This window comes from Actinomadura luzonensis (genome assembly GCF_022664455.2).
GTDB classification, from domain to species: domain Bacteria; phylum Actinomycetota; class Actinomycetes; order Streptosporangiales; family Streptosporangiaceae; genus Nonomuraea; species Nonomuraea luzonensis.
Genome location: NZ_JAKRKC020000001.1, coordinates 112,283 through 226,689 on the forward strand (window position 1 = coordinate 112,283; position 114,407 = coordinate 226,689).

102 protein-coding genes and 2 pseudogenes (1 of these 104 cut by a window edge) are annotated in these 114,407 nt (G+C 72.9%); 59 read left to right on the top strand and 45 right to left on the bottom strand.

Annotation, left to right across the window (positions count from 1 at the left end; translation table 11 throughout):
• Positions 1–1,437, bottom strand: partial view of a GH92 family glycosyl hydrolase gene (locus tag MF672_RS00530; protein WP_308210524.1) — the 5' portion only. Its footprint begins 804 nt before the window's first position; 1,437 of the gene's 2,241 nt are visible here — the first part of the coding sequence; it begins with the start codon at positions 1,435–1,437; the stop codon falls past the left edge of the window.
• A gap of 140 nt (positions 1,438–1,577) precedes the next feature.
• On the opposite strand from MF672_RS00530, the gene MF672_RS00535 reads away from it, so the two are divergent.
• The gene (locus MF672_RS00535) at positions 1,578–2,483 is read left to right on the top strand and encodes a hypothetical protein (RefSeq protein WP_242371648.1); all 906 of its coding nucleotides are present in this window, start codon (positions 1,578–1,580) and stop codon (positions 2,481–2,483) included.
• Here MF672_RS00535 and MF672_RS00540 read toward each other — a convergent pair.
• On the bottom strand, positions 2,480–5,350 hold the full coding sequence (locus MF672_RS00540) for an AfsR/SARP family transcriptional regulator (protein WP_242371647.1): 2,871 nt from the start codon (positions 5,348–5,350) through the stop codon (positions 2,480–2,482). The genes MF672_RS00535 and MF672_RS00540 overlap by 4 nt on opposite strands.
• 231 nt (positions 5,351–5,581) lie before the next feature.
• Between MF672_RS00540 and MF672_RS00545 the strand changes: the two genes are divergently transcribed.
• The 6 genes from MF672_RS00545 (at position 5,582) to MF672_RS00570 (ending at position 9,700) form a co-directional block, all read left to right on the top strand.
• A complete protein-coding gene (locus tag MF672_RS00545) occupies positions 5,582–6,352 on the top strand; it encodes a hypothetical protein (RefSeq protein ID WP_242371646.1) in 771 nt (256 codons plus the stop codon).
• Positions 6,349–6,741, top strand: coding sequence for a phage holin family protein (locus MF672_RS00550; RefSeq protein WP_242371644.1), 393 nt, complete (start codon positions 6,349–6,351; stop codon positions 6,739–6,741). Before MF672_RS00545 ends, MF672_RS00550 begins: the two co-directional genes overlap by 4 nt.
• Positions 6,717–7,382 (top strand): DUF3618 domain-containing protein, encoded by a 666-nt coding sequence (locus tag MF672_RS00555; RefSeq protein ID WP_242371642.1) that lies wholly within the window; start codon positions 6,717–6,719, stop codon positions 7,380–7,382. The genes MF672_RS00550 and MF672_RS00555 overlap by 25 nt, the downstream gene beginning before the upstream one ends.
• Before the next feature lie 87 nt (positions 7,383–7,469).
• On the top strand, positions 7,470–8,456 hold the full coding sequence (locus tag MF672_RS00560; RefSeq protein ID WP_242371640.1) for a YihY/virulence factor BrkB family protein: 987 nt from the start codon (positions 7,470–7,472) through the stop codon (positions 8,454–8,456).
• Between the two features lie 216 nt (positions 8,457–8,672).
• Positions 8,673–9,326, top strand: coding sequence for a hypothetical protein (locus tag MF672_RS00565; RefSeq protein WP_242371638.1), 654 nt, complete (start codon positions 8,673–8,675; stop codon positions 9,324–9,326).
• Positions 9,327–9,394: 68 nt separating this feature from the next.
• Positions 9,395–9,700 (top strand): 4a-hydroxytetrahydrobiopterin dehydratase, encoded by a 306-nt coding sequence (locus tag MF672_RS00570; RefSeq protein WP_242371636.1) that lies wholly within the window; start codon positions 9,395–9,397, stop codon positions 9,698–9,700.
• Between the two features lie 139 nt (positions 9,701–9,839).
• Here MF672_RS00570 and MF672_RS00575 read toward each other — a convergent pair whose 3' ends face one another.
• A complete protein-coding gene (locus tag MF672_RS00575; protein WP_242371634.1) occupies positions 9,840–9,992 on the bottom strand; it encodes a hypothetical protein in 153 nt (50 codons plus the stop codon).
• Between the two features lie 200 nt (positions 9,993–10,192).
• Between MF672_RS00575 and MF672_RS00580 the strand changes: the two genes are divergently transcribed.
• A complete protein-coding gene (locus MF672_RS00580) occupies positions 10,193–10,546 on the top strand; it encodes a YciI family protein (RefSeq protein WP_242371632.1) in 354 nt (117 codons plus the stop codon).
• Between the two features lie 203 nt (positions 10,547–10,749).
• A complete protein-coding gene (locus MF672_RS00585) occupies positions 10,750–12,174 on the top strand; it encodes an RNA polymerase sigma factor (RefSeq protein WP_242371630.1) in 1,425 nt (474 codons plus the stop codon).
• A 426-nt stretch (positions 12,175–12,600) separates the two neighbouring features.
• Here MF672_RS00585 and MF672_RS00590 read toward each other — a convergent pair whose 3' ends face one another.
• Genes MF672_RS00590 through MF672_RS00610 form a run of 5 tightly spaced genes read right to left on the bottom strand, consistent with a single transcriptional unit; the run spans position 12,601 to position 17,404 of the window.
• Positions 12,601–13,932 (bottom strand): erythromycin esterase family protein, encoded by a 1,332-nt coding sequence (locus tag MF672_RS00590; RefSeq protein WP_242371628.1) that lies wholly within the window; start codon positions 13,930–13,932, stop codon positions 12,601–12,603.
• Positions 13,929–14,732, bottom strand: coding sequence for an ABC transporter permease (locus MF672_RS00595; protein ID WP_242371627.1), 804 nt, complete (start codon positions 14,730–14,732; stop codon positions 13,929–13,931). The genes MF672_RS00590 and MF672_RS00595 overlap by 4 nt, the downstream gene beginning before the upstream one ends.
• A complete protein-coding gene (locus tag MF672_RS00600; protein ID WP_242371625.1) occupies positions 14,729–15,694 on the bottom strand; it encodes an ATP-binding cassette domain-containing protein in 966 nt (321 codons plus the stop codon). The genes MF672_RS00595 and MF672_RS00600 overlap by 4 nt, the downstream gene beginning before the upstream one ends.
• 22 nt (positions 15,695–15,716) lie before the next feature.
• Positions 15,717–16,670: a DUF4097 family beta strand repeat-containing protein gene (locus MF672_RS00605; protein ID WP_242371623.1), complete on the bottom strand. Its 954-nt coding sequence runs from the start codon at positions 16,668–16,670 to the stop codon at positions 15,717–15,719.
• A 5-nt stretch (positions 16,671–16,675) separates the two neighbouring features.
• Positions 16,676–17,404, bottom strand: a complete 729-nt coding sequence (locus MF672_RS00610) for a toxin-antitoxin system HicB family antitoxin (protein ID WP_308210459.1) — start codon at positions 17,402–17,404, stop codon at positions 16,676–16,678.
• 113 nt (positions 17,405–17,517) lie between these two features.
• Here MF672_RS00610 and MF672_RS00615 point away from each other — a divergent pair, with 113 nt between their 5' ends.
• A complete protein-coding gene (locus MF672_RS00615; protein ID WP_242371621.1) occupies positions 17,518–19,485 on the top strand; it encodes a CehA/McbA family metallohydrolase in 1,968 nt (655 codons plus the stop codon).
• 467 nt (positions 19,486–19,952) lie between these two features.
• On the opposite strand, the gene MF672_RS00620 is transcribed toward MF672_RS00615, so the two are convergent.
• Entirely contained in the window at positions 19,953–21,092 is a 1,140-nt protein-coding gene (locus MF672_RS00620) for an NAD(P)/FAD-dependent oxidoreductase (protein WP_242371619.1), read from the bottom strand.
• A 498-nt stretch (positions 21,093–21,590) separates the two neighbouring features.
• Between MF672_RS00620 and MF672_RS00625 the strand changes: the two genes are divergently transcribed.
• From MF672_RS00625 to MF672_RS00640, 4 genes are all read left to right on the top strand, one after another.
• Complete coding sequence (locus MF672_RS00625) at positions 21,591–24,698, top strand: hypothetical protein (protein ID WP_247815117.1); 3,108 nt, start codon at positions 21,591–21,593, stop codon at positions 24,696–24,698.
• Positions 24,699–24,799: 101 nt separating this feature from the next.
• Positions 24,800–25,186: a hypothetical protein gene (locus MF672_RS00630; protein ID WP_242371615.1), complete on the top strand. Its 387-nt coding sequence runs from the start codon at positions 24,800–24,802 to the stop codon at positions 25,184–25,186.
• 1 nt (position 25,187) lies between these two features.
• Positions 25,188–25,778, top strand: a complete 591-nt coding sequence (locus MF672_RS00635; protein WP_242371613.1) for a TetR/AcrR family transcriptional regulator — start codon at positions 25,188–25,190, stop codon at positions 25,776–25,778.
• 66 nt (positions 25,779–25,844) lie between these two features.
• Positions 25,845–27,263, top strand: a complete 1,419-nt coding sequence (locus MF672_RS00640; protein WP_247815118.1) for a serine hydrolase domain-containing protein — start codon at positions 25,845–25,847, stop codon at positions 27,261–27,263.
• Between the two features lie 3 nt (positions 27,264–27,266).
• On the opposite strand, the gene arfA is transcribed toward MF672_RS00640, so the two are convergent.
• From arfA to MF672_RS00655, 3 genes are all read right to left on the bottom strand, one after another.
• Positions 27,267–28,760 (bottom strand): arabinosylfuranosidase ArfA, encoded by a 1,494-nt coding sequence (gene arfA / locus MF672_RS00645; RefSeq protein ID WP_242371609.1) that lies wholly within the window; start codon positions 28,758–28,760, stop codon positions 27,267–27,269.
• 122 nt (positions 28,761–28,882) lie between these two features.
• Positions 28,883–30,868, bottom strand: a complete 1,986-nt coding sequence (locus tag MF672_RS00650) for a SpoIIE family protein phosphatase (protein ID WP_242371607.1) — start codon at positions 30,866–30,868, stop codon at positions 28,883–28,885.
• Positions 30,869–30,975: 107 nt separating this feature from the next.
• A complete protein-coding gene (locus MF672_RS00655) occupies positions 30,976–32,169 on the bottom strand; it encodes an ATP-grasp domain-containing protein (RefSeq protein ID WP_242371605.1) in 1,194 nt (397 codons plus the stop codon).
• A 49-nt stretch (positions 32,170–32,218) separates the two neighbouring features.
• Between MF672_RS00655 and MF672_RS00660 the strand changes: the two genes are divergently transcribed.
• A complete protein-coding gene (locus MF672_RS00660) occupies positions 32,219–32,761 on the top strand; it encodes a TetR/AcrR family transcriptional regulator (protein ID WP_242371604.1) in 543 nt (180 codons plus the stop codon).
• A 52-nt stretch (positions 32,762–32,813) separates the two neighbouring features.
• Here the strand turns inward: MF672_RS00660 and MF672_RS00665 are convergent, their stop codons facing one another.
• A complete protein-coding gene (locus tag MF672_RS00665) occupies positions 32,814–34,010 on the bottom strand; it encodes an acyltransferase family protein (RefSeq protein WP_242371602.1) in 1,197 nt (398 codons plus the stop codon).
• Positions 34,011–34,039: 29 nt separating this feature from the next.
• Positions 34,040–34,474 carry a GNAT family N-acetyltransferase gene (locus tag MF672_RS00670; RefSeq protein ID WP_242371600.1) on the bottom strand — a complete coding sequence of 145 codons (435 nt, stop codon included), beginning with the start codon at positions 34,472–34,474 and terminating at the stop codon, positions 34,040–34,042.
• An 82-nt stretch (positions 34,475–34,556) separates the two neighbouring features.
• Between MF672_RS00670 and MF672_RS00675 the strand changes: the two genes are divergently transcribed.
• From MF672_RS00675 to MF672_RS00690, 4 genes are all read left to right on the top strand, one after another.
• On the top strand, positions 34,557–35,357 hold the full coding sequence (locus MF672_RS00675) for a DinB family protein (protein ID WP_242371599.1): 801 nt from the start codon (positions 34,557–34,559) through the stop codon (positions 35,355–35,357).
• A 2-nt stretch (positions 35,358–35,359) separates the two neighbouring features.
• Positions 35,360–36,046 carry an alpha/beta fold hydrolase gene (locus tag MF672_RS00680; protein WP_242371596.1) on the top strand — a complete coding sequence of 229 codons (687 nt, stop codon included), beginning with the start codon at positions 35,360–35,362 and terminating at the stop codon, positions 36,044–36,046.
• A gap of 123 nt (positions 36,047–36,169) precedes the next feature.
• Entirely contained in the window at positions 36,170–38,530 is a 2,361-nt protein-coding gene (locus MF672_RS00685; protein WP_242371594.1) for an ExeM/NucH family extracellular endonuclease, read from the top strand.
• Between the two features lie 136 nt (positions 38,531–38,666).
• Positions 38,667–39,440 carry a hypothetical protein gene (locus tag MF672_RS00690; RefSeq protein WP_242371592.1) on the top strand — a complete coding sequence of 258 codons (774 nt, stop codon included), beginning with the start codon at positions 38,667–38,669 and terminating at the stop codon, positions 39,438–39,440.
• On the opposite strand, the gene MF672_RS00695 is transcribed toward MF672_RS00690, so the two are convergent.
• The 7 genes from MF672_RS00695 to MF672_RS00725 all read right to left on the bottom strand — a co-directional run bounded on the left by MF672_RS00695 (position 39,335) and on the right by MF672_RS00725 (position 45,962).
• Positions 39,335–41,443 (bottom strand): NACHT domain-containing protein, encoded by a 2,109-nt coding sequence (locus MF672_RS00695; RefSeq protein ID WP_242371590.1) that lies wholly within the window; start codon positions 41,441–41,443, stop codon positions 39,335–39,337. The two genes, MF672_RS00690 and MF672_RS00695, sit on opposite strands and share 106 nt — an antisense overlap.
• Positions 41,430–42,401, bottom strand: coding sequence for a hypothetical protein (locus MF672_RS00700; protein ID WP_242371588.1), 972 nt, complete (start codon positions 42,399–42,401; stop codon positions 41,430–41,432). The genes MF672_RS00695 and MF672_RS00700 overlap by 14 nt, the downstream gene beginning before the upstream one ends.
• A gap of 230 nt (positions 42,402–42,631) precedes the next feature.
• Entirely contained in the window at positions 42,632–43,102 is a 471-nt protein-coding gene (rraA, locus tag MF672_RS00705; RefSeq protein WP_242371586.1) for a ribonuclease E activity regulator RraA, read from the bottom strand.
• A 13-nt stretch (positions 43,103–43,115) separates the two neighbouring features.
• On the bottom strand, positions 43,116–44,267 hold the full coding sequence (locus tag MF672_RS00710) for an MFS transporter (protein ID WP_242371583.1): 1,152 nt from the start codon (positions 44,265–44,267) through the stop codon (positions 43,116–43,118).
• Positions 44,268–44,298: 31 nt separating this feature from the next.
• Positions 44,299–44,835: a VOC family protein gene (locus MF672_RS00715; RefSeq protein ID WP_242371581.1), complete on the bottom strand. Its 537-nt coding sequence runs from the start codon at positions 44,833–44,835 to the stop codon at positions 44,299–44,301.
• Positions 44,832–45,188 (bottom strand): nuclear transport factor 2 family protein, encoded by a 357-nt coding sequence (locus tag MF672_RS00720; protein WP_242371579.1) that lies wholly within the window; start codon positions 45,186–45,188, stop codon positions 44,832–44,834. Before MF672_RS00720 ends, MF672_RS00715 begins: the two co-directional genes overlap by 4 nt.
• A gap of 24 nt (positions 45,189–45,212) precedes the next feature.
• On the bottom strand, positions 45,213–45,962 hold the full coding sequence (locus MF672_RS00725) for an SDR family oxidoreductase (protein ID WP_242371577.1): 750 nt from the start codon (positions 45,960–45,962) through the stop codon (positions 45,213–45,215).
• A 94-nt stretch (positions 45,963–46,056) separates the two neighbouring features.
• Here MF672_RS00725 and MF672_RS00730 point away from each other — a divergent pair, with 94 nt between their 5' ends.
• The 5 genes from MF672_RS00730 to MF672_RS00750 all read left to right on the top strand — a co-directional run bounded on the left by MF672_RS00730 (position 46,057) and on the right by MF672_RS00750 (position 49,390).
• Positions 46,057–46,686: a TetR/AcrR family transcriptional regulator gene (locus MF672_RS00730; RefSeq protein ID WP_242371576.1), complete on the top strand. Its 630-nt coding sequence runs from the start codon at positions 46,057–46,059 to the stop codon at positions 46,684–46,686.
• A 93-nt stretch (positions 46,687–46,779) separates the two neighbouring features.
• Positions 46,780–48,036: a PP2C family protein-serine/threonine phosphatase gene (locus MF672_RS00735; RefSeq protein ID WP_242371574.1), complete on the top strand. Its 1,257-nt coding sequence runs from the start codon at positions 46,780–46,782 to the stop codon at positions 48,034–48,036.
• Positions 48,037–48,229: 193 nt separating this feature from the next.
• Positions 48,230–48,436, top strand: coding sequence for a cold-shock protein (locus MF672_RS00740; RefSeq protein ID WP_242371572.1), 207 nt, complete (start codon positions 48,230–48,232; stop codon positions 48,434–48,436).
• A 116-nt stretch (positions 48,437–48,552) separates the two neighbouring features.
• Positions 48,553–48,783, top strand: coding sequence for a hypothetical protein (locus tag MF672_RS00745; RefSeq protein ID WP_242371570.1), 231 nt, complete (start codon positions 48,553–48,555; stop codon positions 48,781–48,783).
• Positions 48,784–49,096: 313 nt separating this feature from the next.
• Positions 49,097–49,390 carry a hypothetical protein gene (locus MF672_RS00750; protein ID WP_242371569.1) on the top strand — a complete coding sequence of 98 codons (294 nt, stop codon included), beginning with the start codon at positions 49,097–49,099 and terminating at the stop codon, positions 49,388–49,390.
• A 13-nt stretch (positions 49,391–49,403) separates the two neighbouring features.
• Here the strand turns inward: MF672_RS00750 and MF672_RS00755 are convergent, their stop codons facing one another.
• Positions 49,404–50,330 carry a quinone oxidoreductase family protein gene (locus tag MF672_RS00755; RefSeq protein ID WP_242371567.1) on the bottom strand — a complete coding sequence of 309 codons (927 nt, stop codon included), beginning with the start codon at positions 50,328–50,330 and terminating at the stop codon, positions 49,404–49,406.
• Positions 50,331–50,443: 113 nt separating this feature from the next.
• Here MF672_RS00755 and MF672_RS00760 point away from each other — a divergent pair, with 113 nt between their 5' ends.
• On the top strand, positions 50,444–50,854 hold the full coding sequence (locus MF672_RS00760; RefSeq protein WP_242371565.1) for a MarR family winged helix-turn-helix transcriptional regulator: 411 nt from the start codon (positions 50,444–50,446) through the stop codon (positions 50,852–50,854).
• Positions 50,855–50,858: 4 nt separating this feature from the next.
• On the opposite strand, the gene MF672_RS00765 is transcribed toward MF672_RS00760, so the two are convergent.
• The 3 genes from MF672_RS00765 to MF672_RS00775 are packed head-to-tail and all read right to left on the bottom strand — an operon-like array spanning position 50,859 to position 53,490.
• Entirely contained in the window at positions 50,859–51,518 is a 660-nt protein-coding gene (locus MF672_RS00765; protein WP_242371564.1) for a response regulator, read from the bottom strand.
• A complete protein-coding gene (locus MF672_RS00770) occupies positions 51,515–52,672 on the bottom strand; it encodes a sensor histidine kinase (RefSeq protein ID WP_242371563.1) in 1,158 nt (385 codons plus the stop codon). Before MF672_RS00770 ends, MF672_RS00765 begins: the two co-directional genes overlap by 4 nt.
• A complete protein-coding gene (locus tag MF672_RS00775; RefSeq protein WP_242371562.1) occupies positions 52,669–53,490 on the bottom strand; it encodes a CPBP family intramembrane glutamic endopeptidase in 822 nt (273 codons plus the stop codon). Before MF672_RS00775 ends, MF672_RS00770 begins: the two co-directional genes overlap by 4 nt.
• Positions 53,491–53,788: 298 nt before the next feature.
• On the opposite strand from MF672_RS00775, the gene MF672_RS00780 reads away from it, so the two are divergent.
• Positions 53,789–54,697 carry an alpha/beta fold hydrolase gene (locus MF672_RS00780; protein WP_242371561.1) on the top strand — a complete coding sequence of 303 codons (909 nt, stop codon included), beginning with the start codon at positions 53,789–53,791 and terminating at the stop codon, positions 54,695–54,697.
• Positions 54,698–54,778: 81 nt separating this feature from the next.
• On the opposite strand, the gene MF672_RS00785 is transcribed toward MF672_RS00780, so the two are convergent.
• Entirely contained in the window at positions 54,779–55,195 is a 417-nt protein-coding gene (locus MF672_RS00785) for a hypothetical protein (RefSeq protein WP_242371560.1), read from the bottom strand.
• A gap of 90 nt (positions 55,196–55,285) precedes the next feature.
• Entirely contained in the window at positions 55,286–57,526 is a 2,241-nt protein-coding gene (locus tag MF672_RS00790) for a bifunctional SulP family inorganic anion transporter/carbonic anhydrase (protein ID WP_407654754.1), read from the bottom strand.
• Between the two features lie 168 nt (positions 57,527–57,694).
• Between MF672_RS00790 and MF672_RS00795 the strand changes: the two genes are divergently transcribed.
• Positions 57,695–58,474 (top strand): hypothetical protein, encoded by a 780-nt coding sequence (locus MF672_RS00795; protein ID WP_242371558.1) that lies wholly within the window; start codon positions 57,695–57,697, stop codon positions 58,472–58,474.
• Positions 58,475–58,490: 16 nt separating this feature from the next.
• Here the strand turns inward: MF672_RS00795 and MF672_RS51990 are convergent, their stop codons facing one another.
• Together MF672_RS51990 and MF672_RS00800 are read right to left on the bottom strand one after the other, a co-directional pair.
• Complete coding sequence (locus MF672_RS51990; RefSeq protein ID WP_407654691.1) at positions 58,491–58,802, bottom strand: TraR/DksA C4-type zinc finger protein; 312 nt, start codon at positions 58,800–58,802, stop codon at positions 58,491–58,493.
• Positions 58,803–58,863: 61 nt separating this feature from the next.
• On the bottom strand, positions 58,864–59,151 hold the full coding sequence (locus MF672_RS00800; protein WP_247815119.1) for a hypothetical protein: 288 nt from the start codon (positions 59,149–59,151) through the stop codon (positions 58,864–58,866).
• Positions 59,152–59,180: 29 nt separating this feature from the next.
• Between MF672_RS00800 and MF672_RS00805 the strand changes: the two genes are divergently transcribed.
• The 3 genes from MF672_RS00805 to MF672_RS00815 all read left to right on the top strand — a co-directional run bounded on the left by MF672_RS00805 (position 59,181) and on the right by MF672_RS00815 (position 63,632).
• Complete coding sequence (locus MF672_RS00805; protein ID WP_242371554.1) at positions 59,181–59,528, top strand: hypothetical protein; 348 nt, start codon at positions 59,181–59,183, stop codon at positions 59,526–59,528.
• A 34-nt stretch (positions 59,529–59,562) separates the two neighbouring features.
• Positions 59,563–61,797 (top strand): protein translocase subunit SecD, encoded by a 2,235-nt coding sequence (secD, locus tag MF672_RS00810; RefSeq protein WP_242371552.1) that lies wholly within the window; start codon positions 59,563–59,565, stop codon positions 61,795–61,797.
• Between the two features lie 119 nt (positions 61,798–61,916).
• Positions 61,917–63,632, top strand: coding sequence for a SpoIIE family protein phosphatase (locus tag MF672_RS00815; RefSeq protein WP_242371550.1), 1,716 nt, complete (start codon positions 61,917–61,919; stop codon positions 63,630–63,632).
• Positions 63,633–63,722: 90 nt separating this feature from the next.
• Here the strand turns inward: MF672_RS00815 and MF672_RS00820 are convergent, their stop codons facing one another.
• Together MF672_RS00820 and MF672_RS00825 are read right to left on the bottom strand one after the other, a co-directional pair.
• Positions 63,723–64,946 carry an alpha/beta hydrolase family protein gene (locus MF672_RS00820; RefSeq protein ID WP_242371547.1) on the bottom strand — a complete coding sequence of 408 codons (1,224 nt, stop codon included), beginning with the start codon at positions 64,944–64,946 and terminating at the stop codon, positions 63,723–63,725.
• Between the two features lie 22 nt (positions 64,947–64,968).
• Positions 64,969–65,427, bottom strand: a complete 459-nt coding sequence (locus MF672_RS00825) for a GNAT family N-acetyltransferase (protein WP_242371545.1) — start codon at positions 65,425–65,427, stop codon at positions 64,969–64,971.
• Positions 65,428–65,507: 80 nt separating this feature from the next.
• Here MF672_RS00825 and MF672_RS00830 point away from each other — a divergent pair, with 80 nt between their 5' ends.
• The 3 genes from MF672_RS00830 to MF672_RS00840 are packed head-to-tail and all read left to right on the top strand — an operon-like array spanning position 65,508 to position 67,730.
• A complete protein-coding gene (locus MF672_RS00830; protein WP_242371544.1) occupies positions 65,508–66,452 on the top strand; it encodes a GNAT family N-acetyltransferase in 945 nt (314 codons plus the stop codon).
• Positions 66,453–66,478: 26 nt separating this feature from the next.
• Positions 66,479–67,147, top strand: coding sequence for an SGNH/GDSL hydrolase family protein (locus MF672_RS00835; RefSeq protein WP_242371541.1), 669 nt, complete (start codon positions 66,479–66,481; stop codon positions 67,145–67,147).
• Complete coding sequence (locus MF672_RS00840; RefSeq protein WP_242371540.1) at positions 67,137–67,730, top strand: TetR/AcrR family transcriptional regulator; 594 nt, start codon at positions 67,137–67,139, stop codon at positions 67,728–67,730. Before MF672_RS00835 ends, MF672_RS00840 begins: the two co-directional genes overlap by 11 nt.
• A gap of 46 nt (positions 67,731–67,776) precedes the next feature.
• Here the strand turns inward: MF672_RS00840 and MF672_RS00845 are convergent, their stop codons facing one another.
• Positions 67,777–69,027 carry a DUF3500 domain-containing protein gene (locus MF672_RS00845; protein ID WP_242371539.1) on the bottom strand — a complete coding sequence of 417 codons (1,251 nt, stop codon included), beginning with the start codon at positions 69,025–69,027 and terminating at the stop codon, positions 67,777–67,779.
• A 22-nt stretch (positions 69,028–69,049) separates the two neighbouring features.
• On the bottom strand, positions 69,050–69,763 hold the full coding sequence (locus MF672_RS00850) for a FadR/GntR family transcriptional regulator (protein ID WP_242371538.1): 714 nt from the start codon (positions 69,761–69,763) through the stop codon (positions 69,050–69,052).
• A gap of 72 nt (positions 69,764–69,835) precedes the next feature.
• Here MF672_RS00850 and MF672_RS00855 point away from each other — a divergent pair, with 72 nt between their 5' ends.
• From MF672_RS00855 to rox, 3 genes are all read left to right on the top strand, one after another.
• A complete protein-coding gene (locus tag MF672_RS00855; RefSeq protein ID WP_242371537.1) occupies positions 69,836–70,690 on the top strand; it encodes a fumarylacetoacetate hydrolase family protein in 855 nt (284 codons plus the stop codon).
• On the top strand, positions 70,687–72,192 hold the full coding sequence (locus MF672_RS00860) for a carboxyl transferase domain-containing protein (protein ID WP_242371536.1): 1,506 nt from the start codon (positions 70,687–70,689) through the stop codon (positions 72,190–72,192). The genes MF672_RS00855 and MF672_RS00860 overlap by 4 nt, the downstream gene beginning before the upstream one ends.
• 114 nt (positions 72,193–72,306) lie before the next feature.
• Positions 72,307–73,749, top strand: coding sequence for a rifampin monooxygenase (rox, locus tag MF672_RS00865; RefSeq protein ID WP_242371535.1), 1,443 nt, complete (start codon positions 72,307–72,309; stop codon positions 73,747–73,749).
• 51 nt (positions 73,750–73,800) lie between these two features.
• On the opposite strand, the gene MF672_RS00870 is transcribed toward rox, so the two are convergent.
• From MF672_RS00870 to MF672_RS00885, 4 genes are all read right to left on the bottom strand, one after another.
• Entirely contained in the window at positions 73,801–74,136 is a 336-nt protein-coding gene (locus MF672_RS00870) for a hypothetical protein (protein ID WP_242371534.1), read from the bottom strand.
• Between the two features lie 33 nt (positions 74,137–74,169).
• Positions 74,170–75,072, bottom strand: coding sequence for a helix-turn-helix transcriptional regulator (locus MF672_RS00875; protein ID WP_242371532.1), 903 nt, complete (start codon positions 75,070–75,072; stop codon positions 74,170–74,172).
• Positions 75,073–75,216: 144 nt separating this feature from the next.
• Positions 75,217–75,648: a hypothetical protein gene (locus MF672_RS00880; protein WP_242371531.1), complete on the bottom strand. Its 432-nt coding sequence runs from the start codon at positions 75,646–75,648 to the stop codon at positions 75,217–75,219.
• Positions 75,645–76,304, bottom strand: coding sequence for an AfsR/SARP family transcriptional regulator (locus MF672_RS00885; RefSeq protein WP_242371529.1), 660 nt, complete (start codon positions 76,302–76,304; stop codon positions 75,645–75,647). The genes MF672_RS00880 and MF672_RS00885 overlap by 4 nt, the downstream gene beginning before the upstream one ends.
• A gap of 231 nt (positions 76,305–76,535) precedes the next feature.
• Here MF672_RS00885 and MF672_RS00890 point away from each other — a divergent pair, with 231 nt between their 5' ends.
• Positions 76,536–77,363: an SCO6745 family protein gene (locus MF672_RS00890; protein ID WP_242371528.1), complete on the top strand. Its 828-nt coding sequence runs from the start codon at positions 76,536–76,538 to the stop codon at positions 77,361–77,363.
• A gap of 92 nt (positions 77,364–77,455) precedes the next feature.
• Here MF672_RS00890 and MF672_RS00895 read toward each other — a convergent pair whose 3' ends face one another.
• Positions 77,456–77,779, bottom strand: a complete 324-nt coding sequence (locus MF672_RS00895) for a YciI family protein (RefSeq protein ID WP_242371527.1) — start codon at positions 77,777–77,779, stop codon at positions 77,456–77,458.
• Positions 77,780–77,831: 52 nt separating this feature from the next.
• The gene (locus MF672_RS00900) at positions 77,832–79,109 is read right to left on the bottom strand and encodes an MFS transporter (RefSeq protein WP_242371526.1); all 1,278 of its coding nucleotides are present in this window, start codon (positions 79,107–79,109) and stop codon (positions 77,832–77,834) included.
• Between the two features lie 243 nt (positions 79,110–79,352).
• On the opposite strand from MF672_RS00900, the gene MF672_RS00905 reads away from it, so the two are divergent.
• Positions 79,353–80,234, top strand: a complete 882-nt coding sequence (locus MF672_RS00905) for a TIGR03854 family LLM class F420-dependent oxidoreductase (protein WP_242371525.1) — start codon at positions 79,353–79,355, stop codon at positions 80,232–80,234.
• A gap of 88 nt (positions 80,235–80,322) precedes the next feature.
• On the opposite strand, the gene MF672_RS00910 is transcribed toward MF672_RS00905, so the two are convergent.
• Positions 80,323–85,755 carry a trypsin-like peptidase domain-containing protein gene (locus MF672_RS00910; protein ID WP_242371524.1) on the bottom strand — a complete coding sequence of 1,811 codons (5,433 nt, stop codon included), beginning with the start codon at positions 85,753–85,755 and terminating at the stop codon, positions 80,323–80,325.
• Positions 85,730–86,032, bottom strand: coding sequence for a trypco2 family protein (locus tag MF672_RS00915; protein WP_242371522.1), 303 nt, complete (start codon positions 86,030–86,032; stop codon positions 85,730–85,732). Before MF672_RS00915 ends, MF672_RS00910 begins: the two co-directional genes overlap by 26 nt.
• A 232-nt stretch (positions 86,033–86,264) precedes the next feature.
• On the opposite strand from MF672_RS00915, the gene MF672_RS00920 reads away from it, so the two are divergent.
• The 7 genes from MF672_RS00920 to MF672_RS00950 all read left to right on the top strand — a co-directional run bounded on the left by MF672_RS00920 (position 86,265) and on the right by MF672_RS00950 (position 97,777).
• A complete protein-coding gene (locus MF672_RS00920) occupies positions 86,265–86,477 on the top strand; it encodes a hypothetical protein (RefSeq protein ID WP_242371520.1) in 213 nt (70 codons plus the stop codon).
• Positions 86,478–87,134: 657 nt separating this feature from the next.
• Complete coding sequence (locus MF672_RS00925) at positions 87,135–88,667, top strand: TIGR02677 family protein (protein WP_242371519.1); 1,533 nt, start codon at positions 87,135–87,137, stop codon at positions 88,665–88,667.
• Entirely contained in the window at positions 88,664–89,815 is a 1,152-nt protein-coding gene (locus MF672_RS00930; protein ID WP_242371518.1) for a TIGR02678 family protein, read from the top strand. The genes MF672_RS00925 and MF672_RS00930 overlap by 4 nt, the downstream gene beginning before the upstream one ends.
• A complete protein-coding gene (locus tag MF672_RS00935; protein WP_242371517.1) occupies positions 89,815–93,939 on the top strand; it encodes a TIGR02680 family protein in 4,125 nt (1,374 codons plus the stop codon). The genes MF672_RS00930 and MF672_RS00935 overlap by 1 nt, the downstream gene beginning before the upstream one ends.
• Positions 93,936–95,228 carry a TIGR02679 family protein gene (locus MF672_RS00940; RefSeq protein ID WP_242371516.1) on the top strand — a complete coding sequence of 431 codons (1,293 nt, stop codon included), beginning with the start codon at positions 93,936–93,938 and terminating at the stop codon, positions 95,226–95,228. Before MF672_RS00935 ends, MF672_RS00940 begins: the two co-directional genes overlap by 4 nt.
• A gap of 115 nt (positions 95,229–95,343) precedes the next feature.
• Positions 95,344–96,480, top strand: a complete 1,137-nt coding sequence (locus MF672_RS00945; RefSeq protein ID WP_242371515.1) for a DUF7986 domain-containing protein — start codon at positions 95,344–95,346, stop codon at positions 96,478–96,480.
• Between the two features lie 931 nt (positions 96,481–97,411).
• Positions 97,412–97,777, top strand: a complete 366-nt coding sequence (locus MF672_RS00950) for a hypothetical protein (RefSeq protein ID WP_242371513.1) — start codon at positions 97,412–97,414, stop codon at positions 97,775–97,777.
• An 84-nt stretch (positions 97,778–97,861) separates the two neighbouring features.
• Here the strand turns inward: MF672_RS00950 and MF672_RS00955 are convergent, their stop codons facing one another.
• The gene (locus MF672_RS00955; RefSeq protein ID WP_247815482.1) at positions 97,862–99,100 is read right to left on the bottom strand and encodes an IS256 family transposase; all 1,239 of its coding nucleotides are present in this window, start codon (positions 99,098–99,100) and stop codon (positions 97,862–97,864) included.
• 163 nt (positions 99,101–99,263) lie between these two features.
• On the opposite strand from MF672_RS00955, the gene MF672_RS00960 reads away from it, so the two are divergent.
• From MF672_RS00960 to MF672_RS00980, 5 genes are all read left to right on the top strand, one after another.
• Positions 99,264–100,388, top strand: a complete 1,125-nt coding sequence (locus MF672_RS00960) for a hypothetical protein (RefSeq protein WP_242377140.1) — start codon at positions 99,264–99,266, stop codon at positions 100,386–100,388.
• Between the two features lie 32 nt (positions 100,389–100,420).
• On the top strand, positions 100,421–100,687 hold the full coding sequence (locus tag MF672_RS00965; RefSeq protein WP_247815120.1) for a hypothetical protein: 267 nt from the start codon (positions 100,421–100,423) through the stop codon (positions 100,685–100,687).
• 645 nt (positions 100,688–101,332) lie between these two features.
• Positions 101,333–102,289 carry a GAF domain-containing protein gene (locus tag MF672_RS00970; RefSeq protein WP_242377136.1) on the top strand — a complete coding sequence of 319 codons (957 nt, stop codon included), beginning with the start codon at positions 101,333–101,335 and terminating at the stop codon, positions 102,287–102,289.
• Between the two features lie 87 nt (positions 102,290–102,376).
• Complete coding sequence (locus MF672_RS00975) at positions 102,377–102,673, top strand: hypothetical protein (protein ID WP_242377134.1); 297 nt, start codon at positions 102,377–102,379, stop codon at positions 102,671–102,673.
• Positions 102,674–102,898: 225 nt separating this feature from the next.
• On the top strand, positions 102,899–103,330 hold the full coding sequence (locus MF672_RS00980; protein WP_242377132.1) for a hypothetical protein: 432 nt from the start codon (positions 102,899–102,901) through the stop codon (positions 103,328–103,330).
• A gap of 384 nt (positions 103,331–103,714) precedes the next feature.
• On the opposite strand, the pseudogene MF672_RS00985 reads toward MF672_RS00980, so the two are convergent.
• Positions 103,715–104,224: pseudogene (locus MF672_RS00985) on the bottom strand (transposase); the annotation flags it as partial.
• Positions 104,225–104,308: 84 nt separating this feature from the next.
• Between MF672_RS00985 and MF672_RS00990 the strand changes: the two are divergent.
• Positions 104,309–104,476: a hypothetical protein gene (locus tag MF672_RS00990; RefSeq protein WP_242377130.1), complete on the top strand. Its 168-nt coding sequence runs from the start codon at positions 104,309–104,311 to the stop codon at positions 104,474–104,476.
• 24 nt (positions 104,477–104,500) lie between these two features.
• Positions 104,501–104,653: pseudogene (locus MF672_RS00995) on the top strand (glycerate kinase); the annotation flags it as partial.
• On the opposite strand, the gene pgi reads toward MF672_RS00995, so the two are convergent.
• Complete coding sequence (gene pgi, locus MF672_RS01000) at positions 104,646–106,349, bottom strand: glucose-6-phosphate isomerase (protein WP_242377125.1); 1,704 nt, start codon at positions 106,347–106,349, stop codon at positions 104,646–104,648. The pseudogene MF672_RS00995 and the gene pgi overlap by 8 nt on opposite strands.
• Before the next feature lie 208 nt (positions 106,350–106,557).
• Here pgi and MF672_RS01005 point away from each other — a divergent pair, with 208 nt between their 5' ends.
• Both MF672_RS01005 and MF672_RS01010 read left to right on the top strand, forming a co-directional pair.
• Positions 106,558–107,652 (top strand): DUF4037 domain-containing protein, encoded by a 1,095-nt coding sequence (locus MF672_RS01005; protein WP_242377123.1) that lies wholly within the window; start codon positions 106,558–106,560, stop codon positions 107,650–107,652.
• Between the two features lie 445 nt (positions 107,653–108,097).
• Positions 108,098–109,108 carry a hypothetical protein gene (locus MF672_RS01010; RefSeq protein WP_242377121.1) on the top strand — a complete coding sequence of 337 codons (1,011 nt, stop codon included), beginning with the start codon at positions 108,098–108,100 and terminating at the stop codon, positions 109,106–109,108.
• On the opposite strand, the gene MF672_RS01015 is transcribed toward MF672_RS01010, so the two are convergent.
• Complete coding sequence (locus tag MF672_RS01015) at positions 109,092–109,814, bottom strand: inositol monophosphatase family protein (RefSeq protein WP_242377119.1); 723 nt, start codon at positions 109,812–109,814, stop codon at positions 109,092–109,094. The two genes, MF672_RS01010 and MF672_RS01015, sit on opposite strands and share 17 nt — an antisense overlap.
• Positions 109,815–109,947: 133 nt before the next feature.
• Between MF672_RS01015 and MF672_RS01020 the strand changes: the two genes are divergently transcribed.
• The 5 genes from MF672_RS01020 to MF672_RS01040 are packed head-to-tail and all read left to right on the top strand — an operon-like array spanning position 109,948 to position 114,368.
• A complete protein-coding gene (locus MF672_RS01020; RefSeq protein ID WP_242377117.1) occupies positions 109,948–111,204 on the top strand; it encodes a 3-isopropylmalate dehydratase large subunit in 1,257 nt (418 codons plus the stop codon).
• Complete coding sequence (locus MF672_RS01025) at positions 111,201–111,701, top strand: LeuD/DmdB family oxidoreductase small subunit (protein WP_242377115.1); 501 nt, start codon at positions 111,201–111,203, stop codon at positions 111,699–111,701. Before MF672_RS01020 ends, MF672_RS01025 begins: the two co-directional genes overlap by 4 nt.
• Positions 111,698–112,705, top strand: a complete 1,008-nt coding sequence (locus MF672_RS01030; RefSeq protein ID WP_242377113.1) for an isocitrate/isopropylmalate family dehydrogenase — start codon at positions 111,698–111,700, stop codon at positions 112,703–112,705. Before MF672_RS01025 ends, MF672_RS01030 begins: the two co-directional genes overlap by 4 nt.
• Positions 112,706–112,719: 14 nt before the next feature.
• Positions 112,720–113,367: a hypothetical protein gene (locus tag MF672_RS01035; protein ID WP_242377111.1), complete on the top strand. Its 648-nt coding sequence runs from the start codon at positions 112,720–112,722 to the stop codon at positions 113,365–113,367.
• On the top strand, positions 113,364–114,368 hold the full coding sequence (locus MF672_RS01040) for a type II glyceraldehyde-3-phosphate dehydrogenase (protein WP_242377109.1): 1,005 nt from the start codon (positions 113,364–113,366) through the stop codon (positions 114,366–114,368). Before MF672_RS01035 ends, MF672_RS01040 begins: the two co-directional genes overlap by 4 nt.
• The last annotated feature ends 39 nt before the right edge of the window (positions 114,369–114,407 follow it).

The following is a 114,407-nucleotide window of genomic DNA, read 5'->3' on the forward strand; positions in this document are numbered from 1 at the left end:
GCCCAGCGCGCGGGCCACCTTCGCGGTGCAGTGGTGGGCGTAGGCGAGGTCGAGGGTGTGCGTGATCGGGTGGACGACGCCGTGCTCGAAGAAGTCCTCGCCGTACATGCGCCGCAGGTCGCCGACCATGTGGACGAGCGCCCAGTTCCAGTCGAGCGCCGTGCGGCCGAGCACGTGCGCGTCGGCCAGCGCCGTGTGCACGAGCGCGCTGCCCTGCCGGAAGAACCGGTCGGCGCCGCGGGCCATCCGGTAGCCGATCGGGAAGTTGCCCTCCTCCTCGGCGACCCTGATCAGCGACTCCAGCAGGTCGGCGGCCCGGTCGGGGACGATCGCGGCCAGCAGCGGGAGCTGCGTCTTGTAGATGTCCCACATGGTGCACACGTCGAACGCGAACGGCCCCGGGCTCGGCCAGAACGGGCTCTCGTCGTCGGCGAAGCACGGCTTGACCAGCGCGTGGTACAGCGACGTGGCGAACACCGTGCGGCGGGCCGGCGTGCCGCCCTCGACCTGGACACGGCCGAGGTGGTCGGCCCAGCGGGCCCGGGTGCGGAGGCGCACGGTGTCGAAGGCGGAGGAGTCGTGCGCGCACTCCCGCTCCAGGTTGTGGCGGGCCTGCTCGCAGCCGCGCAACGAGAACCCGAGCCGCACCTCGACGGTCTGCCCCGCCCTGGCCGGGCCCATGAAGAGCATGCCGAACGGCCGCAGCGTGGTGTGCCGGATGCTGTCGAAGTCGAGGCGGGTGCCGCCGTGGATGAGCCGGCGGTCGTACCAGAGCATCTGCCGCCAGCCGGGGCTGTCGACCTCCAGGTAGACCGACAGCGGGACGCCTTCCATCACCACCGTGCCCTGCGCCCGGCCCTGCCCCATGCTCTCGGCCTGCGCCCGGACCGGGACGGTGCGGCCCAGGTCGATGTCGAGCCCGCCGCAGGACAGGTCGATCACGACGCGGGCGCTGGAGTGCTCGGGGAAGGTGTAGCGGTGGACGGCGATCTTGGCGCCGACGGTCAGCTCGCAGCGGATGCCGGTGTCGAGGGTGGCCGCGTAGTAGCCGGCCTCGGCCACCTCGTCGTGCAGCGGCCACGACTCGTTGAGGTCGTCCAGCGGCTGCACCATGGGGGTGACCCGGACGTAGTTGTAGTACTTGCGGATCGCGCCGGTGCCGGACTGCTGGAAGTGGGTGAAACCGGACGCCTGGAGCCGCTCGAACATCTCCTCGGGCACGCCCTCGGTGTTCTTGGCGTAGCGGCCGTACCCCGTGGGGTAGGCGCCGGAGTAGGCGCAGGCCGAGACCATGCCGAGCGGCGAGGTGGCGCCCGGATGGGTGTTGCCCACCTGCGGTTTCGGCCACCACCAAGTGGCGGCGAGACCGCGTGCCGGAGGCAGGTCGGTGGCCGCTGTGCCGATGAAGGGGTCTACGTTCGCGAGGATGAGCGGAATCTACCCGGCGCGGGGGTGCTCAAAGGTTTCGGCGAGGTGAAATCCTTGTCCAGGACGGGACACGGGCCTGGTACCGCGTCGAGGTTCCGTCGAGGTTCCGTCGACGACCCGTCGACGCCCTGCTCCTACCGTCGTGGGCCATGTCCACCACATCCCGGATCACCGCGGACCCCGCCGCCCCGCCGCCGCCCGCGCCGCCCGAGCCCGCCCCGCCCGAGGACGGCGGCGGCGTCGTCGCGTTCCTCGAACGCCTCGGCTCGATCATCGTCCCCATCGGGGTGGCCCTGTACGCGGTGCTCTACCTCGGCGTCGAGCAGATGTACGGAATCTTCGGCATCAACCCCGAGCAGGCGGGCATCGACCAGTCCGTCCTGCTGGGCCGGCTGTTCGGCACCCTGGTCCTGATGGCGCTGATCGCGCTGCCCGCCTTCGGCCTGCTCGTCGGGTTCCTGTGGCTGGCCGACCGGCTGACGCGGGGCGCGCTCGGCCGGCTGTTCGACGCCGTGCGGCGGCGGCCGTGGATCGCCGCCCTCGCCGCCGCGCTGTGGTGCGGGGCGACCTACTGGGGGCTGTTCAACCTGGTCACCGACCTGACGCTGGGCCTCATGGTCGTCGTGGCGGTGGGGCTCGGCGTGCTGGCGTTCCTGGTGCCGTTCCGGCTGCTGCGCCGCCGGCCGGTCGGGCGGGCCGCCACGAAGGTGCTGATCGGCGCGCTCACCGGCATCGGGGCGGGCTTCCTGCTGATCCTGGCGATGATGCAGGGCGCGGTGGAGGTCCAGGAGACCGGCCAGGCCAACGAGCTGATCAGCTACGTCGGCTTCCAGGACCAGTGGGCGGTGCTGCGCGACGCCGAGAACGACAAGCCCCTCTACGACGGCCGCTGGATGATGCTGCTCGGCGAGAGCGACGGCACCTACGTCTTCTACGACTGCGACAAGCAGGAGACCTTCCGCCGCCCGATGGAGACCACGAACCTGTCCGGCATCCAGCTCGACCCGGCGCGGGAGAAGGGCTTCACCTGCGGCTCGCTGGCCGGGCGCGGCTAGGGCACGCCCGCCTCCTCCGGGACGGCGGCGGCCAGCAGGGCGCGCACGTCGTCGGCGTCCGGCAGGTCCTGCCGGCTGAGCAGCGCCAGCGCCTCGGTGAGGCAGGCGCGGGCCCGGCTGGGCCGGCCCAGCTCGGCGAGCGCCTGGCCGAGCACGGTGAGGGCCTTGCCCCTGATCCACGACTGGTCCGGGTCCACCAGGATGGCCAGCGCCTCCTCGGCGTGGTCCACGGCCTGCCGCGGCCGGCCCATGGCGAGACAGGTGTCGGCCATCCGGCGCAGCGTGATGCCGTCCCAGGTGTGCTGCTTGAGCCGCTGGAACTCCGCGCGTCCCTCCGCGAAGCGCGCCAGCGCCTCCTCGTGCCGTCCGGCCCTGGCCAGCGCGACGGCGAGCTGGTAGGAGATCTGCGGGTTGGGCCGGCCGCCGCCCAGCTCGCGGGTGATGGCGACGGCCGCCTCCCCGACCTCGACGGCCTCGCCGCCCCGGCCGGCCTCGCCCAGCGCGAGCGCCAGGTTGCCGAGGCCGACGGCCTCGTACGAGCGGTGCCCGTGGCCGCGCCAGAGCCCGATCGCCTCGTGGTACAGGGCGATCGCCTCGTCCCACTGCCGCCGGTCGTGCGCGATCATGGCGTGCACGTTGATCGCGCAGGCGTGCTCGACGGCGAACTCGTGGCCGGGATCCAGCCGCCGGACGGCCTCGACCTCGGCGATCGCCTCCTCGCCGGCCTTGCGGGCGTAGAGGATCTCGCCGCGCTTGCGCCGGGCGTAGGTCTCGGCCGCCCGGTCGCCGCGCGAGCTGGCCGCCGCGATGAGGCGGTCCACCGCCTGCTCGTAGCCGAGGGTGTCGGACTCGAAGTCGAAGACCAGGGACATCATGTCGAGCAGCGACACGGCGTCGAGCAGCGCGCCGCCGGGCGTCCCGGCGATCTGGTGGAGCAGGCCGAGCATGTTCCGCTCCTCGGCGGCGCCCCATTCGAGCGCGGCGTCGAGGCCGGCGAAGGCCGGTCCTGGGCGGGTGGTCCTGCGGATCCAGCCGAGCAGCGGGTCGCCCGGGTACATCGCGGCGACGATCCACGCCATCCCGGCGATGTGGAAGCCGAGCAGCCGGTCGAGGGCCGCGCGCCGGGCCTGCTCGCCGTCCTCGGCGTCGAGCCGGGCGCGGGCGAAGAGCTTGAGCAGGTCGTGGTGGCGGTAGCGGCCGGGCGCGGGCGAGTCCATCAGGTGCACGTCGACCAGGCCCTCGCACAGTTCCTCGGCCTCGGCCTCGGGCAGGTCCAGCACGGCGGCCGCGGCCGCGGCGGACAGCTCGGGCGTGTTCGGGGCCGACAGCAGCCGGAACGCCGCCGCGTGCGCCACGTCGAGCTGGTCGTAGCCGAGCCGGAACGTCGCCTCCACGGCCAGGTCGTCCACGCGCAGCTCGGCCAGGCGGCGGCGCTCGTCGGCCATCCGGTCGCGCATCCTGGCCAGGCTCCAGCCGGGCCGCGCCGCGAGCCGCGAGGCCACGATCCTGATCGCCAGCGGCAGGTAGCCGCACGCCTTCATCAGCTCGCGGGCCTCGTCCCACTCGGCCGCCACCCGCGCCTCGCCGACGATCCTGGCCAGCAGGGCCAGCGCCTCGTCCGAGGGCATGGCGGCGAGGTCGAGGTGGTGCGCACCGGCCAGCCCGGCGAGGCGGGCCCGCCCGGTCACCAGGACGGCGCAGCCCGCCGCCCCCGGCAGCAGCGGCCGGACCTGCGCCGGGCTCGCCGCGTTGTCCAGCAGCACCAGAACCCGCCGCCCGGCCAGCACCGACCGGTAGAGCGCGGCCCGCTCCTCCAGGCTGTCGGGGACGGCGCCGGCGTCCACGCCGAGGCAGCGCAGGAACGCGCCCAGCACCGCCCCCGGCTCCAGCGACCTGGGCCCGGCGCCCTGGAGGTCCGCGAAGAGCTGCCCGTCGGGGTAGCCGGCGGCCAGCCGGTGCGCGACGTGGACGGCGAGCGTCGTCTTGCCCATGCCGCCCGCGCCCGCGACGGCCGAGATGACGAGCGCGGAGCCGTTGCCGGCGGCCAGCGCCCGGGTGACGCGCTCGATGTCGGGGCCCCTGCCGGTGAAGTCCGGCATGTCGGCCGGGAGCTGGCGCGGCACCGGCGCCGGGTCCACGGCCGGGCGCGCGCCCGCGGGGTCCGCGCCGAGCCCGGGGTCGGCGGTGATGATCCGGCGGTGCAGCTCCCCCAGCTCCGGCGACGGGTCCAGGCCCAGCTCCTCGGCCAGCAGCTTGCGGGTGTCGGTGAACACCCCGATCGCCTCGGCCTGCCGGCCCGAGCGGTACAGCGCCAGCATGAGCAGCCCGGCCAGCCGTTCCCTGGTCGGGTGGGCGGCGCAGAGCGCGGTCAGCTCGGCGACGACCTCGGCGGGCCGGCCCGCCTCGACGTCCTCGGCGAGCCGCCGCTCCAGCAGGACGAGCCGCCGCTCGGCCAGGTGCGCCCGCTGCGCCAGCGCGTAGCCGCCGTCCAGCCCGGCCAGGGGCTCGCCCTGCCACAGGGCCAGGGCCTCGGCGGGCCGGCCGGCCCTGGCCAGCTCTTCGGAGGCGGTGGCGTCGCAGGTCGCGGCGGGCATGGCGTACCCGTTGCCGACCGAGGTGACGGTGTCCGCGCCGAGCGCGGCGCGCAGCCGGGACACGTACGTGCGCAGGGTGCCCATGGCCGAGCGCGGCGGCCGCTCCCCCCACAGCGCGTCGAGCAACTGGTCGTGGCTGACCGCCCGGCCGCGCGCCAGCAGCAGGACCGCGAGGACCAGCCGCTGCTGGGGCGAGCCGACGTCCAGCTCGGTCGCGCCGCGCCAGGCGCGGACCGGCCCCAGCACCGAGAAGCGCAGCTCAGCATCACTCATCGCGGGCACCACGGCGACGCGCTCGTCCCCTCAGCCGGAAGGTCGCCCGCCGCGGACGCGGAGGCGCTGCCTGAACAAGTCCTGCATCTTAGGGGACGAGGTCCCAACCCATGGGCTAAGTCGGGAATTTGCGAATTGATGCCGCTTTGCCCTGCACTGGGTGGCTTTTGGTTTGCCTTTGACGGTCTGTGGTAGCCGCACGTGACATCAGTCGCACGAGGAGGCATCCAGATGAGCGAGTATCCGACGGGGACCGGGCGACCGGCTTCCCCGCAGGAGGGAACGCTCCAACAGGGCAAGGCCGCCGCCCGCGAGGTCGCCGGCACCGCCGTGGAGCGCACGGCGCAGGTCGCGGACGAGGCCAAGGTCCAGACCCGCCGGGCGCTGGACGAGCTCCGGGACCGGGTGCGCACCCAGTCCGAGCACCAGAGCCACCGCGCCGCCCAGAGCCTGCGCCAGTGGTCGGAGGACCTGACGGCCCTGCACGAGCAGGCCAAGCCGGACTCCCCGGTGACCAACGTCATGCGCCAGGTCGCCGACCAGGGCCAGCGGGCCGCCGACTACCTCGACGAGAACGGCCTGGCCGGCGTCGTCAACGAGGTGCAGAGCTTCGCCCGCCGCCGTCCCGCCGCGTTCCTGGCCGGGGCGCTGGCCGCGGGGTTCCTGGTGGGCCGCATCATGAAGGCCTCCGGCGAGGGCTCGGGCACGACCGCCCGCCGCACCGACGGGCCGTCCCCGCTGCCCGCCGACACCATGCGCGCCACCACCGCGCCCGCCACCCCGCCCGCCACCCCGCCCGCCACCCCGTACGCCGCCCCGCCGGAGTACGCCACCCCGCCGCAGTACGGCGCCCCGCCCGAGCCGTTCGAGACCACGACGGCCGGCGACGCGCTCGGCCGCGAGGAGACCAGGCCGGTGCCGCCGCTCGGCGCGGAAGGGCCCGGGCCGGTGCCGCCGCGCACCGCTCCCCCGGCCTACGGCGCGGGGAGTGACCTGCCGTGACCGCGCACCACGAGGAGCCGACGCTCGGCCAGCTCGTCGGTGAGATCGGCGAGGACATCTCCAAACTGTTCCGCCAGGAGGTGGAGCTGGCCAAGGCCGAGATCCGGCAGGAGGCCGCCAAGGCGGGCAAGGCCGCCGGCATGCTCGGCGGCGCCGGGTTCGCCGGCTACATGGCCGCGCTGCTGCTGACCCTGGCCGTCATGTTCGGCCTGGGCAACGTCATGGACCTGGGCTGGGCGGCACTCATCGTCGCGGTGATCTGGGCGATCGCCGCAGGCGTGCTGTTCGTGACCGGACGCAACCGGATGCGCGAGGTCAACCCCAAGCCCGAGCAGACCATCGAGACGCTCAAGGAGGACGCGCAATGGGCACGCGACCTGAGGAAGTGAGAAGCGAGATCGCGGCCACGCGCGCGGAGCTCGCCGCCGACGTCGACCGGCTGGCCGACCGGACGAGCCCGGCCCGCATCGCGCGGCGCCGTACCGACCGGATGCGGCAGGCCGCGCGCTCGTTCCGCGAGCGCGTCATGGGCACGCCGTCCTACGCCGCCGACCGGACCCGCGCCGGCGCGCACCACGCCGCCGACACGGTGAGCCACGGCGCCCACCAGGCCGCGCAGACGGTCAAGGAGGGCTCGCAGCAGGCGGCGGAGAGCGTCCGGCACGGCGCCCAGCAGGCCGCCGAGGTCGTGCGGTCCGCGCCGGAGCAGGCGATGCGCGGCACCCAGGGCAACCCGCTGGCCGCCGGCCTGATCGCCTTCGGCGCCGGGCTGCTGGCCGCCGCGCTCATCCCACGCACGCAGGCCGAGGAGCAGGCCGTCGGACAGCTCCGCGAGCAGGTCGGCGACGTGCTGGAGCCGGTCAAGGAGGCCGGGCGCGAGACCGCGCAGCAGCTCGGCCAGGACGCCAAGGAAGTGGCGGGCCAGGCCGCGCAGCAGGTGCGGCAGACCGCCTCCGAGGCGGCCGGCGCCACGGCGGACCACGCGCGCGAGCAGGCCCGCCAGGTCAGCGAGCAGAGCCGCGGCAGGTAACCGCCTCCAGACGCACCGGCCCCCTCGCGGGGCCGGTGCGCCGCCCCTCCGACGTAGCTCACCGTGACAGCAGCAAGGCAGGATCCCATGGCCGAACGCCCCACCCGAGACCTCGCCCGCGAGCCGGACGACCGGCAGGCCCCCGACGGGCCCACCGAGATGCACGGACACTCCTGGCTGGGCGTGCTGCGGCGTACCGTGCGGGAGTTCCAGGACGACAAGCTGACGGACTGGGCGGCCGCGCTGACGTACTACGCGATGCTGTCGATCTTCCCCGCGCTGCTGGCCGTGGTGTCGCTGCTCGGGGTCTTCGGCCAGTCGGTGATCGGCCCGCTCATGGAGAGCCTGCGGCCCATGGCTCCCGGCCCGGCCCAGAGCATCCTGCAGCAGGTGCTGCAGGCGTTGCAGGAGCACCGGCAGGCGGCCGGGATCGCCCTGGTGATCAGCGTCGCCGTGGCGCTCTGGTCCGCCTCCGGGTACGTGGGCGCGTTCATGCGCGCCGCGAACGTCATGTACGAGATGCCCGAGGGCCGTCCGGTGTGGAAGACCCTGCCGCTGCGGCTGGGCATCACGACCGTCCTGGTGATCCTCATGGCCGCCGGCGCGGTCGCCGTCGTCTTCACCGGCAACCTCGCCGCGTACGCCGGGCGGCTGCTCGGCATCGGGGACACGGCTATCACCATCTGGAACTTCGCCAAGTGGCCGGTGCTGGTGCTGATCGTCATCGTCGTGCTGGCGCTGCTGTACTGGTCGGCGCCGAACGTCCGGCACCCCGGCTTCCGGTGGATCACGCCCGGCAGCGCGCTGGCCGTGGTGGTGTGGATCCTGGCCTCGGCCGCGTTCGGGTTCTACGTGGCGAACTTCGCCTCCTACGGCAAGACGTACGCCGCCATGGGCGGGGTGATCGTCTTCATGATCTGGCTGTGGCTGTCGAACGTGGCGGTGCTGCTCGGGGTGGAGTTCGACGCGGAGCTGGCCCGGGGGCGGGCGATCGACGCGGGACAGCCGCCCCAGCGGGAGCCGTACGTGGAGCCGCGCGACACCAGAAAGATGAACGAGGACGAACGCCCCTGACCCCTGACCAGGGCCGCCCTGGCCGGGCCGCCCGGTCGGGCCGCCGCCTGTGCCCTATGGCTCGGCCGTCGCCTGTGCCGCACGGCCGGGCCGCCGCGATGCCGCACGACCGCGCCGCCGCCTGTGCCGCATGGCCGGGCCGGCCGCCGCCTGTGTCCCCCGCCCTGCAAGCCGGGGGCAATTCCGGCGCAAGGGGCCGCCTCTACGCTCGGGGCCGTGATCAGACGACTGCTCCTCGGCGGCGCCGCCCTCGCCGCGTACGCGACCATGACGCTCGCGGCGGCCCCTGCCGGCGCCGCCTCCCTCCCCACGGCCGCCACCGGCTCCGCCGCGGCCGCGCCCGCCGCCACCGCCGGCAAGCTGTTCAAGTCGTGGCTGGCCAACGACCGGCGCGCCGCCGCCAAGGTCGCCACCCCGGCCGCCGTCTCGGCCCTCTTCGGCTACGCCTACCGCGCCCCCGACCGCTTCGACGGTTGCTCGGGGAACGTGTGCCGGTTCGTCCACACCAGCGTGCGGGTGCCCGGCGGGCTCGACGGCATCGCGATGGTCGTGTCCGGCTCGAAGGTCACCAAGGTGTACCTGTCGCGACACCTCGTCAAGCCGTCCGCGGTCGCCGGTCACCTCTTCGCCGCCTGGCGGCGGGGCGACCGCTACAGCGGGCTGGAGGTCGCGTCCACGGGCGCGGTGAAGACGCTGTTCCGGACGAAGTTCGACCCGCACGGCGTCGCCTACCACTTCCAGGGCTGCACGAAGGAGCCCAAGGGCTACTCCTGCGCCTGGTCCTACGAGGGCGGCGCGCTGCTGATGCACGTCCGCGGCTCCCGCTCCGCCGGGTACGAGGTCCGCTCGATCAGCTACATCGCCGACTGAATCCAGGTGTGAACGCCTCGGCCCGTGGTAGCCGAACCTGGACAATCAGGACGACACGGGAGGGCTTCATGGCCGAGGCACTGCTGACCGACGAGGAGATCGACACCGCGATGGCGGCGCTGGAGGGCTGGCGGCGCGACGGCGACGCCCTGGTCAAGGACGTGCCGGTGACCCCCGACAGCCACGGCTGGCTGACCGAGGCGGTGATGAACGAGGCCGACGTGCTCGACCACCATCCCGACATCGAGCACACCGGCCAGGGCATGCGCTTCCGGCTGTCCACCCACAGCGCGGGCGGGGTGACGGCCCGTGACGTGGAGCTCGCCGCCCGCATCGACCACGTCCTCGACGGCGCCGCCCCCGACCGCGGCTGACCGTACTGCCCCGAGGCACTGAGCGGCGGCGGCGCCGGCCGACAGCACCCGGAGGACGACACCGGACGGCGGGGATGGCAGGCCGGTGCGTCAGCGATAGACGATCAGCGATCAGGGGTCAGCGGTCATCGGTCAGCGGTCAGCGGGGGATGAAGCCGCGGTAGACCACGCGCCGCCGCCGCAGCACCGGCCACTCCCGGTCCCGGATGCCGCTCAGCACGAGGGCGGTCATCGCACCGGTGAGCACGCTCCCGACGACAAGGGCCATGACGAGCATGAAGACGATCTCCATGACGTTCCTTCCCGAACCCCGCTGTAGTTGAATTCCGTACTAAGTCGCTCCAACCACCCCCACCCCGCCGCTATTCCGCCCCTTCCACCACCCTGTCGGAAATTCTCGCGCATTCGTCCCGGCCCGGTGTCCATCCCCGGCCGGTCCGTTCGTCGTCATTGCGTAAGGTGACCCGAACCGACCCCGACAGGAGTCCGACCATGAAGTACATGCTGATGATCAACAGTGCCGCCACCGAGCCCGAGCCCGGCGCGTTCCCCGCCGAGGGGTGCGAGGTGTCGGACTGGATGGCCTACGACAAGGCCGTCAAGGAGGCGGGGATCTTCGTCGCCGGCAACTCGCTGGCGGACCTGACCACCGCGACCACGGTCCGCGTCGGGCCGGGCGGCGAGCGCACCGTCACGGACGGGCCGTTCGCCGAAACCCGGGAGGTCCTGGGCGGCTACTACGTCATCGACGTGCCCGACCTCGACGTGGCGCTCGACTGGGCGGCCCGCTGCCCGGGGGCGCGCGGCGGCGGCTCGATCGTGGTCCGCCCGGTGGCCGAGTTCTAGCCGACCCGATGGACGCACGGGACGCACGCCCCACCGGCCCCACCCCGAAGCCACCCCCGGAGCAGCCCGGAAAGGCACCGGCGGAGCAGCCCGGGAGGGCGCCGGCGGAGCAGCCGGGGAAGGCACCGGTGGAGGCGGCGCCCGTGGAGGAGCCCACCACGGCGCCGACCCGGACACCCATGCAACCGCTGGCGGTAGCGCCCGTGAAGAAGCCCGCCGCGACGCCGGCCCGGACGCCCATGGAGCCGCAGACGGCAGCGCCCGTGGAGGAGGCGCCCGCCACGACGCCGGCTCGGACACTCATGGAGCCGCAGACGGCAGCGCCCGTGGAGGAGGCGCCCGCCACGACGCCGGCTCGGACACCCACCACGAAGCCGCAGGCGGGGGCGTCCGTGGAGGCGGTCTTCCGGGAGGAGCACGGCCGCCTCCTCGCCGCCCTCGTCCGCCGCTTCGGGGACCTGGACCTGGCCGAGGAGGTGACCGCGGACGCCCTCGAGGCGGCCCTGGTCCACTGGCCGGTGGACGGCGTCCCGGCCAGGCCGGGGGCATGGCTGATGACGACCGCGCGGCGGCGGGCCGTGGACCGGCTCCGGCGCGACCAGGCGTACGCCGCCCGTCTCGCCCTCCTGCACGTGGAGGCCGAGCGGGCGGCCCCCGCCCCGCCCGCCGACGCCGCCGACGCGGACGGCCTGCCCGACGAGCGGCTGCAGCTCTTCTTCACCTGCTCACACCCGGCCCTGGCCGCCGAGGACCGGGGCGCCCTCATGCTGCGCTGCCTGGCCGGGCTGAGCACGCCCGAGGTCGCGCGGGCCTTCCTGGTGCCGGCCCCCACCATGGCCAAGCGGATCGTGCGGGCCAAGAAGAAGATCCGCGAGGCGCGCGTCCCGTTCCGGGTGCCCGACGCGGACGAACTGCCCGAACGGCTGCCCGGCGTGCTCCAGGTGATCTACTCGATCTTCACCGAGGGCTACGCGGCCAGCTCCGGGCCGCACCTGCAACGGCTCGACCTGGCCGAGGAGGCCATCCGGCTGGCCCGGATCCTGCGCCGCCTGCTGCCCGCCGAGCGCGAGGTCGCCGGGCTGCTGGCGTTGCTGCTGCTGATCCACGCCCGGCGGGCGGCCCGCACCGGGCCGGAGGGCGAGCTCGTCCTGCTGGAGGAGCAGGACAGGGGGCGCTGGGACCGGTCGATGATCGAGGAGGGGCTGGCGCTGGTGCCCGTCGCGCTGGCCGGGCCGCCCGGCCCGTACGGCGTGCAGGCCGCCATCGCCGCGCTGCACGACGAGGCGGCGAACGTCGCCACCACCGACTGGCCGCAGATCGTGGCGCTCTACGACGTGCTGCTCGCCCTCGCCCCGTCGCCGGTGGTGGAGCTGAACCGGGCGGCGGCGGTGGCCCTGCGCGACGGGCCGGAGCAGGGCCTGGCCCTGCTCGACGCCCTGGCCGGGGAGCCGCGCCTGCGCGAGTACGCGCCGTACCTGACGGCCCGCGCCGACCTGCTGGAACGGCTCGGCCGGCGGGCGGAGGCGGCGACCGCCTACCGCGAGGCGCTACGCCTGGTGGGCAACGACCCCGAACGCGCCCACCTCCGCCGCCGCCTGTCCGCCCTGGAACCCCCCGACCTCGCCTGACACCTCCTGCCCACCGCCCGACACCCCAGAAACCCCGCCCCCCACCGACACCCCTGCCCTGCCGCCACCCGATGCCCGAGACCCAAACCTCGTCCGACACCCCTGCCCCCCACCGCCACCCGATGCCCGAGACCCAAACCCCGTCCGATACCCCTGCCCCCCACCGCCACTTGACGCCCCAGACCCGGGAGGTGTCGGTCGGGATTGAGGTTTCGGTCGTCGAGTGGTGGCGGGGCAGGGGGTGTCGGTCAGGGGTGCCTCCCCCCACCACCCGACCTTCCCCCACCACCCGACGCCTCAGATACCCTCCACTGTTGACCGGCCCCCCTGACGCCACCGCCCGGTTCGTCGTCACGTCCACGCGAGGCCGCCTCCCCGTCCCGCCGTCACCGCCGCCCATGAGTGCGTCCTCGACCGGAGCGGTGGTCACGTCGTGGACGGAGGATCGTCCGTGGTGCCCGCGAAGGTGGCGCGTACCTCCTCGGGGGTGTGGGCGAGCGCGTCGGGGTCGGGGTTGGCGGGTGTGACGTGCGGTAGGTGGATGACGATGTCGTACGCCGACAGGGCGTCCACCTCGGTGTAGAGGGTGCCGAGGCGTTGCCGCCCGGCGGCGCGGACCAGGGCGGCGTCCGCCGGGGACAGGCGCCGCAGGTCGGTGGCGAAGGGCCCGTCGGCGGTGGCCGCCATGAGCGCGTCGAGGCTGCCCGGCTCCGGCGGCTCCAGGGGCGCGAAGAACCGGCCGCTGCGGAAGTCGGCGTGCGAGGTGGTGAGTACCTGCCCCGTGCCGCAGGTCGTGGCGATGACGAGGTAGCCGGTGCCGAGCCGGTCGGCGAGGTGCAGGCCCATCGGGTCGAACGGCGGCTGGCCGGGCAGGACGCCGGGACCGCGTTGCAGGTGGCCGTTGTGGGCGGCCAGCACGATGCGGTCCTCACGGCGCAGGACCCAGGCGACGGTGTCCGCCATGGCGGCGTCGCGGACGGCGTAGCCGATGCCGTCGGGGGCGCCGCCGGTGAGCTCGCCGATCACCGTGTCGAGGGCGATGGCGAGGCTCAGCGCGTGGCGGGCGCGTTCGTAGGCGTCGGCGCCGGCGCGGGCGGTGAGGTCGAGGCGCCGGGCGATCAAGCGCGCCATGAGGCGGGACAGGCCCGCCGTCAGCGCGTCCTTGCGTTCGCGCGGCAGGGCGGCGAAGGCGGCGACGGCCTGCGGCGCGGAGAAGACGGAGGCCGGCGCGACGGCGGCCACGGTCTCCCGCAGGGCCGGGTCCGGCCGGTACGCGGGGTCGGCGTCGGCGAGGTAGGCGAGCACGGCGTCCAGCGCCGGCAGCGGGGACACGTTGGAGCCGCCCAGGTCGATGCCGTGGAAGCCGACGGGGCGCGCGGCGGTGGCGTTGTGCGCCCGCATCCACCGCAACTGGTCACGGAGCTGCGTCCATACGCCCATCAGCGAGGTCACGCCGTCGGCCTGGACCCGGCCCAGCTCCTCCGGGCCGCCCTCGCCGCGCACCCAGCCGTCGACCGGACGACCCTCGGTGAAGCCGGACTCAAGCGCGTACGCGCTGAACCCGTGCCGCTCGACCAGATAACGCAGCAGACGGTGACGCAGGAGGTAGAACTCGGCGTTGTAGTGGGAGCTCTCCCCGATCGCCACCACGCGCGCGTCGCCGATCGCCTCATCTAGCCAGGCCAGGTCGTCCAGCGGCGCGGACGGGTCCAGCGTCGCCAGCGGGACGACCGCCTCCTTGCTCAGCGCGGCGCTCACCGACTGACCGCCTTCCGGTAGAGCCGCAGGGCCAGCGGCACGAACACGGCCAGCAGCAGGACCGACCAGAGCAGCGACACCGGCACCGCGTGCCGCAGGGGCCAGGCGTCGGGCACGGGCATGGCCGGGCTGGTGTTGCCGAACAGCTCGCGCGCGCCCTGCACCAGCGTGGAGACCGGGTTCCACTCGGCGACCGGCCGGAGCGGCCCGGGCAGGCGGGTGCTGTCGACGAAGGCGTTGGACAGGAAGACGATCGGGAACGACAGGATGGTCGCCACGTTGTTGAACACCTCGGGGGTGCGCAGGGCCAGCGCGACGGTGGCGGTCACCCAGGAGAAGGCGTAGGAGAACAGCACCAGCATGAAGAAGCCGAGCGCGGCCTCGGCGGGCGAGCTGTGCACCCGCCAGCCGACCAGCAGCCCGACAAGCGCCATCGTGACGATGCTGGTCAAGTTCATGATCAGGTCGCTGACGGTCTGGCCGACGAGCACCGCCGAAGGCGCCATCGGCAGTGTGCGGAACCGGTCGAAGATGCCCTTCTGGAGGTCCTGGGTCAGGGTGTAGCCGGTGATCTGGGCGCTGCTGACGATCGTCATGACGAAGATGCCGGGCAGCAGGTACTCGCCGTACGACATGCCGGGCAGGCTGATCATGCTGCCGAAGACGTAGGTGAACAGCAGCACGAACACGACCGGCAGCATGATCACGCCGCCCAGCAGGTCGGGCACGCGGCGGATCTTCAGCGCGTTGCGCTTGGTGATGGTGACGCCGTCGGCGACGGCGAGACGCAGGGCGTTCATCGTACGCTCTCCTCGATCTTGTCGTCGGCACCGTGCCCGGTGAGGGTCAGGAACACGTCGTCCAGCGTGGGCCGGCGCAGACCGGCGTCGCGCACGGCGATCCGCTCGGCCGCCAGGTGGCCGAGCGCCTTGGTCAGCGCGGCCGCGCCGCCTGCGACCGGGACGGTCACCCGGAGCGCGGCGATGTCGACCTGGATCTCCTCGACGGCGAGCGGCGCCAGCGTGCGCGCGGTGCTCTCCAGGTCGGCGCGGCTGGTCACCGACAGCTCGATGCGGTCGCCGCCGACCTGGTCCTTCAGCTCGTCGGCGGTGCCGAGCGCGATCACCCGGCCGTGGTCGACCACCGCGACGCGGTCGGCGAGCCGGTCGGCCTCCTCCATGTACTGAGTGGTGAGCAGCACGGTGGTGCCCTCGGCCACGAGCTCGGTGATGGTGGCCCACAGGCTCGCCCGGGCGCGCGGGTCGAGGCCGGTGGTGGGCTCGTCGAGGAACAACACAGGCGGCTGGGCGACCAGCGCGCCGGCCAGGTCGAGCCGTCGCCGCATGCCGCCCGACCAGCCCTGCACCGGCCGGTCGGCGGCCCCGGTGAGGTCGAAGCGCTCCAGCAGCTCGCGGGCGCGCTGCCGGCTGCGCCGGACGCCGAGGTGGTAGAGGCGGCCGACCATCTCCAGGTTCTCGGCGCCGGTGAGGTGGTCGTCCACGGCGGCGTACTGGCCGGAGGCGCCGATGCGGGCACGCAGCCGGCGGGCGTCGCGCACGACGTCCAACCCGGCCACCTCGGCGTGACCCGCGTCGGGCTGGAGTAACGTCGTCAGGATCCGCACGGTGGTGGTCTTGCCCGCGCCGTTGGGGCCGAGCAGCCCGAACACCGTGCCCTCGGGGACGCTCAGCTCCAGCCCGTCGAGGGCGGTGACGTCGCCGTACTTCTTGACCAAGCCGGTGGCCTTGATCGCGTCGGACATGGGGGTCTCCCTGGTCGATGGGTCAGGAACGGCGGATGCGGATGTCGCCGTAGGCGGTGTGGGCCCGCACCTCGACGACGTCCTCGGAGGAGCCGGGGCCTTCGGTGGAGTCGAGGCCGACGTCCACCAGCCCGTAGCGCGAGCTGACGTCGAGCCAGGCGGCGCTGCCCTCGCGGATGCCGAGGTCGAGGCCGCCGCCGGTGGTCTCCATGACGACCGCGCCGCGGGCCACCTCGCCGATGCGCACGCTGCCGTAGGCGGTCTTGGCGGCGACGCCGGCCCGCGCGCGGTCGACGGTGATGTCGCCGTAGGCGGAGTTGAGGCGCAGCTCGCCGGTGACCTCGCCGATGCGGAGCTGGCCATGAGAGGTCTTGACGACTGCCGGGCCGTCGACCGTGCCGACCCGGATGTCGCCGTTGGTGGTGGTGATCTCGGCGAAGCCGGCGGCCCGGTCGAGCGAGACGTGACCGTGGGCGGTCTTCAGCCGCACCCGGCCGGCCTGCTCGACGCTGATGTCGCCGTAGGAGGTGGCGAACGCCAGATCGCCGAGCGGGCCGTGACAGTAGAGGCCCTTGGCGGTCTTGGCCTCGACGCGGGAGCCGGCCGGCAGGTGGACCGTCACCTCGACCGAGCCCTCCCAGCCGAGCAGCAGGGAACGGGCCCAGGTGGCGGGCGACTCGACCAGCTTGTCGAGCGACAGGCTCCAGCCGGAGTCGGAGCCGCCGCGGTCGAGGCGGACGAGCAGCCGGCCGCCCGCGTAATCGATCTGTGTGTGCCGGGCGGCCTGCACGTCGGCGTCGTCGAACTCGTCGGACGGGCGGACCTCGACGACGGTGTCGGCGCGCTCGCCCGCGTGGATGCGGATGGTGGCGCCCGCCACGTCGATGAGGGCGTGGATGGGCTCTGGGGTGTCGAAGGTGGGCATCGCGGTTTCCCCGTCGTGGTCGGGCTCGTGGTCAGGTTCGTGAACGGACATCGTCATCACCGCACCCAGCCCCTGTGGCACCCGCCGCCGGGCTGGGACCGCGAGGGCCCGCCGAAGCGCCGACCGGGACGTCGACCGAAACGCTGGCTGGAACGCGGCTCGAAACGCTGGTCAGGACGCTGACCGGGACCTTGGTCGGAGCGCTGGCCGGAGCGGCGGTCGCCGCGGCGGCCTGGCTCGCCGCCGTCGAGCGTGGCGGCGACGGCGCGGACCAGCCAGGCGTTGACCGACAGCCCCTCACGCGCGGCCGCCTCGTCCAGGCGCGGCTTGAGGTGCTCGGGCACCCGGAGCGAGATCCGGGCGGTGCCGCCCTCGTCGCCCTCGGGCGACCCGGGGCGGGCGGCCATCGGCGTCGCGTCGCCCTCGGGCCACCCAGGGCGGACGATCGGCGGCGGCACGCCGCCCTCTGGTCGCTCAAAGCGGCCGGCCGGCGACCTCTCGTCGCTTTCCTCTTCCTCCGCGTACGCGCCGCCATCGTGGTGCAGCGGTGGCGTCACGACGAAGCCGACGTCGCGCCCGACGAGGCGCACCTCGACGCAGCCGGGGGCGAGGTCACGGGTGATCTCGTCGGCGGCGGTGGACACCGCCTCCAGCAGCGCGAGCCTGACGGCCGGTTCGAGCGCGGCGGTGAGGCGCACGGTCAGCGCGTGCGCCTCCTCGCCGCGCGCCCCCGCGGCGACCGTCAGCTCGCGGCGGAGGTGGTCGATGTACGGCGCCAGATCCATGACGCCACTATGACACCATGATGGCGTCATCGCAATCCACAATCTGTGGCAGGATGACACCACCGCCTCCGCCCGTCGGGCCGGAGGAGGACCGGCCCGGTGAAGGGAGTTCCGTGCACGAGTACCACCACCTGCTCGAACGCCACGGGGTGACGTGGGGCGAGGAGCTGATCCCCTACGTCGGCGAGGTGCGCACCAGCGCGTACCTGATGAACGGCCCCGACTACTGGAGCGCCTGCCTCCGCCAGCTCGGCGACGGCGCCACCCGCCGTGACCTCGACTCCCGCATGGGCGAGCTCGATCTCGACCGCGTGGTGCGCGACGCGCTCGACGGCGCGGTCCCGGACAACCTGGCGGTCCTGCGCCTCACCCCCGCCGGCCCTCAGCTGGCGGCCGTGACGCTGGCGGTGCTGGGCGACGCCCCGCTGCGCACCACCCTCCTGCTGGACTCCCGCCTGCCGGAGCAGACCACCGTGACCGTGGACGGCGTCGCGCACGTCGTGCCGCCGGGCGGAGCGCGGCTGGTGCCGATCACCAGCGCCGCGACCGTGATCGCCGGAGCTGCCTTGGATCTCGGCCCGCTCACCAGGCGCGTTCCAGCCGCGCGGCTGCGGCTGCGCGCCGGGTTCCCGTGCAGGTGGAGCGTCACCGGCCGGGGCGGGCAGGGCTGGTACCCGCACCGCGCGGTCCACGCCCTCGACGCCCACCTGCGGCCGTACTTCCACGGCGACGACCTGGAGCTCGACGTCCCCGCCGAGCCGCTGACGGTGTCAGTGACGCGCGGCATGGAGTACGGCACCGCCACCGCCCAGGTGACCCCCGCGCCGGGCCGGCAGGTGACCGTCGAGCTGACTCCCGGGCGGCTGTACGACGCCGCCGCGCGCGGCTGGTACGGCGGCGACCTGCACGTCCACCTCAACTGGATGGGCGACGAGCCCGCCACCCCCGCCCGGGCCGCCGCCGCCCAGCACGGCGAGGACCTGCACGTGCTCAACCTGGTCGCCGGGAACGTGGCGGGCGAGCGGGTCTACGACCGCGAGGCGCTGGAGGAGCACGCCGGGCGCGACCTGCCCTGGTCGGACGCCACCCACGTCGCCCGCTTCGGCGTCGAGTACCGCAACGACCTGCTCGGGCACGTCACCGGCTTCGGCCCGACCGGCGTGCCCGCCCGCTTCCACAGCGGCTTCGGCGACGACCCCGACGCGTGGCCCAACGCCGACGCGCTCGCCGAGCTGCGCGCCCTCGGCGCGCTCACCGGCTACGGCCACCCGTTCCACACCGACCTGACCGACACCGACCCGCCGGAGCGGGCGGTCGCCGCCGGACGCAACTGCTCCGCCAGAGAGCTGGTGGTGGACGCCGCGCTCGGCCTGGTGGACGGCCTCGACGTGATCAACCACTCCTCCGTACGGGCGACCGCCGTCGTCTACCGGCGGTTGATCGGGGCCGGCAACCGGCTGGCGGCGACCGCTGGGACGGACGCCGTCCTGTCCATCTCGCGGCGCGGCACGGCGTCCAGCCCGCCCGGCTGGGCGCGGGTCTACGCCCGACTCGACGGGCCGCTCACCGCCTCCTCCTTCGCCGATGCCGTCCGGCGGGGGCGGACGTTCGCCACCACCGGCCCCTGGCTCGAACTCGACGTGGGCGGCCACGGGCCGGGCGACACACTGCGCGCGGCCAGGGGCGAGACCGTCACGGTCACCGCGGCGACGGTCGGGCCCGAGGTCGAATGGCTGCAGCTCAGGACCGCCGGCGGCGTGCTCGCCGAGGGCGGCCCCGGGCGGCTCACGGCCGAGCTGACCGTGGACGGGCCGACGTACGTGGTGGCCGTGGCGGGCGGCGGGCCGCATCCCCGGGCGCTGCACCCCGCCGGCGCGTACGCGCACACCAGCCCCGTCTACCTGGGGGAGCCGGTGGTGCGGCGGGCCGACGTCGCGTGGTGCCTGCGGTGGCTCGGCCTGCTGGAGGAGCTGCTGGACGTGGACGGCCGGTTCACCTCCCGTGAGCAGCGCGACGCCCACCGGGAGCTGCACGAACGGGCCCGCCAGGTGTACCTGGACCGACTCCGTCACGCCCCCTGAGACCCGCCGACGAGGCCACCCTTGTCACGCACCCTCGACCCATCCACGAGACCGCCCCCACGTCCTGAACCCACCGACGAGGCCGCCCCACCGCGTCCTGGACCGACGGGGAGACCGCCCCCAGCGAGTCCTGAACCTACGACGGGACCGCCCCACCGCGTCCCGAACTCACCCACGAGACCACCCCACCGCGTCCTGAACCCACGGGGAGACCGCCCCCAGCGAGTCCTGAACCCACGACGGGACCGCCCCACCGCGTCCCGAACTCACCCACGAGACCGCCCCACCGCGTCCTGAACCCACGGGGAGACCGCCTCCACCGCGTCCTGAACCCACCGACGAGACCGACGCCAGCCCCTGACGGTGGCCCGGCTACTGCCGGTTGGTGCCGGTTGGTGCCGGTCGGGTGGTCGGCGGCGGTTCTGGCGGTCGTTCCGTCGTCATCGGGAGTGGGCGGGTGCTGGGGGTTACTGCTGGCCGGCGCGGCGGGCCGGGGTCGGGGGTGGGCCGGCGGTTCCGTCGGTGAAGCGGCCGGGGCGAAAGGCGGCCAGCAGTGCGGACTCCTCGCCGTACAGTTCCCCGGCGACCTCCCGTCCCAGCAGTGGGGCGAGCGTCACCCCGCTGTGGGTGGCCACCGTGTACACGCGGCGCGCCGGATCGGCGAAGCCCGCGACCGTCAGTCCGTCGCCGGGCAGGGAGCGATGCCCGACCACCGCCCGCTCGGCCTCGGCGCCCTCGGCGGCGGGCAGCACCGCGGACAGCCGGGCCAGGATGTCCTGCCGCACGTCGTCCGGCACCGGCACGCCCGGCTCAGCCCGTCCATCCAGGCCCAGCGCTTGGACGACGAGCCGGCCGGCTCCGTCGGGGCGCAGGTTGAGCCGGTCGGTGGTGATCATCCGCGACAGGCGGGCGGGCACCGGCGTCGTGGTGACCAGGAAGCCGTTGGTGAGCTGTCCGGCGCGGGCCGGGTCCAGCATGGGCACGTACGCGCCGGCCAGCGCCGCGACCCCCTGCGTCCAGCGCCCGGCGCAGGTCACGACCGCGTCGGCCGCGTACGTGCCCCCGCCCGCCACGCCCACCCGCACCCCCGGCTCGGCCGCCTCGATCGCCGTGACCTCGGCCCCGCACACCACCTCCGCACCGGCGTCGCGCGCCTCGCCCAGCAGCCGTGCGATCAGCCGCATCGGATGCACGTGCCCCTCCTCCGGGAAGAACGCGTACACGGCGCCGGGCGGCGACACCAGGTCGGGCTCCAGCTCGCGGGCCCGCCGCGCGGTCACCCGCTCCACCGGGTAGCCCGCCGACTCCAAGCGTGTCACCCGGGACTCCAGCAGCTCCTTGTGCTGGTGACTCACCGCGCATTCGAGGTGCCCGGTCGGGAAGAACCACTCACCCGGCAGGTCGTGGTGCGCCCGGACGGCGGCGTGGTTGAGGTGGAAGTACGCCTCAGGCAGTTTGTTGTTGGCGTTGACCCAGGCCATGGAGGTGGCCGAGGTGCCAGCTCCGGGCGTCCGCGCCTCCAGGACGGTGACCTGCGCGCCGCGCCGGGTCAGCCCGGCCGCGACCGCCGCTCCCACCACTCCCGCGCCGATGACGACGACTCGCAACGCCGTCCTCCTTCCGGTCCGCGATCGGGCACGACCGGGACGCGGTCGGTGCGCGATCGGTGCGCCGTCGGGGCGCATCGCCAGCATGCCATGCGGAATACCGGTTGCCCGGGCGGCACAAGGGCCGAATCATGGGGCTTTGTGGTGCGACTGGCGTTCGGCGTGACGACGGGGCGGGACCAGCGGGTCTGGGACGCCTCCGGCCATGCCGTGGCTGATGTCGCCGGTCTGAACGTACTGGCCGATGACGACGGACGAATCGCCGACGACGGGGGCACGGGCCCCGGCGGCTGGACGGGCATCGGTGGGTGGACAGAACCGGGTGAGCGGGCGGAACCGGGTGGGCCGGCGGGCGACGGTGGGCTGACCGGTGGCCAAGGACGAGCGGGGGTTGAGGGGCGGGGCGGGCGGTCAGGTGGGCTGCGGGGTGCTCGGCAGGCTGGTGCGCCCGTCGTGGTCGGGCCGGCGGGTGCCGATCCAGGGCCTGCCCTCGCCGGATTGGCCCGGCTGCTCGCGGCTCCCGGCGGCCTCATCGCCGCGGGTGCCGGGGTTGATCTGGGTGGCGGGTTCGTCTCGGGGCGGCTGGCCGGGGCTCGGGGTGATCGGCGCGACGCGGTGCTGGTGGCGTTGCGCGTCCTCGGGCTGGACGGGCTGCCTCGGCTGGGCGAGCGGGCGGGCGTGCTGACGGCGTTGTTCGGGGTGGAGGCCACCAAGCGGGTGGCCGCCGCGGCGAACCGCGCCATCGCAGACGGGCGCTGGGCGGCGCTGCAGCTCGCCTCGGCCGCCAGTGCCCTGCTGGGAGCGGAACAACTCGAACGCGTCCTCGCCCTCGGCACCGCGCCCGATCCCGCGGCCACCGCAACGCCCGACGTCACGCCGGGTCACGCGGCCGACGTCACGCCCCGGCCTCCGGCCGGCGCCGCACTCGACCGCCCCGCCGACGGCACGCCGGGTCACGCGGCCGGCGGGGCCGAGCGGGCGGTCGAGGTGGCGCCTGAGCCGCACGCCATGCCGTCCGCGCTGGCCGCGCACCTCCAGCAGTTGCTCGCCCCGCTCCCCCGCCACCGCCGCCTCGCCCCCCTCCTCGACCTGTGGCGTCAGGTGGCGGCCCGGCAGGAGGCGGCCCGGCGGACGGCGCGGCGTCTGGCGACGCAGGGCAGGCAGAGCAGGCTGGAGGAGCTGGCCCGGCGGCGCGACGCGCACGAGGACGCGATCATCGTCGAGCAGGTCCGCCGCGACCTGGGCCGTGTGCCGAGCCTCGCCGACGCCGCCCGCTGGACCCCGCACCCCTGGCACTGGACGAACCGGATGATGCGCGCCATGCACGACGCCATGGCGGCGACCGTCCTGCTCCGCACCGCCGCGGCCGTCGCCGACCACGGCGTCCGGGAAGGGCTGGCCCGCTCCGCCGCGCAGCTCCGCGCCGCCGCCGCGCTGATGGACGCGGCCGAGGCGGGGGCGGCCGCGCGCCGCGTTCCGGGGCTGGCCGGGCTGCCCGCGCGGCCCGGCTGCTACGTCCGCGACCTGGCCCGCCGGCTGGACGCGCCGAACGAGCAGTACGTCCGCCAGAGGCTCGCCAGGGCCGCCGACTACGCGGGCGTCGCGCTGGACGCGGTCAGCGAGGTGATCATCGAGGCGGGCGACGCCCTGGCCGCCTGGTCGTCGACCGGGATGCGCGCCTGGCGGGACGCGGTCGGCTACACGGCGGAGCGTCCGCCGTCCGAATGGCTGCAGCCCCCGGTCCCCTCCGGTGACCCGCCGGTGCTGGCCGAGCGCGCGACCGAGCGGCCCCCGCAGGAGGTCGAGACGGCCGGCGACCTGCTCTGGTACGGCGAGCTGGGCGACGCGCTGGCCCGGCTCCACGGCCACGAACGGGCGGAGATCGGCTTCCAGCACCCGTACCCGTACGTGGATCACCTGCCGGAGCCGGACACCGGCCTCGTGCCGCGCCTGGACACGATCTCCTCGGCCCTGGCCGGGGCCGCGCAGCTCGTGTCGCTGGGCGCGCGGCCGTCCTCCCGCCACTGCGCGAGCTGGCACGACCTGACGGACGCGCTGGTCAAGGGGGTGGAGGCCATGTACGCGCCGTCCGGCGGCTTCCTGCTGCCCGGGCCGCTGGCCGCCGTGGACGGCACGACGATCCCGGGCACGGAGCTGCGGGTGGAGTGCGCCCGCGAGCCGCGCGCGCTCGCCCGCTGGTCGTCGTACATGGGCAACTGCATCGCGAGCCCCTACTACGTCGAGGACGCCACGAAGGGCCTGTGCGCGTTGCTGGCGCTGCGCGGCCCGGACGGCGCGATCGTGGCGAACGCGGAGATCCGGCGGCGCGGCCGGCGCGAGGGCTGGCAGGTCGCCGAGCTGCGCGCCCGGTTCAACGCCGACCTGGACGCCGAGCGGGCGCAACGGCTGCGGGACTGGGTGGCCACGCTGCCGCCGGAGCCGGTCGCGCTGCCGGAGCAGGACGCCTTGCCGCCGGCGGAGCCGCCCGCGCGGGAACGCGCGCCGGGGCGCAAGGCGTCCCACCGGGCCGGGCGCGCGTTCGACGAGCTGCACGGGGTGCTGGCGGACCTGGCCGAACGCGAGCTGTCCCGCCCGGCCGCCGTCGCCGCCCTGGACACCCTCCGCGTCCTGGACACCCTCCGCGGTCCGGACGGGTCCCGCCGTCCGCGCGGCGCCGCCCGGCGGGACCGGTCCGCTACCGCTGGACACGCGGCTCCGCCCGCAGGCGACCGCCAAACCGCCGGTGGCGAAGTCGCCACGCCCGCAGGTGACCGCCACACCGCCGGTGGCGGAGTCACGACGCCCGCAGGCGACCGCCACCACGCCGGTGGCGGAGTCACGACGCCCGCAGACGACCGCCACCACGCCGGTGGCGGAGTCACGACGCCGGCGAGGGATCACCGCTCCGCCGGTGGCCGGGACGTGCTCGTGGCGCTGCGCAGGCTGCCGTCCCCCGGCCGGCTGGACCGGGCCTGCCTCGCCGCGCTCCCCGTGACGGGCCTGCCCGTGTTGTGGCAGGCCACAGGGGTGCGCCCGCTCGCCCGGGCACTCGACGCGCTCGACCCGGAGCTGCGTGCCCGCCACGACCAGCTCGGCCTGTTGTTGTCGGACGCGCCGCTGCCGGGGTCGCTGCGCAAGCTCTCCCGGCACGGCGCGATCGCGTCCGCCCGGTCGATGGAGCTGGTCGGCCGCCGGGTCCGGGCGGCGCTCGGCCGTCTCGCCCGGGACGCCGACCCGGTCCTGGCCCGTCAGGTCGCGCGCGATCCGGGCCGGGACGTGTTGTGCGCGCTGGTGGTCGCCGTGACCTGCTGGGACGTGTCAGAGCCGACGGTCCCGGTCACCGGTCCTGGCGAGTCGGCGGTGCCGGGGTATCCGCGTTCCGACCTGGAGGATCCGGCGGGCCCGTGGCGGCGCGCGCTCGCGGGGGCCGGGGAGCTGGGCGCGGACGTGGACGCGTTCCGTGACCGGGTGGCGGCCGGTGGCCTGCGCGTGCCGGCGGCGTGGCTCGGCACGGGCGGCTGGCCCGCCCTCTGGCAGCGCGCCTGCCGCGCGACCACCACAACCACCACGACCACGACCACGCCAGCGGGACATCGCGCCTCGTAACGGCCGATCCCCCGCCAGGCACCCCCCTCCGGCGGCTCCGCACCGGACCCGGCCGGACCACCCCCTTGCTTCTTCTTATCCATGAGGATAAATTTATCCGCATGGATAACAACCCCTGGAGTGCCGTCCGCGCCCTCTTCCTGGCCGTCCTCGTCCTCTCGATCGCCACGCTCGCCGTCGCCGCCGTCGTCGGCGGCACCTGGGTGGTGTGGCTGCGCGGCGGCGCGGTGGCCGTGGCCGCCGCCTGGCTCGTCGCCCTCGCCGGCCAGGCCGCGCGCGGCCGCCGGCCGGCCTACGTCCGTATCAGGTTCGTCAGCCTCGCCGCGCCCGTCGGCGTCGTGATCATCCTGCTCGCGCCCGACAGCGGCTATCCCGGCTGGATGAAGGCCGAGCAGGCGGTGGTCGGCGTCCTGGTCGCCGCCGTGGCGTTCCTCGTCAACCGGCGCAGCGTGCGCGAGGCGTTCCCCAAGCGTGGCAAGCTGTCATGACATGGAGATCGCCGGGACGCGCCGCGCGGCGGCCAGCGAGGCCCGCAAGGCCCAGATCGCCTCCGCCACGATCGCCGTGCTCGCCGAGCGCGGCTACGCGGAGACCACGTTCGAGGCCATCTGCGCGCACGCCGGCCTCAGCAGCAAACGGCTGATCACCTACCACTTCTCCAGCAAGGACCAGCTCCTGGAGGCCGTGGTCCGCCAGGTCGTCGCCGACGCCGCCGCCTTCATGCGCCCGGCGCTGGAGGCCGCCGAGGGCGCCCGCGCGCAGCTCGCGGCCTTCATCAGGGCCAACATCGCCTTCATCGCCGCCCACCCCGCGCACGTGCGGGCCGTGCAGCAGATCGCCCACAACCAGGCGCCCGTCGGCGGCGACGAGCAGGACGCCGCGACCGCCCGGCTGGCGGCGCTGTTCGCCGACGGGCAGCGCACGGGGGCCTTCAGGGAGTTCGACGGCCCGATCATGGCGACGGCCCTGCGCGCCGCCATCGACGCCGTCGCCGACCGCGTGGTCAACGGCCTCGACCCGGGCCGCTGCGCCGACGAGCTGGTCGAGCTCTTCGACCGGGCGACCCGCGCCGACGGCTGAAACCCGCCGGACCGCGGGCAGAGCGCTGTCAGCGCCGTGACAGCGGCGGCGGCCAGGGTTCCTTCCATGAGCCGGACGGCGAGAGGCGCCGCCGGCCAGGAGCCCAGGAGGAGCATCATGTCGCTGTCGGAGTTCGTGGCGCAGGCCGCCGGCAAGTACGGCGTCCCCGGCGCCGCCGCCGGGATCCTCGCGGACGGCCGCGAGATCCACGCCGCCCACGGTGTGACCAGCGTGGACAACCCGCTCCCCGTGGACGCCGGGACGCTGTTCCACCTGGCCTCGGTGACCAAGACCTTCACCGCGACCGCGCTGGTCCGCCTGGCCGCCGAGGGCCGGGTGGACCTGGCCGCGCCGGTGCGCCGCTACGTCCCCGAGCTGCGGCTGGCCGACGCGGACAGCGCCGCCCGGATCACCGTGCTGAACCTGCTCAACCACACCTCCGGCCTCGAATGGAACCTGCTGGACGGCGACGACGAGGACGGCTCGCTGGCCGCCTTCGTCGCCCGGCTGGAGGAGCTGCCGCTGATCGCGCCGCCCGGCGTCCGGGCCTCCTACAGCCAGGCCGGCTACAACCTGGCCGGCCGGGTGATCGAGCGCGTCACCGGGCTGCCGTTCGCCAAGGCCGTCGCCTCGCTGGTGCTGGAGCCGGCCGGGCTGCCGGGCACCTTCTTCGACCTGGACGAGGTCGTGGTGCGCCGCTTCGCCGCGGGCCACGACCGGGCCGCGGACGGCTCGCTGCGGGTCACCCGGCCGTGGAAGGCGTGGCCGGCCGGCTCGCGCGCCAACGACCCGGGCGGCGGCGCCGCCTCCTCGGTCCGCGACCTGCTGCGGTGGGCCGCCTTCCACCTGCGCGACGGAGAGGGCGTGCTGCCCGCGGGCCGGCTGCGGGAGATGCGGGAGCCGACGGTCGCGCTGCGGGCCAGCTCGCTCGGCGACGCCTTCGGCGTGTGCTGGTTCGTCAAGGACATCGGCGGCGTCCGCACGGTCGGGCACGGCGGGTCGGGCAACGGCCAGTTCGCCGAGCTGCTGCTCGTGCCCGAGCACGACTTCGCCGTCGTCTCGCTGGCCAACGCGGGGCCGGACGGCTACCTGTTCAACCAGGAGGTGGTCCGCTGGGCGCTGGAGCACCACCTCGGCGTGGTGGAGCGCGAGCCCGAGCCGGCCCCGTACGACGCCGCGCGGGCGCGCGAGGTCGCCGGCCACTACGAGATCGACGCGATGAACCTGGACCTCGCCACCGACGGCGCCCGGCTCACCCTGGAGGTCGGGATCAAGCCGGAGATCCGCCGCGCCTCGGACACCGAGATGCCCGCCGACTACCCTCCGGCCGCCATCGGCTTCCTGCCCGGCGGGGACGGCGACGAGTACGTCATCACCGAGGGCGGCCTGAAGGGCCAGCGCGGCTTCTTCACCCGCGACGAGCGCGGCGCGGTGGTCGGGGTGGACCTCGCCGGGCGGCTGTTCGGCCGCACGGCGGGCGCCTGAGTGTCAGCCGAGCCGGATCACGTTCCACGAGACCGGCGGCAGCAGCACCGTCAGCGGGTCCTGCTCGACGTCGGGGTTGGGGCGGGGGGCGACCCGGCCGGGGTCGTCGGCGGTGTTGCGGGCGTAGGGGTCGGGCCCGGCGAGGGTGGTGGCCTCGACGATCCGGGGAGCGCCGAGCGCGCGGGCGTCGAGCCGCAGGGACAGCGGCCGGTCGGTGGAGCGGTTGATCGCGAAGACCGTGGTCCCCGCGTCCGGGTCGTGGGTGGCCACGGCGTGCAGCAGCGGCGCCTCGCCGTACTCGGCGGTCTCGTACGCCGGGCAGACCGGCTCGACGCGCAGCACGTCGCCGGCGGCGTACCGGCTGGCCTGGGCGAACGGGTGGAAGGTGGTCTGCGTCCAGGCCCGGCCGCCCGGCTCGGTCACGATCGGCGCGATCACGTTGACGAGCTGGGCCAGCGAGGCGGCGCGCACCCGGTCGCTGTTGCGCAGGAGGGTGATCAGCAGGCCGCCGACGGCGACCGCGTCGGCCAGGCTGTAGTGGTCCTCCAGCAGCGGCGGCGCGACCGGCCAGTCGGTGGGCGGCGCGGCGTCCTGGAAGCGGGACAGGTACCAGACGTTCCACTCGTCGAAGGAGATGTCGATCTTCTTGCGGGACTTCAGCTTCGCGCCCACGTGGTCGGCGGTGGCCGCCACCGAGCCGATGAAGTACTCCATGTCGCTCGCGCAGGCGAGGAAGCTGCCGAGGTCGCCGTTCTTCTCCTCGTAGTAGGCGTGGCAGGAGATGTAGTCGACGACGTCGTAGGTCTCGGTCAGGACCTCGGCCTCCCAGGAGCCGAACGTCGGCATGGACGAGCCGGAGCTGCCGCAGGCGACCAGCTCCAGGCCGGGGTCCAGCATGCGCATGGCGCGGGCGGTCTCGGCGGCCAGCCGGCCGTACTCGCGGGCGGTCTTGTGGCCGGTCTGCCAGGGGCCGTCCAGCTCGTTGCCGAGGCACCACATGCGAATGCCGTACGGCTCCTTGGCGCCGCCCGCGATGCGCCGCTCCGACAGCGTCGTGCCGGACGGGTGGTTGCAGTACTCCAGCAGGTCGAGGGCGGCCTCGATGCCGCGGGTGCCGAGGTTGACGGCCATCATCGGCTCCACGCCGGCCTTGCCGCACCAGCGCAGGAACTCGTCCACGCCGACCTCGTTGGTCTCGGTGCTGTGCCAGGCGAGGTCGAGGCGGCGCGGGCGCTGCTCGCGCGGCCCCACGCCGTCCTCCCAGCGGTAGCCGGAGACGAAGTTGCCGCCCGGGTAGCGGACCGTGGACACGCCGAGCCGCCGGGTCAGCTCCAGCACGTCGCCGCGGAAGCCGTCCTCGTCGGCGGTGGGGTGGCCGGGCTCGTAGATGCCGGTGTAGACGCACCGGCCGAGGTGCTCGACGAAGGCGCCGAAGGTGCGCCGCCGCACCGGGGCCACGCGGAAGGCGGGATCGATCGTGAGGTGTGCCGTGTGCACTGCTGGCTCCTGGGGGTCCGATCGTCGGGGTGCTTGTTAACGTTCTCATAAGGGACGCGACCCCGGCTGCCCCCGCCGCCCGCTGAGGGTCCGGTGACCTTTCCCGCCGGCGGCGGGAGGGGTCACCGGGTGCGGGCGACGAGGAGGGCGATGTCGTCCTCCGCCGGGCGGTCGCGCAACATGCTGCGCACGACGTGGGAGCAGAAGACCTCCAGCGGCAGCGGGGCGCGGGCGAGCGCGGCGCCGAGCCGGTCGATGCCCGCCTCGATGTCGGCCTCGCGGGTCTCGATGAGGCCGTCGGTGTAGAGCGCGATCACGCTGCCCGCGGCCAGCTCCACCTCCAGCGCCTCGAAGGCGCCGACGCCCAGGCCGACGGGGGTGCCGCTGGGCGGGCGGGGGAAGGTGACCGCGCCGTCCGGGGCGACGACGGCGGGCGGCGGGTGGCCGGCCGTGGCCATCGAGCAGCGCCGGGTGGCGGGGTCGTAGACGGCGTAGAGGCAGGTGGCTCCCGTCGCGTCGAACGGCAGGCCGCTGGTGTCGTCCTCCTCGGCCAGCCGGACGACCAGGTCGTCCAGGCGGGCCAGCACCTCCCCCGGCGGCAGGTCCAGGTACGCCAGCGTGCGGACGGCGGTGCGCATCCGCCCCATGGTGGCCGCGGCGTCGATGCCGTGCCCGGTCACGTCCCCGACGACCAGCGCGACCCGGCCGCCGGGCAGCGGGATCGTGTCGAACCAGTCGCCGCCGACGCCGCCGCTCGACGGCAGGTAGCGCGAGGCCACCTCGACCGCGCCGCCGCCGGACAGCCGGCGCGGCAGGAGGGTGCGTTGCAGGGCGAGGGCGGCGGTGCGCTCGCGGGTGTAGCGGCGGGCGTTGTCCAGGCTGAGCGCGGCCCGCGCGCACAGCTCCTCGGCGAGCAGGAGGTCGTCCCGGGTGAACGGCGCCCGGTTGTCGGTGCGGACGAACACGGTGACGCCCAGGATCTCGCCCCGCGCCTTCAGCGGCACGACGATCAGCGTGTGCATCCCGGTGGCGTGGATGACCTGGGCCCGCTCGGGGTCCTGGCCCAGCCAGCCGTCCGGCGAGGTGTCCAGCACGGGCTCGAAGTGGGACTCGCCGGTGGCCAGGACCTCGGTGAACGGCGACGACGGCGGCACGAACACCGCCTGCCCGCGCGGCCACAACGACTCCGGCGTCCCCTCGTGGATCGAGGCCACGCCCGCGCGCCGGAACACCGGCACCCTCGACTCGGTGCCGGCCAGCCGTTGCAGGGGCTCGGCGTCCGGCAGGACGGACTCGGCCAGGTCCACGGTGACGTAGTCGGCGAGGACGGGCACCGCGAGGTCGGCCATCTCCTGCGCGGTGCGGCGCACGTCGAGCGTGCTGCCGATGCGCACGCTGGCCTCGCGGAGCACGGCCAGGCGCTCGCGGGCCTTGCTGCGGCTGATGTCGAGCACCATCGAGCACACGCCGACGGGACGGCCGTCCACGCCGTCGAGGCGGAACAGCGAGGCCGACAGGGTGCGCACGTCACGCCCGCCGGGGGCGGTCCAGCGGGCCTCGCGGTCGATCTGCGGCACGCCGTCCGACAGGACCGCCCGCATCGCCTCCTGCACCGCGCGGGTGTCGGCCCCGGGGACGGGGTCGGTCAGCGCGCGGCCGACCCCGTAGTGCGGGAAGACCGGCTCCAGGCGCCTGGCCGCGTCGTTGCGCCAGACGCAGCGCAGGTCGCGGTCCCAGATGGCGATCGCGACGGGGGCGCGGGACAGCAGCGGCTCCACGACGGAGCAGGTCTGGGTGGCGGCGCCGGCGGCCACCGGGGTCAGCGCGACCAGCCAGGAGCCCGGCCCGTCCGGCGTGCCCAGCCGGGTGCCCTCGGCGTGCACGAGGACCCGGCGGCCGTCGTCGCGGCGGGCCTCCAGCAGCCCGGACCAGCGGTCCGGTGCCGTCCCCTCGCCCTCCTGCCGGTCGGGCGGGAGCGGGAAGGGGCCGGTGGCGTGGTGACCGAGGAGGTCCTGCGCGGCCGGCGTCCAACCGGTCACCGCGCCGCCGACGTCGACCACGACGACGGCGGGCGGCGGCTGTTCCGGTGCGCTTCCGATGGTGGTCATGGCGCGATCCGTCCCTGCGGCGAGTGACCTTTTCGACCCAGGAGCCCAGGATATGCGGCTTTGACCTGGGATGATTCTGGCGCAGTGCTGGTCCCGGCATAGAAGGCTCAAAGCCGCAGCAGGCTGTCCCAGCCGTCGGGGCTGAGCGCGTACGCCGCCACGCTGCCCGTGGCGAACCGCCGCCAGGCCGCCGGCCGCGCCAGGACCAGCCCGGAGGCGCCCGCCACCAGCAGCGCGGCGCGCGGGTCGGGGCCGGGCGTCAGCTCCTCGGCGCTGCCCGCGTACGCGCCCCGGCGCAGCAGCGCGGCGGCCAGCTCGCGGAGGACGGCGCGGCGGCTGCCGGTGTGCTCGGCCGCGCCCAGCACCGCGAGCAGGAGCTGGTGGGTGGCCACTCCGGCGCGGCCCGCCGGCTGCGGCGAGGGGGCCAGGCCGCGGGCGAGCTCCAGCAGCGGCGACAGCAGGTCGACCCCGGACAGCAGGGCGTTGACCGGCTCGACCAGGCGCGGGTTGACGTCGATGAACACCGGGCCGCCGGGGGTCAGGATGACGTCGGCCGACAGCGCGCCGTGCCAGCCGAGCCCGCCGCCGAGCCGCCGCAGGTGCGCCGCGACCTCGGGCAGGCGCAGGCCGAGCTTGTGGCTCGCGCCGCCCCGGGCGCCTTCCCCGGTGCGGCGGCAGGCGTGGAAGGCGACCAGCTCGCCGTCGGCGAACACCGTCTGCACCATCGCGAGCGGCCCCCGCGCCTCCTGCTGGATCAGCAGGCGCTCGCCCGGCGGCCAGGTCACGCCCGCCAGGTCGCCGGGCCCGGCGAGGCGGGTGACGCCGCTGGAGGCCGTGCCGATCGGCCGCTTGAGGTAGGCGGGGAAGGCGGTCCACCCGGCGGCCTCGCGGGCGCCCGCCACGACCCGCGACGGCGGCTGCGGCACCTCGGCCGCCCGCAGCGCGGCGTACGCCGACACCTTGTCCTGCACGGCGGCCAGCGCGGCGAACGGCGGCACCACGGTCGCCACCCCCCGATCGCCCAGCCGGGCGGCGGCCGCCGACAGCACGCTCACCTGCTCCTGCGTGGGCAGCAGCACGTCGAAGCCGCCCTCGTCGTAGGCGTCCAGGGCCGCCTCCAGCCAGGCGAACGGGCCGGCGCCGAAGGCGGGCACCCGGCGCACCCGGCGGACGTGGCGGGTGAAGGCGCACAGGCACCAGGGATCGGGGGACAGCGCCTCGACCTGATGGCCCGCCCGCGACAGCACCGTGGCGCACTGCCGCGAGGTCAGCCCCGACCCGTCGGACAACAGGATCCGCATGACGCCTCCCGTTTGTATATGACATAAGCTTATCCCATATACTTACCCCATGGGACGCCCCGCGCAGATCGACCGGGCCGCCGTCGTCGCGGCGGCGATGGCCGTCGCCGACGAGCACGGCCTGGCCGCGCTCACCATGCCGGCCGTCGCCGGCCGCCTCGGGGTCACCGCGATGGCCCTGTACCGGCACGTCGCGAACAAGGAGGACCTGCTCGACGCGCTCGTGGAGGCGCTGCTGCCGGCCCCGCCGCCGGACACCGCGGCCCTGCCCTGGCGGCAGCGGCTGGAGGCGCTGGCGGGCGCGGTCCGCGACAGCGCGGCCCGCCATCCGGCGGTCTTCCCGCTCCTGCTGCAGCGCCCGGCGGCGACCGAGCGGGCCCGCCGGGCCCGTGACGGCGTGGTGTCCGCGCTGCGCGAGGCCGGGCTGGGGCCCGAGGCGGCGGCTCGCGCCGAACGCCTGATCAGCACCGCCGTCCTGGGCTTCGCCGCGAGCGAGGCGGCCGGCCGCTTCGCCCACCACGACCAGCGGGTGCGCGACGAGGACTTCGCCTGCCTCCTGGAGGCCATCGGCTCACTGCTCCCGCCCGCCTGAAGCGCCCCGGCGTCGGCCGCCCGCCTGACGGCCCCACCCCGCCGCCGCCCGCTCAGCGGGCCGGCACGCCCCCGGACGCCGCCCGCCGGCCCGTCCATCTCCTGGCCAGCCGTTGCCCCGGCAGCTCCACGAAGCGGTGGCTGAGCCAGCTCAGCGGCAGCAGCAGCGCGAGCACCAGCACGCCGACGCCGACCTGCGCCGCCGTCGGCGCCCACCGCATCTCCCCCACCACCTCCATGAGGACCAGCAGCAGCGGCAGGTGCACCAGGTAGAGCGAGTAGCTGATCACGCCGAGGCGGGTCAGCGCGGCCGGCACCCGCCGCCCGCGCAGCGCCCGGGCGGCGGCGAAGGTGGCCGCGGCCAGCACGACGGTGAGGACCCAGCGCGCCGGCTGCACCCACCACCAGCCGGCGCTGAGCGCCCACAGCGGCGTCGCGGCCACCAGCGCCGCCGCGACGCCGACCGGCCACAGCCGGCCCTGGCCGCGTTCCCACCGGTGGATCGCCGTGCCGGCGAACATGACCGCGAGGAGCGCCGCCCCGAACCACGGCACCCGGCTGCTGAGCAGCAGCAGCCCCAGCGCCATCAGCCCCAGCGCCACGCTGGCGCCCCGCACCGCCCGCCCGCTCAGCACGCAGGCCAGCCCGGCGGCGAACCCGCCGAGCGACACCCACGACACCCAGCCGCCCGACAGCGGGGCCGCCGCCCACGCCGCCCCGGTCACCGCCGCGGCCACCGCGAACACCACCGGCAACGCGCCCCGCCCGTCGCGCACGCCGAGCACGAACAGTGCCGCCGCCAGCAGGTAGAACACCATCTCGTACGACAGCGTCCACATGGTGTTGAGCACGCCGCCGACGCCGACGACGTCCAGCAGCATCGTGGCGTGCGCGGCCACCGCCGAGCCGTCGCGCGGCACCTCCTCGCGCACCTCGATCCACGGCGACAGCGCCAGCGTCAGCCCGATCACCGCCACGTACAGCGGGTACAGCCGGAACGCGCGCCCCGCCCAGAACGCCCGCACGTCCCCGTGCCGCTCCAGCGAGTACGGGATGATGTAGCCGCTGACCAGGAAGAACACCAGCACCCCGTACGTGCCGAGGTTGAAGGCCGTGGGCCGGAGCCAGGGCAGGGCCCAGGTCGTCAGGTGCTCGCCCACCACGGCGAGGGCGCCGATCCCGCGCAGCGCGTCCAGCCAGTCGAGGCGGCTCGTCCCTTTCCGAGCGATATGAGCGGGTTCGGCGGCCATGGGGGTCAACGTATCGGATGCCGGGAGCGTCAGGGGTTCTCCACGGGCAGCCCGAACGCCGACAACTTCTGCTCGTGGTGCTCGACCATGCCGAGCCGCCGGTAGAAGGCGTGGCTGCCGGGGCCCTCCGGCGTCGACTCGTGGTCGGTGGTCAGCATGAAGTAGCGGCAGTGCGCGTACCGGCGCATCAGGTGCTCCAGCAGCCGCCGGCCGATGCCCTTGCCGTGGTGGCCCTGCTCGACCAGCAGCTCCTGGACGTAGCAGACGATCTCGTCGTCCGACACCGTGCGCGCCAGGCCGAGCAGCCGCCCGGTGTCGTCCCTGGCCGTGACGACCAGGTGCGACTTCTCCAGGGCGCGCCGGAGCCTCGGCAGGTCGGCGGTCCAGACGTCCCAGCCGACGGAGTCGTAGAGGTCGAAGAGCTCGCCGTCGTCGAACGAGGTCTCCTCAGCGATGATCACCACCCGCAGCACTCTAGTGCCGCCCGCGCCACCGGCCGGCGAACCGGAAGCGGATCGTCCGGAATATCTCCTAAGGTGAGGTCCCATGGCCGAGTTTCGCGAGCAGGACCTCGCGGGAGCGCGCGTCGAGCGCGTCAACCTCCGCGGGGCCGACCTCACCCGCGTGGACCTGCGGGACGCCACGCTGCGGAGGGTCGATCTGACCGGCGCCGACCTCCGCGCCGCCCTCCTCCTGCGCACCCGCCTGCGCGGCGTCGAGCTGGTCGACGTCGAGATCAGCGGCGAGCTGCGCAACGTCACGGTGAACGGCGTCGACATCGCGCCGCTCGTCGAGGCCGAGCTGAACCGCCGCATGCCCCAGCGGGCCAGGATGCGCCCGGACGACCCCGCCGGGTTCCGCGAGGCGTGGGCGATCCTGGAGCGGCTGTGGGAGGGGACGCTCACGCGGGCGCGCGCGTTGCCCGAGGCGGCGCTGCACCGCAGCGTGGACGGCGAGTGGTCCTTCATCCAGACGCTGCGGCACCTCGGCTTCGCCTCCGCCGCCTGGGCGGGCCGGATGGTGCTCGGCGACCCCGCGCCCTGGCATCCGCTGGACCTGCCCTGGGACGAGGCGCCCCGCTGGGACGACATCCCGTGGGAGCGCGAGCTGCGCCCCTCGCTGGAGGAGGTGCTCGCGGTGCGGCGCGAGCGGCAGGCGATGGTGCGCGACCTCGTCGGCTCGCTCACCGCCGGACGCCTCGCCGCCACGGTGACGCGGACCGGCCCCGGCTGGCCGCAACTGGAGGACTTCCCGGTCAAGGAGTGCCTCCACATCATCCTCAACGAGGAATGGGAACATCGGCTCTACGCCGAGCGCGATCTGAACGTACTGGAGAAAGAGGACTGACCGTGGACATCCTGCTCATCGCCGGCCTGTGGCTCGACCGCTCGGCGTGGGACGAGGTCGTGCCCGCGCTGGAGGAGCTCGGCCACCGCGCGGTGCCCGTCGCCCTGCCCGGCCAGGGCGACGGCGCGACCGGCGCCACGCTCGACGACCAGGTGGCCGCGGTGCTCGCCGCCGTGGACGCGGCCGACGGCAGGCCGCTGGTGGCCGGGCACTCGGCCGCGAGCACCCTGGCCTGGCTGGCCGCCGACGCCCGGCCCGAGCGGGTGGCCAAGGTGGCGCTGATCGGCGGCTTCCCGGCCGCCGACGGAGCCGCCTACGCCGACTTCTTCGAGGTCACCGGCGGCGTCATGCCCTTCCCGGGCTGGGACCCGTTCGACGGGCCGGACTCCGCCGACCTCGACGAGCGGGCCAGGGCCGGCTTCGCGGCCGCCGCGATCCCCGTCCCCGAGGGCGTGGCCAGGGGCGTGGTGCGGCTGCGCGACGCGCGGCGCTTCGACGTGCCGGTCCTCGTCGTGTGTCCCGAGTTCACCCCCGAGCAGGCCAGGGCGTGGATCGCGGCCGGTGACGTGCCCGAGCTGGCCAAGGCCTCGGACGTCGGGTTCGCCGACCTCGACTCGGGGCACTGGCCGATGCTGACCAGGCCGCGCGAGCTCGCCCGGCTGCTCGCCGAGGCGGCCGGGCAGGGCTGAGCTCAGCCGCCCGGTCGCCCCGCCAGGGCGGCCGCCACCGAACGGGCCTGCTCGGGTGAAATTTCATAACGTGTCCACATTCAATACAGCGTTTTCCGCATTTGTCGGTTTACGCTCCCCGGCATGCATGCCAAGTCCCGGGTCCCGGCGATCCTCGCAGCGGCCGGCGTCCTCGCCGGCTCGATCGCCGCACTGCCCGCACCCTCCATGGCCGCCACCCCAGGAACCGTGGTCATCAGCCAGGTCTACGGCGGCGGCGGCAATTCCGGCGCCCCCCTGACCAACGACTACGTCGAGCTGTTCAACCGCAGCGACGCCCCCGTCCCGCTGGACGGCTGGTCGGTGCAGTACACCAGCGCCACCGGCACCGGGAACTTCGCCGCCAACAGGACCGCGCTCTCCGGCACCCTGGCCCCCGGCCAGTACCACCTCCTCCAGCTCGCGGCGGGCAGCACGCCCAGCGGCGCGCTCCCCCAGCCCGACGGCACCGGCACCCTCAACCTGAGCGGCACCGCGGGCAAGGTCGCGCTGGTCCGCTCGGCCGACGGCCTGGCCTGCAACGGCTCCTCCACCCCCTGCGCGGACGACCAGCTCGCGCTGATCGCCGACCTGGTCGGCTACGGCACCGCGAACTTCGCCGAGGGCGCCCCGGCCCCGGCCCTCACCAACGCCACCGCCGCCGTCCGCAAGGGCGGCGGCTGCGCCGACACCGACGACAACGCCGCCGACTTCGAGGCTGCGGCCCCCGCCCCGCGCAACAGCGCCACCACCCCGGCCCCCTGCGCGGGCGGCGACACCCCGACGCCGACGCCGACCCCCACCCCGACCCCGACGCCCACGCCCACGCCCACCGAGAGCTGCGACACCCCGGCCACGCACCAGATCTCCCAGGTCCAGGGCAGCGGCGAGACCAGCCCCCTCGCCGGTCAGAACGTCCGCGTCGAGGGCGTCGTCACGGGCTCCTTCCAGGGCAGCGGCGGCCTCGGCGGCTTCGCCGTGCAGTCCCTCACCCCGGACGCCGACCCGGCGACCTCCGAGGGCCTGTTCGTCTACAGCTCCTCCCCGGTCAAGGCGGGCGACCTGGTCCGCGTCTCCGGCAAGGCGACCGAGTACAACGGCCTCACCGAGATCTCCCCGGCCACCGCGGTGAACGTCTGCGGCACCGGCGCGGTCAAGCCGGCCAAGCTGCGCCTGCCGCTGAAGAAGGACGTCGCCTACGAGCGCTACGAGAACATGCTCGTGACCTTCCCCGACGACCTGACCGCGTCCGAGCTGTACAACCTGGGCCGCTACGGCGAGATCCTGCTCTCCGCGGGCGGCCGGCTCTGGCAGCCGACGGACCGCGCCGGCGTCGACCCCGCCAAGGACGCGCGGCGCACGATCCTGCTGGACGACGGCTCGAACACGCAGAACCCGCCCACGCTGCCGTACCACACCGAGGGCTCGCCCACGGTGCGCGTCGGTGACGAGGTCGAGGACCTGACCGGCGTCCTCACCTACAGCTTCGACGTCTACCGCGTCCAGCCGACGCGGCCGGTGGTCTTCGAGGCCGAGAACCCGCGTCCCGCCCGGTCGGAGCGGGTCGGCGGCGACGTCCGGGTGGCCGGCCTGAACACCCTCAACTGGTTCACCACGCTCGGCTCCCGGGGCGCCACCACCGCCGCCGAGCGCGACCGCCAGCTCGCCAAGCTGGTCGCGAACATCACCACGCTCGACCCCGCCGTCGCGGGGCTGATGGAGGTCGAGCGCAACAACGACGTGGCGCTGAACGCCCTGGTGGACGCGCTCAACGCCAAGGCCGGCGCGGGCACGTACCAGGCGATCACCCACCCGAACCCGGGCACCGACCTCATCCAGACCGCGCTGATCTACCAGCCGGCCAAGGTCACGCCGGTCGGCGCGGCCCGGTCGTCGGCCGACCCGATCTTCAACCGGCCGCCGCTGGTGCAGACCTTCACCAAGGCCGGCCGGCGCGGCGGCGAGACGTTCACCGTCGTGGTCAACCACTTCAAGTCCAAGGGCTGCACCGACTCCGACGGCCCCGCCACGGGCCCCGACGCCGACCAGGGCGACGGGCAGAGCTGCTACAACGCCAAGCGCGTCAAGCAGGCGCAGGCCGTGCTGTCGCTGCTCGGCGGGCTGCGGCTGAAGAACGTGCTGCTGCTCGGCGACCTCAACGCCTACGGCGAGGAGGACCCGATCCACACCCTGGAGGACGCCGGGCTGACCAGCCTCAGCAAGAAGTACGTCCGCAAGGACGACCGCTACAGCTACGTCTTCGACGGCCTGTCCGGCGAGCTGGACCACGCCCTGGCCGACAAGGGCGCGCGCAAACTGGTGACGGGCGCCACGATCTGGCACGTCAACGCCGACGAGGGCCGGTTCATGGACTACAACACCGAGTTCAACCCGCCCTACCTGTACGCGCCGGACCCGTTCCGCTCCTCCGACCACGACCCGCTGCTGGTGGGCCTGGACCTCTGACGCCCGGCTCCCGTCCCTGACGGCCGCGGCGGGCCCCGCCCCCGCCGCGGCCGTCCCCGTCCTCGCTCTCCGGCGGGATGGCCTTCTTTCCGGGTACGTATTACGGTGACAGTTCACCGCCCAAGGGAGTCGTGGCGTGCGGGTAGTGACGTACGACATCAAGTCGGTCCGGCCCGAGCTGCCGGTGCCGCTCGCGCCCGCCGGGGGTCTGGCGGAGTTCGCCGGGCGGTGGTTGTCGGGGCTGCGCGGGCCCGCCTTCTCCCGCGCCCGGCGGGCGAACGCGGCATGGGCGGCCGTCGCCGCCGCGCTGGGCCTGGCCGGCACGCTGCTGCCCGGCCCGTGGCGGGTCGCCCTCGTCGGCTGCGCCACCACGCTGGCGCTCGTGCTCCTGGTCCGGGCGGTCGCGCTGGTGGCGTTCGAGCGCCGGCAGCGGGATTTCGAGCCGCGCTGGCTGGACGCGCAGAGCGAGCTGCTGCGGAGGCACACCTTCGAGGTCGTCCGGTTCCGCCTGCACGAGCCGGACGGCCGCCGCACCTACGACCTGGACGACCCCCGCGACGTGGACGAGCTGCTGGCCCGCCAGGAGCGGGAGAGGTCGTCGGGCGGCGCGGGCTCGCGGGCCGGCGTGCAGTTCCTCTACCGGGCGGGCGGCACCGAGGGCGGCATCGAGGGCGTCGCCGAAGTGGTCAGGGACCTGGCCGAGCTGCGGCTCCTGCCGGGGCGGGCCGGGCGCGGCTGGGCGTGGATCCGCTTCCCCGAGGCCCGCTACCTGCGCCGGCCGGGGGCGCGGCCCGCCCAGCGGGTCTACTGGACGTTGTCCGGGCCCGCCGAGGTGGCGGTGGCCGGGTCACCCGCCGGGGCCGGCTCCGGCGCGGCCGCCGTGCCGGGCAGCACCGGCCGGGCGAGGTGATACTGCAACAGCCGGTGGCGGAACTCGTAGAAGCCGCTGTACTGCCGTAACACCCCGCGCTCGCGGGCCTCCTGCAGGAACGTCATGAGCCGCAGCGGCGCGAGCCCGCGGGCCGCCAGCCACACCCGGGTGGTGATGAACTGCCCCCACGCGCTGGACCCGTGCGCCATGAGCCCGAGCCCGGCGGCGCTGAGGCCGCAGCCGGCGATGGCGCCGAGCAGCGCGAGCACCGCGGGCGGCAGGCTCATGACGGGCAGCGCGGCCAGCTCGGGACGGTGCCCGTCCTTCAGCGCCCCGCCCAGGTAGGCGCCGGTGAGCGCGCCGGGCACGCCGCCGGCGACCCAGGCGGCCAGCACCGCCGCCCGGTCGCTGGCCAGCAGGGAGCGCGGGGTGACCGCCTCCAGGGGGTCGGTGGGCGTGCTGACGTACCGGGCCATGGCGAAGGTGAGCCCGCTCAGCGCGCCGCCGACGACCACGTAGAACGGCGAGTCGTAGAGGAACCACACGATCACGGCGCAGGCGGCGCCGCCGGTCAGCCCGAAGCCGAGCGTCCTGGCCAGGGCGAACGTCGTCGCCCTCGCGGCGCTGCGGAACGCCGGGCGGGCCCGGCTCGGGTCGTCCTGCGGCAGGAGCGAGACGATGAACGAGCCCAGCCCGCCCGCCGACGCCCCGATCCAGAAGCCCAGCCACGGCCGGCCGAAGACGCTGAAGTACGCGGCGGCCAGCGCGGCGCAGGAGACGGTGGCGATGACGAACGCCGTCACGACGAACACCGGCCGCGGCACCGCGCGCTGCAGCCGCCACCAGGCCAGCCGCCCGGCCCCGTCCACCTGGGTGGCCAGGAACTCCAGGTAGCGGCGGGCCTTCTCGCCGCCGACCGGCGGGCGCGTGTCGTCCGGCCTGGGCGCGAACGCCTTGGCGACCAGGGCGCCCAGCAGGTGGCGGCGGATCCGGTCGGCGGCGTCGGGGCCCGTCGCCTCCAGCAGCTCCGGCGGGACCGGCTCGCCGCCGCGGGCGACCGCGAGCGAGAGCATCAACGGCGTGCTCAGCGCCTCGGCCACCGGCCCGTCCGGGTGCGCGGCCAGCTTCGCGACGAGCGGCTCCAGCCGGTCGTCGCCGCGTTCCAGGAGGTAGGCCCGGGCGTCGGCGGCCGGCACCGGCTGCAGCCTGACGACCAGCACCCTGCGCAGCACGCGGCCCGCGTTGACCGCCTCGAACTCGGCCGAGCGGCAGCTCAGCACGAACGAGCGGCCCTCGGTCTCCTCCTCGACGCGGGCCAGGGCCGCGGTCTGGCCGCTCAGCTCGTCGAGGCCGTCGAGGACCGGCAGGACGTGGTGGCGGGCCAGGTGGGCGGCCACCCGCCTGCCGTGGCGTTCGTCGTCCACCACCGGGTAGGCGGTGAGCAGCTCCTCGGCCATCCACTCGTACAGCGGGACCGCGGGCCGCCACGACGCGAGCTGGAACAGCACCGGCACGAGCGGGACGTCGTCGCCCAGCTCCAGCGTCAGCAGCACGCAGGCCGACGTCTTGCCCGCGCCGAGGTCGCCCGTCACCACGAGCCTGGTCGGCTCACCGGCGCGGGCGTGCGCGGCGAAAGCGCCGGCCAGGGCGTCCAGGGTGCCCTCGTCCCGCACCGTGGCGGCGAGCCTGGCGTGCGGATCGGAGCCGGGGGCGGCGCGCCAGCGCAGCTCGGCCCGCTCGCCCGCGTACAGGCCGCGGAACGTCCGCTCCTCCTCCCACTGCCGGGCGACCCCGGCCCGCAGGGCGGGGACGCGCTGGCGCGCCGCCTCCTCCAGGCTGGGCGGCGGCCGGTCGCGCACCTGCATCAGCCACGGCAGCACCGCGGCCAGCACGCCCACGAACACCGGGATCACGCCGGTCCACATCTCCTGCGGCTTGATCGTGCCGTTGCCGGTGTAGACCCAGGCCACGACCACCGTCGCGATCATGATGAGGACGAGGACGACCAGGATGGCGCCGATCGTCGACCTACGGAACCTCACGTCCGGCCCCTTCCGAGCGTGCGGGCGGGAGCGCGTCGTCCCCCCTGACGAACACGGCCAGCCCGGCGGAGCGGGCCGCCGCCCGGCGCAGCAGGCGGCCGACCAGCGGCAGCCTGCGCGCCATCACGGCTTTCAGCAGCAGGACGTAGATCATGCCGCAGTACGGGCGGGCCGCCTTCGCGCCGTAGGCGTCCACCAGCCGGGGCCGCAGCTCGCGCATGCGGCGGGCGACGTCGGACAGGGTCAGCGCGCCGGTGGAGGCGAGGGTCCGCACGCCGTTCCGCCGGTCGAGGTCGACGTCCATGCAGTCGTCGAGCGACTGGAACGCCTCGCCGAGCGCCATGACCAGCTCGCGCTCCCGCCGGCCCAGATCGGGTCTCACCAGGCTGCACAGGGTCAGGTTGGCCAGGGCGCCCTTGCCCCGGGTGATCTTCTCCAGCACGTCGCGGGGCAGGCCGGGCTCCCGCTGCCTGCGGGACTGGCACTGGAAGCCGTGCAGCTCGGCGAGCGCCAGGAACGGGCCGGCGTCCGCCAGCGGGTGCAGCCGGTGGGCGATCCGGTAGCACAGCTCGGCGAGCAGGCGTTCCAGGTCGCCGGCGGGCGCGAAGGGCCTGGCCTGGAAGAGGTCGCTCAGCCGGTCGTCCAGCGCCGGGTCGTCGCCGCCGTCCATGAGGTCGTCGTACAGCCTGGTGACGGCGCCGGCCAGGGCGGCCACCTCCATGGGCTCGCCGCGGCCGGTCATGCGCGCGTAGCTGAGCACCGCGTACCCGATCTTCAGGCTCATCTCGCGCAGCGCCTTGCGCGCCCGCCGCCGCTCGCCCGGGTCGCGGACGATCTCGTCCACCAGGGGCGCCACGAGCGCGTCGAACACGCCCGCCAGCCTGCCCACGGTCCGGTACGCGAAAGCGGCCGTGGCAGGCAGCCCGGCCGCCAGCCGCACGCCGCGCATCAGAGCCACGAAATCAGCGAACGCCTGCCCCATCCCCGCTCCCCGCCCCTGTCGAACCTGAGAGTGACACAGGCGCGACGCGAGGTAAAGCGCGGCGACCTCCGTTCACGGTCGAGGTGACCGGGTTCTCCCCTGACCCCGGGGCGCGCGGCGAGGAGGACGCGCGCGCCGTGTCGGGAACACCCTGTACGTCCTCGAAGGCGTCGCCGCCGGGGCCGAGGAGTGGATCAGGCGGCGGTTCACCTCCGGGTCACCAGGATGCCGTCGTCGTCGGAGAACAGCTCGGCGCCCGGGTGGAAGGTGGCGCCGCCGAAGGTGACCGGGACGTCGCGTTCGCCGGTGCCCTGCTTGCCGCTCTTGCGGGGGTTCGAGCCGAGCGCCTTGACGCCCAGGTCGAGCTCGCGCAGGGCGGCGACGTCGCGGACGGCGCCGTTGATCACGACGCCGGCCCAGCCGTTCGTGACGGCGAGGCCCGCGATGACGTCGCCCATCAGCGCGGCCCGCAGCGAGCCGCCGCCGTCCACCACCAGCACGCGGCCCTCCCCCGGCTCGCCGAGCACCGACTTCAGCAGCGCGTTGTCCTCGTGGCAGCGCACGGTCACGATCGGGCCCGCGAAGGCGGGGCGGCCGCCGTACTGGCGCAGTTGCAGCTCGCAGGAGTCGAGCTGGTCGCCGCGCTCGTCGTACAGGTCGGCGGTGACGATGGTCATGATGGAGCCCTTTCTACGGATCGACGGGTAGCCGCCGGGCGGCGACGCCGGCCCAGCCGAGGCTGAGCGCGGTCACGAGCAGGACGCCGGCGGCGCCGAGGCCGGCGGCCATGAGCCCGGCGGCGCCCGGGATGACGAGCTGGCCGGTACGGTTGCCGACCAGCCGCAGCGACATGGCCCGCCCCCGCATCCCGGGCGGCGCGGACTCGGCCAGCCACGACATCGTCAGCGGCTGCCCCGCGCCCAGGCCGAAGCCCGCGACGGCGAGCAGCGCCGCCAGCGTCCACAGCGGCATCGGCACGGGGGTGAGCAGCATGGCGACGGCCGCGCCGAGCGTGCTGACGACCAGCAGCCGCCGCCGGCCCACCGCCTGGGCCAGCCGGCCGAGGAACAGGCGCGAGGCCATGGACGCCAGGCCGCGCAGGGTGAGCAGCAGGCCGACGGCGCTCGCGGTCAGCCCCAGCTCGGTGCCGAGCGCGGGCAGGTAGGTGAGGGTGATGTCGACCGCGGCCAGCACCACGCAGCTGGTCAGCAGGGCGTGCAGGAGCCCGGGCAGGCGCAGCAGCGTCCGCAGGTCGCCGCCCTCGACGGCGGCGCGGCCGGCCTGGTGGCTCGGGAGCAGCACCGCCAGCCCGATGAGCAGCACCGCCAGGCCGCAGGAGGCGGCGAAGATGCGGCCGGTGTCGGGGATCGCGCCCCGCCCGCCGAACGCCGTGATCAGCAGCGGGCCCGCGGCCTGGCCGAGCGACGCGGCGAAGGCGTAGTGGCCGAAGGCGGTGTCGTGGCGGCCCTGCTCGGTGGTGTTGGCGACCAGCGCCTGCTGGGCGATGACGCTGCCGAGGTGCCCGGTGCCGAGCAGCACCCCGGCCGCGACCAGCCCGACGACGGCGTGGCCGAGCGTGGCGAACGCCACCGCCGCGCCGGCCAGCAGGACCGCGCCCGCCACCGCCATGCGGCGCTCGCCGTACCGGTCGGCGGCGTGCCCGGCGGGCAGCGCCACCAGCAGCGGCGCGAGCGCGAAGCTGGCGCCCAGCACGCCGAGCAGCGCGGGCGGGACGTCCAGCTCGATCGCCCGGTAGGACATGGTGGGCCGCAGCACGAACGTGATCACCTGCGTGCCGGCCGAGTGGGCCAGCAGCACGGCGTGCCGGTACCGCGTGCTCATGATCCCCTGACTGTCGCCACCGACACCGCGACTACCCGAAGTCGGCCGCCGTCATGCCCGCCGGGTGGCCGGGCGGCCACTGCACGAGCTCGATCCGGTAGCCGTCGGGGTCGGTCAGCCAGGACGTCCGCATCCCCTCCCCGAGGTCCGCCGGCGGCTCGGCCGCGACGCCCTTGGCCGCCAGCCCGGCGATCGTGGCGTCGAGGTCGTCCACCTGGACGACGAGGTGGTTGACGGCGCCGGTGTCCTTGACCGGCCGCGCGGCGTCGTGCACGAGTTCGAGGCTGACGAACGGGTCGTCGGGCAGCTTCAGCATGGTCAGGCTGCCGAACCCGGTCTCGGGGACGAAGCCGAGCTGAACGTACCCGAGCGCGGTGTAGAAGGCGAGCGAACGTTCCCGGTCGGTGACCCGCAGGCCGAGGTGCAGCATCCGCATGGGTCGGCAGAGTAGTGCCCGGCGGGCGGCGGGCACCAGCGCCGCCGGCCGGCGGGCGATGAACTGGCCGGCCTGGTCCACGGCGCTGGTCGCGCCGAGCGCGGCCGGCTGGAGCGGCCGGGCCGGTCTCACGTCGCCGCGAACAGGGTGACGATCTCGGCGATCCGCCCGTCGGTGACGCTGATGACGTCGAGGCCGCGCACGGCCGGCGCGCCCTCGGGCCCGAAGGCCCAGGCGAGGGCGCCCCGGCCGGCGCTCGCGTAACGCGGGCCGTCCTCGGCGAAGACGAACTCCGGCGGCACCCGGTCGAGCAGCCGCCGCGCCTTCTCCTCCAGGGCGTCCCGGCCGCGCGTGACGCCCTCCGGGTCGGTGAACACGACGTCCTCGGCGTAGATCTCGTCGATCGCCGCGCGGCGGGCCGCGGCGTCCCGGTTGCCGAAGACGTCGTGCAGGTTCGCGGCGAGCAGTTCGGGCACGGTGCGCATGATGGCTCCTCTCCTGGCAGGGGGTCAGATCTGGCTCGCGCCGCCGTCCACGTAGATCTCGGCTCCGGTCATGAACGTGCTGGCGTCGGAGGCGAGGAAGACGACCGCGTCGGCGACCTCCTCAGGACGGCCGAGCCGGTTCATCGGGACGCCGGCCGCGAGGCCCTTGAGCAGCTGCTCCGCGCCCTCGGCGTCGGGCGCGAGGCCGCTCAGGCCCGGCGTCCCGATCGGTCCGGGGGCGATGCTGTTGACCCGGACGTCGCGGCCCACCAGCTCGGCCGCCCAGCTCCGGGTGAAGGAGCGGAGGGCCGCCTTGCTGGCGGCGTAGACGCTGAAGGCCGCCGCGCCCTTCACGTCGATGTTGGAGCTGGTCAGCACGATCGAGGCGCCGCGGTTGAGCAGCGGCAGCACCGCCTGCACGGTGAACAGGGTGCCGCCGACGTTGGTGTTGAAGGTGTCGGCGTAGTGCTGCCAGGTGATGTCGCCGAGCGCGGCGAACTCGCCGCCGCCGGCGTTGGCGAACACGATGTCCAGTCCCTCGCCGCGGTCCCGGATCGCCGCGGCGACGCGGTCGAGGTCGGCCAGGTCGGACACGTCGGCCCGGACGCCGGCGGCGTTCGCCCCCAGCTCGGCGACGGCGGCGTCGAGCGCGTCCTGGCGGCGGCCGGTGAGGAAGACGTACGCGCCCTCGGCGGCGAGGCGGCGGGCCGCCGCGAGGCCGATGCCGGCGGTGGCGCCGGTGACGAGAGCGGTCTTGCCGGTGAGCTGTCCCATGGTGGTTACTCCGCCTTCTATATCTGTATCGTTCGGTCCATAAAACCGTAGCACGCTCCCGGATATTTCTGGACCGATCGGTTAGAATGAGGGGATGGCGAAGAAGATCCGGGAGCGTGGCCGCCCGCGCGGCTTCGATGCCGACGCGGCCCTCGACCGGGCGATCGAGGTGTTCTGGCGCCAGGGATACGAGGGCGCCTCGCTCACCGACCTCACCGACGCCATGGGCGTCAACCGGTCGAGCATGTACGCCGCGTACGGCAACAAGGAGGACCTGTTCCGCCGGGCCGTCGCCCGCTACGCCGAGGCCGACATGGCGTACGCGCGCGAGGCGCTCGCCGAGCCCACCGCCTACCGCGTCATCGAGAGGTTCCTGCGCGCCAACGCCGACGCGCTCACCCGGCCCGACCGCCCGGCGGGCTGTTTATCGGTCCAGGGCGGCCTGTCCGCCGGCAGCGACGGCGGCAGCGTCGCCCGCTTCCTGGCCGCGAGCCGGCTGGCCGGCGAGCGGGCGCTGGCCGAGCGCCTGGCCCGCGCGGTCGAGGAGGGCGACCTGCCGCCCGGGACCGACCCGGCGGCCCTCGCCCGGTACGTCATGGTCGTCAGCGAGGGCAACGCGGTGCACGCCGCGGCCGGTGTGGACCGGGCGGGCCTGCACGCCACCGTGGACCTCGCCCTGCGGGCCGTCCCGGCGAACGCCGCACCTCAGGACGGCGACGCCTGACCCGGCGCCGCCCGCCCCCTCCCCCGCACGTTTGCCGCGCCTCGTGGGCGGCATGGGATGATCGTGCTGGGGAGGCGGGGTGCGGGAGCGGGCATGGGGCTGGATATTCACGAGTACCTGAGCGTGCTCTCCGAGGTGTCCTCGGCCATGACCAGCAGTCTGGACGCCGACACGGCGCTGCGCAGGCTGTGCCGGATCCTCGTGCCGCGGATGGCCGACTGGTGCGCCGCCGACCTGGTCGAGGGAGACTCCATCCGTCGGGTCAGCGTGGCGGCGAGCGGGGCGGGGCGGCGGCCCGCGTACCTGACCGACAAGGTGGGGCCGCTGCCGCGCGAGACGGAGGAGCTTCTCCGGCGGCTCCTCCGCGCCACGGACCCGCTGCTGATCCGCGCCACCCCCACCGCGCCGCAACAGGAGGCGCCGGAGCAGGAGGCGCCGCTGCGGCTGCCGGCCGGGGGCTCCGCGATCGTCGCCCCGCTGCGCGTGCGCGGCAACGCGCTCGGCGCGCTGACCCTCGCCCGCCTCGGCCCCGGCGCCCCTCTCACGGACGCGGACCTGCCGCTCGTGACGGACCTGGCCCACCGCGCCGCCCTCGCCGTGGACAACACCCGCCTGTACGGCATGCAGCACGAGATGGCCACGAGGCTCCAGCACGCCATGCTGCCGCGGCTGCCCGACCTCGGCCCGCTGCGGCTGGCCGCGGCCTACTTGCCCGCGCGGGAGTCGTCCCAGGTGGGAGGCGACTGGTACGACGCCTTCCGGCTCTCCGACGGCACCCCGGCCCTGGTGATCGGCGACGTCGAGGGGCACGACATCGCGGCCGCCACCCAGATGGGCGAGGTCCGCAACATGCTGCGCGCCCTGGCCTTCGACGGACGCGAGGAGCCGAGCGCCACCGTGTCCCGGCTCGACCGGGCGCTCGCCGGGGTCGGCGGGCGGCTGCTCACCACCATGGTGCTGGCCCGCGTGGAGGGGCCCGCCGCCGGCCGCTGGCGGATGCGCTGGACCAACGCCGGCCATCCCGGGCCGCTGCTGATCACCCGTGACGGCGGCACCGGCTTCCTGGAGGAGGGCCGCTCGGCGCTGCTGGGCCTCGACCCCGCCCTGTCGCGGGCCGACGCCGTGACGGCGCTCCCGCCCGGCTCGACGGTCCTGTTCTACACCGACGGGCTGATCGAGCGCCGCACGGAGCCGCTGGAGCGCGGCATGACCCGGCTGCGCAGGCGGGCGGGCGCGCTCGCGGGGGCCGACGCCCAGACGTACTGCGACGAGCTGATCGCCCTCGCCGGCGCCGCCAACGAGGACGACCTCGCGCTGCTGGCACTCCAGCTTCCGGAGGAGCCGGGCTGATCACGCCACCGGATGTGTTAGCCTGGTGAGCGTTGCAGTTATGGTACCCATAATGACTTTATGCGCGCCTGACGTAGTGTTCTACAGGCGCGCTTTTTGTTTTCCGGCATTTCCGGGTGGGCTCATCGCGGCGGCACGGGATTTCACGAGGTGTGATTTCTCAAGTTTTCGGCACTGTCAGAAGGAGATCGACATGGCCACCGGTACCGTCAAGTGGTTCAATTCGGAAAAGGGCTTCGGCTTCATCGCGCAGGACGGCGGCGGCGCCGACGTCTTCGCGCACTACTCCAACATCGTCTCGAACGGCGGCTACCGTGAGCTGACCGAGGGTCAGAAGGTCGCCTTCGACGTCGTGCAGGGCCAGAAGGGCCCGCAGGCGGAGAACATCGTCGCCGCCTGACCTGGCACATCACGGGAGCCGGGTCCGGGCGGTCGCCCTGGGCCCGGTCTCCGGCCAGGACCGGCAGATTCGCCCCCGGGCTCGATTTATCCGCCGGTCAGGCGCATACTTGCACAATGAGACGCACTTCGCCGGCCGTCCGGCGACGCCCGCCGGGCAGCCCCTTCAGCACTCCGGATATTCCTCCCCCACCGGTCGAGCAGTATGCGACCGGCGACCGGGTGAGCCACGACAAATACGGCCTCGGGCGGGTTCTCGCGGTCGACCAGGATGACACCGTTCTCGTCGATTTCGGCGTCGAGACGTACCGCATCGCCTCGCCGTACGCGAAACTCGTGAAGCTGTGACGAGCGCCGCTCCGCCTCCGGTGCTCGCCTGATCCCCCTTCAGCGAGCAGGATGGTCCAGCGGGACGACGGCTCCCGGCCGCGCGCGTCGTCGCGCGCCGCCGAGCAGCCCGTCCCCACCCGCGGGCCGGCCCCGACGCCGGCCGGCTCTGCGACGATCCGGAGGCCCCATCATCAGCGAGCCCAGCGCACCCACCGCACCCACAGCACGCCGTCGCGTCGTCGAGACCGCGACCTTCGGCAGGGGCGACCGGCCCCACCACGACGCGGCCCGATGGACGTGCCCCCACGGGCGGCACGTCGGCCAGGGCTGCGTGACGTGCTACCGCGCCGCGGTCAAGCCCGACCCGGCCCTGCCGCTGTGGGCGGCCGTGGTGTGGTTCACCTCGCCCCGGCCGATTCCGATCAAGGTGCTGCACGAGGTGCACCACCACGACCGTCACTTCGCCCTCGACCAGCCCTCGACTCCCCTGGTGTTCCTGCTCACGGGGCAGGCGCGCGCGGCTCAGGGGGTGGAGGCCGTGGCGTGCCTGGTCGGCTTCCTCCTGCAGAGCCGGGGCACGGTCGACGACTTCACCGTGACGGAGGTCCGCGCCACCCGCTTCTGACGCCCCCGCCGGGTCAGGGCACGAGCACGACGCGGTCGCCGGTCTCGGCGGTCCACGCCCGCGCGACCTCGGCGAGGGGCACGGCGCGGGCCCGTACGTCGATCGCGCCCGCGGCCACCGCGGCGGCCAGCTCCGGCAGCTCGGCGATGAAGTCGCGCGCCGGGACCGAGCCGATGCCGCTGCCGACGATCCGCAGCCGGGCGGCGCGCAGCGCCATGGAGGGGACGGGCGCGGCCGGGCCGGCGACCGAGCCGATCTGGATCCAGGTGAGCGGCCGGCCGCGGTCGGCGCGGGCGGTGAGCATCGGGATCATGGCGCCGGCGGCGGGCTCGCCCCACACGTAGTCGATGACCACGTCGACGTCGGCCGCCTGCTCGGCCTCGTCGAAGGTGATCGTCTCGTCGGCGCCGAGCGCGGTCAGCTCCTTCAGCCGGGTGGTGTCGCGGCCGGCGGCGATGACCTGGGCGGCGCCGAACAGCTTGGCGATCTGGACCGCCATGCGGCCGGCGTTCCCGGTGGCGCCGAGGACGAGGACGCGCTGCCCGGCCTGGAAGGCGATCCGGCGGCGCAGCGCGACCCAGGACGACATGGCCGGGTTCATCGCGGCGGCGATCCGTACGGGGTCGATGCCGTCGGGCAGGATCACGCTGCGGCGCGGGTCGATGAGGGTGCGCTCGGCGAACGTCCCGAGGGGCGTGTCGTCCATGACCACGTAGCGGAGGTTGCCCTCCTGGTCGCGGACCACGCCGTCCATGCCGGGGACCAGCGGGTAGACGCCGCCGCTGGAGTAGTGGCCCCCGGTCGCCCGGCCCCTGGTCAGGTGGTGCAGTCCGGCCGCGAGGACCTCGACGACCTGCTCGCCGGGGTGGCCCGCGGCGGGGTCGGGGTGGTCGCGATAGACCGGCGGGGCGTCGGGCGCGGTGATGACGGCGGCGTGCATGGTGGCCTCCTGGAGAAGGTTTGTTTTACCAACTATCTCCATGATGGTTGGGAATACAAACCATGTCAACAGGTTGGTTGGTATTACCAACCAGATCCGGCTACGCTGACGGCATGACCGCCGACGACGCCATGGACGCCCTCGTCAGGACCACCTTCGAGGTGGCGGGCGTGCTGACCCGCGTCGCCGGCGAGCACGACCTGTCGCTCACCCAGCTACGCGTGCTCGGCATCCTCCGCGACCGCCGCGCCCGCGTCACCGAGCTGGCCGCCTACCTCGGCCTGGACAAGTCCACGCTGTCCGGCCTCATCGACCGGGGCCAGCGCCGAGGGCTGCTGGCGCGCGGCAAGAACCCCGGCGACGGCCGGGTCGTCGAGGTGTACATGACCGAGGAAGGGCACGAACTGGCCGAACGCGTGCGGGAGGAGATCCGCCGCGCCCTGGCCCCCAGGACCGGCCGCCTCGACCCCGGCCAGCTCGACCACCTCGCCGAGCTGCTCGAACTCGTCCTGCCCCGCCCGTAGCGGCTCAGGTCACCAGGCCCCTGCGGTAGGCGTACACGACGGCCTGCACGCGGTCGCGCAGGCCGAGCTTGGTCAGGATGCGCGACACGTACGTCTTCACGGTCTCCTGGCTGATCACCAGGGTGGCCGCGATCTCGCTGTTGGACAGTCCGTCGGCGATCAGGCGCAGCACCTCCAGCTCGCGCGGGGTCAGCGCCGGGTCGTCCGGCGTGCCCTCGGCGGGGCGGATGCGGGAGGCGTACCTGCCGACGAGCTGCCGCGTCACCTCGGGCGCCAGCAGCGCCGCGCCCGCCGCGACGGTACGGATGCCGTGCAGGAGCTGCGCCGGCGGGGCGTCCTTGAGCAGGAACCCGCTCGCGCCGGCGCGCAGCGCCTCGTAGACGTACTCGTCCAGGTTGAACGTCGTCACCACGAGCACCTTGACCGGCTGCTCCACCCCGGCGCCGGCCAGCAGGCGGGTCGCCTCGATGCCGTCGAGCACCGGCATCCGCACGTCCATCACCACGATGTCGGGGCGCAGTCTGCGGGCGAGCTCCACCGCGGCCCGCCCGTCACCGCACTCGCCCACCACCTCCAGGTCGGGCTGCGCGTCGATGATCGTGGCGAACCCGGTGCGGATCAGCGCCTGGTCGTCGCAGACCAGCACCCGGACCGGCGCCGTCACGACGGGCTCCCCGCGGGGACGCGGGCCCGCACCAGGAAACCGCCGCCCGCCTGCCGCCCGGCGCTGAACTCGCCGCCCAGGGCGTCCACCCGCTCGCGCAGCCCGGCCAGGCCGCGCCCGCTGCCGCCGGGAGAGCCGGCCGCCCGCGAGCCGGAACCGTCGGTGCTCACCGTTACGCTGATCTCCTTGTCCCCGTAGCGCACCCGCACCACGGTACGGCTGCCGTAGGCGTACTTGAGCGCGTTCGTCAGGGCCTCCTGCACGACGCGATAGGTCACCAGCTCGGCGCTGCCCGCCGACTCCGCCGGGCTGCCCTCCTCCTCCAGCTCCACCGGCTGCCCCGCCTGGCGGGTCTGCTCCACCAGCGTGCGCAGCTCGCCCGAGGCGGGCAGGGCGACGTCGGTGTCGTGCTCGGCCTTGAGCAGGTCGAGCATGTGCCGCAGGTCGCCGATGGCCCGCCGGCCGGTGTCGGTGACGGCGCTCAGCGTCGCGTCGAGCCGGTCGGGGACGGCGGTCAGGTAGCGGGCCGCCTCGGCCTGCACCACCATCGCCGTCACGTGGTGCGTCACGACGTCGTGCAGCTCGCGGGCGATCCTGGTGCGCTCGGCGGCGCGGGTGGCCGCGGCGACGTGGCGGCGGCGCTCGGCCTCGGCCGCGCGGGTGGAGCGCAGCCACGTCCCGATGCCCCACGCGAGGGCCAGCGCCAGGTAGAACACCACATAGCCCTCCACCCTCTCGGTCGCGTCGAGCCGGGCGAGCGCGATCGCCAGCGGCACGTACGCCAGGGACAGCAGGACCGCCGTGACCCGGCGCCAACGCTCCAGGTGGGCGCCCGTGCTGATGAGCGCGACGGCCATCGCGTTGCCCCCGAACGCGTGGTACGCGCGGAGCTGGTCCAGGACGAAACCGAGCGACACCAGCGCCACGCACACGGCCGGCCACCGCCGGCGCACCGCGAGCGGCAGGCACTCCAGGGCGATCACCACGTACGTCAGGTCGTCGAAGGGGCGGATCGGCAGGTCGCCGACCTGCGTCCCCTTGCCGTGGAGCGCCGGCAGGAAGGACGCGAGGGCCATCAGCAGCGCGAACGGTAAGTCCCTGACCACGACGTCGCACCGCCGCCACAGGTCCGTGGCGCGCCGGAGATCGATCACGGGGCGAGCGTAGCGGTCGCGCGGCGGCGCAGCGGGACCATGGTGCCGCGCCGGCGGGCCAGCCACAGGAACGCGGCCATCAGCAGCAGCCCGAACACCACCGCGTACGGGCTCGCCTCCGGCCCGAACGCGCCGCCCGTCAGCAGGCCGGGGCCCGACGTCACGCCGTGCAGCAGCCCCTGCGGCACGCCGTTGCCCGAGACCTCGGCGCCGAAGACGCCGGCCGCCGCGAAGTTCCAGCCGAAGTGCACCCCGATGGGCACCCACAGGGTACGGGTGGCGGCATAGGCGGCGGCGAGCATGCCGCCCGCCTCGATCGCGATCGCGATCGCGCCCCACAGGTCGGCGTGCGGGTTGAACAGGTGCGACAGGCCGAACAGCAGGCCGGTCAGCGTCAGCGCCGGCCACGTGCCCACGCGCTCCTCGACGATCCTGAACAGGATGCCGCGGAACAGCAGCTCCTCCGTCACCGCGGCGGCGGCCATGAAGCCGAGCAACCCGGCCGCGCCCGCCGGCGAGCCCCAGCCGTCGACGCGGTAGCCGCCCACGAAGGCGAGGTTCACGATCACGGCCGCGAACAGGGCGGCGCCGATCAGCACCCCCCGCGCGACGGCGCGGCCGGCGCCGCGCGACGCCACCTCCGCCGGTTCGCGGCGCTCGGACCAGCGCACCACGCGGGCGTACACGAGGAGGGCGAGCGCGGCCGTCGCGACGCCGAGGAGCAAGGTGAGGAACCAGCTCCCCTGGACCGCGCCCACCAGCGCGCTGCCGGCGAAGGCGACCGCTCCGACGGGCACGAGCTGCTTCAACAACCGCATGACGACTCCCTCACCTGGGGGCTGAGTCCCGGCACCGGCGCCGGTCTCGCGGCGGACGCCGCTACAGCCGGAAACGCTAGAGATCCGGCGGCCGGTAATCGTCCCCGTGCGGTGGACATTCGGGGGTAGCTCGCTCGGGGGACAGCGGGCCGGGGCATCCTCGTCCGCGGCGCTTGTCCCCCGCGCGAGCTACCGGCGAATGTCCACCCTGTGGTGACGATCCAGACCTGTCGTGATCCGTAGCGTTACGACCCGGCCACGGACCCTCCGTCCGCTTCCCCCACCACTGGAGGACCTCATGCTCCGCAAGACCAGGACATCCCTCGCGGCCGCGCTGTGCTGCACCGCGCTCGGCGCGGCGCTCGCCGGCTGCGGCGGCGGCGACGACCTGGAGCACTGGGACCCGCTCGCCCCCGCCACACGCACCACGACCGCCGCCGCCCCGCTCCAGGGCACCGAGAAGATCCAGGTCGGGGGCCGGTCGGTGAACGTCTCGTGCTCCGGCGAGCCGGAGCAGGGCCGGCCGGTCGTCGTGCTGCTGCACGGGGCGGGCGACGGGCTCGACAAGCTGGCCGCGCTGCAGAGGACGCTCAGCGGGAAGAACCGGGTCTGCTCCTACGACCGGCTCGGCTCGGGCGCCAGCGACCAGCCGCCGGGCCCGCAGGACCTCGCCGGCGTCGGCAAGACCCTGACCGGGGTGCTGGACCGGGTCGCCGGTGACGCCCCCGTCGTGCTGGCCGGCCACTCGCTCGGCGGGCTCATCGCCGCCCGGTACGCCCCCGACCACCAGGACCGGGTCAAGGGCCTGGTCCTGATGGACGCCACCCCGCCCACCATGTCGGCCGACATCGCGAAGGCGATCCCCGCGTCCGCCAAGGGCCCGGCGGCCGACCTGCGCGCGCAGAACCTCGCGGTCTTCCAGGGCCAGAACCCGGAACGGCTCGTCATAGCCGACGGCGAGGTGCGCTCCGCCGGGCGGATCCCGGTGGAGGTGATCCAGCACGGCAAGCCGTACCTCGCGGCCGTCCCGACGTACGGGCCGCGCCTGGAGAAGGCGTGGGCCGCCGGGCAGCGCGCGTGGCTCGCGCTGTCCAGCCGCAGCAAGCTGAGCACGGCCAAGGACAGCGGCCACTACATCTACACCGACCAGCCCGAGGTCGCGGTCGCGGCCGTCGAACGCGTCTCCGCCCAGGCCACCGGCGCCTGACGGCCCCGCCCCGGCCCCCTCTCCAGGCCAAGGCTGAGACCGAAGCCGAGGCCGAGGCGCTCGGCCGGACGCGCCCGCGCGTTACGTCAGCGTCTCCGGTGGGAGGGCGTCCTCGCGGCCCTCCAGCTTGGTCGTCAGCCAGTAGGCGGCGCCGCAGAAGGCGAACGCCCCCACCACGCCCGCCATCGCGAACAGGCCCGACCGGCCGTCGAAGCCGCTGCCGGCCGGCCCGCCGACCTGGCTGCCGGGCGGCTCGGCCGTGGCGCAGTCTTCCAGGCGGCCCGAGAGGCCGTCCTGCACCCAGCAGGTGTCGTCGTCGCCGGCGCGCAGGAAGAAGGCGTCGCCGCCGCGGTCGTCAGGGGCGGCCGCAGCCCGCGCGTACGCCACCGGCAGCTGCCGGGCCGGTGCGCCGGCGCTGGGCGAGAAAGTCGTGCTCACCACGAAGGCCAGGGCGACCAGGCCCCCGACCGGTGGCCGCCATCGCAACACCACTCCCAACGCTGCCTCCTCAGGTGCCGTCCGAGCCTCACTGTGCGCCGGAACGGTTAGGCCGCCGTGAGATGAACATGAGAGCGCTGTAATGTTCGCTCACCGCGGGCTCGGCTCGGCGTCCGTCCCCGGGGCGTCGGGGAGCGGCGGGGGCACCACGTGGGCCTGGGCGGAGGCGACGTCGTAGTAGAGCCCGACCAGCTTGAGCCGCCCGTCGCCGACCTGCTCGGCGACCCCCGGGCAGGTCATGAGGTTGTCCAGTTGCCGCCGCACGTTGCGCCGGCCGAGCTCGTCGAGCATGGCCTCGGGCCCGCCGTCGCCCAGCCCGCCGAGGCCGCTCTCGCCGTGCCGGAGCCAGCGGTGCAGCCGGGGCAGCTGGGCCGTGGCGGCGGGGCCGCTGAGCAGCGCGGCCATGGCGCCGCAGCCGGAGTGCCCGCAGACCGTGATGGTGTGGACCTTCAGGACGCGGGTGGCGTACTCGACGGCGGCGGCGACGGAGTCGTCGGCGAAGTCGTCGGCGAAGGCGTCGGCGAAGTCCGCGGGAGCCCCGGGCTCGGCGCGGGGCACGAGGTTGCCGACGTTGCGGACCACGAACAGCTCCCCGGGGCCGCCGCCGGCGATGAGGTCGGGCGCCACCCTGGAGTCGGCGCAGGTGATGAACAGGTGGGCCGGCTGGTTGCGGGCCGGCTCGGCGGCGGCGTGGGGGCGGCCGAGCGGCGCCGTGGACCGGTGGGACTCCTCGGCGCCCGGCGCGAGCGGGTGCGCCTCGCCGCCGGCGCTCTCGCCGGGGCGGCGCGGGGGCCTCGGCAGGCGCCAGCGTCCGGTGAGCCGCGGCGGGGTCTTGGCCCGGGAGACGCGCCGGCCGCTGGCGGCCATCGCGTACCACTCGTCGTGCAGCTCGTCGATGGTGACCGTGCCGCCGAGGCGTTCGTGGTCCAGCCGCCAGGAGTGCACGGCCTCGAAGGCGGCGTTGTCCATGAAGTCGATGTTGAGGTCGAGGAGCACGGCGGTCCCGGCGGGGATCGCGCGCAGCTCCTGGGTCAGCCGGGGCACGCTGAGGAAGGTGAGCGAGCCGGAGACGGTCGCGCGCACGCCGCCGCCGGGCTCGGCGTCCTTGGTGACGGTGACCCGGGTCAGCCGGCGCAGGGCCAGGAGGGCGGCCAGGGCGATCCCGCCGAGGACGCCTTCGGCCAGCCCCACCAGCACCACGCCGGCCATGGTGAGCACGTAGACGGGCACCTCGTGGTGGCCGTGGACCTTCTTGAGGTGGCCGAGGCTGATCGTCCGGACGCCGATGAAGACCAGCAGCGCCGCCAGCGCCTCGATCGGGATCAGCTTGATCGTCCAGCCGAGGCAGAGCGCGAACAGCAGGACCCAGACGCCGTGCAGGACCGCCGACCAGCGGGTGCGCGCGCCGGCCCGGATGTTGGTGGTGCTGCGGACGATCACCCCGGCCACCGGCAGGCCGCCGAGGAGGCCGCTCGTCATGTTGGCGACGCCCTGCGCGGACAGCTCGCGGTCGAGGTCGGCGCGGGGGCCGGTGTGCATGCCGTCGGTGGCGACGCAGCACAGCAGCGACTCGGCGCCGGCCAGCAACGCCACCAGCAGCACCGCCACGGCGAGCTGGTGCCAGTCGCCGTGGGGCAGCTCGGGCGGGGCCCAGGCGGTGACCGCGCCGGACAGGTCGATCCTGGTGACGTCCCAGCGGAACAGCCACGCCGTGCCGGCGGCCACGAGCAGCGCCGCCAGCGGGGCCGGGAGCGCCTGCACGGGCTTGGGCAGCCGGCCCCAGACCAGCAGGACGGTGATGGCGAGCACGCCGACCATGACCTTGTGCCCGTGCATGTCGAGCATCTGGCCGGGCAACTGGATCAGGTTCGCCAGGGCCGAGTACTGCGGGCTGCCGCCCAGCACCACGTGGAGCTGCGACAGCGCGATGATGACGCCGACCCCGGCGAGCATGCCGTGGACGACCGCGGGCGAGACGGCGAGCGCGGCCCGCGCCGTCCTGAGGGCGCCGAGCAGCACCTGGACGACCCCGGCCAGGACGGTGATCAGGCAGGTGGCGCGCCACCCGTACGTCTGCACCAGCCCGGCGACCACCACGGTCAGGCTCGCCGTCGGCCCGCTCACCTGCACGGGCGAGCCGCCCAGCCGGCCCGCGACGATCCCGCCCACCGCCGCGGCGATCAGCCCGGCGGCCAGCGGCGCGCCGGAGGCCATGGCGACGCCCAGGGAGAGGGGCACCGCGACCAACACGACCACCAGGGAGGCGGCCAGGTCGAAGCGAAGAGTGGCCAAACTGTTACGGAGAGTAATCAGCGTCACGCGGCACACCATAGCGCTCACCCGGCACCGTGGATAGGGCCTCCGCCGGATGAAAGTTTCCCCGGCCGCGGCCCCTCCACCAGCGGCGATGCCGGCGGCCGTGGCCGCGCGGCCGCTCGCGGGGCGGCGGATGGCGTACCTTACTCCCGCTCACCCGCATCCGCGTGAAAGGGAGTCGTCGTGCGTACCTGGCTGGCCCGCGCCGTTGTGTCGTCCCTCCTGATGGTGCCGCTGGCGGCCCCCGCCGCCTCCGCCCAGCCGGACGCGCGCACGTGCGCGAAGGCGGACCTGCTGTTCTGCGAGGACTTCCAGGCCCTGCCCGTGGGCGGCGCCGCCAGCCTGCGCTGGGGGATCGACACCGAGCACGGCACGCTCACCGTCGAGCGCGCCGGGCGGCAGGGGCAGAAGGTGCTGCGGGTGCACACCGAGGGCAACGGCCGCGCGTTCCTCAAGGTGGACGACTTCGCCGCGCCGGGCAACAGCTTCTACGGGCGCGTCCGGCTCCGCGCCGCCGCGTTCCCGACCGCCCCGGACTGGGCGCACTACACGCTGGTCGAGGCGACCGGCGACGGGCCCGAGATCGTCCGCCCGCTCGGCGGCCAGTACGCGCCGCCGCCTTACGGCGGGGCCGCGTACTGGGGCGTCGGCGCGGACGGCGGCCCCACCGGCGACTGGACGAACTGGCGGACCACCGCGCCCTCCGTCGCCGGGGCCTGGACCTGCGTGGAATGGCACCTGGACGCCGCCGACAACCGCGTGTCGCTGTGGTTCGACGGGGTGGCCAAGCCGGAGCTGACCGTGTCCACCAGGGAGCACGGCGGCAACCCGGTGGACTTCGTCTTCCCCCGCTTCGACACGGTCAAGGTGGGCTGGCAGCTCTACCAGGCGAACCCGGCCCCCGCCGGCTACGACGTGTGGCTGGACGACATCGCGCTGAGCAGCCGGCGGGTGGGCTGCTGACCGCCCTGCCGAGGCGTCAGGCGGCCTCCTGCCGCCGCTGGCAGTCGATGCAGGTGCGCGCCAGCGGCCGGATCTTGAGCCGTTCGTACGGGATGCCGCCGCGCAGCGGACGCAGCGGCCGTAGGTGCCGGCCACCAGCCGGTCGAAGGCCTGGGACAGCTCGGCGACCGCGCGCTCGGCGGCGGCGACCGAGGCGATCAGCTCCTGCCGGGTGCCGTCGCCGCCGGGTTCCTTTCGGAAGCTGTGGCGGGCGACGCGGCAGGCCCGCCCGGGCACGGGCAGGCGGCGTCGGGCCCGGGGAACGCCCTGGGCCTGGGCATGCCGTCAAGGGCCGCGCACCCCCGGCCGGGCGGAGGGCCGCGGCGCGGTGCGGGCGGAGAAGGCGCAGGTCAGGCGAGCGGCGGGCCGCGCGAGCCCACGGCGCGGTGGGCGAGCTGCTGCGGGTCGCGCAGCAGGTCCGCGGCCGGGCCGGGCGACGGCAGCATCGCGAGGTGGTTCAGCTCGTCCTGACGTGCGCCGCGCGGCGGCGGCCACCACGACAGCACGTGGTGCTCGCGCACGTTGCCCGCCTGCGGCGGCAGGCTGGAGAGGTCGAGCCGACCATAGCCCAGCCCGGCGAGAAGCCCCGACAGCGGACGGATGCGCCCACACCGGCGGCGGGGTACGGTGGCCGGCAATACCCTCGCCGCGGCCGACAGGAGGAGACGTGCGCAGCAGACTGCCCGCCGTCCTGGTCCTGCTGCTGTCGGCGTTCCTGCTGGGCCCCCTGCCCGGCGGGGCGGAGCCGTCCGCCCTCGCCTCGATCGCCGCCTCAGGCGCAGCCGAACGGTGGGACGCTCCCGCCGTGCACGCCGGCCAGGACGCGGCGCTGCCCTGCGCGCAGGCCGCCGCCGGAGCGCCGGCCGCGCCCATGTGGCCGGCGGTGCTGCCGTCCGGCGCGGGACCGGACCCGTACGCCCGGCCGCGCACCGTCGCGGCCGGTTATCCGCACCCGAAGCCGCGACCGGCCGCGCGCCGGGCCCCGGCGCGGGCGCCGCCCTCCACGACGCGCTGACGTCCCTTCCCTTCGACAGCCCGTGGAGGCTCTCATGTCCCGCGCGCCCTTCTGGCGCGCGGTGGCGGCGTTCGTCGTCGCCGCCACCGCCCTGCTACTTTCCGTCACTCAGTCGCCACGGCTCGGCCTCGACCTGCGCGGCGGCACCCAGCTCGTCTTCGAGGCCCGCGACTCCTTCACCGTCACGGCGGACGCCGAGGCCACCGACCGCGCCCTCGACGTGCTCCGCCGCCGCGCCGACGCGCTCGGCGTGGCCGAACCCACCCTGCTCCGCTCCGGTGAGCGGCGCATCATCGCCGAGCTGCCCGGCGTGCTCGACCCGCGCCAGGCCGCCGCCGTCATCGGCAGGACCGCCCAGCTCACCTTCCACCCCGTGCTGGCGCCGACCGGCCCCGGGCGGACGCTGTCCGACGAGTCCGGGCAGCCCCTGCGGCTGGGCCCGCCCGCGATCGCCGGAGACGGGGTGAACGACGCCGCCGAGGGCCACGACCCGCAGCAGGGGCCGGGCTGGCACGTCGACGTCGGCTTCCGCCACGCCGACGCCTGGGAGCGCCTGACCGGCGAGGCCGCCTGCCACAGCCCCGGCGACCCCCGGCGACGGGTCGCCATCGTCCTCGACGACACGGTCATCTCCTCACCACAGGTGAACGAGGACGTGCCCTGCCGCGCCGGCATGCCGGGCGGCTCCACGAGGATCACCGGCTCCTTCACCCACCAGGAGGCGCGGGACCTGGCCGTGCTGATCAAGGGCGGCTCCCTGCCCGTCCCGCTCACCCTGGTCGAGCAGCGCACCGTCGGGCCCACCCTCGGCGCGCAGGCGATCGCCGCCAGCGCCCAGGCGGGGGTCGCCGGCGTCCTGCTCACGGCGTTGTTCATCGCCGTCACCTACCGGCTGTCGGGGCTGACGGCCACCGTCGCGCTGGCGGCGTACGGGCTCATCTCCTACGCGGCCCTGGTCGCCCTCGGGGCGACGCTGACCCTGCCGGGCCTGGCCGGGTTCGTCCTGGCGATCGGCATGGCGGTGGACGCCAACGTGCTGGTCTTCGAACGGGCCCGCGAGGAGTACGCCCGCGCGCCGCGCCGCGGCCTGCGCGCCGCACTCGACCGGGGCTTCGCGGGCGCCTGGAGCGCCGTCGCCGACTCCAACGTCACCACCCTCCTGGCCGCGGGGCTGCTGTTCTGGCTGGCCTCGGGGCCGGTGCGGGGGTTCGGCGTGACGCTGGCCATCGGCGTCCTCGCCTCGATGGTGTCGGCCATGCTCATCACCCGCGTCCTGGCGCACGCGGTCCTGAGCCGGACCGGCTCGCGGCTGTCGGGGCTCGCCGCGCAGGGCCGGGTCCGGGCCTGGATCGCCCGGCGCGCCCCGGACCTGATGGCCGCCGGCCGGCGCTGGCTCGCCGCCGCCGCCGTCCTGGTCGCCGCGGCCGTGGCCGGGCTCGTGCTGCGCGGGCTGAACGTCGGCGTCGAGTTCACCGGCGGCCGGATGGTGGAGTTCGCCGCGGCGCGGCCGGTCGGCGTCGAGGCGGCGCGGCAGGCGGTGGCCGAGGCCGGGCACCCGGCCGCCGGCGTGCAGGTCTCCGGCGCCGCGGTGTCCGTACGGACCGGGCCGATCAGCGCCGACGACGTGACCGCCATCGAACGCGCGCTCGACGCCCGGCTCGGCGACGTCACCAAGCAGCGCGACGAGCTCATCGGCCCCCGCCTCGGCGACGAGCTGCGCCGCAACGCGCTCGTCGCCCTCGCCGTGGCGCTCGCGGCGCAGCTCGGCTACCTGGCCGTCAGGTTCCGGTGGACGTTCGGCGCGGCCGCGGTGCTGGCCCTCGTCGTGGACACGGCCGCCGTGCTCGGCCTGTTCGCCTGGCTCGGCAAGCCGGTCGACGGGGTGTTCCTCGCGGCCATGCTGACGATCATCGGCTACTCGATCAACGACAAGGTGGTGGTCCTCGACCGCGTCCGCGAGCTGTGGCAGGCCCGGCCGCGGGCGCGCTTCGCGGGCGTCGTCAACGCGGCGATCCTGCAGACCGTCCCGCGCACCGTCAACACCGGGCTCGGCGCGCTGTTCATCCTCACCGCGCTGGCCGTGCTGGGCGGCGACACCCTGCGCGACTTCGCCCTCGCGCTCATCGCCGGCATCGTGATCGGCACGGCGTCCTCGTCGTTCGTGGCCGGGCCGCTCGCGATCGAGCTCGAACGCCTCAGCAAGCGGCCTCCGCCGCAGCCGCCCGCGCCCCGCCGCGGCCGGCGGGAGGGCTCGGGCGCGGTGGTGTGACCGGCCGCCGCCGACCCGGCCGGCTCTGCTCCGCGCCACGGCCGTCCTGGCGCGGAGCAGGGCCGCGGGTGATGCATGATGGGCAGTCACCGGGATCACTGGCAGGAAGGAGGGCCCTCGTGAGCCTCCCCGAGGGCGACGGGCGGACGCTCCCGGCGGCGCGGAAGCAGCGCGTGTCCCGGGCGTTCGACCTCAGCGAAGCGGGCACGTACGCGGTGGACGACGCCGGCCGGATCGTCGAGGTCAGCGCGCAGGCCGAGCTGCTGCTCCGGCGTACCGCCGCGGAGCTGCTCGGCCGCGACGCCCACGACCTGCTGCACCGCGGCAGGCACGGCGCCACCCTGCCGCGCAGCCGGTGCGCGATGCGGCAGCCGCTCATCACCGGCGGCACCGGGCAGGGCGAGCTGGAGTGGTTCGAGCGCGGTGACGGCACCCTGCTGCCCGTCTCCTGGCTGGTCACCCCCTGCCACCTCGGAGCGGGACGCACCGGCGCTCTGGTGATCTTCTACGAGTCGGCCGCGGCCGTCCCCGCCCAGCCGGAGCGGGTGAGCGCGTCGGCCTCGATGTCGGAGCTCGACCGGCTGGCCCTGCTCGCGGAGACCACCACCACCCTCACGGCCAGTCTGGAGGTGGAGGAGACGCTGCACCAGCTGGTCCGGCTCACCGCGCCGCTCCTCGCCGACTGGGTCGTGGTGGACCTGCTCACCGAGGACCGCGGCGTGTCGCGCGCCGTCGTGGTGCACTACGACGACGGCGCCCTGGTCCACCGGGAGGACCTCGAAGGCCCCATGCCCCCGTTGCCCGAGGAGTCCCCGATGCCGCTGTCGCGGGCGCTGCGCGGCGTCACCGCGACCCTGACCGGCCCCGACACCTACCGCGGGGACCCCGACTCCGGCATCGCGGTCGCGCAGCGGGAGCTGTTCCAGGCCACCGGCATGCACTCGGCCTGCATCGCGCCGATCCGAGGGGTGCGCGAGGTGCTCGGCGCGCTGACCCTCGGCCGCGCCGGCCAGCCCTGGCCCTTCACCTCCGACGACCTGCTCCTGGTCGAGGACATCGCCCGCCGCGCCGGCCTGGCGCTGGACAACGCCCGCCTGTACGAGCGGCAGCGCCGGGTGGCCGAGACCATGCAACGCCACCTGCTGCCGCAACTGCCGGCCGTGCCCGGCCTGGAGCTGAGCGCCCGGTACGTGCCCGCGCCGCGCGCGTCGCAGGTCGGCGGCGACTGGTACGACGCCTTCACCCTGCCGGACGGCGGCACCGCCCTGGTGATCGGCGACGTCGTCGGCCACGACCTCGACGCCGCGGCCGGCATGGCCCAGGTGTGCAACATGCTGCGGGCGTACGCCGCCATCCAGCAGGAGTCACCCGCCGTGATCCTGGACCGGCTCGACCAGGCAGTGGGCCGCATGGCGCAGGCCACCATGGCCACCGTCGTCCTCGCCCACCTCCAGCACACCGACGACGACCGCTGGCTGCTGACCTGGGCCAACGCCGGCCATCCCCCGCCGCTGCTGATCGAGCACGACGGGCGGACCCGCTTCCTGGAGTCCGGGCACGGGCCGGTGCTCGGCACCGGGATCCGGCCCACGCGCACCGACGCCACCGTGGAGCTGCCGCCCCGCTCCGCCGTGCTCTTCTACACCGACGGGCTCGTCGAGTCCCGCACCCACATCCTCGACACGGGGCTCGCCCGGCTGCGCCGGCACGCCGCCTCGCTCGCGCGCCGGCCCCTCGACCACCTGTGCGACGTCATCCTCGACCGGGTGCGGCCGGCCGAGAACGACGACGACGTCGCCATGCTCGCCCTACGCGTCCCCACCGCCGCCCCCTGACCGCCCGCCCGCCGCCGGGAAGAGGTGCCCGCCTGCACCGCCGGCCGGTGCGCCTGCTCCGGTCCGCGCTCGACGACCTGCGGCGGGACGCTACGCGCAGGTCTTCTTCTCCGGGGCGCAGAACTTGACCTCCGGGTAGCTCGCCGACGGTCCGTCCAGCAGGGGCTGCGGCTTGTTGCGCAGGTGCTGGTCGAAGAAGGCCACGACGTACCTGCGGGTGACGTCCATGGCGCGGGCGCCCGGGATGCCGGCGCCGATGTCGATGCCGACCTGGTCCACCAGCACGCCGAGGTCGGTGAAGGACAGGTGCACGGCCCCGGTCACGAGCAGCCAGCGCTTCCAGCCGTGCAGCCCCGCCCAGACGCCCTCCCAGTTGGCGCCGGGGCCGGGCTGTCCCGGCGTGTAGGTGGCGGGCTTGCCCAGCAGCAGGAACGGCCGGGACAGCCCGGCCTCGGGGAGCGGGGTCTCGACGGTGCCGTCCACGTCGATGCCGGCGCGCAGCCGGGAGTCGGCGGCCATGGCCGCGAGCGTGCTCGCGCCGCCCGCCGACTGGCCGGACATGGCGATCCTGGAGGTGTCGATCAGGCGCGCGCCCTTCCACTTCGGGTGCGCGCCGGTCAGCTCGTCCAGCACGAACGAGACGTCGGCGGCCCGGCCTCGCTCCAGCTTCCGCCAGACGTCCAGGTCCTTGTCCATCTCGCAGGTGACGCAGGTCGTGACCCGCCCGTCGGGGAAGGTCTGGGCGACGTTCTCGTAGGTGTGGCCGATGGCGGCGACCAGGTATCCCCGGCTCGCCAGCTCCTCGGCCAGGGCCGTGAGCTCGGTCCTGGGCTTGGAGTGCCCGGGAGAGAGCACGATGAGGGGCAGGCTGTGCGGGCGGCCGGCGGGGCGGGCGTCGGTGAAGGCGTTGGTGCGCACCTTGCTGAGGGCGTCGGACGGGACGGTGGTGATGCCGCCGTCCTTGAGCAGCAGCTCGGACTCCTTGGGCGTCATGTACTGCGCCCGGTGGCGGCCGGGCGCCTTGGCCGGGTACCACAGCGAGACCATCAGCTCGCGGGCCTTGACGCTGGGGACCCAGGGGTCGGGGCGCGAGGTGTCCTTGAGGTACAGGGTGGTGGTGCCGACCGGCCGGGATCCGGTGGGCGCGGGCAGGCGCAGCTCGGTGGACGGGGCAGCGGCGGAGGCGGGCGCCGCCTGGCTGAGGCTGGTGGCGGCCAGGACGGCGACGAGCCCGGCGGCGGCCGCTCTCCGGCCCCGTCGCCGCCGCAGTTCGCGCGGGTCTGTCCGGACCTGGTCGTCGATCAAGTGATCCATGTCCGGTGACTATACCCCTAGATTATATACTCGGTGTATATCCGGGCTCGCGCCGGTAGGTGTAGAGCACGAGCCCGTCGTGGTACCTGCCGACCTGGTCGTACAGCGCGCGGGCCGGGGCGTCCTCCAGCGTGTTCCAGTAGAGCCCCGGGAAGCCGCGCTCCTCGGCGTCCCGGGCCACCCAGGCGAGCACCGCCGTCGCGACGCCCCGCCGCCGGGCTTCCGCGGCCACGAACAGGTCGGCCAGGTAGCACCTGCCGGCGGACCAGACTCCGGCGTGGAAAACGTAGTGCGCGATGCCGGCCATGCTCCCGTCGAGCCGGGCGGCGACGCCGCGTACCCGCTCGTCGTCGAGCAGGCGCCGCCAGGTCCGCTCGTAGGCGTCGTCGCCGCGTCCGACGCCGAAGTAGGCGTCCTTGCCGCGGGCCAGCCTCTCCCAGGCGGCGCGGTCGGACGGGGTCAGGAAGTCGATCTTCAGCATGACCGTCATTCTGCCCCCGGGGTCGGGGCGGGCCATGATGGTCAGCGGGCACCGACCGCCGACGAAAGGACCGCATACCCTTGGTCACCGTCCGCCCCTTCCGCTCCGGCGATGAGACCTCGCTGGTCGACGCCTGGAACCGCAGCATGCCCGCCGACCCGACGACGTCCGGCTGGTTCAGGGACCGGGTGCTGCTCGACCCCAACTTCGACCCGGAGGGCCTGCGCGTGGCCGTGGCCGGGGGCGCCGTGGCAGGCTGCGCGTACGCCGTCCGCCGCCTGATCCCCCTCGCGCCCGGCACCGGCCTGGAGCCGGACGCCGGCTGGATCCCGTTCTTCTTCGTCGTCCCCGAGCATCGCGGCGGCGGCCTGGGGCGGCGGCTGGTGGGCGAGGCGGTGGCGTTCCTGGAGGGCCTCGGCCGCACGACGGTGGACTTCGCGTCGTACACCCCCAACTACGTGCTGCCGGGCGTGGACCCCGAGCTCTACCCGGACGGCTACCGGCTGCTGGGCGAGCTGGGCTTCCGGACGCGCCAGTCGCCGGTCGCGATGGACCGCTCGCTCGTCGGCTACCGCACCCCGCCCGAGGTGCACGAGCTGCTGCGCGCGCGTGAGCGTGAGGGGTACGTCTTCCGCGGCCCGACGGCCGGCGAGCTGCCCGAGCTGATCCGGTTCGCGGCCGGCGCCTTCAACCCCGACTGGGGCGAGGCGATCCGGCGGCACCGCGAGCCCGAACGGGTCCTCATCGCGAAAAAAGATCACATCGTGGGCTTCGCCCTGTACGCGGCCTACCCCGGCACCCCCGACCGCTTCGGCCCCTTCGGCGTCGACCCGGGCCTGCGCGGCACCGGCCTCGGCAAGATCCTCCTGCACCTCACCATGACGAGGATGCGCGCCGAAGGGCTGCGGACGTCCTGGTTCCTGTGGACCGGCGAGACCAGCCCGGCCGGCCGCCTGTACGCCGCGGCGGGCTACGAGGTGACGAGACGGTTCCACGTGATGAGGCGGTCCACCGCTTGCCATTGAATACGAACGATCGTACTTTAATCGTCATGACCACCCTGTACGCGGAAGAGTCGGACCCCCTCTGCCTGCCGGTCCAGAACGCCGCCTGGCTGGCTCACGCCCCCTGGCGCCGGTTCGCCGCCATGGGCGACAGCCTGGCGGCCGGCACCCACGGCCCGAGCCGGGGCTACGCCGACCTCGGCTGGTGCGACCGGCTCGCCGGGCTGCTCCGCCGCGTGCGTCCTGACCTGGCGTACCTGAACACCGCCGCCGTCGGGGCGACGGTGGCCGGCACGCTGGACGGCCAGCTCGGCCGGATCGCGGAGTTCGGCCCTGACCTGCTGCACGTGTCCTGCGGCGCGAACGACCTGTGGCGGCGCGAGCCCGACCTCGCCGCGACCGAGCGGGACCTGCGGCGGCTGTTCGCGGGCGCCGCCGCGACCGGCGCGCTGCTGACGACGTTCACCCTGGGCCGGGCGTTCGTCGTCCCCCGCTTCCCCGACTGGTCCGACCGGGTGCGCGCGCTGAACGACGTCATCCGCGCCCTGGCCGCCGAGCATGACGCGGTGCTGGCCGACATGTGGGACCATCCGGTCAACGACCGGCCGGGCCTGCTGAGCGCCGACGGCGTGCACTTCTCCGCCGAGGGCCAGGCGGTGATGGCCGCCGAGCTGGTCAGGGGCCTGGCGCGCAGGAAGGACCGAGATGAGCGGTGACCAGCGCGTGGCGCGCGGCGCGCGCTCCAGGAGGACGATCACCCGGCACGCCGTGGACGTGGCCTCCGTCGAGGGCCTGAGCGGGCTGTCCTTCGGCCGGCTCGCCACCGATCTGGGGCTCAGCAAGGGCGGCGTGGCGACGTTGTTCCCCACCAAGGAGCAGCTCCAGGTCGCCACGGCCGAGACCGCGGGTGAGCTGTTCCTGGAGGCGGTCGTCGAGCCGGCGTCGTCGGAGCCGCCCGGCGCGGCCCGGCTGAGGGCGCTGCTCGACCGCTGGATCGCCTACGCCGAGGCGCCGCTCTTCCCTGGTGGCTGCTTCTGGGCGGCGAGCCTGCCCGACTTCGACAGCCGCCCGGGGCCGGTCCGCGACCTGCTGGCGCGGCAGCGGCGCGCCTGGCTGGCCCTGCTCGCCGAGCAGGTGTCCCGGGCCGGCGCCGCCGGGGAGATCGCCGAGCTCGACCCCGGGCTCGCCGCGTTCCAGCTCGACGCGTTGCTGAACGCCGCCAACCTGGCGATGCGCCTCGGCGAGCCGGACGTCGCGGCCAGGGTCCGCCGGGCGATCGACGGGTTGCTCGCCGCCTGAGGCCGGCCCGCGCCCCTGGACGGGCCGCCGTGCCTGGTCTCGGCGCTCATCGGAGGGCCCGCCGCTGCCACTGGCGGACCCAGGCCCGGCCGTAGTCGTTGCCGTGCGGGGTGCGCAGCACCGTGTGGACGTGGAACGGCTTGGGCGTGTCGTAGTCGAGGAAGACGCCGCAGTGGTGGTCGAGCTCGGCGATGAGCACCGGCGACTGCAGCCGGTAGTAGAAGACGTCGCCGGGCCGGTGGCCGCCGATCCAGCAGAACCAGGTCTCGTCGAGATGCCCGGCGACCTCCCGCATGCGGGCGGCGCGCGGCCCCTCCGGCAGCGGCCGGACGAAGGACTCGGCGATGGCCAGCGCGAGCTCGCGCGCCTCGGCGGGCACGTCCGCGAGGCGCACGCCCTCGACCGGGATGACCCGGTTGTCCTGGAACGCTCCGGCCAGGTGCCGCTCGTCACCGGGGTGCACCCGGCCTTCCGGCATCGCGGGATCGACCATCCGCTCGTACACGACGGCCTGCCGCCGCCGCTCCTCCGGCAGGGCCGCCATCAGCCGCAGCCCGAGCTCCACCCGGTCGGCGAACAGGCCGCGCAGCCCGGCGTGCGGGCCGGCGTCGATCTCGTCGGGCTCGGCGCCCAGGAACACCGGCGACAGCGCCATGCGCCCCTCCACGACCAGGCAGTTGAGCGCGCAGTGGTGGCCGTAGAGCTGCCAGCCCCAGGGGGCCCGCAGGTCGGGAGTGCCGTAGAGGGCGAGGTTGTAGCTGAACTCGTTGAGGATGCTCTCCAGGCCGACGACCTCGCCGAGGAAGCCGTTGACCAGCATCATCGCGTGCGCCAGCCGGTAGCCCTCGGGGGACAGCGAGGCCCGCACCAGGGCCAGGGCGCGCTCGCGGACGGCGGGCGGCTGCTGGTCCAGCCGCAGGCCGGTGTCGAACTGCATGAACTCGGGGTTGGCCCAGGTCTGCCACTCCACGGCGTCCACGGCGTACGAGATCCGCTCGCGTCCCTCGTCGTCCAGCGCGGCGAGCAGGTCGCCCGCGGCGGCCACCATGACCGCGACCGGCGCCTCCTCCCCCGGCCGGGCGGGCTCCAGCGGGTACAGGCCCTCGCGCGGGACGCCGTCCTCGGTGATCCCGTGGAAGTCGTTCTTGTAGAGCGGTGTCCAGCCTTCCACCAGGCCGCCGGTGAACGTGCCGGGCTTCCTGGCGAACTCGCCGTACGCGTACGGGTCGAGGCCCCGCACCTCGGCCAGCCTCGGGTGATCGTGCGGGAACAGGTACTGGCGGTACTCACCGGGCATGTCGGAGCCCCTTCGGTCTTTCTCAGGTGGTGGTGTTGTGCCGGGCGACGGCGGCGCGCACCGCGTCCTCGTCGCCGCCGGCGATGGCCTCGACCAGGTCGGCGTGGACCTGGTAGCGCTCGGCGCGGTAGCCGGCGGCGGCGGCCGGGTCGTCGTCGAAGCGGGAGGACGCGGCTCCCAGGTGGCCCAGGGTGCCGGTGTAGACGGCCCGCGCCATCGCGTTGGGGCTGATCGCGGCGATCCGCTCGTGCAGGGCCCAGTTGGCGCGCATGAAGCCGTCCCAGTCGGGGGCCGCGCGGAGCCGGCGCAGCAGGCCGCGCAGGTCGGCGACGTCCCGGCCGGTGCGGTGCCGGGCGGCGCCGACGTCGACGAGCTCTTCGAGGTGGTCGCGCAGCTCGATGGCGTCGGCGACGGTGCCCGGCTCCTCGGCGACGCTGAGCAGCGTGTGCCGCAGCCGCACCACCGGCCCGCGCTCGGCGACGAACAGCCCGCCGCCGCGCCCCGGCCGGATCTCCAGCACGCCCCGGTCGCGCAGCAGCCGGACCGCCTCGCTGACCGTGGCGTAGGCCAGGCCGGTCTCCGCGCGCAGCGACTCGAGCGTCCCGACCGGGTCGCCCGGGGCCAGGGCGCGGGTGCGGATCCGGTCGTCGAGCAGGGCGGCGAGCTGCTCGGCGCGGGTCCGCGCGCCCTGCCCCATGGCGGTCAGGGCTTGTCCGGAGGAGGAACGTTGCGGCATAGTCCGCATCTAAGCACAAACCTTCTAACCTTTAGAAGGGTTCATGTCCTTCGGCGCGAGGAGAGATGATCGATGAGGATCGCGGGGATCCGCAGGAACGGCGGCCCGGTCGAGGTGGCGTCGTTGTCACCCGACGGCACCGAGGTGACCGTGGTGGCGCCTCTGGAGCGGTTCTGGGAGGACGCGCCGGGCTTCCTGTCCCGTGAGCCCGGCGGCGAGAGCGTTCCGGCCGCCGACGTCACCTTCGTGCCGCCGGTGCTGCCCGGCGCCCGGGTGATCTGCATCGGGCTGAACTACCTCAAGCACGCCGCCGAAGGCTCCTTCGCCGGCCAGGACCTGCCGCCGCACCCCACGCTGTTCGCCCGCTGGACGCGGTCGCTCACCGTGGACGGCGCCCCCGTGCCCGTCCCGCCGGACGAGGACGGCCTGGACTGGGAGGGCGAGGTCGTCGCCTACGTCGGCGCGACGCTGGTGGACGCCACCCCGGACGAGGCGCTGGCCGCCGTCGCGGGCTACTCCGTCTTCAACGACATCACCTCCCGCCGCGCCCAGAAGCTCACCAGCCAGTGGATCCTCGGCAAGAACGGCGACAACTCCGGCCCGCTCGGCCCCCTGGTGCCCGCGGCCGAGGTCGGCGACCTGCGCGACGGCCTGCGCGTGCGCACCCGGGTCAACGGCGAGGTCGTCCAGGATGGCAGCACCGACGAGATGGTCTACACCGTCGGCGACACGCTCTCGCTGATCTCCCGGACGTTCACGCTGCGCCCCGGCGACCTGCTCGCCACCGGCACACCCGCCGGGGTCGGCTACGCCCGCACTCCCCCGTGGCTGCTGCAGCCGGGCGACGTCGTCGAGGTCGAGGTGGACCGGCTCGGCACGCTGCGCAACCCGATCGTCGGCAACGACGCCAGGCTGCGCCGGGCATGACGCCGACCGGCGCCCGCGCGCTGACCGCGACCCCGCCCACCGCCCGTGCGCTGATCGAGGCCACGGTCGACGCGGGCAGCTTCCGCTCCTGGGACGAGCCGATCGACCGGGGCGCCTGCGATCCCGGCTACCTCGCCGTGCTGCGGCGCGCGGAGCGGAAGTCCGGCGCCGACGAGGCGGTGCTCACCGGGCGGGCCACCATCCGCGGGCACGCGGCGGCGCTCGTGGTCAGCGAGTTCGGCTTCCTCGGCGGCTCCATCGGCGTGGCCACGGCCGAGCGCATCGTCGCCGCCGTGCGGCGGGCCACCCGCGAGCGGCTGCCGCTCATCGCCGCGCCGGCCTCGGGCGGGACCCGCATGCAGGAGGGCACGCCGGCGTTCGTGCGGATGGTCGAGATCAGCCGCGCGGTCGTCGCGCACAAGGCGGCGGGCCTGCCGTACCTCGTCTACCTGCGCCATCCGACGACCGGCGGGGTGTTCGCCTCCTGGGGCTCGCTCGGGCACGTCGCGGTCGCCGAGCCGGGGGCGCTCATCGGCTTCCTCGGGCCGCTCGTCTACCGGACGCTGCGCGGGGAGCCGTTCCCCGAAGGCGTCCAGGTGGCGGAGAACCTGGTCGACAAGGGCATCCTGGACGCGGTCGTGCCCGCGGGCGAGCTGGCCGGCGTCGCCGCCCGCGCCCTCGCCCTGCTCTCCCCTGCCGCTCCCTGCCCGCCCCCGCCCCCGTCCCCGTCCCCGTCCCCGGCCCCGGCGGCCGACCCGGAGGGCGCTCCGCCCGGCGGCGACGCCTGGGCGTCGATCACCCTCACCCGCCGTCCCGACCGCCCCGGCGTGCGGGAGCTGCTGCGTCACGCGGCCGACGACGTGCTGCCGCTGCACGGCACCCAGCTCGGCGAGACCGACGACGCGCTGCTGCTGGCGCTCACCTCCTTCTCCGGCACCTCCTGCGTCCTCGTCGGGCAGGACCGCCGCACCCAGTCGCAGCAGCGGCCCCTGGGCCCGGCCGCGCTGCGCGGCGCCCGGCGCGGCATGCGCATCGCCCAGGAGCTGGGCCTGCCGCTGGTCTGCGTCATCGACACGCCGGGCGCGGACCTGTCGGCGGCGGCCGAGGAGGGCGCGCTGGCCGGCGAGATCGCCCGCTGCCTGGCCGAGATGGTGGAGCTCACCGTCCCCACCGTCTCGGTGCTGCTGGGCGAGGGCACCGGCGGCGGCGCGCTGGCGCTGCTGCCCTCCCGCCGGGTGATCGCGGCGGGCCACGCGTGGCTGTCGCCGCTCCCGCCGGAGGGCGCGAGCGCGATCCTGCACGGCGGCCCCGAACGGGCGCCCGCCGTGGCCAGGCGGCAGCGGGTCGGCGCGGCCGATCTGCTCGCCGAGGGCATCGTGCACGCCGTGGTGCCGGAGCACCGGCCCGCGCACGAGGATCCGGCCCGCTTCGCCCGCCGCGTCGCCGACGAGTGCGTCCGCCAGATCCACCTCCAGCGCCGCTCGGCGCCGCAAGCTCTGTGACTGGAAGGGACTCCCCTGCCACTTCCAAGTTACAGCGCACCCCGGGGCTTGCGGCAAGACCCCCCTCATGCCGCAGACTGCCCGACCGGAAGTCGTACGACGGATGGGCGGTACATGTTCGACGTGATCATCGCCGGCGGCGGGCCCACGGGCCTGATGCTGGCTGCCGAGCTGCGGTTGCACGGCGTGCGGGTGCTCGTGCTGGAGAAGGAGAGCGAGCCGGCCCCGTACGCCAAGGCGCAGGGCCTGCACGTGCGCAGCATCGAGGTGATGGACCAGCGCGGCCTGCTGGAGCGGTTCCTCGCGCACGGCCGGCGGCGTCCGCTGCGCGCCTCGCTCGCCGGGGCCGAGCGGCCGGCGCCCGCCGGGCTGGACACCGCGCACGGCTACCTTCTCGCCATCCCGCAGACCGTCACCGAGCGCCTGCTGGCCGAGCACGCCGCCGGCCTGGGCGCCGAGATCCGGCGCGGAGCCAGGCTGACCGGCCTCAGCCAGGACGCGGACGGCGTCACCGCCGAGCTCGGCGACGGCACGCGGCTGCGCGCCCGCTACCTCGCGGGCTGCGACGGCGGCCGCAGCACGGTGCGCAAGCTGCTCGGCGTCGGCTTCCCCGGCGAGCCGAGCAGGCTGGACACGCTGCTCGGCGAGATGGCGGCGGACGAGGACCCCGAGGCGATCGCCGCCGCCGTCGCGCGGATCCGCGAGACGCAGCCGCGCTTCGGCCTGCTGCCGCTGGGCGGCGACGGCACGTACCGGGTGATCGTGCCCGCCCCGGGCGTGGCGGAGGACCGTGGCGTGCCGCCGACGCTGGAGGAGTTCCGGCAGGCGCTCAGGGCGGTCGCGGGCACGGACTTCGGCGTGCGGGCGCCGCGCTGGCTGTCCCGCTTCGGCGACGCCACGCGCCTGGCCGAGCGCTACCGCGACGGCCGGGTGCTGCTGGCCGGCGACGCGGCCCACGTGCACCCGCCGGCCGGCGGGCAGGGGCTCAACCTGGGCATCCAGGACGCGTTCAACCTCGGCTGGAAGCTGGCCGCCGAGGTCGCGGGCTGGGCTCCGGACGGGCTGCTCGACACCTACGAGGCCGAACGCCGCCCGGTGGCCGCCGCCGTGCTGGACGACACGCGCGTGCGCATGCACCTGATGTCCGACGAGCCGGGGCCCCGGGCGGTGGGGCGGCTGCTGGCGCGGCTCATGGAGTTCGACGAGGTGGGCACGTACCTCATCGAGCAGGTCACCGCCATCGGCGTCCGCTACGACCTCGGCGGCGGCTCCGCGCTGGTGGGGCGGCGGCTGCGGGACGTCAGGCTGCGGCGCGGCCGCCTCTACGAGCTGACCCGCGCCGGCCGGGGCCTGCTGCTCGACGCGACCGGCCGGCTCTCGGCGGAGGGCTGGGCCGATCGCGTGGACCACGTCGTCGACACCGGCGCCGAGCTGGACGTCCCCGCCGTGCTGCTCCGCCCCGACGGCCACGTGGCCTGGGCCGGCGAGGACCAGGCGGAGCTGGCCGGCGTGCTGCCGCGCTGGTTCGGCGCGCGGTCCGGCCGTTCGTCGTCCTGAGCTGAGGGGCGGAGTCCGCCGTCGGGGCGACGGACTCCCGAGTGATCACTGTCAGAGGGCGACGGGCCACGCGCGGACGACGTGGCAGCCGTTCGGCTCTCCCCACACCACGGAGGACGGCCCCCTCAGCTGATCCGAGCTCTTGTACACCACCGGGCCGTCGATGTTCCTCGTGTACGGCCAGTGCGCCGAGTTGCACTCGACCCGTACGCGGTAGTTGCCGAAGCCCTCGTAGCAGACGGCTTCTCCCATGTTGAGGCCGGGATCGGCGGTCGCGTCGCAGGCCCACACCTCGGCCTGGGCGGCCGGGACCCCCAGGACGGAGGTGAGGCAGAGGGCCGCGCCGAGCACCGACGTGCTCATCATCGCCTTCTTGAGCAGGTTCATGTCGTTGATCCAATCGGCAGAGGGAAGGCGTGGCTATCCGGGTCGCGCGCGAGGGCCGCGCTTCCCGTACAGGGTGCTGGAGGGCGATCGGCCGTAGGTCTCCCTGTAGAGGCAGGCGAAGCGGCCCAGATGCGTGAACCCCCAGCGGGTGGCGACCTCCGTGACGGTGACCTCGGCGCCGGTCCGGGCCAGGCGCACCAGGTCGGCGTGCGCGTGCGCCAGGCGTACCTGGCGCAGGTAGGCGAGCGGCGTGGTGTCGAGGTGGCGGCGGAACTCGTGCTGCAGGGTGCGGGCGCTGACCCTGGCCGCGGCGGCGATGTCCCGCAGGGAGACGCTTTCGCCCGCGTGCTCCTCGCAGTAACGCCGCGCCCGGCGCAACGCCGCCGGGCGCGACGCGGCCCCGGGCCCGCGGCGGGCGGCGGAGTAGTCGTGCGGCTGCAGGTCCAGCAGGCTGTGCAGCAGGAACTGCTCGAAGTGGTGCCCCGCCGAGGGCGAGGCCAGGAACGGCAGCCGGCCGCCGGCGCTCGCCCGCGACACCATGGTGAGCACCCCGCTGAAGGCGCTGTCGCGGGTGATGTCCGGCCGGAAACGCGGGGCGCGCTCAGGGGGGTCGCCCAGGTGGTCGGCGAGTGTCCGCTCGATCAGCGCCGAGGGGATGTGGATGATCAGCACCTCATGGTCGACACTCCACCACATGTCGGACTTCTCCCGAGGGCCGACGATGATCGACGGCGCGTCGACGTGCTCGCCCCCGACCCTCGCCTTCCCGGCCCCGCGCAGGAGCAGGTAGATCTGGTACGAGTCCGGGGACCGCGGGGCGGCGACCCGGACCTCGGCCCCGTACGACAGGACGCGCATGCCGATGTTGCCCTCGTACAGCTCCCTGCAGCGGCCGCCCGCCGGATGATCGTCGATGACCTCGACGACGCGCGGCACGAGGCCGGGCACCTTCCGCCGGTCTCCCGCTGAGCTCAGTTCGGACGTCGATGACAACGGTTCTCCTCACCCCGTCTCTCCGGGAGCAAGGTTTCCGTCGCCGGTCGTCGTCCTGGCGTCGTCCCGCTGTCGCGCGGCCGGGCGTCACCCGCCGAGGAGGACGCCGACCTCCGCCGCCTCCGGGCTGCCGACCGTGACGAACAGGGCGAGCGCCTCCCGCCAGTGCGCCGCAGCGGCGTCGGCGCGCTCCTGCTCGTACAGAGCCTCGCCGATCACTCGCAGCGCCCTCGCCTCGCCGAGGCGGTGGCCGCTCTCGCGGTGCAGCGCGAGGGCCTGGCGGGCCCGGGTGACGGCCTCGGCCGGCTCGTCCAGCGCGAGGCCGAGCCTCGCGAGCGCGGTCAGCGCGTGGCCTTCGAGCACGCGGAAGGAGCGGTCGCGGGCGATGGCCAGGGCCCGTCCGGCGTACGCGGCGGCGTGGATCACGGCCTGGGCCGCCCGGCCGCCTTCCGCCTCGGCGAGGGCGAGGGCGAGGGCGGCCCGGGCGCAGGCGAGCCAGTCGTCCAAATGCCTGCTCACTCAGATGACCGCGCAGCGCGTCCGTCAGCCGCCAGACCAGCTCGCCGGGGCCGTGCCGGTGGGCGTGGTGGATCAGCGCGACGAGGTAGGCGTGCTCGGCCTCCAGCCAGGCAGCGGCGCACTCCTGGCTGCCGAAGGCCGCCGGACGGGCGGCACCGGCGAGGGGCGGCGTGCTCGGCGGCGTAGAGGCGAAGCAGGTCGTGGAAGGCGTAGCGGCCGGGGCCGCGCGTGTGGATCAGGTGGTAGGCGGTGAGCCGGTCCAGCCCCTGCCTCGCCTCAGCGATCGGCCAGCCGGCCTGACCGGCCCTCCTGGCCCGGGCGACGAGATCGTGGAAGACGGCGACGTCGAGGTCCTCCACGGCGGCGAGCCTGAGGACGTACCCCTCCCCCGCGGTGCGGATGAGCTGCCGCTCGTCGCCGCGGTCGCGCAGGGTGCGCCGCAACCTGCCGATGTGCGTCTGGACGGCCCCGCGCGCGTCCCGCGGAGCCTCGCGGCCGTCCCACATCCGCTCGGCGAGCTGGTCCAGCGACACGTGCCGGCCCGCCCGCAGCAGCAGCGTGGCGAGCGCGATGCGCTGCTTGGGCGCCGGCACCGCCAGCGGCACCCCGTCACGCACCACCTCAAGGGCGCCCAGGACGCCGAAGCGTGTCCCCATGCCGCCACGTTGTCACCCTTCCCCGGCAGGGGCGCAGAGTTCAGCAATCTTGAAAGCCTCAGAGCCGGTCCCGAGCCGGACCGAGCCTGGCCCGGCCGCGCCCGACGCCGTTCCGCCAGAACCGGCCCGAAAATCATCGGCCGGAGTTGTCGGATCCGGGCCGCGTCGTTCGTAGCCAGGGTGAAGGGCCGCCCACGAGGGCGCCGTCACGACCGAGGGAGACGCCGACCGATGCAGCAGCACCCACAGGCCAAGATCCACCGCATGTTCGAGCTCATCGAGCCGATCGGCACCGTCACCTTCTCCGAGGTGGCGAACGACGCGTTCCTGGCCGTCGGCATGCGCACCTACTGGGACGGCTACTTCGCCGGCCGTGCCGCGCCGCTGGGGCAGGCGCCGGCCGAGGTGGTGCACGCCGTCTTCTACAACTTCGCCGACGGCGAGGTGGCCCGCCACATCCCCTGGGTGTGGGGAAAGATCACCCCGCAGGAGGCGATCACCGTCCGCGAACAGGGCAGCACCGCCGCCCTGCGGCAGATGATCGGCGAGCTCGCCGGCTCGCCCGCTCTCGGGCGGGTCGCCGACCTCGCCACCCGGGCAGCGGTCAGCGCGCCCACCGAGGGCCGGCCGCTGTACGCCGGGCTGCGGGCGCTCGACGTGCCCGGGGAGCCGGTGGCCCGGCTCTGGCACGCGGCGACGCTGCTGCGGGAGCACCGCGGGGACGGCCACAACGCCGCCCTCCTCGCCCACGGCATCGGCGGCACCGAGGCCCACGTCCTCATGGCCGTCTCGCTCGGCATGCGGGCGGAGGAGTTCGGCCGCGTCCACCACCTGCCCAAGGCGCGGCTGGCGGCCGTGGTGGCCGGGCTGCGCGGCCGCGGCCTGGTGGACGCCGCCGGCGGGTTCACCGACGCCGGCCGGGAGACCAAGCAGCGCGTCGAGGCGCTCACCGACGAGCTGGCCGCGCCGGCGTACGACGTCCTCAGCCCGGACGAGCTCGACGAACTGATCGCCGGGCTCGAGCCGATCGCCGCCGCGATACGGGCCGCCGGCGGCTGAGCCGGCCGCCGGGACGGATCGCGGGCCAGGCGCCGCCGGCGGCGCCTCCCCTCGTCAACGCCGGCCCCGGGTGGCGGCCTCCTGGCCGCCGCTCAATGGAACGGCCTCACCTCGATCTTCCGATCGCAGACCTTGGACGCCTCGGCCGCGAGCTCGAGCGCCACCTCCGGGTCCGGGACCTCCCACACCCAGATGCCGGCGAGGTACTCCTTCGACTCCACGAACGGCCCGTCGCTGATCACGGCCTGTTCGCCCCGGTTGTCGACGACCGTGGCCGCGTCGGTGTCGGCGAGCCCGCCCGCGAAGACCCAGTAGCCCTGGTCCATCAGCCGCTGGTTGAACGCGCCGATGTCGGGCTGCCGGTCCGTCCTGCCCGGATTGGTCTTGTCGTCGATCACGGAAACCAGGTACCTCATCTGAAGATCATCTCCTGTGGCGTCAGAACAGCGTGGTCCGATGGTAGGGACCTCAGGCCGTTGCCTCGGGCGATCCGGGGGCGTTGACGGCCGGATCCGCGTCGGGGACCGCCGGCTCGGCGGCCCTCCGCCTCCAGGCGCTCCGGGCCACCGCGAACGCCGCCCACCCGGCCAGCACGAACAGCCCGGCCAGCACCAGCCACCCGGGGCTCCCCCAGCCCACCACGAACGTGGTCATCAGCAGCGGCCCCAGCGCCTGCGCGCTCGCCGTGCCCGCCGCCATCGCCCCCTGGTACTCGCCCTGGGCGTCCTCGGGCATGAGCCCCACCGAGACGCCCCACGAGCCCGCGACGTAGAGCAGCTCCCCGACGATGTGGATCGCGCCCGCCACGAACAGCAGCACCAAGGTCAGGACGCCCGACGTCCCGGCCGTCGTCGCGAAGACGGCGCAGGCCAGGGCGAGGAAGAGCCCGGACCTGACGGTGGCCCGCCCCGCTCCCGGCACCGTCTCCGCCGGCCGGGAGAACCGGAGCTGCAGCAGCGCGATCGCGGCGGTGTTGGCCACGAGGATCACCCCCGAGGTCCAGCGGGGCGCGTCGGTGTGCTCGGCCACCCACAGCGGGATGCCGACCGAGAGCATCGACCAGTTGAAGGTCAGGACGCCGAACAGCCCCGCCAGGATGAGGTAGCGGTGGTCCCTGAGCACCCGCCCGGCCCCGTGCCGCCCGCTGCGCCCGCGGCCGCCCTCCGCCCGGGGCAGCCGGCCGACGAGCAGCGCCGCGGCCAGGTACGACAGGGCCGTGCCGACCAGCATGGCGGTGTAGCCGGGCCGCGAGTCCACCTGGATCACGAGGGCGCCGAGGCCCGCCCCGGCGGCCATGCCGACCTGGCTGACGACCCGGTACTTCGCGAGCGCCGCGATGCGCTCCCCGTCGGGCGTCAACGCCGTGATCAGCGCCGTCCGTACGCCGACGCTGCTCTCCCCGGCCACCGCGGCCACGCAGCCCACCACGACGAACGACCAGAAGCCGGACACCCCCAGGTAAAGCAGGAAGGCCACGGCACTGATCAGGTAGAGGACGAGCAGGCTGCGCCTGAGCCCGAACCGGTCGGCGATCATCCCGACGGGTGTGGTGGAGCCGATGCCGACGACGCCCGCGACGAGCGCGCCGACGCCCACCTGGGCCGGGGATAACCCGATCGAGCGGGTGTAGAACAAGACAAAGGACGCCACCCAGACGCCGCGACCGGTGTTCGTCAGAAGGGCGACGGCCAGCAGCCGCCCCAGCGGCCCGGCGACCAGCCGCCGCGGCTTCGTCCAGATCTTCATCGTCCGCAACCTGCCCCCGGCAACGCCCGCCATGCCCGAGCTTTCCGCCCGCCGCTCACCTCGAACCATCGGCGCTGTACCCGCCCAGGCACAGGCCGCCGCGGGTCCCGTCAACTACACGGGGCGTTCGCGGTTCTGGTGAAGTCCAGCAAGCGCTGGACGTGCACCAAGTGGTTCAGCATCGCCTGAGCACCAGCAGGCCCGCATCAGCAGGCCCGCGCCGTCCGGGCCGATAATGGGCCGGTGAAGGTACGGATCGGGATAGCGCCGCCACCTGGAGACACCCCCGGCGGCCTGGCCGGGCTCGCGGAGCGGGCCGAGGCTCTCGGGATCGACTCCCTGTGGCTGCCGGAGATCGTCCACGGGCCGTCCGTCGAGCCCGTCGTCGGCATGGCCTACACGCTGGCCGCCACCCGCCGGCTGAAGGTGGGCACGGGGGTGGCGATCCTGCCGGGCCGCCACCCGGTGCGGGTGGCCAAGCAGCTCGCGTCGCTGGCCGCGCTCGCCCCCAAGCGCGTGCTGCCGGCCTTCGGGCTGACCCCGGCCAGGCCCGCCGAACGGGAGGCGTTCCCCGTTCCCGGACCGCGCGGCGCGGTGTTCGACGAGGCACTCGAACTGCTCAGGCTGCTCCTGCGGCAGGAGAAGGTGACCTTTCACGGCGAGTTCTTCACGGTGGAGAACGCCGGGGTGGGCCCGCTGCCGGCCAGGCCGCTCGACATCTGGGTCGGCGGCAGCGGGCCGCGCGCCCTGCGCCGCGCCGGCCGGCTCGCCGACGGCTGGCTGGCCAGCTTCCTCACCCCCGGCCAGGCGGCGGCCGACCGTGCGGCGATCGCCGCGCACGCGGCCGAGGCGGGCCGCGAGATCGAGGCCGACCACTACGGCACCAGCCTCGCGGTGGCCGCGACCGAGATCCCCGCCGCCGCGATCGACGCCATCGCCAGGCGCAACCCGGGCGCCGACCCCGCGGAGATCGTCCCGGTCGGCTGGGCCGCCGCCCGCGACCTGGTCGAGCGCTTCGTCGAGGCCGGGATCACCAAGTTCGTCGTACGGCCCGCCGCGCCCGTGTCCTCGGCCGAGCGCTGGCTCGACGAGTTCGCCGACCACCTCATGCCGCTGCAGAACTGAGCGCGACACCTGCCGCGAGAGAACCGCGGCAGCGGGCAGCGCGGTCCTGTTCGCCTTCGCGGCGGCGGCGGGATGGTGCACGCCGGGCTCATCGCGGCCGGCGTGGCCGCCGCAACTGATTCCACGCGCGCCGCCAGGCGGGCGCGGCAGGCACTCCGGCAGGGGCGCCTCCGGCAGGCGGTACCGGGCCGGGCGTGACGGCAGGCTCCGGCGTGACGGCCGGCTCCGGCGTGACGGCAGGCTCCGGGGGCTGATCGCCGGGCTCGGCGATGCCCCACTGCGCCTGCAACTCGTCGGCGACCGCGGTGACCGCCGTCGGCTCGACGGACGCGAGGCTGCTCATGACGCTCCACCACGAGGTGGTGACGAGTGCCGCTGCGAGCTGCCGCCTTGCCCGCGTCATCAGCTCGGATGGCGCCGGCCCGATCGTCGTCAGGTGTGCCAGTGTCCTCGCAAGGTCGGTGACGAGTTCTTCCTGGACGTAGGGGTCACCGGTGTGGCCGCCGATGAGGTTGTCCGCTTGTGCGAGTAACCGCCGTGTTCGTGCCGGTTCGACCGGGGCGATTCTCCCGAGGACGGCCACCAGCGTTCGTGCCTGCGCCTGCGGATCGTCGATCTGCTCGACGAGGGCTTCGGCTCGTTCCGCGATCGGAGCCGCGCCCAGCGCTCCCGCGAGGTGGGCCAGGGCGAGTGCTCGCGACCGGGTGTCGGAGATGAGGTAGGCGTGCTGCTCGGCCGGTTCGTGGCGTCCCAGTGCGGCGTCGGTCGTCACGAGGCTCGCCAGCGCCCGGTCCCGTTCCTCCGGGTACGGGATTCGCTCGATGTACCCGAGCGCGCGCCTCGTCAGGTCGCCGGCGAGGCCGCTCCGGCCGGTCGCGGTCACGGCGCGCACGAGGGAGGCCATCGCGACAGCCTGGAACTCCAGGTGGTCGCTGTGGTCTATGGCTGCGGCGGTCTCCTCGACCAGTCGCCGGGCGCGGTCGTCCTGGCCGATCGTCGTCAGCCCTTCGATCAGGTCGCCCATCGCCTCGGCCAGCCAGACCAGCAGCGGGGCCTGCGTGGACAGCCCTTCGGCGCGGTCGGCCAGACGAAGGCACCGCCGGTCGTCGCCGGTCGCCGCGACCGCCTTGGCCAGCCGGGCCAGTGCCCGCATCTGGTCGGCCGCGTTGGTGCTTCGACGCAGCAGGTACTCGGCCCGGTCGGCCACCTCGGCCGCGTGCTCGTGGCGGCCCGCGGCATGCAGTGCCGTGACGAGCCTGGGGGCCATCATGCCGATGAACGTGGCCATGCCGTTCTCGCTGAGGAGCGACATCGCGTCGTCGGCGAGGCGATCCAGGGCGGCGTCGTCCCGGTCGGCCGAGGCGACGACCTCCACGATCCTGGTGAGGGCGTGAGCCTGCCACTGCCGGCCGACGACGTGGGTGACCATGGCCTCGGCCAGGTCGGCCCGCCCGCGGACAAGCTGCGTCTCCACCAGGCCGAACCATTCGGCCCAGTGCGGGTGCAGGTGGTTGAGGGACTCCGCTTCCTCCGCGAGCCGGCGGGCCCGGGCGTGATCGCCGATCGTCGCCGCCGTCGCGGCCAGCGGGCTCATCCTCTGCGCCTGCACCGGCGCGTCGATCTGCCGGACGTACGTCTCGGCCTGATCCAGCAGGCGTGCCGCCCACGCCTGATCGCCGTTGGCGGCGACGGCCCCCGCCAAGGCGGTCAGCGCCCCCGCTCGCAGCTGCGGAGCGGACTCCCATCCGTTGGGGGCCAGCTTGTCCAGGTGGCCGATGCGGATCTCCGCCTCGTGCGCCAGCCGCGAACCGGCTTGCCGGTGGCCCTCGCGGCCGGCCGTCGCGGACAGCTCCGTCAGCTTCTGCACGTACCGCTCAGGGTCGGTGAGCCGACGGGTGAGCTCTTCGGCACGATCGAGGTCGCCTGCGGCAGCCGCCGCGCTCACCAGCGTCTCCAACGCCTCCTCGCGGCCGGCGGGAAAACCGACCTGCGCGACGAACGACGCGGCGACATCGGCCAGCTCTGCCGCCAGAGCCCTGTCGCCGACGGTGATCGCGGCGGCGGCGAGGCCGGCGAACGCCTCGGCGCGGGTCTCGTCGAAGTGGTGGTCCTCGTGTACGGACTGCTCCGCCGCCGCCATGAGGCCCAGCGCCCTCGTCCGATCGCCTGCGGCGGCGACCGCGTCAGCCAGGCGCGTCAGCTCCCGGGCGCGGTTGAGGAGCGACAGGTCGAGCAGCGTTTCGGCCTCGTCGGCCAGCTGCCGGACCCGGTCGAACGCCTGACAGGCGTTGGCGGTCGTCATCAGCGTGGCCACGGCGCGGGATCGTTCTCCGTCCCTGAGGTCGCGGGCCAGCGTTTCGGCGTACGAGAGCAGGCGCCGCGCGCGTCCGTGGTCGCCCGCGGCCATCACCGCCTCGGCGAGCGCGGCCACCCGGGAATAGTCGGCCGTCACCTGCCCCCAGCTGGTCTCCACGTCGTCCGCCAGCCGCGTGGCGCGTTCGTGCTCGCCGGCGAGCGCCGCCGCGTGGGCGAGCTCGGCCAGCGCGTCCATACGCTCGTCGCTGTCCGGTATGCGGCGAATAAGCGCTTCAGCCCGGTCGTACTGCCCGTCCGCTGACCACGCCCGCGCCAGGTCACCGAGGACGTCACCCGCGTCGTCGTCATCGAGGTGCGCGATCAGTTTCTCCACCTCACGGGACCTGCGGGCAGCCGATTCGTGATCGCCGCTCGCCGCCATGGCGGCGACGAGGGCGACGAGCGCTCCTGTCCGGGCGTAGGTCACCTGTGCGGTGAGGCGCTCCACCTCGGTGGTGAGGCGACGAGCCCGCTCCCGGTCAGTGGCGGCGACGGCGACCGCGATCCTGGAACAGGCCTGGGCCTGGCGCCCCGGGTCGTCGATGCTCGCCGCGACCGCCTCGGCGGCGTCGATGTCGCCGGTGGCGGTGACCGCGACGGCCAGTCGCAGCCTGGGCCCCCAGCGATCCTTCGGGTCGGTCAGCCGCCCGATGTGCGTGTCCGCCTCACCGGCCGCCTCAAGCGCTCGTACCCGGTCACCGATCGCGGCCAGCCCTCGGACGACGCCGATCAGCGCCTCCGCGCGTCTCCCCGTGTCCTTGATCGTCCGGGCCAGACGTTCGGCCCGCCCCGGATCGGCGTGCGCGACCGCTCGCGCGACGAGCGCCACCGACCAGTCCTCGAGCCGCGCCTCACCGGTCTCCTCGGCCATCGCGACCAGGGTGTCAGCCAGTCGGACGGTCATCGTCCGGGCGCTCTCGATCCGCGCGACCGTCTCCAGGAGTGCGCTCAGCGCCGCCGCCTTCGCGGCCGGGTTGCTGACGGCGCAGTGCGTCTCCGCTTCGCCCGCGAGCCGGATCGCCGCGTCGTGCCTGCCCTGAGCCGCGAGAGCACCCACGAGCGCGAGCAGCGCGTCGCGGCGGGCGCTCCAGTCCTGGATCCCGGTCGCGAGTCCTTCGGCACGGGCCGGCCGGTCGGCAAGAGCCCACACCGCCGCGAGCACCGGTGGCACGTACCCGCCGCGCACGACCCGGTCCCGTTCGACGGCCAGGAGAGCCAGAGCGACAAGATCCGGGTCTTCCCGACTGGACAACGTCTGTTGCGCGGTGCGGATCTCGGTCAGTGCGAGGAGATCACCTCCGGTGGCCTTCCGCATACGGTCATGGCGGGACGTGTCGAGCGCGCAGGCCGTCAGCCGTTCCAGGTCGTGGGTCGTGGCGAGCAACTGCGGGTAACTGCGCAGCAGGTAGTGCGGCGTGTGCTCGGGCCAGCCCGACCGCTGGTACGACTCAGCCCACCTGGCCAGCCGGCCGCGGTGGGAGGCCAGGCGTGCCGCGCCGATCCGCCGTTCGGCCACCTCACGCAGCGTGTCGTGGGAGAACAGGTAGACGGGCTCACCCGGATAGCCGGCCGCCGCCGGTCCGGTCCAGCCGGACAGGCTGCGGCCGACCATCCGGTCAAGCTGCTCACGGACCTCGGCTTCCGGCCGTTCGGTGAGCTCAGCCAGGTCACCCTGGGTGAGGCCGCCACCCGACGCGGCGATGAACCCGACCAGATCGCGTTGCAACGCAGGACCGGCCAGCAGCGTGCCGAGCTCCAGTGTCGCGCGCTGCTCGATGGCGCCGGCGTGCCGCGACGAGGACAGATCGCGGACTCGGACCGTCCGCAACGGATGATCAGCGGCGACATCGTCGGGCAGCGAGGGCTGCGGCCGGCTCGTGACGAGCACGTGCAGGCCCGCGGGCGGCCGCCGCGGCAGCACGGCGGCGATGCTGGCCATGCCGGCGGCGCCGGTGTCCTCGTCCAGCCCGTCGACCACCAGCAACAGCCGGCGGCCGAGCTCCCGTGCGCGGGCGGCGGCGTCCTCCAGCAGGTGCAGCATGGTGCCGAGCCGGGCACCGGCAGCCGGCGAGCCGGCCTCCGCCTGGTGGAGGAGGGCCGACAACTGCTCGATCAACGCGGTGATGAAGGCGCCGCTGTCGGACTGGCCCGGCAACCGGCTCGTCACGAAGAACGCGACCACGTCGACCCCGGCAGGCGGGTGCAGCACGAACCACGCCGTCAACGCCGACTTCCCCGCCCACGGGCCGGCCTGCCACCACGCGTAGGGCGCCTCCCCCGCGCAGAACTCGACCAGTTCGTCGAGCTCGTCGTCGCGATCCAGCAGCCGCTCCGGCGTGACGTCGCGCACCTGGGCGCGGTACGCCGCCAGCACCCGGCTGCTCGCCGAGGGCGTGCCGACGTCCGGCAGCCGGCCTTCGCGGAGACCCAGGTGAGCCAGCAGTTCGGCCCGGCGTTCGTGGTCGGGTCCGTTCAGGGCGCGGTCCAGGGGCGCCGCGGCCAGCCGGCCGGGCCCGTCGCGGCGGTGATGCGCGGCGATGACGCCGACGATGCGCTCGCCGGCCCATACGGCGGCGCCGGACATGCCTTCCCAGGGTGAGACGTGCGGATCCGGGTCGGCGGCCGGCGGCGTCACGGTGATCTCCAGGGTGCCTTCGCGCCGGTTGGACAGCACCGCGACGGTCCCGTCGGCCTGGTGGGAGTCGCGGTAGCGGCCTGCCGGGTACGTGGCCGGGTGCGTGGCCGAGCCCGTGGCCGCGTCGTCGTGCCTGAGCTTGAACCGGGGGAAGCCGACCGCCCGGACGGCCAGCACGGCCGCCCGGTCCGTACCGATGCGGCCGAACCCCGGCCTGCCGACAGGCGGTTCGGCGGGCCGCGGCGTCATGGACAGCACCGCGATATCAGAACGAGGATCGATCCACCACGACACCACGTCGCAGGCCCACTCGGTGGGCAGGTCGGCGTCGAAGCGGACACGAACGCTCACGGCCCCGTCGATGACATGCGCAGCCGTCAGCACCGCGCCGGGCGCGATGCGATACCCGGATCCGCGCCGGCCCGGCGGCCGGTCGAGACGGACCAGTATCTCCGCGACCTGGCTTCCCACGACACCGGCGATCACACCGGCGGCCGCGTCACCGCTATCGCTCGTCGGGTTCCTCTCCACCGGCAATCCACAATTTCCCGGTCTGACCCGTCCGCTGCGGATCGAGCGTCAGCTTGATCCGCTGTGTCGACTGTGACGACATGGCGCCCTGGCCGCCGAGCTCCACGACCCAGAACCGCACCTTCCCGCCTGAGTTCACGTCCTTGTTGACCCCGACCGTCAGCTCCAGCTCGATCGGGCCCAGCTCGAAACGCAGCTCGGCGTCCTCGGCGGTGTTCATCGCCTTGGTGAGCTCAGCCCGCAACTGACCGACCAGTTCAGCAAGCTCTATCGCCATGGGACACGCTCACCCTGCTCATGCCGGAAGTCGGCCTTCTCGTCGACCAGCACCATACGCACGTGCCTCCGTCTGCCTGGCTCACCTAGGTCACACCATGGCAGACGGCGCGTTCGATGCGCTACAGACACTTCCGGATGTGGCGTTTCTGGCACGATGGATGGACAGGGTTCACCAGGTGGCGGGTCGGTCGACGAGCGGGCTCTCTCCTGGTGCATCTCCAGGAGAGAGCATGTCGATGAATCCTGGCGGTGACGTGGCCGCCGGTGTCGTGGGAAGCCAGGTCGCGGAGATACTGGTCCGTCTCGACCGGCCGCCGGGCCGGCGCGGATCCGGGTATCGCATCGCGCCCGACGCGGTGCTGACGGCCGCGCATCTCGACCAGATCGCGGTCGGAGGCGAACAGGGCGTCGATCTCGGCGCGGATGGCCTGGACGGGCGGTAGTGTGCGTGCCACGAGCGTAGGTCCTTGCGTAGGCGGGAGGGGACGTCGACACCACGTACGCCATCCTCGGCGGCATCATCGCCGCGTCCGAGAGCGCTCACCTCCCACCACAGTGGAGAGGAAGATGCGAGCCGCTACCGGGCTGGGCAGGCGTTCCGCCGCTCGGCCAGCAGCCCACCTGATTTCCTGGGAAGGCATTGGAAGGATCACCCGGTGACGGCTGGCGACAGCCGTACACCACCGGACACACGAAGAAAGCCCCCGGCCTGCGTTGCCGCAGGTCAGTGGCTCTTTTGTGCTGGTCGGGTGAAGCCCGCCCTGCAGGATTCGAACCTGATGACTGCGGCCGTCGGATCAGAAGCAAGATCTTTTTGTGTCGCGCAGTGCCATCTGGTGGCGGTTCGTGCCGTCTCCACCATTCTGCGTGTCCGGCAGTGCCGGGGCTGACGGCATCTGACGGGGCGCACGAGCACGCATCGAGTGGCGGCCGTCGCGCGTGTTGCTCCTGAGCCGTGCCCGATCAGCGCTCTGTTGTCCTCTTGCGCACCTCGCGCCGTAAGGCGTGGTGATGTGGCCGTGCGGGAAGAATCTGCTCTTCCCGCAACTCTTCCACCGACATCGAACACCGCACTCCCTGCCGGCAGGGAAACTGTCAGTATGGCCTTCCCGTCTCAGGAGCATCAGCCCTTCGCTCACCTGAGCGCGCCCAACGCAGCCTTCTACCGGGAGATCCTCCGAGCGTTCGCGCGAGCGAAGGAACGATTCATCGTGCATCTCCGGCCCGAGGACGTGGCGGCGGAGCTGCGGCGGGACAATGACGACGCGCTCGCGCAGGCACTGGACAAGCTGCGGGAATGGGGCAACCTGCGGGCCGATGCCGACACCGGCAGGGTCACGAGCGTGGAGGACTTCCACCGTAAGCGGTACCTGTTCCAGCTCACGCATGCCGGGCAGGCTGCCGAGCAGGCGATCTCGTTCTACGAAGACGCCATCGGGAAACGCGGGGCGCTGCAGTCTGTGGCGCTGGGAGACATCGCCGAGCAGTTGCAGTCGCTGGTCATTCTCGCTCGCGATGCGGACCCCGACCCTGCGCGCGCGCACCTGCTGCTGCTGTCCCTGTCCGATCGGTTCTCGTCGCTGGCCGACAACGCGCAGGCGTTCATGGCCTCGTTGCGGCGCGCGATCGACTTCTCCGACGGTGACGTGGCGGGGTTCATCGCCTACAAGGAGCGGCTGATCGACTACATCAACCGTTTCATCGCCGACCTCGCCAACTCCGGCGCGCGCATCGCCACGCTCCTGAGTGAGCTGGACAGATTCGACCATGATCGGCTGCTCCGGCTGGCCGCGCGCCGCGAGGCCGCCGACGCGGTGCCCGACGAGGAGGAGACGGCGGAGGCGTACGTCAGAGCCGAGGAAGCGGCGTTCGCTTCCTGGTCGAATCGCTGGCGCGGTCTCCGGGACTGGTTCGTCTCCACGGGCGCCGGTCGGCCGTCGCAGGCACGACTGCTGCGCCAGGCGGCGATCACGGCGATCAAGCAGCTCATCGACACGGTGGGGCTGCTCAATGAGCGGCGGTCCGGGCGTTCCGATCGCAGTGCGGACTTCCGGGCGCTGGCGCGCTGGTTCGCCGAGGCGCCCGATGAAGCGGCGGCGCATCGGTTGTGGCGGGCGGCGTTCGGGCTGACTCCGTCCCGCCATTTGACAGTGACGGCTGCGACCCTGGAGGAATGGCACGAGGTCGACGCGGGGGTCCCCTGGAGCGAGGCGCCACCCATCAGGATCTCGCCGCAGCTGCGCCGTACCGGCTCCTATGAGCGGCGCGGCAAGCCGAACAAGGTGGCCGACCGTTCTCAGGCCCGCAGACTGCTGGTGGAGCAGGCCGAGCGGGAGGCGAGTGAGACAGCAGCGGCTCGGGCCGCGCTGCGGACCGACGGCCCGGTCCTGCTGTCAGAGCTGAACGGTCTCGATCCACGAGCCTTCCGGTTGTTCCTGGGGCTGCTGGGCGACGCGCTCGCGGCCCGCCGGCCAGGCGAGACGGAGGTGAAGACGGTGAGTGCGGACGGATCGATGGAGATACGCCTTACGCTCGTGCCACATGGAGGCAAGGTGGAGATCCATACGGAGGACGGCGTGCTCACCGGGCCCGAGCACGTGATCGAGATCACTGACCTGACGGCCGGACCATGATCGGGGACGAGGAACGGGTCCAGCGGCGTGCCGCGCTGCGCGCGCTGCTGGCCAGACCGTTGCTCACCGCCGAGCGCGATCCCGAGGCGCTGCTACTGGTGCGCCGGCACGTGACCGAGCTACGCGACTGGCTGGCACGCGAAACCGGCTGGCGGCTCATGGTGGACTCGGCGACGGCGCGCCTGTTCAAGACCGCTCCGGACGCACGGGACGCGACTCACCCGGCGCGGGGAAAGGCGGGAGAGCCGTACGGCCGACGCCGCTACGTACTGTTCTGCCTGGCTCTGGTCACACTCGAACGGGCGGACGCGCAGACCACGCTCGGCCGGCTGGCGGAGGAGGTGCTGTCGGCCGCGGCAGAGCCGGAGCTGGACTTCACCTTCACTCTCGATACCCGGGCCGAGCGAGCCGATCTGGTCGCCGTCGTGCGCATGTTGCTGGACTGGGGTGTGCTGCGCAGGGTCGCCGGCGATGAGGAGGCGTATCTGTCGGCGACCGGTGACGTGCTGTACGACGTGCGCAGGCCGGTGCTGGCCACGCTGCTCACCGGCGCGCGGGGCCCGTCCACGATCTCCGCGCCCTCGTTCGAGGAGCGGCTCACCGAGCTGATGGCCGAGCCGGTCGCCGACACCGACGACCTGCGCAACCAGGCCCTGCGCCGCCGGCTGACCCGCAAGCTCCTGGAGGATCCGGTGATCTATCTCGCCGACCTCGACGAAGCCGAGCGCGCATACCTGGCCTCCCAGCGGCATGCCATCGTCCGCCGGCTGGAGGAGGCCACCGGGCTGGTGGCCGAAGTTCGAGCCGAGGGCATCGCGATGGTCGATCCCGAGGACCAGCTGACCGACGTCCGCATGCCGGAGCAGTACACCGACGGCCATGTGACGCTGCTGGTGGCCGAACAGCTGGCCGTCCACGGCGAGCTGACGCTCGAAGAGCTGAAGGCCTTCGTCCGGCAGGCGGCCCGCGAGCACACCTCCTTCTGGCGTAAGGGTGTGACCGAGCCGGGCGCCGAGACCGGACTGCTCGCCACGGCCTTGGACAAGCTGACGGCGCTGCGGCTCGTGCGCGTCGCCGATGGCGCTGCCGTGGGGCTGCCCGCCATCGCCCGCTACGCACTGGCCGAACCCGTGATCAAAGGACAGTGATGCTGACTTCCCCCACCTCCGAACGCTGGAAGCCGCTGCGCGCCGGGCTCGTCGACCTGTTCTATTACGACATAGAGGAGTTCCACTTTCACGACGGCCGTCTGCTGTTGCGTGGCAACAACGGCACGGGCAAGTCCAAGGTGCTGGCCCTGACACTGCCGTTCCTGCTCGATGGGGAGCTGGCCCCGCATCGCGTCGAACCGGACGGCGACCGGCAGAAGCGCATGGAGTGGAACCTGCTGCTGGGCGGCAGACACCCGCACCCCGAGCGGCTGGGTTACGCGTGGATGGAGTTCGGCCGGCGCACGGCGGACGGTTCTGAGGAGTTCCGTACGATCGGATGCGGGCTGAAGGCGGTCAAGGACCGCGGCATCGTCCGGCACTGGTTCTTCCTCACTCCACAGCGCATCGGCGCGGAACTTCAGCTGCTCTCCTCCACCGGCGTGGTGCTCACCAGGGACAAGCTGCGCGAGGCCGTCGAGGGCCGCGGGATGGTGTACGACCGGGCCGCTGACTACCGCAGGGCCGTGGACGAGGCGCTCTTCGGGCTCGGCGAGCACCGTTACGAGGCCCTGGTGAACTTGCTCATTCAGTTGCGCCAGCCGCAGTTGTCGAAGAAGCCGGACGAGAAGCTGCTGTCCCGCGCCCTGACCGAGGCGCTGCCACCGCTCAGCCCCGCTCTGATCGCCACGGTCGCCGAGGCGTTCCGCGGCCTCGACGAGGAGCGCGACGCCCTGCGGGGACTGGAGGAAGCGCGCGAGGCGGCGACCGGTTTCCTGATCCACTACCGTCGCTACGGCGCCATCGCGGCCAAGCGCAAGGCCGCCGTGCCACGACTGGCACACAGCCGTTACGAGCATCTGGGCCGGGACCTCGGCGAGGCCGAGAGCCGCCACGCCGCGGCGGAGACGGAGCTGGCGGCGGCCCAGCAGGTGCTGGAAGAACTGGAGGAACAGCGAACCCTGCTGGAGGCACGCCGGGACGCGCTTCGGGAGAGCCCCGAGATGCGCGACGCGGAGCGGCTCAAGCAGTACGGCCAGGAGGCCAAGCGGCTGGCCGATCATGCTCGCCGCTGTGCGCAGGAACGCGACCGCCTCGCAGGCGAGACGCAGCGGCGCGAGCAGCGAGCCCGTACGGCCCGGGACAAGGCCGACGCGGCAGGGCTTGACCTCGACCGGGTACAGGATCTGACCGTGTCGGCCGCCCGTGAGGCGCGGTGCGAGCCCGGGACGGCCCGTACGGGGCCGGATCATCTCCTTGGGGCCGACCAGCCGGAGCTGGCGCGGATCAGGCGTGCGGCCGAGGCACGGGCGGATCGTCAGGAGCAGGCGATCGGCGAGCTGGAGCGGCTCATCGACCGCGTACGCCAGGCCCAGGAGCGGATGAGGGCCGCGCGCGCCGAGGTGGAGCGGCTGACCGCGGACGCACAGGCCGTGGCTCAGCGTGTCGCCGACGCGGAAGAGGCGGTGGGCGGGGCCGTCACCGGGCTCGTCCAGAAGTACACCCTCTACTTGGCCGGCCTCGTCGAGCTGCGGCTGGACGATCCCGATGAGGTGATCGCGGCGCTGCGGTCCTGGGCTGCCTCTACCGACGGCCCCAACCCTGCCGCGAGCGCCGTGGGCGACGCGACCAGAACGGCCACTGACGCGCTCGGCCGGTTGGGAGCAGAGCTGGACTCCGAGATCAAGGAGGCGACGCGGGCCGCCGCGGACCTGTCCGAAGAGATCTCCCGATTGGAGGCCGGTGGCCACGAGGCGCCGCCGCCACCTCATACCCGCGACCCCGCCACCCGCCTCGACCGTCCCGGCGCTCCCTTGTGGAAGGTGGTGGACTTCGCCGACGCGGTGCCCGCCGACCATCGGGCCGGGCTGGAAGCCGCCCTGGAGGCCGCCGGCATTCTGGACGCCTGGGTGACGCCGGACGGGACGTTGCTGGCCACGGACGACACCGTTGTCGTGGCCGGCGAGCCGCTTTCCGGCCCGTCCTGCGGCGCGGTGCTACGCCCGGCCGTTGACCGGGAGGATCGGCAGGCGGCGACGCTGGCCGACAGCGCCGTGGAGGCCGTGTTGTCCGGCATCGGCCTCGGACCGGGTGACGGCGGCCGGGCCTGGGTGGCGGTGGACGGCCGCTGGACGAACGGCGTGCTCACCGGCTCCTGGCTCAAGAGTGAGGCGCACTACATCGGCGAGGGCGCCAGAGAGGCGGCGCGGCGAGCCAGGCTGGAGACGCTTCGCGGGGAGCTGGACCAGGTCGATCGGCGGATCGAAGTCCTGCGCGACCGGCTTGAGTCACTCGCCGGCCGCCGGGAGAGGCTCGCCGCCGAACACCGCGGCCTGCCTTCGGACTCCGAGCTGCGGGAGACGCACGTCAAGCGTGCTACCGCCTACGAACGGCGTGACGAGGTCGACGCCGCGCACGCCGCAGCGGACAAGGCGCTCCGCGAGCGGCAGGACGAGCTCCAGGACGCGGGCGTCCGTGCTGAGGAGTTCGCCGGAGACGTCGGCCTGCCCGCGGATCCCGCGGCGCTCGACGAGGTCAAGGGTGCGCTCACTCGCTACCGGCTGGCCCTGGCCCAATTGTGGCCCGCCGTACAAGCCTGGCGTGACGCGCAGGAGAGCGCCGTGGACGCCGCAGGGGAGCTCGGCAGGACGAAGGAGCAACTCGACGGCGCCGCCGAACTGGCCGCGAAGGCAGGCGAGGAGGCGGGCGCCGCGGCCGAGGTGTACCGCACGCTGGCCGAGACCGCGGGAGCCGCCGTCGAGGAGTTGTTCCGCCGCCTCGACCAGGTGGAGCGTGAGCTGCGCGAGCGCGTCGGCACCGAACGCGCCACCCGCCTGCGTGAGCAGCGGGCCCTGCAGGAACGCGGCAAGGCCGAGGGCGAACGCGACAACCTGCGCAAACAGATCGAAGAGGCCGCCACGGCACGCGACGCCGCCGTACGCGAGTTCCAGGCGTTCGCCGCCACTGGCCTGCTGAACGTGGCGCTCCCCGATCTGGACGTGCCTGACACGGACGGCGAGTGGGCGGCGACGCCTGCCGTGCTCCTGGCCAGGGCCGTCAACACCGAACTCGACGCCGTGGACGAGGGCGACGGGCCGTGGGACCGGGTGCAGAAGAAGGTCGCCGAGGAGCACAAGCTGCTGGCGGACGCCATGGCCAGGCATGGGCATTCCGTCGGGCTGACCCTGCACGACGGCGTCATGATCGTCGATGTGATCTTTCAGGGGCGTGCCAGGGACATGCCCGAGCTGGCCGCGGCGCTGGCCGAGGAGACCGGGCAACGCGCACAGCTCCTTTCGGCCAAGGAACGCGAGATCCTGGAGAACCATCTGCTCAACGAGGTCGCCGGCACGCTGCATGAGCTGATCGCAGCGGCGGAGTCAGAGGTCCGGGAGATGAACGGGGAGCTGGAATCCCGCCCCACCTCCACCGGCATGCGGCTGCGCCTGATCTGGAAGACGGCCAGGAACGCCCCCGACGGGCTCGACCGGATCAGAGGCAAGCTCCGCCAGACCGTGGACGCCTGGTCCGCCGCCGACCGGGCCGCTGTCGGCGCGTTCCTGCAGGAGCGGATCGCCCGCGAGCACGCCGACAACCCAGCCGCGGGCTGGGCCGAGGCCCTGACCAGAGCGCTGGACTATCGAGCCTGGCACGAGTTCGCCATCCAGCGGCTCCAGGACGGCCAGTGGCGGCCCGCCACTGGTCCCGCCTCCGGCGGAGAACGGGTGCTGGCGGCGTCGGTTCCGCTGTTCGCCGCCGCCTCGGCCCACTACAAGTCCGCGGGCAACCCGTACGCGCCACGCCTGGTCGCACTGGACGAGGCGTTCGCCGGGGTGGACGACGACTCCCGGGCCAAGTGCCTGGGCCTGCTGGCCACGTTCGACATGGACGTGGTGATGACCAGCGAGCGCGAGTGGGGGTGCTACCCACAGGTGCCGGGGCTGGCGATCTGCCAGCTCTCGCGCCGGGACGGCATCGACGCCGTACTGGTGACGCCCTGGCGATGGGACGGGCGCGAGCGGCGGCGGGCGGAACGCCCCGCCCTCGGCGTGCCCACGCCCTCCGCCCCCGCCGTACGGCAGGACGGTCTGTTCGGCATGGACGAGGGCAGCGCGGCCGGATGAGCGGCAGCAGCACGAACGGCCCCACCGCAGGCGGCTCCGTGACAGGCAGCGGTGCGAGCGAGCGGCTGGGGCGGCTGCTGGGCGGCGACGAGACCGCCTGGCTGATCGACCGGGCACGCCGCCGCCTGGAACAGGGCAGACCGCTGACAGGAACGGTGACGCTCACGACGGCGACCCCCGCACAGCGCCGCGCGGCCGAGGCGCTGCTCGGCCGTCGCGCGGGAGCCGGGTCCTCCCTGTCGGTCTCCTTGGACGAGGTGGATCGCATCCTGCGAGTGGGCGGCATCGCCGCGGACGGGCTGCGCGAGGCCGTCATCCGGCTACGTGGCCCGATCCGGGACCTGACGGGGGAGAAGGCCACGCGTGCAGCGGACTGGAAACGGGCCTTCGCCAAGCTCGACGCCCTCATCAGCGAGCGGCCCGAACTGTCCGGGTGGCGATCGTGGCTGGAATCCACCGGCCTGGTCAGAAGGCTCGCCACCACGGCCGGCGAAGCACGTACCCTGCTCGACCGGCTGAGCACCGTGCTGGAGCGACTGCCGTCACCGGGCACGCGCCTCGGCCGGCTCGCCGCCGAGACCTGCGCGGACGCGCACGCGCTGGACGAAGGACGCCCGCTGGCGACTCTCGCCCTGTCCGCGGCGCGTGCCCTGTCCGGCCTGCCGTACGCGAGCGAAGGCGGCGCGGACGCCCGCCGCTCGGCCTGGGCCGCAGTCGGCGTGCACCTCGACGACCTGTCCTCCTTCGTGCTCTGCCTGGGGCTGCCGGGTGACGACCGCTCCCCCACCGGACGCGTGCTCAGCGCCGCCGGCGCTGCGGGCGAGCCATGCGTGCTGACCCTGCGCCAGCTTCTCCGGCACGATACGCCCCTGCGCGCGAACCTGGTCAGGATCTGCGAGAACCCCATCGTGGTCGCGGCAGCGGCCGACGAACTCGGAGCCTCCTGCCCACCCCTGGTATGCGGCGGCGGCCGGCCGTCGGCAGCCGTCTGGCGGCTGCTGGACCTGCTCGCGGCCGGCGGCGCGACGTTCGCCTACCATGGCGACTTCGACTGGGGCGGGATCGCCATCGCCGCCGCTGTCCACGAGCGGGCCGGATTCCTGCCGTGGCGCTTCGACGCCGCCTCCTACCGAGCCGTGCCCTCGTCGGCGCCGCTGTCCGGGCAGGTACGCCCGACCCCCTGGGATCCGGAGTTGTCCGTGGCGATGGAGCGACGAGGCGTACGCGTCGAGGAGGAGCTCGTACTCCCGGAGCTGGTAGCTGACCTGAAGTTGCGAACCTCGTCGTGATCATCGAGATAGCCTCAACGCTCGGCCCGCATGTTCGCCGATCCACCGGACGGGGAAGCAGTCAGATGTCCGTGGGCCAGTAACCGAACAAGCCCAAGGAAGAGACGGCGCCGCCATGGACGTCATGGAGCAGGCCGCGGCCCTCAAGGGGCAGCTGATCGACTTCGCCCTGTCACCCCGGTTCGCCCGCGAGCTCAACGAGGCCTTCGAGCAGAGCGACCCCGAAGGCCTCGCCGACGGCGAGGCAGCCGTGAGCATGATCATCGACCACTTCGTCCTGCAGCGGCGGCTGGCCTCCGGCGACACGGTCATCGACCGCTTCCTGCGCGCCCATCCCCGCCTGAGCCCGCAGGAGCGGGAGATGATCCTCGGCTGGAGGGACGTGGTCGAAGGCATCTTCGAGGTCCAAGGCAAAGACCAGGACGCCGTGATCCTGTTCAACCTCATCGACGAGCTCACCTACCGCGCCCGGTCCAACATGGGCAAGTCCGCCTTCCGCCCGGCGAAAAAGGGCATGTTCCTCATCTGCCGGCTGGTGCCGCTCGACGAGGATTGGCTGGTCAGCGCGAACATCAGCCTCTTCCCCGCCGACGCCCGCGACCAACTCCTCACTCAGGCGGCGGAGTTCGGCCTCCGCAACCCCAAGCTGGTCTTCCGCAACCCGGACAAGCTCACCACCACACGCCGCATACTCACCGAACAGCGAGACGTCTTCATCGACCTGTACGGTGCCGAATACATCGTCGTCCGGGGAGAGGACGTGGCCCCGCGATACGACGCCTTCCTGCGGGCTTGCATGGACCGGGCCCAACCCGGCAACAGCTCGCCTCTGCCCGGCTTCACCCTTCCCGACGACATCCTGGACGCCGAAACGGTGGCCATCCACTTCGACCCGGAAACAGGCATCAGCTTCTACCTCGAATTCGGCCTCCTGCAAGAGCTCTTCGCCGACCCGAAACTGATCAACCGGCGCCGCTACCGCGAGACCCTGACCTCCTACCTCCGCGGCGACGACATCTCCCCCGCTGCCATCAAGCTCCTGACCGAGCCCGGCCCGGACAACGCCGGCGTCGTCTTCGGCAAGCTCCTCAAGAAGAAGGACTTCTCCTGGCCCGAGCACGGGGAGTCGCTGCTGCGCCGGTACAAGGCCCGCTACTTCGACGAGCCCCAACTGCCCACCACCGTCCCCGCCGGCGACACGATGGCCGGACATCTGCGCAACGCCCAGCGCGAGGAGTCGCCGGAGCCCTGATCTCTGCGCGCAACCGCGAACCGCCGGCGAACGAGAAGCATAGCGATCACCCCCGGTAGTGCTGCAGTCCGCCGAACCACCGAAGGACGTATATGGTCCTTGAGCCGACCGCGGAGCAGCAGGCCGCGAGGGATGCGTTCGTGGCCGGCCCGATCTGGCCCTGGTCGCCGGCGCCGCATCCGGCGAGACCTCCACCCTGATCCTGATGGGCGCCTCCACCCGCTAAGCGGAGCCTGTACATGGCCTTCAACAAGACGCTCGCCGCAGACGCCCAGCACCGCTTCGGCCCTTCGAGACCGCCCACACGGTGGCCGGGCACACCTTCCGGCCCAGGCCGGCAATCTGCCCAGCGATGCGGCGGCATCCCCAGTCCACGCCTGCGATCGGACGAGCAGCGCGATCCAGCCGAATGTTCGTAAGACGATCACGTACAGCAGCCGCAGAGCCGTCCTGCGATCCTGCCGGAGCCGAGCCATCGAGCACAGCAAAACCCCCGCGGCGAGGCGGGGCCGCCGTTCTTGCCGCAGCAGCCGGAGGTGCGAATGGATCATGAAGTGTGCGGGGTTGGTGCTGGCGAGCGCGTTCGGAGCACGTAGGCGCTAGACGGAAATTCTAGAACGAGTTCGATCCTAAATCACCGCAGGTCGAAACATGATCAAAGCGCGCCCTGCAGGATTCGAACCTGCGACCGTCGGATCAGAAGCAAGATCTTTAAGTGCCGCGCAGTGCTGTTGGGTAATGGTTCGTGCCACCTCAGCGCGTTGTGCGTGTCAGGCGGTGCCGGGTTCTAATGGCGTGTGACGGGGCGTACGAGCACGCACCGAGCACGCACAGCCGACCGCTGTGTCCAGCTTCCGGTCGTCTCCGATCTGCAAATGTGGCGAAATCGGCCATGCGATGGCTCCGCCTCTCCCCTCCATACTTCGTCGTTATGCAGTACGTATCCGCAGCGGAAGAACGGCTCCAGGACACGTACAAGACCGGCGAGCCCCTCGATCTCTCCCCTCAGCAACCGATCGGGGTCAACGGCAAGCAATCCCTGGACCGACTCATCCGTGCCGAATTCATCAGGCACACACTGCTCGCTGCAACACCACCACCTCTGGCCAACGGATGCGGTATTCAGATCATCGGCGCCACGATCGTCGGCAGACTGAGCTTGTCCCACATCCGCATTGCCGTTCCGCTGCAGTTCCGAGGTTGTACCTTCGACACGGCGGGCTGCGAGCGGAAGGCCTGCGAGTCGACGGCACACTGCTCCTCACCAGATGCACCGCCGACGGTCCCGTTCATCTAACCGATGCACGAATCGGCGGCTCCCTGAGGCCACGTCCAAGATCGTGGTGTATGAGATTCGACCACTCTGCGATCTGGGTCCTATTTAAGCAGCAATAGCATTGTTCGTCACATTTACTTCAGCGGCGTCTTCTTGTGTCTTTCTCTCGGTGGCCTTACGGCAATCGGCCAGGATCTCCAGGCCGAGGTAGCGGCGGCCTTCGGTCCATTCGTCGTGCTGCTCGGCCAGGACGGCGCCGACGAGCCGGATGATCGCGTCACGGTTGGGGAAGATGCCGACCACGTCGGTGCGGCGGCGGATCTCCTTGTTCAGCCGCTCTTGCGGGTTGTTGGACCAGATCTGCCGCCACACGGTCTTGGGGTAGGCGGCGAAGGCGAGGATGTCCTCGCGCGCCTCATCCAGATGCTCGGCGGCCTTGGGATACTTGTCCTCCAGCGCCTGGACGACCTGGCGGTGCTGAGCCCGCACCGAGCCGGCGTCAGGCTGCTCAAAGACGGTGCGCAACATCGTCGAGACCCACGGCTGGGCGCTCTTCGGCACGCAGGTGGCCAAATTTCGGGCGTAGTGCGCGCGACACCGCTGCCAGGACGCGCCGGGCAGCGTGGAGCCGATCGCGTCGCGCAGCCCGGCGTGACAGTCGGAGATCACCAGGCTGACGCCGGACAGGCCGCGGGCGACCAGGCCGCGCAGGAACGCCAGCCAGCCCGCCCCGTCCTCAGAAGAGACCACGTCAATGCCGAGGATCTCCCGGTGCCCGTCGGCGTTGACGCCGGTCGCCACCAGGGCGTGCACGTTGACCGTGCGGCCGCCCTCGCGCACCTTCTGCGTCAGCGCGTCGATCCAGACGAAGGTGTAGGGGCCGGCGTCCAGCGGCCGGTTGCGAAAGTCGGCCACCATCTCATCCAGCTCCCGTGCCATCACGCTGACCTGGGACTTCGACAGTCTGGTGACGCCGAGCTGCTCGGCCAGCTTCTCCACCCGCCGGGTCGACACCCCCAGCAGGTAGGAGGTGGCCACCACCGAGGCCAGCGCCCGCTCGGCCCGCCGCTGCCGTTCCAGCAGCCACTCGGGGTAATACGTCCCGGTCCGCAGCTTCGGAATCGCCAGCTCGACCGTCCCCGCCCGGGTGTCCCACTCGCGGTGCCGGTAACCATTGCGTGAGTTCGTCCGCGCGTCCGACACCTCGCCGTAGCCGGCGCCGCAGCGCTGCTCGACCTCGGCATCCATCATCATCTGCGCCATCCGCACGACCATCTCGCGCAGCACATCGGGCGACGCCGCGGCGAGGGTCTCGTCGAACCACTCACCCTGAGCAGGCAGAATGTCTTTAGCGGCCACTTCTCGTCCTCCTTCGTATGCCTTCGACAGCTGTGAAGGATCGCGGAGTGGCCGCCCTCATGTCACATCGATCTTCCTGAACAGGCACCAAGGTGACGAACGGGTTCAAACCCGTACACCACTCCCGTGGACGCTAACCTCCCTGAGAATGGACGACGCCACCATCGACGGACATGGCGACAGAGGATTCCTCGCCGACAACATTCAGGTGGCAGGACGACTGTGGGCCCAAGACCTAGTGATCAAGGGAACCTTCCAAATCCACAACGGCGAGGTATCCGGCTCGATCAGCCTGTGGGGCGCCACCTTTCACACCCCAGACGGTCACGCGCTCCGCCTCGGTGGCCTGCGCTGCCGTGGCGGACTTTTCTGCAGCGACGGTTTTCGAGCCGTCGGCGCCATCAGGGCCATCGGAGTGGAGCTGTCCCATCTCACGCTGCGGAACGCGACCCTCACCTCATCCACGGATCTGGCACTCGACCTGACGGACGCACGGATCGCCCGGCTGGACGCCGCGGAGAACCTACGAGTCACCGGGGTGCTCTGCCTACGCAACGCCCGAATATCGGGTACCGCAGACCTGACCGGCGCCGTTCTGGACGCAGGCGTAGATCACACCGCGATCGACGCTGTGGCCCTTGAAGTCGGCGACTCCCTGGTGCTGTCGCGGGTGCACGCGACCGGAGGACTCGACCTTCTCACCGCCCGCATCTACCTACACGACACCAAAGTGTCCGCCCGCGGGAAGCAGATCGCCTTCCGCGGCTCCCGTATCAAGGTCGGAGCCGACCTGTTCGCCAAGCACACCGTCATCGACGGCGAAGCTCGTCTCAGCGGTGCCCACATCGGCAACAACGTCCTGTTCAGCCACAGTGTCCTGCGCAACAGCACAGGCTCGGCGTTGCATGCCGAAGGGCTTCAAGCCCGCTGCCTGGATCTCCTGTTCGCCGAGCAGCCGCAAGGCGCGATAAATCTCCAGCACGCCCGAGTGAATGTGCTTCGTGACAACCCGATGACCTGGCCGACCCTACTGAAACTCAACGGCTTCGCCTACGACACGCTTCACAGGAAAGCGCCACGGTTGAGAAACGGCTGGCCTGGCTCGCCCGCAACGAAGGCCCGTTCCAACCCCAACCGTTCGAACAGCTGGCCGCCTATTACACGAGTATCGGCAACGACGCCGACGCCCGCCGCGTACTGCTGCGAAAAGAGCGGAAGTACCGCGCCGCCCAACCCGCCGCCAGTCGCATCTGGAGCTATGCCCAGGACGTGACCGTGGGATACGGCTACCAACCCTGGCGGGCGGTGACCTGGCTCCTGGTCCTCCTCATCGGGGGCAGCGCGACCTACAGGCTGGCCCCTCCGGCAGTGTTCAACCCCACAGAGGCTCCCCCATTCAATGCCATCGTCTACACACTGGACTTGCTCCTGCCCATCGGCGATCTGGGCCAGCAGCACGCATTCAATCCCACCGGAGCAGGCCAGTGGCTGTCCTACCTGCTCATAGCAGCCGGCTGGGTGCTCGTCACTACCATCGCCGCCGGCGTAGCACGTGTCCTCAGCCGCAAGTGAGCCCACCTACCCATCTCGTCCGACGGTGCAGGGGCGCGAATACTCGACTCATAGGGTGACCTGCAGCTCTAGGCAGACGCGCGCAACCCCACCGGCTGAGCGGTCGCTCAAAACGACTTGTGCAGTTGCTCAATTCGGCTGAGCGACTGCACAACGCAGCCCTGGCGCTCTCCCATCGGCCGTGCCGCAACTCGCGGTGTCGGCTCTGCCGTTCCCGGCTATCGCGGTGCGTCCGCTTGCGTGGTCGACCCCGCCAAGGGTTCAAAGATGTGGCTTCGCCGGGGTTGGAGGGGTGCCATGCCCAACCTATTCTCATACTGTAGTTGCATGAATGCTTTCTGTGAGCAGCACTCATGATCTGCAGGCTCACAGGGGGGAGGCGGCCGAATGGCGACCACGTCCCGAAGACGCCTTGCTTCCTGCGATCTGGATAGGTGGCACAGGCCGAATCAATCACTGAACGCGAAACTCCCATACAATCGGCACGGCGGGCATTACCTTCTTTCTTGGACAAAGAGCACGATTCGCGCAGGATTGATTAGCGTGGATGTCGCATCTGGTGCGGGCAAATGTCCGAAGGGGGAGGTTGGGGCCTGCCCGCGGTTGTATGGTTTGAGGGCACTTCCACCATGCGAGGAGGGCCCTATGCCGGGCAGAAAAGATCCAGCGAAGCGGACAGGTGGCAAACGATTTACCAGAAGTGGCATATTCCGGTACGGGTTGCCGTTCTTGTTGACCGTGGTGACGGCGGTTTGCACCGCTATGGCGACCTTGAGTGCGATACCAATCCGGGTCTATTGGACGCTCGGCATCGTCGCGGCCATCGCCGCCAACGCCTTCATCAATCTGTACAAGGAGCGCGCTGCGGAGGACGCCAAGAGACTTGCCATCACGGCGAAGGCCAGTCTTGTGGACGTGCTGTTAAACCAATGGCAACCGGTGATCACGGCTGTCCAGAACGTTGCCGCTGCCGAATCACTGACCCGCAAGGAGCAAGCGCTCAGCGGACTGAGGCAAGTGACTGTCGGCTTAGCGAGCAAGATTTTTTCAGAGAACTCTGACAAGTCTTTCAAGACTCGCGCCACTCTGTACCTCTTTGATAATGACCAGCACGAACTCCTACGGGACAGCTGCCAGGGAAGACCGAGTGATGGTATGCCGCCGAGCAAAATCTCTCCTGACCGTAACGGCAGGCCTCCCTCTCTCGTGAAGAAGGACATAGCAGCGATAGAGATCGCGCTCGGTGAGAACGCCGTCCTCATCAACTCGGTGACCGAGCACGAGATCACCAGGGACAACACCGAAGGATACCGGTCATGCGTGGTTGTTCCCGTCCAAGCAAACGGCGCGAAGTTCGGCCTCTTCATCGTCGACTCCGATCAGGAGTCGTCCTTCAGCGACGAAGACAAAGGTCTCGTCATCATGATGGCGCATCTGCTGGCGGCAGGCCTAGCCGATGTGCGCACCTACCGATCGATCGCCGCGGGCTCCCCGAAGGGGGGTACCAATAGCGCTCTCGCTCCTTCCCTAAACAACTCCGTCCCCACGACTCGGGACGGCGACGAGTCAACCACGCCCATCGGCAAAACCAGCCAGGAGTAGCCAATGGCATTATCGCGTGATCGGAGCAGCCAAGACACGCAGTCCGACGATGCCGCTCCCCGTCGGCCGGCCGCAAGCATCACACCCATGCTCACCGAAGAGGTGAAAGAGTTGGTAGCGGGCAAGATTGACGTCGACCGTTATCTGGAGGAGGCAAATCTTCACGCCCGCGAACGGGCAGAACGAGAGATTGATGCCAGTTACACCAGACACGTCGCCCCGGTAACTCGCTGGCTCGCTTACTTCCTCATAATGACGGCGTTCCTGTACAGCATGATGGGGACGTATTTCCTGATAGAAGGGCCAGTCGCGCTCGGATTGGTGGCCATCATCACGGCGCTGCCCTTCGCTGGAGGCGTTTGGCTCTCAGGGCGACGCAGATAACGCTGTCTCGATGTGGCGACCGCACCGCACCCGGTACGCCGCACCGTCGGCACCTTCGCGGAACAGCCGCTCCGCCTTGCCGACCGTGGCGCCACTCGTGCCCGACGAGTTGATGCGCCAACCCCTCACCTCGACGCTTCTCGATCATCCTCCCTGCCAAAATGGACAGAGGTAGCAAACGGGCACAAAACCCTGTGCTGAGGGCGGGGAAGGAGACATCTCTTCGTGGGAGCAAGCGAACAGGATCCCGAGATCCCTGACCCACGAGTACGCGAGCGGACCACGGCCCGCCGCTATACCGCCGCCTACAAGGCCCGGATCCTGGAGGAGTACGACCAGCTGGACAAGGCCGGCAAGGGTGCGTTGATGCGCAGGGAAGGCCTGTACTCCTCGTTGATCTCCAGTTGGCGGACCGCGCGGGACCACGGCGCGGAGCAGGCGCTGGCTCGCCCGGTCGGCCGCCCGAAGGCCGACCCGCGGGACAAGAAGATCGACGCGCTGCAGGCGGAGGTCGAGCGGCTGCGCGCCGAGCTCGGCAAGACCCGCCAGGTGATCGAGGTGCAGGGAAAGCTCTTCGCGCTGCTGGATCAGCTCGCCACCAGCAGCGAGACGCCGCCCCGCGTTACCGCAGGTCAAGAGCCCTCTTCTGCTGCTTGAGTGAAGCGCGCCCTGCAGGATTCGAACCTGCGACCGTCGGATTAGAAGCAAGATCCTTTAGTGTCGCGGGGTGTCATTTAAGGATAGCTCGTACCCCTTCCGCGCACATTGCGTGTCAGGCAGTGCCGGGCCCTGACGACACGTGACGGGGCGTACGAGCACGCACCGAGCACGGCGAACACCCTATTCGATCGTTGCATAGTGGCTTGTCCGATCGAGTTCCGTACACAGAGCACGGGACCAAGACGTAGAGACGGTAGGCACTGTGCTCGATACGCGCTCCAACCTGCTGAACGACTCGTCAGGTGGCCCGTTGAGCAGAAGCGTAGCTTGCAACCTGCCCGGAGACGCACTCCGGCTTCACCAACAGTGAGCACACCAGTATCACCGACCCGGACGAATCATCGACCTGAACATACGCTGACGAGACCGGCTCGGCGGCGTCCTCCACGAGTACTTACATGCCGCTTGACCAGTATGGATGGAATTTTCGGCAGGCGCGGCGGCTATGGCCAGCGCCTCCAAGGCCGCCCGTACGCATTCGCCTGCCGGCTCCACCCGGTTCACATCCCGCACCGCGGAGATCACATGGGTGGAGTCGGTGCGCTGCTTGCCGCCCGCCGCCAGCAGGCCGCGCTCCTGCAGCGCCGACAGCAGCAGATCCAGCGGCTTCTCCTCCAACTCGTAGGCGATCACCCGAAAGCGGAACTCACTCAGCACGCTGGCATCGAAGCCGGGATCGTCCAGGCTTAGGCCGTGCGCGTACTTCCAGGTCAGATCGGTGGCCACCGCCTCAGCGGCCTGCCGGTCGGTGAGGTTGCCCACCCGCTGCGGCACCGTGATCAACGCCAGGCGTCCCGGCGACCAGCCCGGCCTGCTCTCCCGCCCGAGGGCTCCTGCGAACGCCTCATCGGCGACACCTCGCCCAGCTCATCACGCACCCGCACCGGTAACGGCACCTGCCGCTTGCCTCGGTAGATGTCCCGGATCGCCGCGGCGACCTCGGGCTCCGGCTCCGGCCACGGCATCGGCCGCATCGACATCGCCGCAGCCAGGACAAAGACAACGACGGTGGCTGCTGACACAACGGGCATGATCAAAAAAAGACACCATCACACCACGAACCAGAGCCGCAATCCGAGTTAACCAGCAGAGTCGCACAGGTCACAGGCGGTCGCCGCGGCCATGGGCATCGAGGCCACCGGCGTGCCCGGCGCCGGGGCCGCGGGCGGCGTGGGCTACGCGGGCCTGACCATCCTGCGCGGCACGCTCCGTTCCGGCATCGGCCTGCTCCTGGACCTCGTCGGCGACTGGCTCACCTGACCCCGAAGCCACGACAGGACGCTGCTGTGCTGCCAGCGCGGACTCCCGGCACTTCGCCAGGACCGCTGGCTCGCCCTCTCAGGAGGCGGTATACGCCGACGAGTGCACGTACGACCTCGTCGACATGGCCCGCGTGCGAAGCCTCTGAAGTCAGCGCGGGCAACAGGTCGAGTGCCTTTTCCTTGCCGAGTTCGACGCCCCACTGGTCGAAGGAGTCGATGTCCCACAACGCGCCTTGGACGAACATGACGTGCTCGTATAAGGCCACCAGCTGACCAAGCGTGGACGGCGTCAGCCTGGGAGCGAGAATCACGGAAAGCGGCCGGTTACCTGGCACGACCTTGTGCGGAACCAGGGCGGCGGGGACACCCTCTTCGCTGTTCTCCTCGGCGCTCTTGCCGAAGGCGAGTGTCCAGACCTGCGCGAGCATGTTCGCGAAGAGCAGGTCGTGCATGTTCCCCAGGTCGGCATACGGCTCGGCGAAACCGATGAAGTCGGCGGGAATGGTCCTGGTGCCCTGATGCAGAAGCTGGAAGAACGCGTGCTGGCCATTGGTCCCGGGTTCGCCCCAGAAGACCTCCCCCGTGTTCAGTCTCACCGGTGTGCCGTCGCCCCGCACGGACTTGCCGTTCGACTCCATCATGAGCTGCTGCAGGTATGCGGGCAACCTGTGCAGACGCCGGCTGTACGGCAGGATCGCACGGGTCTGCGCGTCGAAGAAGTTCGTGTACCAGATGCCGAGCAGGCCCATGAGCACCGGCATGTTCTGCCGAAACGGCGCAGTACGGAAATGCTCGTCGATCGTGTGGAACCCGTTCAGCAGCTCGTGAAATCGCTCGGCGCCGATGGCCGTCATCAAGGAGAGGCCGACGGAGCCGCAGAACGAGAGTCGTCCGCCGGCCCAGCTCCATATGCCGAAGACGTTGGCGGGGTCGATGCCGAATCGTTCGGCCTTCGCCACGTTCGTCGAGGCGGCCACGAAGTGCCGCGAGACCGCCGCCTCGCCCAACGCGTTCGTCAGCCATTTCCTGGCGGCGGTGGCGTTGGCCACGGTCTCCAGCGTGTCGAAGCTCTTGGAACTGATGACGAAGAGCGTGGCCGCCGGATCCAGCCCCGCCAAGGCGTTACGCAGGTCTGCCGGGTCGACATTGGACACGAATTGGACGTCGATCCCCGCGTCGGCGTAATCGCGCAAAGCCTCGTAGGCCATGGCGGGTCCCAGGTCGGAGCCGCCGATCCCGATGTTGACGACGGTCGCGACAGGTTCGCCCGTCGCGCCTCGCCACTGCTTCGTCCGCACCCGGCCGGTGAAGTCGCCCATCCGCCGGAGCACGGCGTGCACGTCGCCCACCACGTCCTGGCCGTCCACGACGAGTTCGGCTCCCGCGGGAAGGCGCAGGGCCACGTGCAACGCGGGCCGATCCTCGGTGAGATTGACACGGTCGCCGTTGAACATGGCGTCGATCCGCTTCCGCAGCCCTGCCTCCTCGGCCAGCCGCACCAGACATTCGACGGTCTCCGCCGTCACCCAATGCTTGGAATAGTCCAGGTACAGGTCTCCTGCCGTCAGGCTCATCCGCTCGGCCCGCCCTGGATCGGCGGCGAACAACTCGCGCAGATGCCGGCCGGTCAGGTCCGCGTGCTGCGCGCGCAACGATTCCCACGCGGGCAGCGCGGTGATATCGCGCAACGCCATGCCATCCCCGTTCTCCTGCTTGCGTGCCCGCTCTTATTTCAAGATCCTGCCAAGGCCGGCACAGGCATTTCAGTGGCCATTACCGCTGGTTGACGCCGGCGAGCATAGCCGCGACACCTGTGCCGGACAAGGCTTGCGTGAATAATGTGCCCCTTGTAAGTTCCGAGTAGTCGCCGGGACAGCCGTATTGCATTTCGAGGGGTCGCCATTGATCAGCGAAGACGCCGCGTTCGTCCCCGGCCGGCTGCTCGCCGAGCAATTCTATGTGGCGGTCGTCCGCCCGATTCTCGCCAAGGGATTTCCCCATCTGTCGCACGCGGCCGCGCTGCTCGGCCGCGGCTCGGACGTGCTCGGCCACGACACGCCACGCTCGATGGATCACGACTGGGGGCCACGGCTTCAGCTCTTCCTTCAGGCCACGGACCAGGGGCACAGGAGAGCCGTCCATGAGTATTTGGCCGACCATCTGCCGAACAGCTTCCGCGGCTTTCCGACGAACTTCGCGGCACGCACCTCGGTCACGCGAAAATTGCGACACACGACCGGGCCGATCGACCATGGCGTAGAAGTGCTGAGCCTGGATGAATGGCTGCGGGAAAGTCTGGGGTTCGATCCCCGGCATGCAGTGGATCTCATCGACTGGCTGGCCACACCGACCCAGCGCCTGGCCGAATTCACCACCGGCAGAGTGTTCCACGACGGGCTCGGCGATCTCACAGCAGCCCGTCAGGCGCTCCTTTGGTATCCCACCGACGTGTGGCGTTACGTGCTGGCCTGCCAATGGACGCGGATCGCCCGGGAGGAGGCCTTCGGCGCCCGGTGCGCGGAGGCGGGCGACGACTTGGGGGCGGCGCTGATCACGGGACGCCTCGTCCGGGAGCTGATGCGCCTCCAGCTGCTGATGCGGCGGCGCTACCCCCCTTACAGCAAATGGCTGGGCAGCGCGGTGCGGGAGTCGCCGGTCGACGAGGTCGCTCTGTCGGCCTGGACGTCCGCCATGGCGGGCCGCTCCTGGGAAGAGAAGGAGGAGCAGCTCAACAAGGCGTACCGGCAGGCGGCCGAGGTGCACAATTCGCTGGGCCTCACGCCGCCGCTGGACCCCGAACCGCGCCCGTTCAACGATCGGCCGTATGCGATCCTCGTGGCCGGGCGGTTCGCCGACGCGCTCGTCGCCGGCATCGACGACGTCCGGATCCGCCGGCTGCCGCCGCTGGGCGCCATTGACCAGTTCACCGATTGCCGGGACGTCAACACCGACCTCGCCACCGCCCGTCGCATCACGCGCGCGGCATTGGAACTGTAACGGCGGCCGGGGCCGCGAAAAAGGCGTTTCCTTGACATCGTCGCGCACCTTCTGGTCTCATGACGTGGCGCGAATCACGGACCACCTGAATATGTCGGTCGCTCCGTTGTCGCCGTTTTCGCATGCGCACGCCTCCCAGAGGCGTGCGTTTCGTTTTCCACGTGTCCGCCCAATGGCCGCATTTAGACGATCTTGACAATGAGAATCACCTGTGGCGAGATTGGCGATGCGCCGCGCACTTAGCACGACGCCGACCATCCGATATCACTCGCGAATTACCGCGCCTCGACCAACAGGCTTTCTCGTATTCGGAGGAGAAATTGTCACGTCGACGTGAGGACGTTTCGTGGCGTCCGGGCTGAGTTCTCGTGCGGGCAGTGCCGCACGTCAGCGGAACGGCTCGGCGGGGCCGTGTCGCGTGCTGCCTCGCCTGGCTGACGCCGTCATGACCGGCAAGCCGCCCGCGACCGTACGCCAATGGCTGGACGCGGCCCGGTCGGCACGTGAACTGGTCCCGGACGGGTGCGGCGCGCTGGTGCCGGCGACGGCATGGGATTGGCAACCTGCCGCCCGTCATTGGGAAGGCTGGAGCAAAGTCGGCTTCATCCCCTTCCGAGGTAAGCCCGTTGTCCTCTCTTCCGCACGGCGGCGAGCGCTCGCCGCGGTCTTCGAGGCTCTCGACGATCTGCCGGAACTGCGCTGCGTCCCGAGCCGGCTCGGCCCTGACATGCTCTTCACTCTGTATCTTCCCGACGCGACCGATCTCCGGGAGCTGATGAGCGAAAGGCCGGCCGCCGTCCACGACCACGGGCTCGCCTGGCTGGCTCGCGCGGCCACGGTGGACACCGTTCTTCGCGCGGCCCTGAAAGAAGCCGGGGTGACCGCCACGCCGTTTCCCGTCGCGGATCGTTACCGCGACGCGGTCGCTGCGCTCGAACGACTCCTGGGGCCGACCGGCTTGCCGCCCACGCTGCCGCGAGCAGCCCTGTCGTCGGAATCGCTGCTCTTCTGGGACCCGAAGGCGGCCAATTTCATCGTGCCATCGGCGCGGCGTGACGCCTTGGGCGAGCCGGATGGTCCGCTCCCCTACAAAATCGACCTCGATCTGATGTTCTACGAATGCCCGCTGTCGTTGCAGATTCTTCTCGTGTTGTTCGTGTTCCCGGTGGCCTCGTGGCAGGAGGACAACCGCTCGGGGGAATTCGGCGACCTGCTCCTGCTGGCCCATCGAACGGGCGCGCGGCTCGGCGTCACAGGCGAGGCGATCGACGGCATGCTGGTCTACCACCTGGTCCGCAATTTCGTGTCGGCCGCCGCCGACCCGTCGGCCTACGGCATGGCCAAAGCGCGGGCGCTGGCGCCGCTCCTCATCGAGGCATCGGACCGGGCTCTCCTGACAGGTCTCAAGAAGCCGGCCCATGAGCGACTGCGAAAGTGGGTCACGAATGGCGGCTGACGAGGTCCAGATCCCGCAGGCACGGCACATCGCAGACCATCATGCCGCCACCGCGACCGGACCATGGGGCGCCGTCCAGGTCGAGAGGAGCAAGACCGGCCTCCGCGCACACCACGAGCCCCGCCGTGGTGCCCCAGTCCTGGACCACCCGATTCTCCTCTGCCAGCCATTTGACCAGGGCGTGCCGGCTCCCCATCGCCAGCAGGCAGAGTTTGAGCGAGGTGGATTCCATGCGCTCGACCACATAACCCGAGCTCTCCAGGCGGCCCACCACCCGCGCGACCGACGGCCGGCCAAGGTGTTGAACCTTGACCACCACCACGCGCGGGCCGGTGGTCACGCTCCGGTCGAGAAGGCGGTCGTTCTCCCAGGCGCCGTGTCCGGCCAGGGCGGAGAACAGTCTGCGCCGCGCCGGTTCGTAGATCACGCCGATGATCGGGCGTCCGTCCAGCCGGATGGCCACCGTGCTGGCGTACGTCGCGCTTCCCCGCAAATAGCTCGCCGATCCGTCGAGCGGATCGAGGACGAGGCTGAGCCGGCCCTCCCCCTTGATGATTCGGCCGACCCTGTTGAAGTACTCCTCCGCCAGAATCTCGCACGGACCGAACGCGTCACCGATCAACTGCAACATTCGCTGTTCGAGGTGCCACTCGACATCTCGAAGAGCCGACGGATCGGACCTGATCTCATCCTGGCGGCCGGTCAAGGAATCTGCCTCGGCACAGAACCTTCCGAGGAAATCCCCGAACGCTCCGCTGTCGATGGGACTGGGCGCCCTGTCAAGCCATCCCGGTTCCACGGAAACCCCAATCCCCGCCATCAGGTAGCAGGAGGAGTATATGTCTGGCCTTACCGCAGTCGAGAGAATACTGAGCCGTCGGGTCGGCCGGGAGGTGAGAGCCGGCGACCTGGTCGTGTCCCCGGTCGACCTGGTGATGGCCCAGGACGGCAACGCCCCGTTGGCCATTCGGCTGCTGACCGAGGAGTTGCACGCGGACACCACGTTCGACGCCGACAAAGTGGTGCTCGTCATCGACCATTGCGGCCCCAGCCCTAATGACGGCGCCTCGAATCTTCAGCGCATGATGCGGCGATTCTGCGAAGAACAGGGCGCCCGCCTCTTCGACATCGGCTCGGGCATCTCGCACGTGGTGCTCCCCGAGGCGGGATTGGCCGTGCCAGGGACGTTCGTGGTCGGCTCGGACAGCCACTCCGTCGCGTACGGTGCGCTCAACTGCCTCGGCACCGGGATGGGTTCGACCGACATCGCCGCCGCCATGTATTCCGGAAAGACCTGGCTCAGGGTGCCGGCGAGCTACCAGGTGAATCTGACCGGCCGATTGCCCGCGGACACGGCGCCCAAGGACCTGGCACTCGAACTCATTCGCAGGGTCGGTGTGGCTGGCGCCACCTACATGTGCCTCGAAATCGGCGGCCCGGGATTGGCGAGTCTCAGCGTCGACGCGCGCCTGACCATTTGCAGCATGGCCATCGAAATGGGCGCGAAAACCGCGCTGATGCCTTGCGACGAACTGGTCCGAGATTACCTGTCGAGCCGTTCTCTCCCGGCCGGTGCGCCGCAGTGGGCCGATTCGGACGCGTCCTATGAGAAGACCATCGACATCGACCTCTCCGAGGTAGGCCCCCTTGTGGCTCTGCCGCACGACCTCACGCGCATCGTCCCCGTAGATTCCCTGAATCTGCCCGTTCAGCAGGCATTTGTCGGCACCTGCACGAACAGCCGCCTTGAGGATCTGCGCGCGGCCGCCGGAATCCTCCGGCAGCGGCGAATTCATCCCAGGGTGCGGATGATCGTCACTCCCGGGTCGCGCGAGGTCTATCTCGAAGCGCTCCGCGAGGGCGTCATCGAGACGTTCGTCCAGGCGGGCGCGGTCGTCACTCCACCCGGTTGCGGGCCATGCGTGGGCACCCACATGGGCATCCCGGCGGACGACGAGACGGTGATCTCCACCGCCAACCGAAACTTCCGCGGGCGCATGGGCAACCGGAACGCGTCCATCGTTCTCGGCTCACCCGAGACCGTCGCCGCCTCGGCGGTCCTCGGCCGGGTCGCGAGCGCGGGGAGCCTGTCATGAGCGATGGCACGCTGCGGGGACACGCGCACGTCTTTCCCGCAAACGTGAACACCGACGACATCATCGCCGGCAAGTACAAACACCGCACCATCGACCTCGACGAACTTCTCCCGCACGTCATGGAGAACATCCGGCCGGGCTTCGTCGACCAGGTCAAGCCCGGTGACTTCGTCATCGCCGGACACAACTTCGGCTGTGGGTCATCGCGAGAACAGGCGCCCGCGCTGCTGCGTCACCTCGGGCTGTCCGCCGTGGTGGCGCCGTCCTTCGCCCGGATCTTCTTCCGCAACGCCATCAACATCGGGCTGCGGTTGATCGAGGGACCCACGGACGGCATCGAAGCGGGCGACGCCCTCGAATTCGACCCCGGTCGCTCCGTGCTCCGCGCGACGAACAAGGACTGGTCGATGAGCACGCCGAACCTGCCTCCTGAGCTTCAGCAGCTCATCGAAGCCGGAGGACTGCTCGCCCACGTGAAGGCGGGCGGGTTCAGATGACCGAGCCGCTGGAGATCGCCCGTATCGAGGGAGACGGGGTGGGGCCGGAGCTGGTCGCGGCCGGAACCCGCGTGATCGAGAGTCTCGGGCTGCCCGTGACCTGGGTAGATCTGCCCGCCGGCCACTCAGCGTACGAGGAGTTCGGCACCACCGCTCCACCACACACTCTCGCGGAGCTACGCCGCATCGGCGTGGCCATCAAGGGCCCGTTCCGTACGCCCAACGGCGGCACCGTGCGCAGCGCCAACCACTACATCAGGCACCATCTCGGCCTCTACGCAGCCGTACGCCCGATCGCGGCCGCACCCGGCCGCCCGCCGATCCTCCTGGTGCGCGAACAGCTCGAAGATCTGTACGGCGCCATCGAATGGATGGCGACGCCGGACGTCGCACAGGCGGTGAAAGTGGCCAGCCGGAGCGGCTGTGAACGCATCACCCGTTACGCGTTCGAACTGGCCAGGTCGGAGAAGCGCGAGCACGTGCTGCTCGTCCACAAGGCCAACAATCTCAAACTGACCGAGGGGCTCTTCCTCGACGTCGCCGCGGAGGTCGCCAAGCGGTACCCGGACCTCGGTTTCTCGGACATGCTCGCCGATTCCGCCGCCTCGACGCTCGTCCTGCGGCCGGAGTCGATGGACGTCGTACTGACCTCCCACACCATCGGCGACATCCTCAGCAACGTCGGCGCCGCCGTCGCCGGCAGCCTGGGCCTCGTCGGCAGCTTGAACAGCGGGGAGTCGGCGCACGTGGCCGAGGCCGCGCACGGCGACGCCGCCGAGTTGGCGGGCCAGGACCGGGTCAACCCGGTCGCGTTCATCGAGGGCGTCGCGCTGTTGCTGCGGGCGGTCGGCAGGCGGGAGGAGTTCGCCGTCCTGTCCGACGCACTCGCCGACCTCCGCACGCGCGGCCCGCGCACGCTGGATCTGGGCGGGCGGGCAAGCACCTCCCAGGTCGTCGACGAGCTCTGCGGGTTCGTCTCCGCACGCCGCGAGGCCGCGGCGTGATCCCGGTGCCAACGGTGCGGCTGATCGGACGCACCGCGCTGAAGGACGCGCTGGCGGCCGCGGCCCGGCGCGCGGGTTCGACGCTGGTGCAGGTCGCGTCCGACGCCGATCCGACCCTGGTGGGCGAGGGCGGGAAGGTGCGGATCAGTTCCGATCAGGAGTTGCCCTGGCTGGTCGCCCGCCATGTGCTGACCGTGCTCGTCGAAGCGTGCACAGTGCCTCCGCTACGAGTCGAAGCGGTGGTCCTGGCGCCGGCGGCCGGCCTCTGCGGCCCCGCGTACGCCGGTCCTGTGGACGCGGTCCGGGATCTCGGCGTCCAGGAATTCAGGGCCGGCCCGGCGAGCACGGCCGTCACGGCACGGATGATGACGGTTCAGCACACCCGTTGCTGGGTGTTGTCCTGCATGCTCACCGGCCCCGACGGCATGCCCACCGCGCCCCGTCCGGACCTCGTGAGGTGTCTGCCCGGCGGGCTGTCGCCGGACACGGCCGTGGCCACGCAGTTCCAGCACGATCGCGGGCAGGACCCCTGGTGGCCCGGTCTGGTCACGCTCGGCCCGCCGCATCGGTCCGCCGACGGGGCTCTGCGGCTCCTGCTCCTCGCCACGGAAGGCGAACTCGCCGACGCGTTGATGAGGCCCTTGACCGGGAGGAAGCCATGATCGGCGTGGGCATCGTGGGCATGGGGATCATCGGCAAGCGGGTGGCACACGTCCTCAGCGCTGATCCGGATCTGACTCTGGCCGGGGTCGTCATCCGCAACGCGTCCGGACCGGTGCTCGCCCGGCCCGACCTTCCGTACTACGCGGCCGACCTCGAACGGCTCCACGCGCTTACGGCCGGCGGCGTCGAGGTCCGAGGACTCCAGACGGACCTGCTCGCCCGATGCGACGTGATCATGGACTGCGGTCCGTCTCGTACCGGAGCGGGCAGAAGTGAGCATTACCGGGCGGCCGGGGTGCGGTCGTTGTTCTGCGGCGGCGAACGGTCGGTGGAGCTAGGTCCGCTCGTGCATCCCGCGCTGAACTTCGACGCGGCCGTGGGGGCTTCGAGTTGCCGGCTGACGAGCTGCAACACGACCGCGCTCGGTCGCTTCGTCTCGGCGCTCGGCGCCACCGCGATCGACGAACTGGACGGGGTCGTGCTCCGATGCTGCACCGATACCGACAAGGCCGCCAAGGGGATCGTCAACGGCGCGGTGGTCGGGGCGAATCGCTCGCATCACGCCGACGACCTGCGCGCCATCCTGCCGTACCTGACCGCCACATCGACGGCGGTCACCCTGCCGATGACCGCGGGACATCTGATCCAGGTGCGGATTCGGTCGTCCGCGCTCCCCGCCGAGATCGTCGAGCGGCTGGCCGCCAACCCGCGCATCGCGGTCTTGGCACCCGGCCGGCCGTTGGACACGGCCCGGTTGAAGCAATCGGCGTTCACCGCCGGCAGACCTTGGGGCAACCGGTACGAGCTGGTCGTACGGCCTTCGGAGGACGATCCGTCCGTCTTCTGGCTCTCGCTCGACAACGAGGCGATCACCGTGCCAGAAGCCCTGGACGTGCTCCGGGCGATGACGCTCGGCTCCTCCGGGGAGACCGCCGTGCGGACCACGGACGAGTCCCTGGGACTGTCGGCGAAGGCGGCCGCCGAGGCCCTCCTCTGCTGAGGGTCCCGGACACCGGCAAGACGATCCATCTACAGGAGG

Coding starts and splice junctions, on each gene's coding strand:
- MF672_RS00610 (WP_308210459.1), bottom strand. CDS start 17,404: ATGGATCTGGCGCCGTACATCGACCACCTCCGCCGCGAGCTGACGGTC.
- MF672_RS00935 (WP_242371517.1), top strand. CDS start 89,815: ATGCTGACTTCCCCCACCTCCGAACGCTGGAAGCCGCTGCGCGCCGGG.
- MF672_RS00675 (WP_242371599.1), top strand. CDS start 34,557: ATGGCCGAGTTTCGCGAGCAGGACCTCGCGGGAGCGCGCGTCGAGCGC.
- rraA (WP_242371586.1), bottom strand. CDS start 43,102: ATGACCATCGTCACCGCCGACCTGTACGACGAGCGCGGCGACCAGCTC.
- MF672_RS00575 (WP_242371634.1), bottom strand. CDS start 9,992: ATGGAGATCGTCTTCATGCTCGTCATGGCCCTTGTCGTCGGGAGCGTG.
- MF672_RS01010 (WP_242377121.1), top strand. CDS start 108,098: ATGACCGGCAAGCCGCCCGCGACCGTACGCCAATGGCTGGACGCGGCC.
- MF672_RS00920 (WP_242371520.1), top strand. CDS start 86,265: ATGTCGATGAATCCTGGCGGTGACGTGGCCGCCGGTGTCGTGGGAAGC.
- MF672_RS00755 (WP_242371567.1), bottom strand. CDS start 50,330: ATGCACGCCGCCGTCATCACCGCGCCCGACGCCCCGCCGGTCTATCGC.
- MF672_RS00600 (WP_242371625.1), bottom strand. CDS start 15,694: ATGTCCGACGCGATCAAGGCCACCGGCTTGGTCAAGAAGTACGGCGAC.
- MF672_RS01025 (WP_242377115.1), top strand. CDS start 111,201: ATGAGCGATGGCACGCTGCGGGGACACGCGCACGTCTTTCCCGCAAAC.
- MF672_RS00825 (WP_242371545.1), bottom strand. CDS start 65,427: ATGCTGAAGATCGACTTCCTGACCCCGTCCGACCGCGCCGCCTGGGAG.
- MF672_RS00580 (WP_242371632.1), top strand. CDS start 10,193: ATGAAGTACATGCTGATGATCAACAGTGCCGCCACCGAGCCCGAGCCC.
- MF672_RS00685 (WP_242371594.1), top strand. CDS start 36,170: ATGCATGCCAAGTCCCGGGTCCCGGCGATCCTCGCAGCGGCCGGCGTC.
- secD (WP_242371552.1), top strand. CDS start 59,563: ATGTCCCGCGCGCCCTTCTGGCGCGCGGTGGCGGCGTTCGTCGTCGCC.
- MF672_RS00860 (WP_242371536.1), top strand. CDS start 70,687: ATGACGCCGACCGGCGCCCGCGCGCTGACCGCGACCCCGCCCACCGCC.
- MF672_RS00930 (WP_242371518.1), top strand. CDS start 88,664: ATGATCGGGGACGAGGAACGGGTCCAGCGGCGTGCCGCGCTGCGCGCG.
- MF672_RS00650 (WP_242371607.1), bottom strand. CDS start 30,868: ATGACCACCATCGGAAGCGCACCGGAACAGCCGCCGCCCGCCGTCGTC.
- MF672_RS00940 (WP_242371516.1), top strand. CDS start 93,936: ATGAGCGGCAGCAGCACGAACGGCCCCACCGCAGGCGGCTCCGTGACA.
- MF672_RS00630 (WP_242371615.1), top strand. CDS start 24,800: ATGGATAACAACCCCTGGAGTGCCGTCCGCGCCCTCTTCCTGGCCGTC.
- MF672_RS00870 (WP_242371534.1), bottom strand. CDS start 74,136: ATGAACCTGCTCAAGAAGGCGATGATGAGCACGTCGGTGCTCGGCGCG.
- MF672_RS00915 (WP_242371522.1), bottom strand. CDS start 86,032: ATGGCGATAGAGCTTGCTGAACTGGTCGGTCAGTTGCGGGCTGAGCTC.
- MF672_RS00950 (WP_242371513.1), top strand. CDS start 97,412: ATGCAGTACGTATCCGCAGCGGAAGAACGGCTCCAGGACACGTACAAG.
- MF672_RS00560 (WP_242371640.1), top strand. CDS start 7,470: ATGGCCGAACGCCCCACCCGAGACCTCGCCCGCGAGCCGGACGACCGG.
- MF672_RS00545 (WP_242371646.1), top strand. CDS start 5,582: ATGAGCGAGTATCCGACGGGGACCGGGCGACCGGCTTCCCCGCAGGAG.
- MF672_RS00900 (WP_242371526.1), bottom strand. CDS start 79,109: ATGAAGATCTGGACGAAGCCGCGGCGGCTGGTCGCCGGGCCGCTGGGG.
- MF672_RS00535 (WP_242371648.1), top strand. CDS start 1,578: ATGTCCACCACATCCCGGATCACCGCGGACCCCGCCGCCCCGCCGCCG.
- MF672_RS00820 (WP_242371547.1), bottom strand. CDS start 64,946: ATGGATCACTTGATCGACGACCAGGTCCGGACAGACCCGCGCGAACTG.
- MF672_RS00895 (WP_242371527.1), bottom strand. CDS start 77,779: ATGAGGTACCTGGTTTCCGTGATCGACGACAAGACCAATCCGGGCAGG.
- MF672_RS00725 (WP_242371577.1), bottom strand. CDS start 45,962: ATGGGACAGCTCACCGGCAAGACCGCTCTCGTCACCGGCGCCACCGCC.
- MF672_RS00540 (WP_242371647.1), bottom strand. CDS start 5,350: ATGAGTGATGCTGAGCTGCGCTTCTCGGTGCTGGGGCCGGTCCGCGCC.
- MF672_RS00570 (WP_242371636.1), top strand. CDS start 9,395: ATGGCCGAGGCACTGCTGACCGACGAGGAGATCGACACCGCGATGGCG.
- MF672_RS00885 (WP_242371529.1), bottom strand. CDS start 76,304: ATGGGGACACGCTTCGGCGTCCTGGGCGCCCTTGAGGTGGTGCGTGAC.
- MF672_RS00790 (WP_407654754.1), bottom strand. CDS start 57,526: ATGGTGTGCCGCGTGACGCTGATTACTCTCCGTAACAGTTTGGCCACT.
- MF672_RS00720 (WP_242371579.1), bottom strand. CDS start 45,188: ATGCGCACCGTGCCCGAACTGCTCGCCGCGAACCTGCACGACGTCTTC.
- MF672_RS00640 (WP_247815118.1), top strand. CDS start 25,845: ATGAGCCGGACGGCGAGAGGCGCCGCCGGCCAGGAGCCCAGGAGGAGC.
- MF672_RS00710 (WP_242371583.1), bottom strand. CDS start 44,267: ATGAGCACGCGGTACCGGCACGCCGTGCTGCTGGCCCACTCGGCCGGC.
- MF672_RS00855 (WP_242371537.1), top strand. CDS start 69,836: ATGAGGATCGCGGGGATCCGCAGGAACGGCGGCCCGGTCGAGGTGGCG.
- pgi (WP_242377125.1), bottom strand. CDS start 106,349: ATGGCGTTGCGCGATATCACCGCGCTGCCCGCGTGGGAATCGTTGCGC.
- MF672_RS00975 (WP_242377134.1), top strand. CDS start 102,377: ATGCTCACCGAAGAGGTGAAAGAGTTGGTAGCGGGCAAGATTGACGTC.
- MF672_RS00845 (WP_242371539.1), bottom strand. CDS start 69,027: ATGCCCGGTGAGTACCGCCAGTACCTGTTCCCGCACGATCACCCGAGG.
- MF672_RS00595 (WP_242371627.1), bottom strand. CDS start 14,732: ATGAACGCCCTGCGTCTCGCCGTCGCCGACGGCGTCACCATCACCAAG.
- MF672_RS00660 (WP_242371604.1), top strand. CDS start 32,219: ATGGGACGCCCCGCGCAGATCGACCGGGCCGCCGTCGTCGCGGCGGCG.
- MF672_RS00655 (WP_242371605.1), bottom strand. CDS start 32,169: ATGCGGATCCTGTTGTCCGACGGGTCGGGGCTGACCTCGCGGCAGTGC.
- MF672_RS00605 (WP_242371623.1), bottom strand. CDS start 16,670: ATGTCCGTTCACGAACCTGACCACGAGCCCGACCACGACGGGGAAACC.
- MF672_RS00835 (WP_242371541.1), top strand. CDS start 66,479: ATGACCACCCTGTACGCGGAAGAGTCGGACCCCCTCTGCCTGCCGGTC.
- MF672_RS00850 (WP_242371538.1), bottom strand. CDS start 69,763: ATGCCGCAACGTTCCTCCTCCGGACAAGCCCTGACCGCCATGGGGCAG.
- MF672_RS00960 (WP_242377140.1), top strand. CDS start 99,264: ATGGACGACGCCACCATCGACGGACATGGCGACAGAGGATTCCTCGCC.
- rox (WP_242371535.1), top strand. CDS start 72,307: ATGTTCGACGTGATCATCGCCGGCGGCGGGCCCACGGGCCTGATGCTG.
- MF672_RS00925 (WP_242371519.1), top strand. CDS start 87,135: ATGGCCTTCCCGTCTCAGGAGCATCAGCCCTTCGCTCACCTGAGCGCG.
- MF672_RS00760 (WP_242371565.1), top strand. CDS start 50,444: ATGACCGCCGACGACGCCATGGACGCCCTCGTCAGGACCACCTTCGAG.
- MF672_RS00945 (WP_242371515.1), top strand. CDS start 95,344: ATGGACGTCATGGAGCAGGCCGCGGCCCTCAAGGGGCAGCTGATCGAC.
- MF672_RS00775 (WP_242371562.1), bottom strand. CDS start 53,490: ATGCGGTTGTTGAAGCAGCTCGTGCCCGTCGGAGCGGTCGCCTTCGCC.
- MF672_RS00740 (WP_242371572.1), top strand. CDS start 48,230: ATGGCCACCGGTACCGTCAAGTGGTTCAATTCGGAAAAGGGCTTCGGC.
- MF672_RS00730 (WP_242371576.1), top strand. CDS start 46,057: ATGGCGAAGAAGATCCGGGAGCGTGGCCGCCCGCGCGGCTTCGATGCC.
- MF672_RS01030 (WP_242377113.1), top strand. CDS start 111,698: ATGACCGAGCCGCTGGAGATCGCCCGTATCGAGGGAGACGGGGTGGGG.
- MF672_RS00890 (WP_242371528.1), top strand. CDS start 76,536: ATGCAGCAGCACCCACAGGCCAAGATCCACCGCATGTTCGAGCTCATC.
- MF672_RS00990 (WP_242377130.1), top strand. CDS start 104,309: ATGTCCCGGATCGCCGCGGCGACCTCGGGCTCCGGCTCCGGCCACGGC.
- MF672_RS00635 (WP_242371613.1), top strand. CDS start 25,188: ATGGAGATCGCCGGGACGCGCCGCGCGGCGGCCAGCGAGGCCCGCAAG.
- MF672_RS00780 (WP_242371561.1), top strand. CDS start 53,789: ATGCTCCGCAAGACCAGGACATCCCTCGCGGCCGCGCTGTGCTGCACC.
- MF672_RS00970 (WP_242377136.1), top strand. CDS start 101,333: ATGCCGGGCAGAAAAGATCCAGCGAAGCGGACAGGTGGCAAACGATTT.
- MF672_RS00555 (WP_242371642.1), top strand. CDS start 6,717: ATGGGCACGCGACCTGAGGAAGTGAGAAGCGAGATCGCGGCCACGCGC.
- MF672_RS00840 (WP_242371540.1), top strand. CDS start 67,137: ATGAGCGGTGACCAGCGCGTGGCGCGCGGCGCGCGCTCCAGGAGGACG.
- MF672_RS00735 (WP_242371574.1), top strand. CDS start 46,780: ATGGGGCTGGATATTCACGAGTACCTGAGCGTGCTCTCCGAGGTGTCC.
- MF672_RS00665 (WP_242371602.1), bottom strand. CDS start 34,010: ATGGCCGCCGAACCCGCTCATATCGCTCGGAAAGGGACGAGCCGCCTC.
- MF672_RS01020 (WP_242377117.1), top strand. CDS start 109,948: ATGTCTGGCCTTACCGCAGTCGAGAGAATACTGAGCCGTCGGGTCGGC.
- MF672_RS01040 (WP_242377109.1), top strand. CDS start 113,364: ATGATCGGCGTGGGCATCGTGGGCATGGGGATCATCGGCAAGCGGGTG.
- MF672_RS00745 (WP_242371570.1), top strand. CDS start 48,553: ATGAGACGCACTTCGCCGGCCGTCCGGCGACGCCCGCCGGGCAGCCCC.